We start from the raw sequence: 115,343 nt of genomic DNA, 5'->3' as shown, positions 1-115,343 counted from the left end.
AGAGTTCGTGGCCGAAGACGTGCCGGTGTCCCTCAGCCTGGCTGATCTCCGCCATCCCTTTGCATCCTCCACATCCAACCTGCCGGAGAACTTTGAATTTGACGGGGTAACCGAGAATACGGATTATACCCGAGAGAATGAGACCGGGCTGAAAGTGAACCTCCGCTTCCCGCTCAGCGTGGTGCCCGGCCAGAAGGGCCGTTTCCGCGTAGGCGCCCGCATGCGCATCAAGGACAAGAAACGGGAGAACAATTTCTTTGAATACGATCCCCTGACGCCCATCGGCAACCTGTCCACCATACCCACGGTAGACTGGAATGGCAATAATTTCCAGCCCGGCTCCAAATATGTGCCCGGCGTGTTTGCCTCCAAAGACTACCTGGGCGGCCTGGACCTCGGCAATCCCGCCCTGTTTGAAGCCAGCGCCGATCCCTCCGAATACCTGGGTGTCAATTTCCATGCAAAGGAAACCATCACGGCAGGGTATATACGCTGGGACCAGGACCTTAGCAGTAAGCTGTCCATGATCGCCGGCGTGCGCCTGGAAAACACGCATATCAATTATACCGGCAACATCGTGGAAGAGGAGTCGGAGCTGGCCGGCCAGCGGGAGATTGAGAACAGCTATCTCAATGTGCTGCCGGGGCTCACCTTTAAATATATGGTGAACAGTGACCTCGTGCTGCGCGTAGCCGTTACTACCGCCCTTGCCCGTCCCAATTACTATGATCTTACGCCTTATGTGAGCAGCATAGCAGAGGATGAAGCGCTGAGCGCCGGTAACGCCGAGCTGAAAGCTGCTTATTCCTGGAACTTTGACGGGATGGTGGAACAGTACTTCAAATCAGTAGGCTTGCTCTCCGGTGGGGTGTTCTACAAAAGTATCCGGGACTTCATTTACGTATACAGGGACCAGGAGTATACTACGCAGCAATTTGCCGCCGACTATCCCGGCCTGGCCAACCCGGTGCCTGACGGCGCCAACTGGACCTACATCCAGTCCCGCAACGGCGATAACGTGCGCGTGTACGGTTTTGAAGTGGCCCTGCAGCGCCAGTTGGATTTCCTGCCCGGCTTCCTCAAAGGTTTTGGCGTGTACCTGAACTACACCTACACCAAATCCGAGGCGGACGGCATTTACAACAGCGATGGCGAAAAGCGCTCCGGCGCTACGCTGCCGGGTACGGCCCCGCACATGTTCAATGCGTCGCTGTCCTACGAAACGCCCCGCCTGGTCCTGCGCCTGTCCGGCAACTACACGGCCGCCTACCTGGATGAGCTGGGCGGCGATGATTTCGGGGACCGTTTCTACGATAAGCAGTTCTTCCTGGATGCCAACGCTTCCTTCCGGGTACTGCCCAAATGGAGGATATTCGGGGAGGCCAACAACCTCACCAACCAACCCCTGCGTTATTACCAGGGCATTTCCTCCAGGACCGCTCAACTGGAATATTACAGGCCCCGGTATAACTTCGGGTTAAAGTTTGATCTTTAATTTTCAAGGGAAAAGGAAAAAGGGAACAGGGAGAAGGAGAACGGGTATGTTCCCTATTTCGCAGCTTTCTCCTTTTCCCTTTTTCCCTTCTCCCCTAAAAATAAAACATACATGCTAGTGAAACACAAGATATATACCGGCGCGCTGTGCTTTGTGGCAGTGCTCTGCGCCTGCACCAACGGCCACACGCCCGTAGCGGAGAACGCGCTGAAACCCGTGGTAGTGACTGATCCCCTCCGGCATGACTCCGATGATCCGGCCATCTGGATCAACCGGGCAGACCCGGCGCAAAGCCTCATCATCGGTACGGACAAGGACACGGACGGCGGGCTCTATGTTTTTGACCTGGACGGAAAAACAGTGAAATGGATCACCGGCCTCAAAAGGCCCAACAATGTGGATGTGGCCTACGGCCTGCCGCTGTCCGGCGCCCGCGCAGATATCGCGGTGCTGACGGAGCGCGAGACCAACAGCCTGCGCGTGTACCGCCTTCCCGGCATGGAGCTGGTGGACGGCGGGGGCATCCCGGTGTTTGAAGGGGAGCAGGAACGTGCCCCCATGGGCGTTAGCCTCTACACCCGCCCTTCGGATACGGCCATATTTGCCATCGTGAGCCGTAAAACCGGCCCTCACAGCCAGTACCTGTGGCAATACCGCCTGCATGACAACGGCCAGGGCGTGGTAACGGCTACGCTGGTACGTAAATTCGGGCAGTACAGCGGCAAAAAGGAGATAGAGAGCATTGCCGTGGACAATGAGCTGGGCTATGTGTATTACTCCGATGAGCGGGTAGGTATCCGCCAGTACTACGCGGAGCCGGGCAGGGGAGAGGAGCAATTGGCCCTCTTCGGCCAGGGAGAGTTCATGCTGGACAATGAAGGCATCAGCATCTACAAGACCGGCGACAGCACCGGCTATATCCTGGTATCAGACCAGGAGGCCAACAGCTTCAATGTGTACCGCCGGGAAGGCGATAGCGCTAACCCGCACCGCCATACGCTGCTGAAAAAGATCCCGGTATCGGCCATGAACAGCGACGGGTCGGAAGTCACCAGCGTGCCGCTGGGCGCCCGCTTTCCCAAAGGCCTGTTCGTAGCCATGTCCACCGACCAGACATTTCATTATTATGACTGGCGGCAACTGGAAGAATTAATAATTAACAATTAATAATTAATAATACCCGTAACGCAGGCGTTTCGTGAAGCAGCCATGTTACGGGTATTAATTATTAATTGACCTGCGGCTGGTGCTTAATGATGAACGCGATCAGCTCATCCTGCTGGATAGCCGCCCGCTGGCAGGCGTCCAGTATATCCTCCCGGGATACATTGGCGGCAAATGATTTTTCCTTCAGTCTTTTCTTCACGCCTTTCACATCCATACCGGTATAGCCGTCCGGGCGCATCAGCGAGTAGGCATGTACCAGGCCGGACAATTCATCAAATGCATACAGCATCTTGTCCATGCTGGTAGCCGGCTCCACGCCAAAGTAGCGCGGCCCGTGGGAGGCGATGGCCCGGATCACTTCCGGGCATACCTGCCGTTTTTCCAGCTCCCCGATGATCTTGTGGCAATGTTGCTCTGGCCACAGGTCCCAGTCCGCGTCGTGCAGCAGGCCGGCCATTTCCCAGCGCCACTGGTCTGCTTCCTCCAGTCCTTCCGTTTCGGCCGCCCAATGACGCATCAGGTGCCCTACCTGCCGCATGTGGAGCTGCAGCCGCTCGTTCTTCACCCATTCCTGCAGCAGCGCATACGCTTCCTCCCGGCTCAGGGTATTGCCGGTATTGGCGGCGTCGCCGAAAGAGGTCCTTCCTATTGGTAGTATTTCCATGTTGGTATGTTTTAAGAAATTCCAAATTCCAAATCCCAAAATGGAGGCAGGCTTTCAATAATAAAAAGCTGTCTTTGAGAGTTGGGGGATGGCCACCCGTTTGGAATTTGGATTTTGGAATTTTCAACGTTGTTTTAACCATTTAGCCAGCAAACCAGGCCAGGCTTCCGCGGCAGCATTGCCGGGGCGCAGGCCGTAGCCGTGCCCGCCACTGGCGTAAAAGTGCAGCTCTACCGGCACCTTGGCGTCCCGCAGGGCGCCCGCCATTACAAGGGCGCTGTTGCCATAAGGATCATCGGCGGTGGCAAACAGGAACATGGGCGGCGTTTGCCCGTTCACGTTCAGCTCCGGTGTCAGGCTGCGGTTGGGCCCGTTGTCCAGGTAGGCCGGGTAGATCAGCGCCGCAAAAGCCGGCCTGCAGGAGAGCTGGTCGGCTTCATCTACCGGTGGATACGTGCTTTTATCGTAGAGGGTGCTGGCCCTGGCGCTGAGGCTGCCGCCGGCGGAAAAGCCCATTACGCCGGTTTTATCCGCATCCAGGCCCCATTGCCTGGCCCGGCTGCGCACCAGGCGGATGGCCCGCTGTACGTCTTGCAGGGCGCCGGCTTCCTTTTTAGGTACCCGGTACTGCAGTACAAAAGCTGTATAGCCAAGACTGCTGAGCCATTTGGCCACTTCTTCGCCTTCCAGGTTGATAGCTAGTATCTGGTAGCCACCTCCCGGGCATACCACGATGCCGGTATGTTTGTCAACCGCCCGGTTCTTCGGTGGATACACCGTCAGGATGGGATCTGTTACATCGGTGAGCCGCATCACTCCCCGGCTGGTGTCGGAGGTAGGGATAGCGGCATGCCTGGGCTTTGCTTCGCCGGGTACCGTGCCCGGCCATATGTGAAGGATAGCCGGGCGCTGCGCCTGTGCTGTGAAGGTGGTCATTATGATGCAAAATAGCCATAAAGGGTGTTTCATACAGGGGAATTTATTCCATAGCTAAAATACAAATAAAGGGTATTTATCCTCCCGGTACCTTTTTTGTTCCATGGTTACGGTAAACCTTTTTACTTGAACCAAAACAAATGACGGTTATGAAACTATTTAGCAGATTATATCTGGCAGCATCGCTGGTTTGGGTATTACAATCCTGTGGCGGCGCCGGCCGCAACGATAACGTGGATAGCGTGCAGGCCCTCAATGATTCCCTGGCCTCCGTAGATGACGCTGCCGCAGAGTTTGCCGTAGACGCGGCTAACGGCGGTATGATGGAAGTACAACTGGGCGGCATGGCCCAGGAAAAAGCCCGGTCCCAGCGGGTAAAGGATTTCGGTAACATGATGGTCCGGGATCACTCCTCCGCTAACGATGAGCTGAAGAACCTGGCCGTGTCCAAGAATATTGCCCTGCCTGACAGTGTGGGTGCAGACAAGAGAGAGCACATCGAAGAGCTCAGCAGGAAAACAGGCAGGGAGTTCGATGAAGCATATATCGATATGATGGTGAAGGACCATGAGAAAGACGTGAACGAGTTCGAGAAAGCCGCCAGTAACCTCTCAGACCCGGATCTGAAGGCGTTCGCCTCCAGGACTTTGCCCACCCTGCGGATGCACCTGGACTCCGCAAAGGCCATACAGGAAGCGCAGCGGAAAATGATGAACAACAGCGACCGGCCGGGGGCAGTAGGTAAATAAAACGAATGTGCGGATGCGCATAGCAGCACATCCGCACATTCATTCACTGTTTCACCAGTTCAATCTCGCAGCTCAGCTTCACCTCGTCGCTCACCACCAGGCCGCCGCTTTCGGTGAGCGCGCTCCAGTGAAGCCCGAAATCCTTGCGGTTAATGGCGCCGTTAACGGTAAACCCTGCACGGGTGCTGCCCCAGGGATCTTTGACCACCCCGCCGAATTCCACGAACAGCTCCACCGGTTTGGTCACATCCCGGATCGTCAGGTCGCCGAACACGTTGTAAGACCCGTCATTATCCACCGCCTCGTACCGCTGCGGCACAAACCGGATCTGCGGGAACTGGTGGTCGTCAAAAAAATCGGGGGAGCGCAGGTGCCGGTCCCTTTCCTCGTTGCCGGTAAACACGCTGGCGGTATCCGCCGTAAAAGCGCCTTTGGCAGTAGTAAAATCTTCGTCCTCCGTTTCCACTTCCATATTAAATTTGCTGAAATGGCCGGATACATTGGTGATCATCAGGTGCTTGATTTTAAAGCCGATAGTGCTGTGGGCCGGGTCTATGACCCATTTGGATGTTGCCATGGTTTAGTTTTTCGTAACTTCACCCAACATGTATGCCATTGTTGATATAGAGACCACCGGCGGCCATGCCAGCGCCAACGCCATCACCGAAATAGCCGTCTTTGTGTTTAACGGGGCGGAAGTAGTAGAGGAGTACCATACCCTGGTCAACCCCGGCCGGCCCATCCCGCTGTACATCCAGTCGCTTACCGGCATCACGGACGAGATGGTGGCAGAGGCCCCGTCTTTTGAAACGGTGGCCCCGCAGGTGTACCATCTCCTGCATGATAAGATCTTCGTGGCCCATAACGTGAACTTCGACTATTCCTTCCTGCAATACCAGCTAAACGTATGCGGTTATGAGCTGAAATGCCGCAAGCTGTGCACCGTAAGGCTGGGGCGCAAAATAGTACCGGGCCTGCCTTCCTACAGCCTGGGCAACCTTTGCCGCTCCCTGCAGATACCCGTGCACCAGCGCCACCGCGCAGCAGGGGATGCCGCCGCCACCGTGCGCCTCTTTGCCCTGCTGCTGCAGCGGGATACGGAAAACGCCATCGCCACGGCGCTTAGTGTCGGCTCCAAGGAGCAGTTCCTCCCGCCCAACCTGCCGCCGGAACAGGTAAAGCTGCTCCCCGGCGCACCGGGCGTCTATTATTTTCATGACCGGAAAGGAAAAGTGATCTATGTAGGCAAGGCGCGCAACCTGCGCAAGCGGGTCAACAGCCATTTTACCGGCAACAACCCCGGCCCGCAACGGCAGGAGTTCCTCCGCAATATCTACAGCATTACCTATGAAATAACCGGTACGGAATTGATGGCCTGTATCCTGGAATCCGTGGAGATCAAACGGCTATGGCCTGTGTACAATTATGCGCAGAAGCATGTTGAGTTCAGCTATGGTTTCTATTGCTTTGAGGACCAGGAGGGGTACCTGCGCCTGGCTATTGAAAAGAAACGTAAATACACCACGCCTTTATACGCCTTCAAGCTGCTGGTGGAAGGGCACCAGTTGCTACGCAACCTGATCCGCAGGTTTGAGCTGTGCCCCCGCCTGTGCTTCTTGCAAAAAGGGAACGGCGCCTGCTCTCCCTTGCAGGAACATACCTGCCACGGCGCCTGTGAGAAAAAAGAAACGCCCCGCCTGTATAACGGCCGGGTACAGGAGGCTATCGCCTGGCTGCAGGAGCAGCAGCCCTCCTTCGTGATCCTGGACAGTGGGAGGGATGCAGACGAGCAAAGCTGCATATTAATGGAAAAAGGGCGGTTCTACGGCATGGGATACGTACCCAGGGATATCGCCGTTACCGGTAGTCACCAGTTAAAGGACTGGCTGACGCCTTACCCCGAAAATGAATACATATTGAACCTGCTCCGGCAATATGCTGCCGGTAAAACCACCCGTTTATTGTCACTAAATGCCTGAAACCTGGATACTACTTACCGTTGCAGGCGGAACGTCAGCGGCAACTTGAATGCCATATTAATATATCGCCCCTTATAGTATACCGGCTGGAATGTAAGCTGCCGGCAGGCTGCCAGCGCCGCTGCTTCCAGGTCGGCTCCCGTGCGCGAGGCCGCTTTCAGGCCGGTAATGCTGCCGGTAGTATCAATAACAAAAGACACGTACACGGTGCCTTCGATGCCCGCCTTCAAAGCCCGGGCAGGATATTTCAACTGCCGGTACAGCCGCCGGGTAGTGTCTCTCAGGTGCTGTTGCTGGTCGGCAGGTAATAACAGCCGGGTAAAGATGGTATCCGCATGGCCGCCATCCCGTTCCTGCAGGCGGTATGCTTCCGTAATGATATTGTCCCGGAGAGAAAACCCGCAGGTTGTTCCGCTCTTGCTGACGTAGGTATACTGCCAGTAGCCGGTACGCAGCAAGCTGGCGCCGTGCTCGTCGTCCAGTTGCAGCAGGGTATCCTGGCGGACAATATAATGGATCATACCGTTCCTGTGGAACACCGTGTCATTCGCCTTTACTTTTACAGCAAAACAAAGACAGCATGCCCAGGGCAATAGCATCCTTATTCCGCGAAGCCGCTGGATCATAGGTATAGGAAGATAAACAGGGTCCGTTGACCGGAAATGCTTACTGTTGCTGTAAACGGAACGTTACCGGCAGCTCAAAGTACATGGTCACGATGCGGCCATTGTAATTCACCGGTGAAAAGGCCAGTTGTTCGGCAGCTTCCACGGCAGCCTGCTCCAGTCCGTAGCCCAGGTCGGTCAGCGGTTTTACTTCGCTTACTTTACCTTTTTTGTCTACCACAAAGGAAACATACACCGTACCGGTTACGCCGTTCTCCTTCGCCTTGAAAGGATATTTCAGGTTGGAGTACAGGGAGGCGGTAGCGTCGGACAGCTCCTGCCTTTGCTCCGGGGTGTAGGTAACGGTTGTGAAAACAGTGTCCGGTTTGCTGTTACGCTGGCGGATCCAGTAAGCATCGGCAACAATGTTGTCCTGGATGGTGTAACCGTGCTGGATCTGCCGGGCATCAAAATAGGTGTAGGACCAGCGGCCGGGCTTCAGCAGGTTTTCACCGCCTTCACCGTTCAACTGTACAAAGGTGTTCACACCATTGTCAGCTTTGTTGATAATAAAACGGATGGCGCCGTTTTTATAATAAACGGTATCGTTAGACGCCTTCAATTGTAAGGAGCAGCACAGCGCCATTACTAGTAATACGGCTGCCCCTGAGAATTGCTTCTTCATAGGTCGTTGTTTTATTAAAGGATATTTATACTTAATTAATTGTCCACTCAATCCCCGGTATGATCTTCAGCGCATTCTTATAATATATCTTCTTCAGTATCTCGTCCGGCAGGTTCAAACCATACAGGCGCCAGAAGGCATGGTACTTTTTATGGTATGGAAAGTACTCGTCTGCCGTTTCCAGTACGCGGAAATAGGTGGCATACTCCGAAGGCACCCAGGAATCCTTGCCAAACAGGATGCGATCCTGGTATTTTTCAAAGAATTGCCGCGCCATCCTGGGCTGCCTGCCCAGTTCCGCTATCACCGCACCAAATTCCACGTACATGTTCGGTATCTCCTCCATCAGGGCCGACAGTTGGGCCAGGTCATTGGCGTACCAGCCAAAATGCGCGTTGATGAAGGTGGTGCGCGGATGTTTTTTGAACATCCGGTGCTGTTCCTCAATGATCTGCTCCCAGGGCGCCGGGTTGTCAGTTCCCCTGCGCCGGCGGGGATGGGTAGCCAGCTCCAGCCAGCGCTCGTTATGCTCGTCCATCGGCTGCCAGAAAGGCGCCGGGTCCGCCGCGTGGATCAGCACCGGTATCTTCAGCACCGCGCATTGCTCCCAGATGGCGTCCAGCCGGGGATCGTCAATAGGCACCCGCCGGCCGGTATTGTCCTGCACGCTCAGTCCCAGGTTCTTAAAGATCTTTAAACCGGCCGCGCCGTTCCGCACATCCTCCTGCAACTGCCGTACGGCCTTTTCCGTCCAACCCGTCCGCCCGATGCCGTCAAAATCAATATTGGCAAACACCACGAATCGGTTCGGGGCATGTGCCTTGATATTGTCCGTCATACTTTTCAGCCGGCTGCCGTTGCCGCCGCTCAGGTTCACCATCACCTGCATGTGCAGGGCGTCCATCTCCTTTACCAGTGCGCCCAGGTCCTGCGAGGCCAGGTTCCACTGGTGGTTATGCACGTCAATGAACGGGTACTTAGCCCTGCTCACCGGGTGCTCCGGCACTTTCAGCGTTGATACCGGCTCGTACTTTTCAAAGTCCATATGCGCCCCGTTACCCGTCTGGCCTTGTGCGCAGCCTGCGGTAACAATACCGGCACATAATAATATGGTCCTTGATAGCGCCCGGTTCATACCTGATTGACGTCTCAAATTACGATTTTTTAATGAATAGCAATAATTTATATACTTTTTTTTCATTTTTTATTGATTTATGAAATATGTTTTTGGGTTAGAAAATCGATAACTTGTTTTAAATCATACCTTTTCATATATAGTCTTTAATTTGTAAAAAAATATTGTCATGTTACCCTAGGTTGTCAATGCGAGGCATGAGGCAAGGATTATGTGCCGGGGAGGCCGAAGCAATCTCCAGCCTGTTCAGCAGATTGCTTCGGCGTCCGACCCGCTTCAGCGCGGTGGCTCTCCGCAAAGACGAGCGGGGGCGCCGCAAAACTTTGGATCAATTGTGAATTATTAATTTTAATTTGTTGGGCAGGGTACAGTATTTTTGTCGCTCATTTTAAAGAGGCATCAGCCATTCATTTCAAGTTAATTTATAATTTTTCTGACAGATGTTGACATCTGATTTCAAATTTCCAGGACAAACCGCTTTTTATAAAGGGAAAGTACGTGACGTATACACGATTGATGACCGCCTGCTGGTGATGTTGGTAAGCGACCGCATCTCCGCGTTCGACGTGGTGCTGCCCCGGCCCATTCCCTACAAGGGACAGGTGCTGAACCAGGTGGCCGCCATTATGCTGGAAGCTACCAAGGATATTGTGCCCAACTGGGTAAAAGCCGTACCGCTGCCCAACGTTACCATCGGCCTGAAATGCGAAACATTCCCGGTGGAAATGGTCGTGCGCGGCAACCTGACCGGCCATGCCTGGCGGACCTACAAGAGCGGCAAGCGCGAGCTCTGCGGCGTGCCCCTGCCGGAAGGGCTGAAGGAGAACGATTTCTTCCCTGCACCCATTATTACGCCTACTACCAAGGCGCACGAAGGGCATGACGAGGATATCAGCCGTGAGCAGATCATCGCGCGGGGACTGGTAAGCGAAACAGATTACGCGCAACTGGAAAAATACGCGCTGGCCCTCTTCCAGCGCGGTAAGGAGCTGGCCGCAGCGCGCGGGCTGATCCTGGTGGACACCAAGTACGAATTCGGCAAGATCGGCGACACCATCTGCGTGATCGACGAAGTGCACACGCCGGACTCCTCCCGCTATTTCTACGCGGATGGCTACGAGGAGAACCAGCAGGCCGGCCGCCAGCAGCGCCAGCTCAGCAAGGAATTTGTACGCGAATGGCTGATGGAGAACGGCTTCCAGGGCAAGGAAGGACAGCAGGTGCCGGAAATGACCGACGAGTTCGTGAATAGCGTAAGCGAGCGCTACATTGAGCTGTTCGAGCGCATTACCGGCCGCACATTTGTGAAGGAGGACATGCAGCCCGAAGAAACAGCGGCCCGTATTATTGAAACACTTAGATCTTTATAACTTGTAAAGGGGAAAAAGGAAAAAGGGAGAAAGGGTGCGGGTCTGTTCCTTCTCCCTTCTTCTTTTTCCCTTCTCCTTTTTATGAAACATTTAGCAGCGCTTAACATATACTTCGTAAAATATAAATGGCTTTTTTCACTGGGGCTGCTGTTCACGGCTATATCCATTGTGTTCAGCATCTTCCAGCCCGTTATGGTCCGCCAGATATTCGACCTGCTGTCTCAGAACCTGGACAGCTACCGGATGATCAGCGATACCGGCATCAAAGGCCTTTTCCGTGCAGACTTTTCCCGGGTGCTGGCCTTTTATGGCATCACCATCCTGCTGTCTGCGCTGCTCAGCGGTTTCTTTATGTTCCTGCAGCGGCAAACCCTCATCGTGATGAGCCGCCACATTGAATTTGACCTCAAGAACGATATTTACCAGCATTACCAGGTGCTGGACCTTAACTTCTTCAAGATGCACCGTACCGGCGACCTCATGAGCCGCATTACGGAAGACGTATCACGGGTGCGCATGTACGTAGGGCCGGCTATCATGTACAGCGCCCGTACCGTTATTATGGTGGTCATGATCATCTACCTGATGGTGAAGGTCAACCTGGAGCTGACGCTCTACACGCTGTCGCCCCTGCCGGTGCTGGCCCTTACCATCTATTTTGTGAACCGGGTCATTCACCGCAAAAGCGAGCGCATACAGGCGCAGCTCTCCAACCTTACCTCCATTGCGCAGGAATCCTATTCCGGCATACGGGTCATCAAATCATATGTGCAGGAGGACGCCAGCGCGCAGCACTTTGAGCAGGCCAGCGGGGAGTACCGGAAAAGCTCCGTGAGCCTGGCCAAAACAGACGCCCTGTATCAGCCAAGCATGTCATTAATGATCGGGTTGAGCGTGATACTGACCATTTTCATCGGCGGCATCCAGGTGATACGCGGCAATATTACCGTGGGCAACCTGGCGGAGTTCGTGATCTACGTGAACATGCTGATCTTCCCTTTCTTCTCCATCGGCTGGGTGGCTTCCATGATACAGCGGGCCGCCGCCTCCCAGCAACGCATCAACGAGTTCCTGCAGACAAAGCCGGACATCAAAGACCGCCCCGGCGCAAAGGACGTGACCCTGAAGGGGCATGTCCGCTTCGAGCACGTATCCTTTACCTATCCGCATACCGGCATCAAGGCCATCCGGGATTTTGACCTGGACATACAACCGGGACAGAAGATCGCCGTGATAGGCCGTACTGGCTCCGGCAAGTCTACCCTGGCGCAACTGCTGCTGCGCATGTACGATCCGCAGCAGGGCAGGGTATTGCTGGACGGGCACGACATCCGGGACCTGCGCCTGGAAAGCCTGCGCAGCCAGATCAGCTATGTGCCGCAGGATGTGTTCCTGTTCTCGGACAATATCACCAACAACATCCGCTTCGGCGCCCCCGCGGCCGGCCAGGAAGCTGTGCAGCAGGCCGCCCGGCAGGCTTCCGTGGAAAAGGATATCCTTAATTTCAGGGAAGGCTTTGACACCATGATAGGGGAGCGGGGCGTTACCCTCAGCGGCGGGCAGAAGCAGCGTATCTCCATTGCGCGCGCCCTGATCATGGACCCTAATATTATGGTGTTCGACGATTGCCTCTCTGCCGTGGACGCGCGTACCGAAAAAGAGATCATTGGCAACCTGTACGCCTATCTGAAAGACAAGACGGCCATTATTATTACCCACCGGATCTTCGCCCTCTTTGAATTTGATAAAGTGATCGTGGTGGACGACGGCAGGATCGTGGAGACCGGCACGCATGAAGAATTAATGTCATTGAACGGCTATTACGCAGAACTGTACAACCGCCAGCAATCCGGCGAGGAGGAGTCTGTAACTGAATAAAAATCATTTTTTTACATATGCCTGTAACCCTTTAGTGTAGGGAGTTTTCCACTCGTTGATAAAATCATTTAAAATTATTTTGATATTTGTAAAACAATAGTATATTTGTTCCTTATTGAATATTGACAAACAGGATTGATTCGTTAACACTTAAATCTATCAACTGTGGCGTACGAAAACAACAATCAACAGGAAAGAAACAACGACAGCATCTTTTCCAAGCGATTGAAAGCGGGCAAAAGGAGAACTTACTTCTTTGATGTAAAGACCACTCGGGGAAACGACTACTTTCTGACCATTACAGAAAGCAAGAAGCGTTTCAATGACAACGGTTATGACAGGCATAAAGTATTCCTGTACAAGGAGGACTTTAACAAATTCCTGAATGCATTAACAGAGACCATCAACTACGTAAAAACCGAGTTGATGCCCGATTTCGACTTTGATGCTTACAACCACGATTACGTGCGGGAAGAAGGAGATGAAGACTCCGAAGTAGTATCAGTGGATAACGCTGCTGCTGAAGTTGAAAACACAACGGAAGTAGAAGCTGCGGTGACCACACCTGCCGCTGCTGCCGCCGCCTCCCACACCGATGATGTAGACAAATGGTAAGATTTTTACACTTTATTCTCAGATAGGCCCCCGGATTTCTCCGGGGGTTTTTTATTTACCGGGCCGTAATTACCAGAATGGCGCCATAACACCAAGCAAGGTAAATAACAATGGAAAATTTGCTTTGAGCGATTCCTTCGCTTCGTCCGAAAGGGCTTCGTATTGCGCGACAATTTCCCGTATAGTCGCCATGGTTTCAGGGAGCGGCGCCAGGCAAAAGCCGCCGTTAACGGTTCGTAGTTCGATAGCCGACAGGGGCGCCAGCATACCAGGTTTTTCGTTTTGCATAGCGTGTCATGTTTAGTGGTGGAAAAATGGTCCTGTGAGAGATGGGCCAGTACAGCATCAGCATACTGTCAGCGTCCTTACTTTTTCTATCATCCCGCTTACAAAAGTCTTTGCCTCCGGGTTTAAGGCGTCTATTTTGCTCTTTACCAGGTTACGAAACTCCACTACCATGGTGTAAAGGCCCGGACTAACTGCTTTAAGCGCATCAAGGAACTCGTCCTCGTTCGCCCAGAAAAAACCACCGTTAACAGCCCGCAGCTCATCGGCGCTCAGCGGTGTAAGTACATTGTTTTCCGTTTGCATCGCATGATTTTTTAGGTGAAGGATAAAACTATTCCTTACACCAGGATCATCCTACAACGTAAACGGTTAAATTATAGCTGGTGGGGTTGAAATTCCAAAATCCAAATCCCAAATTCCAAAATGTAGGCCATTGCTTGATTAAAGGAAACCTTTTAACATTCCTGCTGGTCTGCCTGCTCTTTGGAATTTGGTCTTTGGTATTTGGTATTTGGTATTTATACCTTCATAGCTTTCCATGCATTGATCAATCCATTGGTACTGGCGTCATGCGCGCTCACCTTTTCATCGCCCTGCAGTTCCGGCAGTATCTTGTTGGCCAGTTGCTTGCCCAGCTCTACGCCCCATTGGTCAAAGGTATAGATGTTCCAGATCACGCCCTGTATGAATATTTTGTGTTCGTATAGGGCGATCAGTGAGCCCAGGCTACGCGGGGTGATCTCCTTTACCAGGAAAGAGTTGGTGGGCCGGTTGCCCGTAAATACCTTGTAAGGCAGCAGTTTGGCCAGCTCGTCTCCCGTCATGCCCGCTTTTTCCAGTTCGGCGCGCACTTCTTCCGGTGTTTTGCCGTTCATCAGCGCTTCCGTTTGCGCAAAGAAATTGGAGAGCAGCTTTACATGATGATCGCCAATAGGATTGTGGCTGATGGCCGGCGCAATAAAGTCGCAGGGGATCAGCCGGGTGCCCTGGTGTATCAGTTGGTAGAAAGCGTGCTGCCCGTTGGTGCCCGGCTCGCCCCATACAATAGGACCGGTGTTATAGCTCACCGGCTGCCCGTTGCGGTCTACATACTTGCCGTTGCTTTCCATGTTGCCCTGCTGGAAATAGGCGGCAAAGCGGTGCATGTACTGGTCATAAGGCAGGATGGCTTCGGTGGCCGCATCAAAGAAATTGCCGTACCACAGGCCTATCAGCGCCATGATCACGGGAATATTCCTGTCAAAAGGCGTTTCTGTAAAATGCCGGTCTGCGGCGTGCGCGCCTTCCAGCAGCGCTTTGAAATGATCAAACCCGATGGTCAGCGCGATGCTCAGCCCGATGGCGGACCACAGGGAATAACGGCCGCCTACCCAATCCCAGAATTCAAACATGTTCTCCGGGTTAATGCCGAAGGCTTTCACCGCTTTTTCGTTGGTGGAGAGCGCGGCAAAGTGCAGGGCGATGTGCGCTTCGTCCTTCGCCTGCTCCAGGAACCACTGCCGCGCCGTGTTGGCATTGGTCATGGTTTCCTGCGTGGTAAAGGTCTTGGAGGCGACCAGGAACAGCGTTTCCTCGGGCGTTACCTTTTTCAGGGTTTCCGCAATATGGGTGCCGTCCACGTTGGACACGAAGTAGGGCTGCATATCCTTTATCCAGTAGGGGCGCAGCGCTTCGGTCACCATCACGGGGCCCAGGTCGGAGCCGCCGATGCCGATGTTCACAATATACCGTATAGGCTTGCCCGTATAGCCTTTCAGTTCGCCGCTGTGTATCTTCTTGCAGTAGCGTTCCATCTTCTGCAGTACCGCGTTCACGTCCTGCATTACATCCTGCCCGTCCAGCAGCACCGGTTTGCCGGAAGTATTGCGCAATGCGGTATGCAGCACGGCGCGGTTTTCCGTGGCATTGATCTTTTCCGCGCCGAACATGGCCCGGATGGCCGCTTCCGCCTGGCACTCCCGCGCCAGTTCCTGCAGCAGGCCCAGGGTCTCTTCCGTTACCAGATTCTTGGAATAGTCAAACAGGATATCTTCAAACCGGAGAGAGAGCTTGTCAAACCGTTGCGCATCGCCGGCAAAAAGATCGCGCATGTGTACCTGCTTCATCCTGGAAGCATGCTCCTGCAGTTGTTGCCAGGCTTGGGTAGTGGTAGGATTCTTCGATGGAAACATAATTAAGTGTATTAATGCTGACCAAAATTAAAAGAATATAGAATTTCAAATGTAAAATTTCAAATGTAAAAGTTGGTGGATATGTTTTAATAAGGCATTATTGCTTGAATCGCATACTTCCACCAACTTTTACATTTGAAATTTTACATTTATCATTTTACATTCTCACTATTCACCCCCGCTGCCGGTACCATTTCCAGGAGATGGCAATGGCGATCAGCCCGATGGCGATGATGCAGGTTTGTATGACCAGGTGCTCCGCTATCACGTTGGCATGCCTTCTTTTAAGGATAATACCGTACAGCGCCCAGACAGTCACCATTGCAAAGGTGATGTTCTGGTGCTGCAGCACCATGTAGGCGGAGAGCCCCGTGCTAAGGCTGATCATCAGCACGGCCCAGGCCACCTGTGAAATGCCTTGCCCATGCCAGCCCCAGTATACCATCAGCGCCGTGATATTGGCGATGGCGGCAAAGCTGATCCATCCCAGGTACAGGCTGAAAGGAAAGTGTATGTATAGCTTCTCCTTCCACGGCGCCCCGTTATCCCAGATGGAAAAATTGCGGTGGATATAAACAAGCGATACCAGCAGCACCAGCATCAGCAACAGGGAGAGCGGCAGCATTTCATAGTGCCAGGCAAACAGCCAGCAGGCATTGGCCAGGCAGCTTACCAGCCACCAGTGCCTGATCCGGGTCATGAACGCCGTTAGCTCCTGTGCATGATCTCCCCGGAATGCCAGCCATAACTGGTACACGGTAAAGCCCAGCAGGGCCAGGTAAATAACGCCCCAGATGGAAAAAGTGAAACCGGCCGGCACCAGCAGGTTCGGATACTTATCCGATACTTCGCCGGTACGCTGCTCATTGATCGGCAGCAGCTCCGCCATACCGTTAACAGCAATGACCAGTATTAAACCGATGACGTGGAAGATGGATTGATTCTTGTATTGGAGCGTCTGGTCCGCAGTCATAGAATAGTCAGGTTTGGATATCTGAAGGAAAAAAGAATACCGAAAAAATAGCAAATATTATGCTAAATATAATGCACAATGCATTCATCAGCACATCTGCATATGCGCACATCTGCACATTTTTCCTTACATTTGCGCCCATTATGACAGCAGAGCAACTTAAAGCTATGAGGGACCGTCTCCACGTCCTGGGAGGTTTTCTTTAACGTCCAGGACCGCATAGCAAAAATAGAAAACGACAAACAGCTTACCCTTGCGCCCGGCTTCTGGGACGACAATGCCAGGGCCACTTCCATCCTGAAAGAGATCAAGGTAAACAAATTCTGGGTAGACCTTTACGGGGACGTACAGACTGCCATAGAAGACAGCAGCGTGCTGTATGATTTCCAGAAAGAAGGAGAGGCCTCGGAGGAGGAAGTACAGGCCGCCTACCAGCAGGCGCTGGCCGCACTGGATGAGCTTGAATTTAAATCCACCCTGAACCAGCCGGAAGACGAAATGCCGGCCATGCTCACCATCAACTCAGGCGCCGGCGGCACCGAAAGCCAGGACTGGGCCGAGATGCTGTTGCGCATGTACCGCATGTACGGCGAAAAACAGGGCTGGAAAGTATCTGAAATTGACGTGCAGTACGGGGATGGCGCCGGCATCAAATCCGCTACGCTGGAGTTTGACGGCGACTTTGCCTATGGCTTGCTGAAAGCGGAAAGCGGCGTGCACCGCCTGGTGCGTATCTCGCCCTTCGATGCCAACGCGCGCCGGCATACCTCCTTCGCCTCCGTTTTCGTATACCCGCTGGTAGACGATACCATCGAGATCGCCGTTAATCCTGCCGACCTGGAATGGGAATTCTACCGCTCCGGGGGCAAGGGCGGACAGAACGTGAACAAGGTGGAAACCGCCGTGCGCCTCAAGCACATCCCTTCCGGCATCATCATTGAATGCCAGCAGGCCCGCACCCAGGGTGAGAACCGTGAAAAGGCGCTCACCATGCTGAAATCACGCCTGTATGAAGAGGAGATCCGCAAGCGCGAGGAGTTGAAGAACGCGGCTAACGCCAATAAACGTAAGATAGAATGGGGCTCCCAGATCCGTTCCTACGTATTCCACCCGTACAAGATGATCAAAGACCACCGCACCGATTTTGAGGTGGGCAATGTACAGCCCGTCATGGACGGCGACCTGGGCGGCTTCATCAAGGCATACCTGATGATGGCGAAAGAAGAGGCCTGAAAAATGTAAAATTTTAAATTTCAAATGTAAAAGTATAATGTAGCACTACATTCGCTGCACTATACTTTTACATTTATCATTTTACATTTGATATTTTACATTCTGAATTACAACAAAATCACGAACCACTAAACTTATTGAGAGGATGCACAACGCTTATTTTCATTTTGCAGCACCCCAGAACGAGCCGGTACTGAACTACGCGCCGGGCTCCCCGGAAAGGGCCGCATTAAAAAAGCAACTGGCGGCGTTCAAGGCTGCCCCTGCAGACATTCCCATGTACATTGGCGGTAAGGAAGTACGCACCGGTAAAACGGTGGACATACGCCCCCCGCATGAAATAAAACACAAACTGGGCCATTTCCACATGGGAGACGCCAGCCATGTGCAAACCGCTATAGACGCCGCCCTGGCGGCACAGGCCCAATGGGCCGCTACGCCCTGGGAACAGCGCGCCGCCATTTTCCTGCGCGCAGCAGAGCTGATCGCCACGAAGTACCGCTACCACATGAATGCGGCTACCATGCTGGGACAAAGCAAGAATGCCTACCAGGCGGAAATAGACAGCGCCTGCGAACTGATAGACTTCCTGCGCTTTAACGTGCACTACCTGGGTGAAATATACAAACAGCAGCCGTACAGCCCGGCCGGTATCCATAACCGCACAGAATACCGCCCCCTGGAAGGCTTTGTGCTGGCTGTAACGCCGTTCAACTTTACCGCTATCGGCGGCAACCTGCCCACGGCGCCCGCCATGTGCGGCAACGTAGTGGTGTGGAAGCCTGCCAATACCCAGGTATTTGCCGCCAGCATGTTCATGCAGATATTGCTGGAAGCCGGCCTGCCGGACGGCGTGATCAACCTGGTGTATGCAGAAGGTCCCGTGCTGGGCGATGTGTGCTTTGCCCACCGCCATTTTGCCGGCATTCACTTTACCGGCTCCACCGGCGTATTCCAACAGATGTGGAAGACCATCGGCGGGAATATTGACAAATACCGGTCTTACCCGCGCATTGTAGGGGAAACCGGCGGCAAGGACTTTGTAGTGGCCCACGCCTCCGCCCCGGTGGATGTAGTGGTTACGGCCCTGGCCCGCGGTGCGTTCGAGTACCAGGGACAAAAATGCTCCGCCGCTTCCCGCGCCTACCTGCCGGATAGCATGGCAGACGAAGTGCTGGAAAAACTGAAAGCTACGCTGGGCACCATGAAAATGGGCACCGTGGAGGATTTTGGCAACTTCATCAATGCGGTGATAGACGAGCGCTCCTTTGACAAGATCAGCGCGTACATAGCGCAGGCAAAGAAAGATCCAAAAGTGAAGATCATTGCCGGCGGCAACTACAGCAAAACCGACGGCTATTTTATAGAGCCCACCGTGATCCACACCACCGATCCCAAATACCGCACCATGTGCGAGGAAATATTCGGCCCGGTGCTGACGGTTTACACTTATAAAGCCGACCAGTTCGAGGAAACCCTGCAACTGGTGGACAGCACTTCAGACTATGCCCTCACCGGCTCCATACTGGCTACGGACCGCTACGCTATCGAGCTGGCTACCCGCAAGCTGGTGAACAGCGCCGGCAACTTCTATATCAATGACAAGCCCACCGGCGCAGTGGTAGGGCAGCAGCCGTTTGGCGGCGCCCGGGCATCCGGCACCAACGACAAGGCCGGCTCCATGCTCAACCTGTACCGCTGGCTCAATGCCCGGACCATTAAGGAAACTATGGTGCCACCAGTGGATTATAGGTATGCTTTTTTAAGAGCTGACGATGACGTTTAAAAACGGTCTTGGTCACAAAATAGCCTAAGGAAGCGCCTATCCATACGTCACTGCTCCAGTGCCGGTTATCGTACAAACGCGATACGCCGGTCAATCCTGCAATGCTGTAAGCTACCCAGGGCACCCAGGGATGGTCTTTCCCATATACCTCCGCCAGGGCGGTAGCGATCGTCATGACCGTGTGCATATGCCCGGATGGAAACGATGTGAACCGTTTGTCCATGCTGAATGGGGCGTTATAGCTGAAGGGATCATTGGTAAAAGCAGGCCGTTGCCGGCGGATGATCGCTTTGGTGGCCGTATAGAACAGGGTGGAAATGATCAGTGACTTGGTGGCCATCAGGGAAGCGTGCTCCAGCGGCCGTTCACGCGTCACTACCCCCGCCAGGTACATGCCGCCTAACAGGAGAGGACCGTAGGTATTGCCAAAAGGCTCTATTTGCCCCGATACACTATTGATGCTTTTGGTGCGGTTGCCGCTGAAGAATTGTTTGATCTCATGGTCGCCGGCCATTAACAGGCCGGTAGCTCCCAGCACAATTCCCAGGCGGGTGAGGTCTTTGGAGGTCCAGCGTGCCGGGCGGCCGACTATAAATTTGAAATCATCCACATAGCTTCTCAGGTAAGCGCCGTTGATCCGGTAGTTAATGATGCTGTCGGGTACAGGCCATATAGTGTCTGTTGCAGGCGCTGCGGTATGTAAAGTATCTCCCGGAACGTAACTGCTATCCCCGGAAGCATAGCTGCTGTCTGTTTGTGCAATAGCAAATAAGGGGACTGTCAGCAACAGGCAACAGTGCAGATACTGGATTAAGCGTAGATTCAATGCTAAAACTTTGTTTTTTTGCAAATATAGGAGTACTGTATATTCCAAATATAAGCGTACTTGATTATTTGTCGTAATGGCGTATAGTTATATGTAATCTTTGTTTCATGTTTTGTAGCGGCGCGCTCACAGACATTTAACGGAAATTGTAAATTTATAGTATGAAGCCTCGTCTGGTAGTGCTTTCCGGCGCCGGTGTCAGCGCGGAAAGCGGCATAAGGACCTTCCGGGACAGCAACGGGCTGTGGGAGGAATACGATATTTATGAAGTGGCCTCCCCGCAGGGATGGCAGCAAAATCCCGGCCTGGTGCTGGATTTCTATAACCAGCGCCGCCGCGCTGCCAAAGCCGCTTTGCCCAATGCCGCCCATACCGGGCTGGCCGCCCTGGAAGAATGGTTTGATGTGCGCATTATCACCCAGAATATTGACGACCTGCACGAGCGGGCCGGCTCATCTCATGTGCTGCACCTGCACGGGGAGATATTCAAAATGCGCAGCGTGCTGGATGATACGCTGACCTACCCGGTAGAAGGGGACATCCGCCTGGGCGATATGGCGGCGGACGGCGGACAGTTGCGTCCACACATTGTTTGGTTTGGCGAACCGGTACCGATGATAGAGCCGGCGCTGGCGGAGGTATTGCAGGCCGATATTTTCGTGGTGGTAGGCACTTCCCTGAACGTATACCCGGCGGCCGGCCTGCTGGATTATGTGCAGGAGCAGGTGCCCAAATACGTGATCGATAAAAGCATTCCGCCGGTGAACCACATCAGGGGGCTGCATCTCATAGAAAAGCCGGCCACGGAGGGAGTGGCAACGCTCTCAGCGTTGCTAAGTAAAAAGTAACTTTTCCTTTTATTCAAAGCTTTCCTCGAACCGGATATCATATTCTTCCAGCTCTTTCAGCACGGGGTTGTATACTTCCGGCATGGTGGGTATCTGCAGGCCGGTGAGCGGTACCTTGTCCTGCAGCACCAGCTTGGCCAGGATGCCCAGGGGCAGCCCTACGGTTTTGGCCATGGCGGTACGCAGGTTGTCTTCGCCCTGCACGATCATGTAGCTGTGCATGCGGGTGGCAATATTCCGCCGCTCAAATTCTATCTCGTGCATCATTACGATCATGTCCTTGTCATTGGGCGACATGCCCAGGCGCGTTTCCATGATATGCTGCAGCACGGCGGCATTGGTTTGCTCACCCAGGTTAATGACCTCCCCGTTCAGCAGCCCCAGGTATTTTAACTGCCGGATGATCTTGGACTTGCTGCTCACGCCCAGGTGCAGGGCCATATTCTCCTCGTTGCTCAGCTCCTTGTCAGTTTTCACATGCTGGCTGGCCCATTTGAAATAAGGCAGGTTGTCGGTCTGTATCTTGCGGCTGTCGTCCGTAAGGCCCAGCCGGATAATGGCGCTCCATCCCTCGCAGAAGTCCGGGTAGCGCAGGGTGGCCCGCATAAAAGTGGGAATATTCTCCAGGTTATAGGCGTTCATATAGGCCAGGGAATCCCGGTTGGGATAAAAGGCCAGCTTGCCCAGCCCCGGTATCGTAATGGTCTTGGTCTGGTCAAAAAGTTGCTCGTGGCTCAGCTCCTTCACCTTGCCCTTGTCCTTGTAGGTAGCGCCGGACTGCCCGGCCAGCACAATGTTACGGGCGTTCCAGGTGATCTTGTACTGCCAGGGATTATCGTTGCTCTCCGGGGAGATCAGCCCCCCGCAGTAAGATTTAAAGGAATATATCAGCCCGCCCTTCTTTTCAATGGAGTGGATCACCTTCATGGCGGACATATGATCGATGCCGGGGTCCAGTCCCATTTCGTACATGAACAGCAGCCCGGCCTTCTGGATATCTTTCTGCAGCTTGCGCACTTCCGGGTCTACATAGGAAGCGGTAAGCAGGTGCTTGCCGAACTGCAGGCAGTCTTTGGCCACCAGGATGTGCAGGGCAGGGGGCAGCAGGGAGATCACCAGGTCGGTTTCCTGCACCAGGGGCTGCCGGGCCGCCTGGTCCCGGATGTCAATGGCTACCGGCGTTACATAATAGGATTTGCCGGTCTTAGATTTAATTAACATTAAGTCATGGTCTACCACAGTCACATGCCACTTCTGCCTGGGGGCATTGGTTACCAGGTAGTCGATAAGGCAGGTGGCTGATCTTCCGGCGCCAAACAACAGAATGTTTCTCATAGTCCTTCTTTAAGCTTTAAAACATGGTTACGCAATTCGCGGAAATAACAGTAGTAGTCTTACATATGTTCGGAATTTCCCGCAAATCCGATCTCAAATGTCTCAAAATTATTTGAAGTTTTCTGTTTAATATTTGATTTTCATCCTGTTAGGAACAAATAGTTTGCCAATATTTTTTTTATTCTATATGGGAATAATAAAATATATTAAATTCTAAATCCCAAATTCTAAATTCCAAATTCCAAATCCCAAATCCCAAATGTAAAAGTTGACAGCAGATCATTCGCAAAAGTCTTCGTATCAATGTCAGGGCGCTAAAGCCTGGCGCTACAGTAGTACGGTTGCTTAATCGAAGGGTGCCCGCAACCGGCGGTAATCGGTTGCGGGGCCCCTTTTTGAGCTCCTTTTTGGGGAAGCAACGAAGGAGCAAAAAATGGCTGAAAAAGCCTATATTTGCGTTTCTGTACAACAAGCAGAAAAAACTGTAAACCAATAACTAATGGCAGAAAATACGGAAAATCAGCAAGAGGGCAGGATTATCCAGATCAATATCGAGGAACAAATGAAAACGGCTTACATAGACTACTCTATGTCCGTGATCGTAGGCCGCGCCCTGCCGGATGTAAGGGACGGTTTAAAACCGGTGCACCGCCGCGTTTTATTCGGGATGAATGAGCTGGGCAACAACAGCAACAAGCCTTACAAGAAATCCGCCCGTGTGGTGGGCGAGGTAATGGGTAAGTACCACCCCCACGGCGACAAGGCCATTTACGATACCATCGCCCGCCTGGTGCAACCCTGGACCATGCGCTACCCACTGGTAGACGGTCAGGGTAACTTCGGCTCCGTGGACGGCGACGACCCGGCGGCCATGCGTTACACCGAGGTGCGCATGCAGCGCATTGCAGAGGCCATGCTGGAAGATATTGAAAAGGAAACGGTGGATTTCAACCTCAACTTCGATGACACCCTCGAAGAACCTTCCGTACTGCCCACCCGTATTCCCAACCTGCTGGTAAACGGCGCCTCCGGTATCGCCGTAGGTATGGCCACCAACGTAATGCCCCACAACCTCAGCGAGGTGGTGGACGGCCTGGTAGCCTATATCGACAACAGGGAGATCACCGTGGAGGAGCTGATCAAGCACGTAAAAGCCCCCGACTTTCCTACCGGCGGTATCATTTACGGCTACGAAGGCGTAAAACAGGGCTTTGAAACAGGCCGCGGCAGGGTAGTGGTGCGCGGTAAAATAAACGTGGAAACTACCAAAGCCGGCCGTGAAAGGCTGGTGATATACGAGCTGCCCTACCAGATCAACAAAGCCGTGCTGCACCAGAAAATAGCCCAACTGGCAGACGACAAGATCATTGAAGGCATTTCCGAAGTGCGCGACGAAAGCGACCGCGAAGGCATGCGCCTGGTCATAGACCTGAAGCGCGAAGCCATTGCCAACGTGGTAGTGAACCAGCTTTATAAATACTCCGAGCTGCAAACCTCCTACGGGATCAACAACGTGGCCCTCGTAAAAGGAAGGCCCCGCATCCTGAACCTGAAGGACCTGCTGGCGGAATTCGTGGATTTCCGCCATGAAGTGGTGCTGCGCAGAACCCGCTACGAACTGCGCAAGGCCGAAGAAAAGGCCCACATACTGGAAGGCTACCTCATCGCCCTGGACCACCTCGATGAAGTGATCGCGCTGATCCGCGCCTCCCGTACCCCGGACGAGGCCAAAACAGGGTTGATGACCCAGTTCAACCTGACGGAGATACAGTCCAAAGCCATCCTGGAACTGCGCCTGCAACGCCTTACCGGCATGGAGCGCGACAAGATCAAGGAAGAATATGACGAGATCATGAAACTGATCGCTTACCTGAAAGATGTGCTGAACGACGAAGGCCTGCGCTTCAGGATCATCAAGGACGAACTGCTGGATGTGAAAAAGAAGTTCGGCGACGAGCGCAAGACCGAGATCCAGTACCTGGCCAGCGAAATGCGCATCGAGGATATCATTGCCGAAGAGGACGTGGTGATCACCATCTCCCACATGGGCTACATCAAGCGTACCTCCGCATACGACTACCGCCAGCAGAAACGCGGCGGCCGTGGCGCCATTGGCGGCAAAACCCGGGGCGAGGACTACATAGAGCACCTCTTCGTGGCCTCCACCCACCATACCATGCTGTTCTTCACCGAAAAGGGCCGCTGTTTCTGGTTAAAGGTGTACGAGATCCCCGAAGGCGAAAAACAAAGCAAGGGCCGCGCTATACAGAATCTCATCACCCTGCCCTCCGACGACAAGATCAGGGCGATCATCGATATCAAGGACCTGGGGGACAAGGATTATATCAACAACCACTACATAGTGCTCTGCACCAAGAACGGTATCATCAAGAAAACACTGCTGGAAGAGTTCTCACGTCCCCGCCAGAACGGGGTGAACGCCATCACTATCAACGAAGGCGACCAGTTGCTGGAAGCAAAGCTTACGGACGGCAACAGCGAGATCATGATGGCCGTACAGAGCGGGCGCGCCATCCGCTTCCCGGAAAATACCGTGCGTGACACCGGCCGCGGCGCCATCGGCGTAAGGGGTATTGAAGTGGATAATGAGAAAGATGAAGTGGTTGGTATGATTTGTGTTAATAAGGAGGATGAATCCCGTACCGTGCTCGTGGTATCTGAAAAGGGCTTTGGAAAAAGAACCAGCATTGAAGAGTACCGCATCACCAACAGGGGCGGAAAAGGGGTAAAGACCATCAATATTACGGAGAAAACAGGCAGCCTGATCGCTATCCTGGACGTAACGGAAAAGGACGACCTGATGATCACCTGCAAATCCGGCATCACCATCCGTATGGCGGTGGCGGACGTCCGCGAGGCCGGCAGGGCTACCCAGGGGGTGCGCCTGATACGCCTCGATGGCAACGATGAAATAGCCGCCGTGGCCAGGCTGGATGAACAGGAGGAGTTGAGCAGCGAAGAGAATGAGGGCACAGAAACGCCAGTTAATAATGAATAATTAATAATTAATAATCGGGGAACCGTGTTTCGATAGGCACTGATGTATGGGTATTATTAATTCTTAATTTTTAATTATTAATTAAAAAAAACCATACTTATATTGTTATCAGCAACTAAAAATTGAGCTCATGAAAAAACTATTGGTATCTTTTCTTTTTTGCAGTGCAGGACTGGCTGCCATGGCGCAAAGATCTAAGGTGAACAGCGCGGAGGACGCGCTGAAGAACCAGGACCTGGAAAAAGCCATGACAGACATCGACGCTGCCCTGCAACATGAAAAAACTAAAGATGATGCCAAAACATGGTACGTAAAGGGTAAAGTACTGGAAGCAATGGCCACCAAAGATAAAAGCCCGGCAGAAGCACTGGCAGCCTTTGATGCCTACAAAGCAGCACTGGACAAAAACGCCAAGTTGCCGGAAGCACTCCTGGAAATGAACCAGCGTATGTTCAACCTGTATGCCACGGTAGGTAACGCCGGTTATGCCAACCTGAATGACCAGAAATGGGATTCCGCCTACGTCAACTTTAAAAAGGCATTTGAGATCGCAGACTACTACAACAGCAAAGAGCTGGGTGGTACGCTTCCTACAGATACTTCCATGACCTTCTACCTGGGCTATGCCGCCCAGCAGGCCGGTCAAAAAGAAGACGCCCTGCAATACCTGCAGAAAGCAGCCGATCTGCAGTTTAAAGGCGAACCTGCCCTGTACGTGATACTGGCACAGGCATACGAGGAAAAAGGCGACAACGCCAACTGGCTGAAAACCATTGAAGAAGGCAAGAAAGTGTTCCCGAACGACAAGCGCTTCAATGATATGGAGATGATCTACTACTCCAAAACCGGTAAAACTGCCGAGCTGCTCACCATGCTGGAAAAGAAAATGGAAGAAAATCCCAACGATTTCCAGACCGTGCTGGACTATGCCATACGTGTGGACAATATGGCCAATCCCCGCGATGAAAAAGGGGAGGATATGGCCAAACCGGACAACTACGATGAGCTGATGACCAAAGCTGAAAATGCTTACAAAAAAGCACTGGAGCTGGACGCCGCAGATCCTACCGCTAACTTCCAGTTGGGCGCCCTGTACTTCAACCGTGCAGTAGGCTTCAACAAGGAGCTGAACGCGCTGCCCAGCAAGGAGCAAAGCTCTCCCAAAGCCAAGGAGCTGCAGGGCAAAGTAGAAGAGCTGATGAACACCGCTCTGCCTTACTTTGAGAAAGCAGATGCCGGTTTTGCCGCCAAAGGCAGCCTGGAGCCCAGCGACAAGCAGACTTACGAAAGCTGCCTCTACGCGCTGCAGAAGATCTATGCGATCAAGAACGAAACCGCGAAAGTAGCGGAAGTGAAAAAGAAACTGGACGGACTGCAATAAGCAGCACTCCATTATATAAGAAAATCCCGGCGGTATGACCGCCGGGATTTTTTTTGCAGGAAACAGGGGCGCTTGTTATTTTTTGGTGGTCTCCGGTTTGGATACCGGCTCCTCGTTGCCACGATGGCAGGTGTAGCAGCTCACCGCCGCCACCTGGTGGCTTTTGAAATATTTCTTATTGATCCGCGCGGTCATGCGCATCATATCCCGGGCAACCGCTTTGTGCTCGTTCTCATCGCTGGCAAAATCCAGCTTCTTGGGATCATCTTTCCGCGGCGCATGGCAAAAGCCGCATTTCACGCCCAGCGCATCCTTGAACCCGCGCATCACGTTTTCCAGTTCTTCATGACTAATGTCTTTGGGCAGTACTTTCAGGTTTTTGGGGTTCTCATGTTGCTGCGGCAACGAAAGTGAACAGAGGGTCACTGCTATCAGCAGTGACAGCATAACTAATAAGCTTCTTTTCATATTTGACCTTTATTTACAGGTAACTTATAATTTTTCTCCAACTTATGAAAGCGGTCACCGCATTAATACATGAGCGGAGCGCAGCAAAAGCGCAGAATAATCGGTATATTGAAAGCTTTCCGGCTTTCAGTGAGCTGGCCACCAGAAAAATACTGCTCGGCAACGGCGTGGCAAAGGAGATCCGGGATGATGGAGAGCTGGTGGCCCTGGGTTATTTGCCCGGTTGAGCTTTTATTGCTATTTTACCCTTTCGCAGGCATTAGCCTGCACATCACGTTATGCAAAAAAGTATATGCTTTGCCGGTAGCTTCCTGGCCGGCCTGTTATTATCCGGCGTTTCCTATGCCCAGGGTTTCCTGAAAGCCGCCGGCACCCGGATCGTTAATGAAAGGAATGAGAACGTATTACTGCGGGGCATGGGCCTGGGCGGATGGATGCTGCAGGAAGGCTATATGCTGCGCGTGCCCGGCCCCGGGCAACAGCACACCATCCGGCAAAGGATACAGGAGCTGACCGGCCCCGAAAGCACCCGGGCATTCTATGACGCCTGGCTGGCCAACCATACCCGCAAGGAAGATATCGACTCTCTCAAAGCCTGGGGCTTCAACTCCGTAAGGCTGCCCATGCACTACAACCTGTACACCCTGCCTGTTGAAAAGGAGCCGGTGCCGGGGCAACATACCTGGCTGGAAAAAGGTTTTGCGCTGACAGACAGCCTGCTGGCCTGGTGCAAGGCCAACCGCATGTACCTGATCCTGGACCTGCACGCGGCGCCCGGCGGGCAGGGCAACGATCTTAATATCAGCGACCGCGATACTTCCCAACCGGCACTGTGGGAGAGCCGCGCGCAGCAGGAAAAGACCATCGCGCTCTGGCGCAGGCTGGCGGAGCGCTACAGGGATGAGCCCTGGATCGGCGCCTATGATATCCTGAATGAGCCGAACTGGGGCTTTACCGACCCGGTGAACGACCGCAACGGCATCCGGGAAAAAAACAATGCACCCCTGAAAAAGCTGATGCAGGAGATCACCGCCGCTATCCGCGAAGTGGATAAAAAACACATCATCATTATTGAAGGCAATGGTTGGGGCAATAATTACAACGGCATTTTACCGCCCTGGGACAACAACATGGCGCTGAGCTTTCATAAATACTGGAACTACAATGACGAGGCCTCCATCCGCCACATCCTCGATGCCAGGACGAAGTACCAGGTGCCGGTATGGCTGGGAGAAACCGGCGAAAATTCCAATGTGTGGTTCACTGCGGCCATCCGCCTGCTGGAAAGCCATAACATCGGCTGGTCCTGGTGGCCGCTGAAAAAGCTGGGCGCCAACAATCCCCTGGAGATACCGCTCAACGCCCAGTACCGGCAGGTACTGGACTACTGGGCCGGCAAAGGCCCCAAACCGGCGGAGGCAGATGCGCGCAGCGGCCTCCTGCAACTGGCGGCCGATACCCGCACCGGCAACAATATCCTGCACCGCGATGTGATAGACGCTATGATGCGCCAGCCCGCTGATCCTACGGCACGGCCTTATCAGCCCAATTATGTTGCCGGCAACACCACTTTAATGGCGGTCAACTATGATCTCGGTCCTAACGGGGGCGCCTACTATGACCTGGACAGCGCCAACTACCGGGTGGTGGACCCCAAACTGCAGGGCGGCAACCGCGGCCGTACCTACCGGAACGATGGGGTGGACATCCGGAAGAACGGCGACAGTTACGCTATCTCCCATTTTGAAAGCGGGGAGTGGCTGCAGTATACCCTCCAGGTAACACAGGCGGGCCGCTATGCCATTACGCTCGCGCCCGCACCCGGAGATGCGCAGGTCAGCATATGGATGGACGGGAAGAAAGTAACAGGCAAGGTGGCGCTGGGCGCCGGCCGGCACGTCCTGCGCGTACAGGCAGACAGCGGCGCCAGCACCCTCCGGGAGATAATAATTAAGAATGAATAATTAATAATTCCTGCAGCAATGGTGTTTCATTGAAGCACCGGCGTTACGATTATTAATTATTAATTTTTTCAGTCCTTCAGCTTCAGGAATGCTTTCACCTCGGCATAGTTATTCCAGTTGATCTTTTTAGCCATCCTGGCCTCCGTGCCGCCGGGTATCAAAATATAACGGTACTGCTGGTATTTGCTGCCGTCCTCCGTAAAGGTGCCTACATTCGCGTTGGAATAGATATCTATTTTCTGCAGCCAGAAAGTAGGATTGATATTGATGTTGAAATACACATCATAATAGGGCAGCGGCACGATCACCGGATCTGCGGCAGTGTTCAGGTTCACGTACACTTTTACATCGCCGGAGGTCAGTATCGCGTTGTCCAGCTTGGGCGCGTCTATCTGGGCGTAAAAGCCGATAGTGTCCAGCATGTCGTTGCTGTTGGTAAAGGTATCTGCAGCAAAGGGCACATCCAGCCAGGCGGAGTAGATTACGTTGGCCGTACCGGGCTCACCCTGGTCGCCCTGGGGGCCTTGTGGTCCGGCCGGTCCCGGGGAGCCGTCAGCACCGGGTTCGCCCTGCGGTCCGGCAGGGCCGTCCTTGGAGCAGGCTGCCATCAGCAGGCCAACAGCCATCAGCAGTAGGTATGCAACACGGGTGGAGTTACAGAAGAGTCTTTTCATGTTAAATGCAATTTGGGTGATAAAATGTTATATGAATCAATTAATAATTAATTCAGTATTCCCAGGTGATCCAGGAGCGGGCGTCTTTGGCGCTCACCATATCGTAGGTCAGCTCGCCGGTTTGCACCAGGTAAAAGCCATCCGGGTCAGACATCAGCGCATTGGTATTGTTGAATGCAGCCGCAGCGCCCGGCGGCACGGTGCCCAGCGTGCCGTATAGCTGGAACAATACGCGGCCGTCTGCCGTAAATACCGGTGGCCGCCACGCAGCGCCGTACCCGATGGTAAGGGAAGACCCCTCCACGAACACAAAGCCCAGCAGGTCATAGGTAACGCCGCTCTGCGTACCGAAGGCCGGCCAGAACACCAGGAAGGCAAAGGCGGGGAGGTCGCGCACGTGAAAGGCATCGTCCACGCCGTTTACCCGGAAGCCATTAAAGGATATCCAGTAGCTGTCCTGGCTGGCGGCAAACTGCCACCAGCGGGCGGGCGCTTCCCGGTCCGGGCGGGCGGGAGCGATAGCGCCGCTGATGGTGCCGGCCGTGCCGCCGTTGGTCCGTACCCGTAACATGGCATTGGCGGCGTCCCAGCCCTCGCTGCTAAGGCTGGTGATGGTCCGGTTGCCGTCGGTGAACGGGTTGACCAGCACCATGCCTTCGCTGCTGAAATAGTAAGATGTGGTAAAGCTGCGCAGGTTATTGCCGGCATCCAGCCACATAAAGGTGATGGTCCGGCGCTGCTGGTTGATGCGGATATCGTAGCTGCTGCTGCCCAGGGCCAGCCGCTTGAAATACTCCGGTATGTAGCCGATGTACTGGAAAGCCAGGGCGTTGCGCCAGTTCCCGTTCTGCCAGGCCGCTGCATCCGCGTCGGAAGAGCGGTACAGAGTCACCCTGGTGCCGTTGAACCGGCCGGTGAGCAGGATGCTATCGGCCGTCACGCTGTCAATGGCGAATTCAAAATCGGATTGCAGGCCCTCGCCGTCATTGCCGCCGTTCACGGACCCGTCCGGGTCCGCCAGCATATGCAGGTAGGAATAAGTATCAAAGATCAGGCTGGGCTGCTGCAGGGCCTTGAGGCGGTAGCTGCTTTCGCGGGCCGTGCCGGCCGTGATAGTGTCAATATCGGCGTACATGGTCACGCGGTTAGCCGCATTGAAGCGGAAATGGAAATTGAAGATGCCGCCGGTGCCGGTCACCACGCGGGCGTTCCAGCCGTTGGCCGCGCCGCTCAGCGCCGCCTGGTACTGCGCCAGCGTTTCATTGATCCGTTCATCCGGCGTCTGGTCAAATACCGGGTCGTCTTCCTTGCTGCAGCCCAGCAATAGCAGCAGTACGGCGAGCGTGTATAGTAAAGTGCGGTTCATCATTTTATCAGGGTATTAATCGAATTCCGGGTACGGGTCTGCAGGTTATAGAAATCAATATTCCACACGTCCTTGAAATAGCCTACCACGATGGCTTCCTTCTGCCGCAGCTTCTCTTTGGCTTCCGCTGCCGTGGTGCCATTGGGACTGGTGCCGGTAATGCCGTCCACCAGGTTGTTAAACCCGCTGCGGCCTTCCACCAGCATAATGGAGATCATCTCCACGAAATCCTCGTCCGGGGCGGACATGGCATATGCGGAAATAAAGCCGTCCTGGTTGGCCTGCGCGTCGGATACATTGTTCCAGTTGGAGGTGTACATGCCGGTGGAGATGCGTTTGAAATCAGGTGTATACAGCACATGCTGGTGCAGGATATGCCCGAACTCATGCTCGATGGTGTGGAACATTTCCTTTACATTAAAGGAATCCGACGGCACATAGCCTGGCATGCCCTTAATGCGGAAATCATTCAGCACATACAGCAGGATGCGTCGCCCGCCTTCGGCCGTGCCCAGGGTAATGGTGCCGTCCGGGTTATAGCTGGCGCTGCCCACCAGCACAAAGAACTTGGGGCTGTACTGCTTCATGAACAGCTCCCCGGCCACCGCCACGTAATTGCTGATCCACACCTTTTTGATGGCGCTCAGCACGGGAATGATCTTTTCCTCCCGCGGCGGGGTCAGCGTACGGTTAAAATCCAGTTCCCCCTGGTCCCATTTGTACTTGGCGGAAATATTATAGGGCGCCGTCAGGCTATCGTTTATCCATACGTCAATAGGCCCGGGCTCCCAGGTATCGCCGCCCAGGCCGGGTATGTTGTCTACATTGCCCGGCTCGTCTTTGTCACAGGCCACCACCAGCAGGAGCATCAGTATGAAGAGTGTTGCGGTTATTTTCATTGGTCAGCATTTTTTTTTAATTAATAATTAAGAATTAATAATTAATAATCGTTGGATTGGTGTTGCGTATAATAGCAATGACGCTATTCCCGTTACAGGAATTACAGGAACATATATGTAGTAGCTGAGACATCGCCTTATCATTATTAATTCTTAATTATTCATTATTAATTATTCAGCGCGGGTTCAGCTCCAGCCCGGATTCCGTAACGGATTGCGGTAACTGGAACACCCGGCGCGGATCATCCTCCCGCAGCTCCAGCACCTGGCCATCAGCCGTTACATGTATCACCGGGGCCTTGTACCGGAGCAGGTCCAGCCAGCGCATGCCTTCCTGCACATACTCCGCGCGCTTGAAGGCAAACAGGGTGGCCAGGATGCCGGTCTGCAGGTTGCTCACCCCGTAGAAATTCCGGATACGTGTAGCCGTGATCGTGTGCAGGCCCGCATCATAATTATTGATGCGGGTGGCCGCATAGGTATTCAGGTCTGCAATGGCCGCATTGGTGTTGTTCAGGTAGGCATAGGCTTCTATGCGGTTGAACAGCACTTCCTCCGCCGTGAGCAGCGGCACCACCACGTAGCCCACGCCGATGTTGGCGTTAACGGAGCTGCGCACAAAATGCTCGTTGATCTTCGGTATAAGGTAGTTGTCCGTACCGGCGGTGAACAACTGGTAGCGGAAGGCCCATTCCCCGCCCGTTACGTTGGCGCCCAGTATCTCGTTGCGCTTGGCCGCATTCATGGCATAGCGGATGGTGTAGTACTGCCGCGCCCACCAGGAGGCGGTTTCCACCAGCAGCAGGTTGGCCGGTTCCGTGGCCCTGGCGTAGCGGGCAAACAGTTCATTGTAGGTAATGCTCAGGTAAGTAGTGTTCCAGGGGCGCAGCAGGCCGGACACATTACCGGCGGCAAACACCTGGTTGGCATGCTCCACCACTTTGGCATAATCCCGTTTGAACAGGTAGAAGCGTGCGGCAAAAGCATGCGCGGCCGCCCGGGTAAAATGATATTTGGGCACGGTGTACTGCCGGTCGTCTATCAGCGGCAGGCCTTCCGTAATATCCTGTTCTATCATTTCGTATACATAGCTTACGGTGCGGCGCTCGTAGGGTTTGAACACCACTTTTTCCGGTTCCGTTACATAGGGGATGCCGGGATCGGAGCCGGCGCTGGCAGGATCGTATACTTTGGAGAACACGTTCACCAGCATAAAATGCGCATAGGCGCGGGCCACCAGCGCTTCGCCCCGCTGCGCGGAATAGGCGGAGCGGTCGGCGGCGTTATCGCACACTTCCAGCGCCTGGTTGGCGGCGGCAATGGCGGCATAGCAGGCGTTCCAGTAAAACTCGGGCGAGTCCTGCTGGTCGTCCTGCACATCCTCGAAAAAGAAAGGGTCCCGGCTGGTGCGCTCCACTGACCCGGCGCCCTTATCGGCCACGTTGTCCGAAATGGATTCAAAGAAGGCCATGTAATTGGCCTGCGGGTAAGCGGTGCCCAGCAACTGCGATACCTGTTCCGGGCTGTTCAGCTCCGCGCGGTTATCCGGCGGCTGCTCCAGGAATTTCTTACAGCCGGTAAAAGCCAGCATACCGAAAAACACAGATAAAATTATACGTTGCTTTACCATACAGTCTGTTATTGACGGTTGATTTCATACTTCATCCTTCGCTTTTCATCCTTCCTATTTTTCATATCCCAACTTTTAATGAAAGTGTGAACTGCTTTTGCACCGGCTGGGCTACGCCGCCGGCATTATAAAATTCGGGGTCCTGTCCTTTCAGCTTTTTGTCAGCATAGATCAGCCAGGGATTGATGGCGGCCCCGGTAATGCTGATGCTGTTGAACCGCAGCTTTTGCAGCACCCGGGGCGGCAACTGCCAGCTCAGCGATACGGTTTTCAGCCGGATGAAATCCCCCTTCGCCACGCGCTCGGTGGAGTAGTTGTAATTGTTGTACGGGTTAGCGCCACCCAGTTGCGATGCTTCAAACGCGCCCAGTATGGAGGGCATGCTGGTGTACTGCTCGTCGCCGGGCATTACCCAGCGGTCCCGGAACTCTTTGGGCATGGCGTCCAGGTCGGAGTACTCATTTTTAAAAGCCGGGTACAGGCGGATCTTGTTGCCCGCCTGGTAGGTAAGGAATATGTTGAGGGAAAGCGATTTGTAATGGAAGGTGTTGGAAAAGCCGCCGGTAAAGATGGGGTCTACCGGCCCCTCGTACACCAGGTAGCTGGTGTTCTGGTCCTGCAGGTACACGTCCTGCGCCGTTTTCCCGGTCTGGTCGGTAAACTGCGGCACGCCGGTCTCATGGTCCAGTCCTTTAAAGGCCAGGGAAAAGAGGCTGCGCACCGGGTAGCCCTGCTTGTTGCCGCCTTCGGCCACCACCAGTGAAAAGATGTTGGGGCGGTTCCTGGCGTTGGTGATCTCGTTCTCGTTATACCCGAAGGTGAAGTTGGCGCTCCAGCCCCAGTCCTTTTTGCGGATGATGCGCCCGCCTATCAGCACATCTGTGCCATAGGAGTCCATGTCCGCGTAGTTGGCCGCTTTTTCCGGCTCCCCGCCGATGCCGGAAGTGCGGATAATGCTGATCAGGTCAAAGCTTTTGCGGCGGTACAGGTCCACGCTCAGGTTCAGCCGGTTGTCAAACAGGGCGGCGTCCACGCCCACGTTGGCCGTGTACAGCTTTTCCCAGGTCAGGTCGGCATTCTCCAGGTTGGCCAGTTGTATCACGGATTCCACCTCCGTGAGGTAGGGCCGGTTGGTATTGATGTTCCGCAGCACGATGGTGGAGTTGGTGGCCGGTCCCTGGCTGGCTGTAAGCCCGTAGCTGGCGCGCAGGGTCAGGTAGTTCACCCAGCTTACAGGCTGCATAAAGGGCTCGCGGTCCACGTTCCAGGAGCCGCCCACGCTCCAGGTGGGCAGCCAGCGGGCGCGGGTGGACCTGCCCAGGCGGTTGGAGCCGTCGTAGCGCGCTGTGGCGGTAAAATTATACCGGGAGCGGAAAGCATAGGTCGCCGATCCGTAAAAGGCTACAAAGCGGTCATAGTCCTTGCTCATGCCGTAGTAAGGGAAATTGGTCTCTATGGTCTGCTTCAGGATGCGGTAGTCATACAGGGGCACGCCACCGTTATCGTACTGGTAGCCGTAGCCGGTATTGGAAAAGTTCTGCCGGTCGGCGGACTTTACCTGCATACCGCCCAGCAGGTTCAGGGCATGTATGTCGTTAAAGGTGCGGTTGTAGAGCAGGGTGTTGCGCACGTCGTAGCTCACCAGCAGGTCCTCCGTCCGGTTGTAAAAGCCGCCGTAGGGCAGCACTACCACCGGCTCTGCTTCCGGGTCTTCCGGGTCGCGGTACAGGAATTTGTTGTTCTGCCGGATGGTGGAATTGCCGGCAGCGCGGTACGCTTCCGCCATGTTGGCGTTTTCCGTGATCTGGTGCTCGCGGGTGGACTTCACATAACGCAACGCACCTACGAACTCGTAGCGCAGCCCTTTGGCGAGCTGGTAGGAGAGGTCGCCCTGCAGGCGCAGGTCTATCACGTTAATGTCCATATAATTATTCTCCAGCTCATGCAGGATGTTGAAGGGCGCAAAGTTGCGGCGGAAGTACTCCCGCTGCCCGTCCTCATCGTAGGCCGTTAAGGTGCGGCTGGTATTAAGCGCATAGCTGAAGGGATTGATATCGAAATCGCGGTCGTACTGCCCGGTCACAGGATTGGCGTTGCGCGACAGCGCGCCGGGGGCTTCCTGCTGCCGCACGGAGGCCAGGGTGGAAAAGCCGGCGGTAAGGCGCTCGGAAAAGCGGTAGCTGTTGCGGAAGTTCAGCGTATAGCGGTGCACCCGGTCCGCCACCGTCCAGCCGTTATCCCCGTAGTAGCTGGTGGAGAAATAGGACTGCGAGCGCTCCGTGCCAAAGGAAATGGCGAGGGAGTGCTCCTGCATGAAATTGGGCCGGAACAGCAGGCCGAACCAGTCCGTATTGGCGCGGGCATAGCGTTTCAGGAATGTTGCGCGGGCTTCCTGCGTGTTGGGCAGGGGAAAGTTCCCGTTGGCGTCCGCGTTCATCAGGTCGTACATCTTGCCGTACACCCCATAGTCCGCCTTGTCCAGGATATTGGTGTTCAGGATGCCTTTGCGTTCCAGCTCGGCCAGCACGGACATCTGTTCACCGGAATTCATGATATTGTAATTGCTGTAGGAGGGCTTCAGTTGGGTGCTGAAGTTGCCGGTGTAGGTTACCTGGGGCTTGCCCACCCGGCCCTTTTTGGTGGTGATCACGATCACGCCGTTCATGGCGCGGGCTCCGTAGAGGGCGGCGGCAGCGGCGTCTTTCAGGATATCGAAGCTCTCGATGTCATTGGCATTGAGGCCGGCTACGGCAGAGCCCAGCAGGGTAGTAGGGTCGCCGCTGGACAGTTGTTCGTTGGAGATGTTGATAATGTCCTCCAGCACCACGCCGTCCACCACCCACAGGGGTTTATTGTCGCCGTTAATGGAGGTGGCCCCGCGGATACGCACCTTGGGTGCAGCGCCAAAGGTGCCGGACACGTTCTGTACGGATACGCCGGCGGCGCGCCCTTCCAGCATGCGGCTGATGTCCGCCACGCCGTTCAGCTTGATGTCATCCGCTTTCAGTGAGGCGGCGGCCCCGGCAAATTTCCTTTTCTCCACGTTCTGGTAGCCGGTCACCACTACCTCAGACAGCACGCCTTCCAGCGCGCCGAGGGCCACGGTTATACGTTGCCCGGTAAATACCCGCACCTGCGAAGCCTTGCCTACATAAGAGAAGCGGAGACTGTCGCCCCGGCGCGCATCCAGGCTGAAGGCCCCGTTCACATCGGTCAGCACGCCCCGGTGTGTCACCAGGTTCTCTACCGTAACGCCGGGCAGGGGAATGCCCTCAGCCGCGTCCGTAACGGTGCCGGCAGCTTTTGTTTCCGGCTGGTTGTCCTGGAAGGGGGCGGCAGCAAAGGAAAGCGCATGGATGGGGATGGTGAGGATCAATGGCAGCGCCCGCAACAGGATCATATAACGGAACCATTTTACCACTCCGTGGAAATGACAATAGTTGCCCGGTAAAATCATAAACGATTTTGATTTTGGTTCGTATAGCGGTTGACGATAACCGGTTTTACATCACAGATTAGGGAGTTATACGTTCGCTAAAAACTATTGGAGCTACGTGCCGGGACGCTGGTTGATAAGTTTCATCTATAGTGCTCGAGTATAGGCCCCCTTGGTGCATATCCGCACATTCTTTTTCTTCTGTCTGAAGTTAATGATTATTTATCACGTTTACGCATGAATTTTTGTGTGAGGCGCGCGCTAATGCTTTGATAAATATAAATTATCTATATATTTGAAATTCATAATCTATTAGGGGTATGATGAAGCGATCCATTTACTGGTTTTTAGGTTACTTATTATGCTGCCAGGCGGCCCTGCATGCGCAAACACCGCAGGTAACGCTGAGCGCAGCTTTTGCAGAGCCGGCGGCCGACGGCTGGGACAAGCTGGTGCTGCTGTCCAACGGCAATACCTGTTACCTGCATTTTGACAGGAGCGAGGGCATACAGGTAGCGGTTTATAATGCGCAACGGGAGCTGGTCGCTACGGAGAAGATCGCCGGCCGGCAATGGGACACGCGTAATCTCAACGACACGGAAATAGACGGCGTATACGCCATCAACGGGCAGGTAGTAGTGTTCCTGCAGCAGTTGGTCAGGTACAGGCCCCACCTGTTTCGTATAGTGATAGATGGTAGTACCGGCCGCCTGCTGCAGGAGGAAAAGCTGGGCGAGCTGCCCACCGTGCTGCACCGGGAAGCATATGCGCTGGATAACCTGGCCTCCCACGACTTTTACGTATGCAACGACCCGCGCAGCGGCTACTATGCCGTTGCCTCTTTTGCAGGCGGGGAACTGCAGCGGAAAGAAAACCCGGCAGAAAGGATACAGGTCATGCATTTTTCTCCTGACCACCAGTTGCTCAGCCATGCGTATTACACGCTGCCCGGTAACGCCTATACGTATTTCAGCTACCTGGATATGGCCGTACAGGGCAGGGAAGCCGTATACCTTTGCACGGCGGGCTTTAACACCAAACGCAGCGGGGACAAGCAGCCGCAGTCCACCGTGTTCCTGTCCGCCCTGCGCCCCGGGCAGGATACGTTTCAACATCAGTCCCTGGATTATACGGCCAACTTTGGCGGCATCTATGCGGACCTGCAGTACGCGCCGCGCAGCGGCCTCCTGCAACTGCTGCTGAGCGCCGCTACGGAAGCTACCCGGAAGGAGCCGGTACGCCGCCTCTTTATGAACTACCTGGACCCCGCTACCGGCAGCCTGCTGTTGCAACGGCCCCTGGATATCGTTCATCCCATGGAAGGCGCACAGCCTCAACTGGTCAGCATAGAGGCGGACGGCAGCACGGTGCTGCAACTGGAGCAGATGCACGAGTTTACCCAGGGCAAGAACGTGTACAACATGCTGCACACCAACCTGGACAATGTGCAGATCTGCCGCATCAGCGATGCAGGCGAGGCGGACAGCGGCTACGTGATACCCAAGATGCAGGTGGCCAACGGCGCTTTCAAACCGCTGTACCTGCAGCGGAAGAACCGCGGCGCCTGGGTGTTCCGCAACCGCGTACCGGCACTGAATACCACCCCGTACCTGTCATTTGATCATATCCATACGGATCACGGGGATTATACCCTGTTCAATGATTACCTGCAGCACCTGGACAGGGGCGGCACCTTCGAGGAAAAGAAGCCGCTGCGCTACCTGCAGGAAGCCAATATCATCTGCTACCGTTATGAAAAAGGGCAGGGCGAGCGCCTGTTCCTCTTCGGCAAGCCGGAAACGGACAAGGCCTTTTATTGCATGCTGGGCGCATCGGACCGTACGCCGGCGGGTGACGGTTATGCTACGATCCTGGTAAAACGTATGGGGGCGGAGAAAAAAGCGTATATCGCGTGGATAAAGTTCTAGTTGCTGGAAAAAGCCTCCTCAATGGTGTGCTGGAGCGCGGCTTTCAGGTGGGCGTCGGCAGCCGAGCGTTTACTGCTACGGGTATCCTTTACCGTGAGGGTGAGACGGGGTGCGCTCATCCGCTTCAGGAGCATGCGGCGGCGGGGCTTGCGGACCTTTCTTTTGCCGGGATAGCAGGCCAGGCAACGGAACACAACAAACAGGCTTGCGCCTGAAAGGAGCAGGCAAGTGAAAAGCGCAATAGCAAGCGGTTCGTTTTGGAGCATTATTCGACGTTTTAATAACGTGGCAGAAAGCGACAGACTGCTGGTAGCCAGGGATATCGCAACCGGTATACGGCATTTTAATTTACGCAATTAAACGCGAATTTTCCACGTTAATTTTTGCCCGCTCATATGCGTGCAGAACATCATTTACAACGCGCTGATTTCACATCAGATGCAATGGGAGGGCCTTGCCGGGCTCGGCGGAACCGGGTATAACGGCAACGTTTTTGCGGCCATAACAGGAGTATAAAAAGCGACCCGATCATGGCACTAAAAAAAACAACACAGCAAAGACGCGCCATCAAAAACGCCAAACGCCGGAACGCCGCCGCCCCGGTCAGTAAAAAAGCGCCCAAGCCGGAGTTCAACGACGACCGTAATAATACGCTGGAGGGCTATGATGAAGATGAATATGACCTAAAGGACCAGGCGGATGTACAACGCCGGCGCAGGAAAGGGTAGGGGCTACACTTTCCACCCGTAAGGGATATACTCGTTGTCAAAGCTGCCGTCCTCGTACAGGTTCACCATGGCATAGCCATTGTCCGTGCGGTAACGCACGCCTTTCCACCAGTTGCCGCTCACCGCGCCGTTGCAAACATAGTGCACGCCGTTGTACAGCACCTGCTCGTACAGGTGTATGTGACCGCTCATGCATACTTTCACATTCGGGTATTTGTCAAACAGGCTGATGATGCGGGCAGAGTCCGTATGCATGGAAGCCTGTCCCAGCACATAGCCCTGGTCCGGTTTGTATTTGTTGTCCACCACCACGGTAGCGGCGGAAACAATGGGCACATGGGAGAACACGATCACGTGCTTGTCCGTATTGGCCGCCAGGTCCTGCTCCAGCCAGGCAAACTGTTCTTCATCCAGGAAGCAGGAATACCAGGCGCCGTCTGCCTTCGTCTGGATACTGTCCAGCACAATGAAATGCCAGCCTGCTTTGTCAAAGCTGCGGTAGCGCCCCGGCAACTGCATCATTTCCAGCGCATACTTTTTGCCGTACAGGGGATCAGTGGTCTGGCCCGCGCCCCAGCAGTCGTGGTTGCCGATGCAGTATTCCAGCGGCAGGCTGTTATCGCTCTTCATCAGCCCATGCCACAGCTTCCACTGGGTTTCCACGCGGTCTTTCGGCTGTTTCAGCGCATCCATGATGCAATCGCCGGTGTTCATCACAAAGGCCGGCGCGTCTTTTTGCGATTGTATGTGGTGCAGGCAGGCCGCGAATCCTTTCGGCGCATTCATTTCCGGTTCCAGGTGCACGTCCGTGAGGTGGGCAAAACGCAGCACGCGTTTTTTACCGGTATTTACCGGCGATGCGTTGGCGGTAAGCAGGCCCGCGCCCGGCAGGCTGCCCAGCAGCGCGCCCAGGCCCAGGCTTTTGATCAGGGAACGACGATCCATAACAGTTATTTTTTAAAGGTGTATATACTGTTACAAACATATCGGGTGCAGCTTACAAATGCCAGTAATGGAGGATGCTTAACTTAAACTTAATATATCAGGCTGTTACCGCCCCGTTTACTACCAACGAACCGCTTTTTGTTGTATTTTTCTGATCCTTAACCAAAATCGACATATGCACCTCACAGCAAGAGAAACGGAAAAGCTGCTGCTGCACGTGGCCGGGGAACTGGCCGAAAAGAGAAAGGCCCGGGGGCTGAAGCTCAACTACCCGGAAGCCATTGCCCTCATCAGCAGCCGCCTGCAGGAAGCCGCCCGCGACGGGCGCAGCGTGGCAGACCTGATGCAGTACGGCGCTACCATCCTGACCCGCGACGACGTCATGGAAGGCATTCCCGAAATGATCCATGAAATACAGATCGAGGCCACTTTTCCTGACGGCACCAAGCTGGTGACCGTGCATCACCCGATACGCTGACATTCACAACTCACTTGTATGATTCCCGGAGAATATTTCCTGAAGCAGGAAGACATCATCGCCAATCAAGGCCGCCGCACCATTGAGATCAAGGTGGTGAACACCGGCGACCGGCCCGTGCAGATCGGCTCTCACTGCCATTTTTTTGAAGTGAACCGGCAGATGGCCTTCGACCGCGCCGCCGCCTTCGGCATGCGCCTGAATGTGCCCTCCGGCAACGCCGTGCGTTTTGAGCCGGGAGAAGAGAAGACCGTGCAGTTGGTAGAGCTGGGCGGCGACAAACGCGTGATCGGCATCAACAACCTGGCCAATGGCGTCACCACCGATCCCGCCGTAAAACAGCAGGCACTGGAAAAAGCGCAACAACAACAATTTAAAACTCTTTACCGTGAGCCTTAACATAGACAAGCAAAAGTATGTAAGCATGTACGGGCCTACCACCGGCGACCGTGTGCGCCTGGCAGACACCGACCTGGTCATAGAGATAGAGAAAGACTATAACGTGTACGGTGATGAGTGCAAGTTCGGCGGCGGTAAAAGCGTGCGCGACGGCATGGCCCAGTCCGCCACCGCCCTGCGCAGTGACAACGTGCTGGACCTGGTGATCACCAACGTGATCATCATCGACCACTGGGGCATTGTAAAAGGGGATATCGGTATTAAGGACGGGAAAATAGTGGCTGTAGGACAGGCCGGCAACCCGGACACCATGGACGGCGTGCATCCCGGGATGATCATTGGCGCGGCCACCGAAGTGCATAACGGCAGTCACCTGGTAGCAACCGCCGGCGGCATTGATGCGCACATCCATTTCATCTGCCCGCAGCAGATAGATCATGCCCTTTTCAGCGGCATTACCACCATGATAGGGGGCGGCACCGGCCCGGCAGACGGCACCAACGCCACTACCGTTACTCCCGGCAAATGGAACATACAGCGTATGCTGCAGGCGGCCGAAGGCTATCCCATGAACCTGGGCTTCTTCGGCAAAGGCAACTGCGCCACCACCGGCCCCCTGGTAGAGCAGGTGGAGGCCGGCGCGCTGGGCCTCAAGATCCACGAGGACTGGGGCGCTACGCCCGCCGTGATAGATGCCTCCCTGCAGGTGGCGGACCAAATGGACGTGCAGATCGCCATCCATACCGATACGCTGAATGAAGCCGGCTTCCTGGAAGACACCATCCGCGCCATCAATGGCCGCGTGATCCACACCTTCCATACCGAAGGCGCCGGCGGCGGGCATGCCCCGGACATTATCCGCGCGGCTTCCTTCCCCAACGTGCTGCCTTCCTCCACCAATCCTACCCGGCCTTATACGGTGAACACCATAGACGAGCACCTGGACATGCTGATGGTATGCCATCACCTGGACAAGCGCGTGCCGGAGGATGTGGCCTTTGCCGACTCCCGCATCCGCCCGGAAACCATTGCGGCGGAAGATATCCTGCACGACATGGGCGTGTTCAGCATGATGAGCTCCGACTCCCAGGCCATGGGGCGTGTAGGCGAGGTAGTGACCCGCACCTGGCAAACGGCGGACAAGATGAAGAAGCAGCGCGGTCCCCTGGAACAGGACAAAGGCAAGGATAATGACAACTTCCGCGTAAAACGCTACGTGGCCAAGTACACCATCAATCCTGCCATCTCGCATGGCATTGCGCAATATGTAGGTTCCATTGAGCCGGGCAAGCTGGCGGACCTGGTGCTCTGGAAACCGGCCCTGTTCGGGGCCAAACCGGAAATGATCATCAAGGGGGGCATGATCATCGCCGCCAGGATGGGCGATCCCAATGCTTCCATTCCCACGCCGCAGCCCGTTATTTACCGGCATATGTTCGGCGCGCATGGCAAGGCCCTGCAGCATACCTGCGCCACCTTTGTATCCAAAGCATCGCTGGAAAAGGGCATTGCGCAGGAGTACGGCCTGCAGAAAACGCTGCTGCCCGTGAGCGGCTGCCGTACCATTTCCAAAAAGGACCTGGTGCACAACGACCAGACGCCGGACATCACCGTGAACCCGGAAACGTACGAGGTAAAAGTAGATGGGGAAAAGATCACCTGTGAGCCACTGAAGGAAGTAGCGCTGGCGCAGCGGTATTTTTTATTCTAGCAGATCCATGAACATGGTTATTGAAGACATCCTCGGCAATATAGATACGCTGTCCATCGGTGCGCGGCAAACGGACCTCCTGCAACTGGAGTGGTACGAGACCACCCGCCGCATACAGCGCCGGCGTACTGCCGGCGGCCGGGAAATAGCGCTGCGCCTCTTAAAGCAGGGACAGCGCCTGCAGCAGGGAGATATTGTCTGGATGGACGACGATACCGCCGTAGTAACGGACATCCTGCCCTGCGAGGCGATTATAGTAACGCCCGCCACCATGCTGGAAATGGGCACGCTCCTGTACGAGATCGGCAACAAGCACCTGCCGGTGTTCATACAGGGCGGCGAAGTGCTGGTGCCCGTGGAGGAACCGCTGTTCCGCTGGCTGGAAGCCGCCGGCTATGCGCCCGTAAAGGCCACGCGGAAGCTCACCCACATGCTGCGCACCAATGTAGCGCCGCATAATCATGGCGGCAGCGGCAGCACGCTGTTTCAGAAAATTATGAATTTAACGAAGTAAAGAAAATGCAGGCGCACTTATTACCATTACTGCACCTCTCGGACCCGACCCTGCCCATAGGCGGCTACACCCATTCCAACGGGCTGGAAACCTATGTGCAGGAAGGGCTGGTGCACGATGCCGCCTCCGCCGCAGCGTATATACAAAGTATGCTGGTCAATAACCTGCAGTATAACGACGCTGCCTTTGCCAGCCTGGCCTATGATGCCGCCGTGCAGGAGGACTTCCCGGCGCTGCTGCAACTGGATGAGGAATGCACCGCGCTGAAAATACCGCGGGAAATACGCCAGGCCAGCCAGAAGCTGGGCAGCCGCCTGCTGAAGATATTCAGCCGCCGCTATCCCTCCGCTTTTGTGCAGCAGTATGAGCAGGCCATACAGCAGGGAGACGCCGCCGGGCATTACTGCCTGGTATTTGGCGTATATGCCTGCCAGTTGCAGGCGCCCAAGGCCGATGCCCTGCAGGCTTTTTATTATAACGCCGCCGTAGGCATGGTGACCAACAGCGTAAAGCTGGTGCCCCTGGGGCAACTGGACGGGCAGGACATCCTGTTCCGCCTGCAGCCGCTGATGCAGGAGCTGGCCACCGCTACCTTGCAGCCGGACCGCCGCCGCCTGGGCTGCTGTAACCCGGGGCTGGACATCCGCTGCATGCAGCATGAAAGATTATATTCGAGATTGTACATGTCCTAAGCATTGAATGATGAACAGAAAATATGTTAAGATAGGCATCGCAGGGCCGGTAGGCTCCGGCAAGACCGCCCTCATAGAACGGCTCTCGCGCCGCCTGGCGGACCGCTATGACCTGGGTGTGATCACCAACGATATCTACACCAAAGAGGATGCGGAGTTCCTGACAAAGAACAGCCTGCTGCCTGCGGAGCGCATCATTGGCGTGGAAACGGGCGGCTGCCCGCATACCGCCATCCGCGAAGATGCCAGCATGAACCTGGAGGCCGTGGACGAAATGGCCGCCCGCTTCCCGGGCATACAACTGATCTTTATAGAAAGCGGTGGCGATAACCTGTCCGCCACTTTCAGCCCCGACCTGGCCGATGTCACCATCTTCGTAATAGACGTGGCGGAAGGCGACAAGATACCGCGCAAGGGCGGCCCGGGCATCACCCGCTCCGACCTGCTGGTGATCAACAAGATAGACCTGGCTCCCTATGTGGGCGCCAGCCTGGAGGTAATGGAACGCGACGCCCGCGGGATGCGCAAGGGGCAGCCTTTCGTATTTACAGACCTCATGAAAGGCGTTGGCCTGGATGCCGTGATCGGTTGGATACAGCAATACGCATTGTTGGAAGACGTTGTAGAGCCGGAGCTGCTACGATGATCAGCGAGCTGAAAATAACCACGGGCCTGCGCGGCAGCCGCACTTTCCTGCAGGAAGGATATTACACCCGGCCGTTCAAGCTGGCGGACATCGGCGCCTACCGGGCCGACAGCACGCTGTGCCTCATGCTGATGACGGCATCGCCAGGCATGCTGGACGGGGACGATTACCGTATGCACATTACCGTTAGCGACCACACCCGGCTGCAGTTGCAAACACAGGCTTATCAGCGCCTGTACACCATGCAGGCCGGCGCGCGCCAGCAAATGGAGGTGCAGGTAGGGCAGGGAGCCGCTTTCAGCTATGTGCCGCACCCCGTAGTGCCCCACGCAGACGCCGTGTTTGAAGGGCATAACCGCATTTACCTGCAGGAGAACAGCCGCCTGGTATGGGGCGAGATCATCACCTGCGGCCGGAAGCTCTGCGGGGAAGCCTTCCGCTTCCGGCTGTTCCACAACGTAACGGAGCTGTACTACCGCGGCAGGCTGGTGCTGAAGGATAACCTGCTGCTGGAGCCGGCCCGTATCAACGTTGCAGCCCACGGTCAGTTGGAAGGATATACCCACCAGGCTACCCTGGTGTATGCGGATACGCAGGTCGGCGCAGCACCAATGGCAGACCGCCTGCTGGAGCTGCTGGCACGGGAGCCGGATATCGCTTACGGCGTATCACAAAGCGCCGGGCCGGCCATCGTGCTGCGCATCCTGGGACATGGCGCGGAGCAACTGTTCAGTTGCCTGCGCAACATGGAAACGATCTTGTTTAACCATCATTTAGCAATACTATGACCACCGAGATCAGTGCATTGATCATCACCGCCATTACCATCAGTTGCATACATACCGTTACCGGGCCGGATCATTACGTGCCGTTCATCGCCCTTTCCCAGTCCCGGAACTGGTCCGTGGCCCGGACCATTTTCTGGACAGTGCTCTGCGGCATAGGCCATGTAGGCAGTTCTGTGTTGCTCGGCTTACTGGGTGTTTTCCTGGGCTGGGAGCTGTCAAAGATCTCCTGGCTGGAGGATGTGCGGGGCGGTATTGCCGGCTGGGCGCTGCTGTTCTTTGGCCTGGCCTACCTGGTATGGGGCCTGCGCCGCGCTTACCTGAACCGGCCCCACAAGCATTTTGACCGTTATGATGATGGCTCCGTGTACGTATACGAGCACCGGCACGGCGAAGGACCGGTATACCCGCAGGAGCGCACCAAAGTAACGCCCTGGATACTCTTTATCATCTTTGCGCTGGGGCCCTGTGAGCCGCTGATCCCCCTGCTTACCTATCCCGCCGCGCAAAAGTCCACCTTCGGTATCGTACTGCTGATCGTCACCTTTACAGTATTCACCCTGATCACGATGGTGGCGATGGTGCTGCTGGGCTATTATGGTTATTCTTTCCTGCGCACGGATAGGCTGGAACGGTATATCCATGCCATTGGCGGCGCTACCGTTACCATTTGCGGGGTAGGGATGGTGTTTATGGGATGGTAATGCTTTATATTTTCCTAAATGGATTGAATGACCTGCTCCAGCGGCAGGCGTAATTTGGGGTTCAGGGATGGCTGATTGCGGTCTTCGGGATTCCTGTAACCAATAGCAACCGAAAACAGCGTTTTATAACTATCCAATTGAAGTATCCTGTCGTATTCTTCATTTTGAATGCCTTCCATGGGTGTACTGTCAATTTCCATGCTTGCACAAGCCGATAGGAAAAATCCGAGCGAGAGGTACACCTGGTGTTGCAGCCACGATTTAATTTCAGCCTCCTCTTTGGGCTTCAAAAACTTATTATAGTAATTAACCGCGCCCTCCGGCAGATTTTCCTTGATCTGCCGCTCAAATTTTGCAATGTCATCTATCGCAGTAAATACCACCAGGTGGCTGGCCTCATTTATCCTTTGTGCATTCCAGTAGGAAGCATCTGCCAGTTCACGTTTCTTATTTTCATCAGAAACGAAAAGGAATTTCCACGACTGGCTGTTAATGGATGACGGACTTAACTGCAAGATTTCCTTTAGTTCCTCAATTTTCTCCGCCGGAATCTTCCTGTCCGGGTTATAGTTCTTGGTGGTGTACCTGTTCTTTGCAAGGTCTAAAAAACGCATATTTTTAATTTTAAATCACTACTATACTTTTTACTGTTGCAAACATAAGTATAGCATGTTATCTTTGCAATAACGGCTAAATATGATAGTAACAGATGTATTGTATAGACGATAAGCAATTTCCCTGCAGCACCAGCCTGACAATGAAGTATATAGGCGGTAAATGGAAAGCGGTAATCCTTATTCACTTAATCGAAAAAAAGCGATACAGTGAATTGAAAAAGGAATGTCGTGTTATAACGGAACGAACATTGAGTTTACAGTTAAAAGAATTGGAGGAAGACGGTTTGGTGAAACGTACCGTCCATACGAGCAAGCCCCCGTTAAAAGTGGATTATGAATTAACGGATTTTGGCAGGACCTTGATCCCATTGCTGAAAGCCATTGACCAATGGGGAAAAGAAATCGCTAAAACTGACAAGCGTATCAAGGTGATGAAATAAGGGCTTTGTACCTAAAGTGGAATTTGGGATTTGGGATTTTGAATTTTACCTTTGTTCCATCAACAGGAAATGGTGTCTTCCTGCACAAGAACCGTCCGCCGGCCGGCGGACTGATGGCGCCTACAGATAATAAGACCTGTCAGGTCTGTCAACTATTTATTTGTAGGACTATGATCAAAAAAATAAAAGGCTCCTTCGAGCAATTCGCCATCGCTTCCCACTTAATTCGCTGGACTATACTGGCCATTCCTTTGTCACTGACCGTAGGCACGCTGGTGGCGCTGTTCCTCTGGCTGCTGGATAAGGCCACCCGGTTGCGCTGGCAGCAGGAATGGCTGCTATGGCTGCTGCCGCTGGCCGGCGCCGGCATTTACTGGCTGTACAAAAAGCTGGGCCGTAATTCGGAAGCAGGCAATAATCTCATTATGGACGAGATCCACCAGCCGGGCGGCGGTGTGCCGGCCCGTATGGCGCCCCTGGTATTGCTCACCACCGTCATTACCCACCTGTTTGGCGGCTCTGCGGGCCGGGAAGGCACCGCCGTACAGATAGGCGGCAGTATGGCTCACCTGCTGGGCCGCTGGATAAAGCTAACGGAAAAGGACCTCCGCATTTTGCTGATGATGGGTATTGCCGCCGGTTTTGGCGCGGTATTCGGCACCCCGCTGACCGGCGCCGTGTTTGCGCTGGAAGTGCTGGCTATCGGCACCATCCGTTACGATGCCCTGGTGCCCTGCCTCATTGCCGCCGTATTTGCGGATACGGTCTGTTCGGCATGGGGCATTCACCATACGCACTACGCCATTCATTTTACGGACGGCAAGGCCACGCCCTTTATCCCTTTCCTGCAAATGGACCTCTGGCTGCTGTCCAAAGTGGTATTGGCCGGGGTGGCCTTTGGCATGGCCAGCTACCTCTTTGCCAACAGCATGCACCTGATCAAACATTATGCGCAGCGCTTTATCCGCCCGGCCTGGCTGATACCGGTAGCGGGCGGCGTGGTGATCATTGTCTTCAGTTGGGCGCTGGGCACCCGTGATTACCTGGGGCTGGGCGTATACAGTAAGGAGCCCGGCGGCGTAAGCATCGTGAATGCCTTTCAGGCCGGCGGCGCCCATACCTGGAGCTGGCTGTGGAAGCTGTTGTTTACCGCCATTACCCTGGCTATGGGCTTCAAAGGAGGGGAAGTAACGCCGCTGTTCTTCATAGGCGCTACCCTGGGCAATACCCTCGCCATACTGCTGGGCGCCCCGGTTGACCTGTTTGCAGGCCTGGGCTTTATTGCCGTATTTGCCGGCGCCACCAATACCCCGATTGCCTGTACCTTAATGGGTGTAGAGCTGTTCGGCACCTCGCATGTGCTGTACTTTGCGGTAGCCTGCTTTACAGCCTACTATTTCAGCGGCAACAGCGGCATTTATAAAGCGCAGCGGCTGGCAGTGCCCAAGCGGGTGGAGCAGGATTAAAGATGCAGGCTGGTAGCAGCAGCGCGCCTTAACTTGCTTCCAAAAAGCATGATTCCTTTTAATGTGCCCAACCTTCCGTTCGATGACCTGATCAGCCCCCATATAGGTGAACTGGAAACCAAAATGAATACGTGGATACAATCCCTCCGGGACTATCCCGACAGCCATAAAACAAAGCTCCGCAACATGAAGCTGGCGCATTTCTCTGCCAGGCTGTACCCTTACGCTGATCTGCCCTCCCTGGAAACCATCAGCATACTGGCTTTATGGATCATCCTGAATGACGATGTGCACGATGGGAAAACGGGCCGGCAGTTGGAGACCATGTGCCGCCAGTCCCTCCAGCTATTAGATGCGCCGCCGCCTGCCGACGGGCATTATGCGTACTCTCAGCTCCTGTCCCTTTTCGGGCAGGAGGTCCGTAAAAAGCAAATGTCTCCCCGCTGGATGGAACGCTTTAAGCAACATCTTTTCTGGTATTTAAAGGCGATGCAATGGGCGGCCGATTTTGACGCTGCAGCAAAGTACCCCGGGGAGATCAACTTTACCCAAATGCGGCTGAAAGCCGGCGGCGTATTGATGTTTACAGACCTGATCGAGCTGGCGATCGCTACAGAGCTGCCGCTTGCAGTGATCCGGCACCCGGTAATAGAGCATCTTACAGAGATCACGAATTATATCCTTTGCGTGGACAACGACATCTTCTCCCTGGAAAAGGAACAACTGCAGCGGGAAACGATGAACCTGGTGCTGGTGCTGCAGAATGAGCATGGCTGCACCATAGGGGAAGCGCTGAACATGGCGGTGGAGCGGCACAACAGGTACCTGGCCGCCTATCTTGAATTACGGGAAACCCTGCCAGGTTTTGGGATATGGGCTGCTGCCGTTGACAAGTATGTGTATGGCCTGGAAACATGGATGCAGGGCCACCTTACCTGGATGCAAAAGGATACGGAACGCTACCTGGTGAACTAGCTTTTCATCCACACCACTTTTTGCTCCGCCTTATGCGCCTGCCCGATAATATCCGCGTACAGCTCCGGCCGCCGCGCCTTGCGGTAGCGGTATCCGCCGGCCTGCTGCAGCTTTTCAGGCGTACAGGTGGCGATGGCAATGTCGTTGTCCAGTTTGCGGCATTCCGCCAGTACATCGCCAAAGGGGTCCAGTATCATGGAGCAGCCGTTCTTCAACTGGTCGTCATCCATGCCGATGGGATTGGAGAACACCACATAGATGCCGTTGTCATAGGCCCTTGCAGGCAGCCATTTCATGAGCCAGGCCCGGCCTTTCATGCCATCAAATTCCAGGCGCAGGGAGGTCGGGTCCGTATGCCGGCGCTCCCATAGCTGCGGGTCTACAAAGCCGGCGCCCGGCCGGGTGGAAGGCGTGCACATGGTCACATGCGGCATGAAGATAATGTCTGCGCCCAGCAGGGCGGTGGCTCTTACGTGCTCTATGATGTTATTATCATAGCAGATCAGGATGCCGCATTTCCAGCCATGCAGGTCAAACACCACGTATTCGTTGCCGGGAGTCAGGTGCGGGTTGATGAAGGGATGCAGCTTCCGGAACCTGGCCACCAGGCCATCCTTGTTCACGCATACCTGTGCTTTGTACAAATGATCATCCCGGTCTTTTTCAAACAGGCCGGCCAGTATGGTAATGTTGGCGGCAGCGGCTATATCGGTCAGCGCCTGTATGCCGGGACCTTCCGGTATATATTCCGCCAGTTCCAGCATCTGCTCCCGGGAAAGGTGACGGGCAAAGGTATAGCCGGTGATGGAGCACTCATGGAAAGCGATTACGTCGGCCCCGGCCTGCGCGGCCTCTGTGGACAAGCGGTGTATCACGTCAAGATTATAGGCTTTATCCCCGCTGCGGTTCTCAAACTGGGCGGTGGCGATGTTTAAAGGCTGCATGGCATACTGAATTGGTCCTCACAAAGATAAGGGCTGCTGAAAAGTTTTATCTTTATTCACCCGGATAATTAATAATTACCCGTTATAGAAGTGTCTCATCGTCACCTGCTTGCTACGATGAGAGCTTGCTAACTAAAAATATTAACGAATGAAACCGATCCGCCGGCTGCGGAAAGGTTCCATGAGGCCGCTAACTAAAAATCATTAACGAATGAAAGCTGTTGCTGTTTCAAAATTTCACGCTGTTCCCGAAGTAATGGACCTGCCCCGCCCGGATGTACGCCCGGGAACCGTACTGATTCGTGTATCCGCCGCCGGTATCAACCCTTTTGACTGGAAAATGGTGGACGGCATCATGGACGGGCACATGCCACATCGTTTTCCCCTGATCATGGGCGTGGATGGCGCCGGCATAGTGGAAGCCGTGGGCGCCGGCGTGGCCCGCTTTAGCGTGGGCGACCAGGTCTATGGGCAGTTCATCCACAGCCCCATCGGGGAGGGCTCCTATGCGGAGTATGCGATTGTGCCGGAAAAGGCAGCCATTGCACAAGCCCCCTCGTCCATCCCCCTGGAAACGGCGGCGGCCGTGCCCACCGCCGGTATGACGGCCCTGCAGGCGCTGGACATGCTGGCCCTGCAAAAAGGACAAACCCTGCTGATCATAGGCGCTACCGGCGGCGTAGGCTCTTTTGCCACCCAACTGGCCGCCATGCAGGGGCTGCAGGTGATTGTCACCGTCAGCATTGATGAAGCAGGAGCGCGCATGCGGGAGCTGGGCGCTGCGGATGTTGTGAATTATATAAAAGCGCCGGTGGCGGAACAGGTAAAGGCGGCTTACCCGGGCGGGATAGATGGCCTGCTGGACCTGGTCAGCACCAAAGCGGGTTTCAATGCCGCTACCGCACTGGTAAAAGATGGCGGTGCTGCGCTCACCACCGCTTTTGTGGCGGAGGAAGCTGCGCTGAATGCCCGCCGCATCAGGGGCGGCAATTTCGAGACACAGGGCAGCCCGGCCACCCTGGAACGGCTCACGCAATTGATAGACAAAGGGCATGTACAGGTGCCCGTGGAGCAGGTGATTACACCGGAAGAGGCGCCGGCGGCCATCGCGCTAAGCAGGCAGGGCAGGGGCAAAGGGAAAACGATCATTAAAATGAGCAATTAAGCTGCATCCCGCATTATTACCGCACATGTACAATGCGCGTGTGGAGGCATACCTGGAGCTATACAGTAATATTCCGGACCTTGGAGCGCTTACACCTGTTGTAAGAACATGACTGGATGCCCTGGGCGTTTGGATAAGCGGCCAGGTAAACTGGTTTGATCATACGAACAGGTACCGGGCCTTCAACCGCCATGCAGCTTCCTGACCGGGCCCTGCTCACCAGCGGCTGGCCTCGTCCAGCAATTGCACGGCCTCTTTATCCAACTGCAGGGTAGCGGCTTTGATCAGGTCCTGCAATTGTTCCACGCTGGTAGCGCTGGCAATAGGCGCCGCAATGCCGGGCCGCTGCGCCAGCCAGGCAATGGATACGCTGGCAAGGTTCGTATGGTAGCGGGCCGCCACCTGGTCCAGGGCAGACAGGATGCGCGTACCCCGTTCATTCAGATAGCCCAGGGCCTTTTGCCCGCGCGGGCTTTTGGCAATATCGGCAGGGGAGCGGTATTTGCCGGTCAGGAACCCGCTGGCCAGGGCATAGTAGGGTAGTACGCTCAGCCCGTGCTCTTTACAGATAGGTGCATAATGCCGCTCATACTTTTCCCGGTCGTACAGGTTATATTCTGGTTGCAGGGTCTCATAGCGCGGGTACCCGTACTGTTCGCTGCTATGCAGGGACAGCGTCAGGCGTTCCGGGCTGATGTTGGACGCGCCGATCACCCTTATCTTGCCGGCCCGGATCAGCTCCGCGTAGGCGGTCAGCGTCTCTTCCACGGGCGTGCTCATATCATCATAATGGGTCTGGTACAGGTCTATATGATCAGTCTGCAGGCGACGCAGGGAGTCCTCCACGGAGCGGGTAATATGCGCGCGGGACAGGCCTTTTTGCTGAGGGCCCATTTCGCCGCCCACCTTGGTAGCTATCAGCACCTGGTCCCTTTTACCGCTTTGTTTCAGCCATTTGCCGATGAGGGTTTCGGATTCACCGCCCTGGTTGCCGCTTACCCATTTTGAATATACGTCCGCCGTATCTACCAGGTTAAAACCGGCATCCGTAAAAGCGTCCAGGAGCCTGAAGGAAGCCTGCTCATCAGCCGTCCATCCAAACACATTACCGCCAAAAGCCAGGGGCGCTACGCTGAGCGTAGAACGGCCCAGTTTCCTTTTTTCCATATTGCAAAAGTCTTTAGCGCTTATGAAGTTATATAATAATCCGTAAATTGCGGGAGCAGAGGGCTGGCCGTATTCTGCGCACTAACGGGAACCCCTATATTAAAAAAAATGAGTAATTTGCGTCCCGCTGCACGCTGCTTTAGTAGTTTTAATGTTGCTGTCCAGTATCCGCATGGACCCATAGAACGCCTCCGTAGCAGCCGGTTTGGACGATTTTGAACCTAGCGTTTAATGCAGATAGTTGCTGGCAGGCGTTCCCTGCAGGAACGGAGAGGCTTTACACAAGAGGAAAAGATTTTGAATAAACGATATAAACCGCACTATGAGTAAGACCATTATTGTATCGAACAGACTGCCCGTAAGAATCACAGAGAATGATGGAGAATATGTGATGTCCCCCAGTGAAGGCGGTTTGGCTACAGGGCTGGGCTCCATCTACAGGGACGGTCAAAACGTTTGGATAGGCTGGCCGGGAATGGAAGTAACCGAAGAAAAGGACCAGCAGCGCATTCAGCAGCAACTGGCTGAAATGAACCTGCTGCCGGTGTACCTGAGCCAGGAGGAGATCAACAATTATTACGAAGGCTTTTCCAACGAAACATTATGGCCCGTATTTCACTACATGGCGGTGTACGCCAAATATGAACAGCCCTACTGGGACTCCTACTACAAGGTAACGGAGAAGTTCCGCGACATCATCCTCTCCGTAGCGGAGCCGGACGACATCATATGGATACATGATTACCAGTTGCTGCTGCTGCCCGGTATGATACGCGCCGTAATACCGGACATTTCCATCGGCTTTTTCCTGCACATACCCTTTCCTTCCTTCGAGCTGTTCCGCCTCATACCCTGGCGGGCAGAGCTGCTGGAAGGCATGCTGGGAGCAGACCTGCTGGGCTTCCATACTTTTGACGACAGCCGTCATTTTATCAACGCCGTAACCCGCATCCTGCCCATCAACGCCTCCGCCAACGTCATGATGGTGAACGATCGCGCCGTGATGGCGGAAACCTTCCCCATGGGCATCGATTATGACAAGTACGCTTCCCTCAGCAAGGAAAAGGAAGTGAAAGACCAGCTACGCGAGCTGAAAGAAACCTTCCAGGGCATGCGGATGATCCTTTCCATAGACCGGCTGGACTACAGCAAAGGCATACTGCAGCGCCTGCAGGCCTTTGAGCTGTTCCTGCAATTGTATCCCGAGTACATGGAAAAGGTGGTGCTGTACATGATCATTGTGCCCAGCCGCGACAACGTACAGCAGTACCGCGACCTGCGCGACGAGATCGACAAGCTGGTAGGCGGCATCAATGCCCGCTTCCGCACCAATAACTGGCATCCCATCCATTATTTCTACCGCTCTTTCCCCATAGAAACATTATCCGCCCTGTACAACTTTGCAGACGTAGGGCTGGTAACGCCCATGCGCGACGGCATGAACCTGGTGAGCAAGGAGTACGTGGCCAGCCGCAACCAGAACAACGGCGTGCTGATACTGAGCGAAATGGCCGGCGCCTCCCGGGAGCTGATAGATGCCATCATTGTAAACCCCAACAACATCGGCGCTATCACCCGCGCTATCGAGGAAGCCCTGGTAATGCCGGAGCCGGAGCAGTACCGGCGCATGAAGCAGATGCGGCAGGTAGTGGCCAAGTTCAATATCGCCCACTGGGTAAAGCTGTTCATGGACCGCCTCCAGGAAGTAAAGCAGATACAGCAGTCCATGCTGGCACGCCGCCTCAGCTCCGATATGCAGGTACAGGTGCAGCGCCAGTATAAAGCCGTCACCAAACGGGCCATATTCCTGGATTATGACGGCACCCTCGTAGGGTTTAACGTCAATGTGGACCAGGCATCGCCGGACCAGGAGCTGTACGAGCTGCTGCGGGAGCTGACCACGGACCCCGCCAATGAAGTGGTCATGATCAGCGGCCGCAAGCATGAAACCCTTTCCGAATGGCTGGGCCACCTCAAGCTGGACCTGATCGCCGAGCACGGCGCCTGGCAGAAAAAGCACGGCACCAAATGGCGAAAGCTGGCCGGGCTCAACGATCTCTGGAAACAGGAGATCTATCCCACGCTGGAAACCTATACCGACCGTACACCCGGCTCCTTCATAGAAGAAAAAAGCTATTCCCTGGCATGGCACTACCGGAAGGTGGAACAGGGGCTGGGAGAGCTGCGCGCCAACGAGCTGATGAACACCCTCCGCTATTACACCACCGATAAAGGCCTGCAGGTGCTGCCGGGCGATAAGGTGATAGAGGTGAAGAACGTGGAGATCAACAAGGGCCGGGCCGCCCTCGCCTGGATGCAGGACCGCAGCTATGACTTTGTAATGGCCATCGGCGACGACCATACGGACGAGGATATTTTCAAGGCCCTGCAGCAGGAAGCCATTACCATTAAAGTGGGCAGCCAGGTATCAGCCGCCCGTTATTACCTCCGTAATTTCCAGGAAGTAAGGCAGTTTTTGAAGTCCCTCGTTTAGCAGAGAAAGATATAATGTGCAAATATGCAGATGTGCAAATGTGCAGATGGATTGGCTCGATTGTTAAATTATCCAATACAATTGCTGCATTTTCATTTGCATATCTGCACATTTGCACATCCGCACATTATAAAAATATCGGCTTGTCCAGCTTCATCGCGATCCGGTACGCCGCGTTCATTAATCCTACATGGCTGTAGGCCTGGGGGAAGTTGCCCCACTGGCTGCCGTTCTCCTCATCCACATCTTCGCTGAACAGCAGGAGGTGGTTGGAGTATTGCAGCAGGTTCTCGAACTCGCGGATGGCGTCGTCCAGCCGGCCCACGCAGGCCAGGGCCTCCACGTACCAGAACGCGCATACCAGGAAAGTGGTTTTGGGCTTGCCGAAATCATCGGCATGCAGGTAGCGGTAAAACAGGCCCTGCGGTGTTTTCAGCTCCTTTTCCAGCGCTTCCAGGTGATGCTTTGCTTTTTCTGATTCCGGGTCCAGGTAGTACATCATGATCAGTTGCAGCGTGCTGGCATCCAGGTGCCGGCTGCCCGCCGCATTGGTGTACACCTGCCTTGCCGGGTCGTAGCAGCTCTCAATATGCGCGGCCGCCCTGGCTTTCAGAACGGCGGCTTTCTCTGCCAGCGGCTGGTGCCCGATCATGCGGGCCATTTTCTCCGCCGCATTGCAGCCCGCCCATTGAAAAAGGTTCGTATAACAGTGGATGTTGGCAAAATTGCGGAACTCCCATATACCGGCATCTTCCTCGTCAATGGTGCGCTCTATCTTGCCCAGCAGGTATTCTATCCACCAGGCGGAGTCCTTGCGCTCGGAAAATATGAAACGGTGGTCGGAGTACAGGGGCAGCATGGATATCAGCACCTGCCCGTAAATATCATTCTGTATATGTTCGTAGGCCTGGTTGCCGATACGCACCGGCTGGTTGCCCATATAGCCGTCCAGGTCGGGCAGTATCTGCTCCTCCAGGTTCTTCTGCCCCGTAATGCCGTACAGGGGCTGGTAGCGGTTGTCGCCGGAAAAGGAGATATCGGTCACGTAGTTGAAATACCGTTCCATTTCCTCGAAATGTCCGATGTGGTTCAGCGCCGTGATCACATAGTAGGTATCGCGCAGCCAGCAGTAGCGGTAGTCCCAGTTACGGCCGCTGCCCGGCGATTCCGGCAGGCTGGTGGTACTGGCGGCGATAATGGCGCCGGTATCTTCATACTGGTGTATTTTCAGCGCAAGGGCGGAGCGTATTACATAGGGCTGGTAAAAATTGGCGATGTTGGAATGCTTGATCCAGATACGCCAGTAGCTGATGGTTTCCCGCAGGAAATTCTCGGCGGTGCTCACCAGCGGCGCTTCCAGCGGGCTGCCATAGGAGAGAAGCAGGTACCGGGCATCGTTCAGCACAAAATACTGTTCGTCCAGCACATAGTTCACCGGGATGCTGGTGGTGAGGCGCAGCCGCTCGCCGGCGCCCAGGAACTCCACGTGGTTGCTGCCCGGCTGGGGATGCAGCTTGTTGGCCCCGTACTCGCCCACCGGGTGGCATTGCACCCGTATGCGGGGAGAGCCTTCCAGCGGCTCTATTTTCCGGATCAGCATCAAGGGCTTGAAATATCGTTCGTACTGGTAGAAGCGCGGCGCAAAGTCTATCACCCGGTATTTACCGTTCTCGCAGGTGATCTCCGTGCAAAGCACATTGGTATTTTCCATGTAATACTGGCGGGAAGTGTATTCCCCTTCGGGCAGGATGGAAAATTGCCCGCCCTTTTCCTTGTCAAGCAGTCCCCCGAAAATAAAGGTGCTGTCCATACGCGGCCAGCAAAGCCATTCTACGTTCGTGTTACGGTGTATATGCGCCAGGAAGGCGCAGTTGCCAATCAATCCGGTCTGGTACGTATGTCTTTCCATACAAATGAGTATATAATTTACGCCTGTCTGTTGAAATTGTTCACTCTTCTGTGCAAAAGTTATTCCATAAAGCCCCGGCCGGCGGCCAGGGGCAGGGCGGCAACACCGCACAAATTTAACGTTAAACATAAGCATTATATATGACAATACCGGCCGCTTGCTGCTTTTTAGTATTTTTAACCCATGCAACAGATCAATGAACAGCAATTCCTGCCCCGCTTTACACGGATGAACCGGGCATCCGGCAAGGCGCCCCTGCACGTGCTGGCCGGCGACCTGGGCGGCACCAAAACCCGCCTGGCTCTTTTTGAAGCAAAGGACGGCAGCATGGAAGTGATACATGAGCACATTTACCGCTCCCGCGATTACGCTTCCTTTACGGAGATCATCAAGGATTTTATTGCGCAGCAGCCGGAGCGTCCGCCGCAGCGTATATGTATCGGCGTAGCCGGTCCCGTGATCAAGGGCCGTGTGGAGCTCACCAACCTGTCAAAGGAACTTACGGTAACGGATATACAAACGGCTACCGGGGTGGAGGAAACAATGCTGATCAACGACCTGGAAGCTACCGCCTACGGGCTGGCCACCATCGGGGAAGACAGCCTGCTCACCCTGCACCGGGGGGAGCCGGAAACAGGCGGCAACATGGCCATCATAGCGCCCGGCACCGGGCTGGGAGAGGCCGGCATGTACTGGGATGGCGCCCTGTATGCGCCCTTTGCCACGGAAGGCGGGCATTGCGACTTTGCGCCTCGTAATGAGCTGGACATGGACCTGCTGCAGTACCTGCAGGAGAAATACCAGATCGTAAGCTGGGAGCGCCTCGTATCCGGCCCCGGTATCTACGACACCTTCCGTTTCCTGCGCGATGTGCGGCATATGCATGTGCCGGACTGGCTGGACCAGGAGCTGCTGGAAAAGGACCCCGCAGCCGTGATCAGCACCAATGCCATCCAGCAAAAAGTGTCCATCTGCATTAAAACAATGGAGCTGTTCGTGCGGTACCTGGCCCGGGAAGCCGCCAACCTGGTGTTCAAGATGAAAGCCACCGGCGGCCTGTTCCTCGGCGGCGGTATCCCGCCCCGTATTGTTCCGCTGCTGGAAGACAATAATTTCTACCATCACTACCTGCAGGGCGACCGCCTGATAGCGCTGCTGGCAACAGTGCCCATCCACGTGATCATTAACGACAAAGCCGCCCTGCGCGGGGCGGCCTACTACGCGGTGAACCGGGAGAACAGTTAATAATTAATAATTAAAAATTAATAATATGGGTAGAGCAGTCTTTCATGAAACACAAGTGGTAACGGTTGTCTATGGCAGGACATCAGTAACTCATTGTTACACTGTTGCCACTGATTATTCATTGTTAATCATTAATTATTAATTCAGCATGAAGCGGTGGCTGCGTATCACAGTGCTGACTGGCGGCAGCCTGCTGGCGCTCGTATTGTTACTCTGGCTGCTGCTGGCTTTATACATTCACCTGCACCGGCATGCTTTCCGGGAACAGCTCACGGAGCGGCTGAGCCGCCACCTCCACGGTCACCTTACCATCCGGGAGGTAAAGCCCTCCCTGCTGCGCAGCTTTCCGCAAGTATCCATGGAGCTGGATGAGGTGCAGTTACAGGACAGCCTCTGGCAGCAGCACCGGCACTCCCTGCTGGATGTGCAGCGTATATTCGTTAAAGTAAATACGCTTTCCCTGCTGCGCCGCCACCTGGATATCAGGGAGATAACCCTGCAGGACGGCACCATTTATTTATACACTAACAAAGAAGGATATACGAATACCAGCGTATTCGCCCGCCGGGACCATCCCCCGCACAAGCCGTCTTCCCGCAAGGATGCGGACATTGCCCGCCTGCAGTTGCGCAACATCCTGTTTGTGCTGGACCACCGGCAGAAACAGAAGCTGTTCCGCATACAGGTGCAGTCACTGAGCGGCAGTGTAAACGCCTCCGATACGGCCCTGCAGGTAGCCGTGCGCACCCGCCTGCATATCCATGACTTTGCATTCAATACCGGCAAGGGCAGCTACCTGCATAACAAGCAACTGGCCACCTCCCTGCAATTAAATTTCAACAAGCGGCTGCAAACCCTGTCCATACCAGCGCAGCGGCTGGAAATAGACGGGCAGCCCCTGGTGATGGCCGCCACCTTTTCCTTTGCACAAAAGCCCGCCGCCTTTGCCATACAGATCGCTGCCGCCCGCATGCCCTTCAGCAGCGCCAGGGCCATGCTCTCCCCCAATATATCGCGCAAGCTGGACAGCATTGACCTGCAGCAGCCCCTGGACCTGGCAGCGCAGTTGAACGGGTATATCCGTTACCGTGATACGCCGCATGTGCGCATAAGCTGGGCCACTGCCGGCAATACGCTGGTTACCAGGGTAGGGGAATGGACCAATTGCAGTTTTAAGGGAGATTTTAATAATGAGCTGTACCCCGGGCAGGGGCATAACGATGAGAACTCCGCCGTGCACCTGTACGGGTTGCGCACCGAATGGAACGGCCTGCCCTTAAGCGCAGACACCATACAGGTCCTGAACCTGAAACACCCCGTGCTGATGGGGCGCTTCCGCTCCGAATTCTCCTTACTGAAACTGAACGCTTTGGCGGGCGGCACCTTCCAGTTCACAGCAGGCAAAGCCAGCGCCAACCTGCTGTACAAAGGCAGCCTGTTGGCCGGCGATACCCTGCCGCCTTACCTGGAAGGCGCGGTGCAGGTACAGGACGGCGCGCTGGCCTACCTGCCCCGCAACCTGCAGTTGCATGACTGCAACGCTACCGTGGAGCTGAGCGGGCAGGACCTCTTTTTCCGGAACGTGCGCATGCAAAGCGCCAAAAGCGCCCTGCAGATGGAGGGCAGCATGCGCAACATCCTGCGCCTGTTCTACAAAGCCCCGGAAAAGGTGCAACTGGACTGGGAGATCCGCAGCCCGGAAATAGACCTCGACGAGTTTCGCTTCTTCCTCTCGCCGCGCAGGCCCGGGCGGGCGCAGCATAATAAGACCGCTAAAACCGCCGCCGCTTCCCGGAGGGCCCGCCGCCTGGCCCGGCAACTGGAAGTGGTGCTGAATGCCTGTAATGTGAACATGCAGGTACAGTTGGACCGGCTTAGTTACCGCCGCTTCAGCGCCCGGCAGGTGCAGGCAGACCTGGGCCTTACGCAAACGGATATACGGCTGCGCCGCATATCGCTGTCGCATGCGGGGGGCACCCTGCTGCTCAACGGCGAGGTGCGCCCCAACGGCAACAATAACCGCTTTCGCCTGGACGCCGATATCAGCAATGTGCAGATAGACCGCCTGTTCTACGCCTTTGAGAATTTTGGCATGCAAACGCTCACCTCCCGCAACCTCAAAGGCCTGCTTTCCGCCCGGGCAGACATTACCGGCAACCTGCACGATAACGGGCAACTGGCCCCCGGCTCCCTGTTCGGCACCCTCCGCTTTGAGCTGAAACAGGGCGCGCTGGTGCATTTTGCGCCCCTGGAAGACATCGGCACCTTCTTTTTCCGCAAGCGCAACCTCTCCTATATTACTTTCGACAGGCTCCGGAACACCCTCCAACTGAAGGGCAACCGGATCATCATCCCGCCCATGCAGATCTCCTCCAGCGCCCTTGATATGGATGTAAACGGCGTGTACGGTATGCCCACGGGTACGGACATTTACATGGACGTGCCGCTCCGGAACCCGGAGAAAGAAACGCGTAAGAAGGGCAGGGGCATTGTGCTGCACCTGCGTGCCACCGACGATAACAAAGACGGGAAGGTGAAGATAAAGCTGGGGAAAAAGTAACATTTTCAGTACTTTCACCGCTATTTACAGGAAATTACCTGCCTATGCGGAAAGTATTGGTGATAATGATATGCGGGCTGCTGTTTGCCTGCAAAAAAGAGGATAATACCACCCCTCACCGGTCATTTTATGGCAAATGGACTTTTCAGACCGCCATTGCCAGGCAGTATACCGTCATCCAGGGGGATACTACCTACCACAGCATTGATACCGTCCATTATAACGGTAGCGATTATATTGATTTTACGGAGAACGGCGTAGCGCTGTCATTTACCGCCCAGAACCAGCGTACAGACACCCTGGGCTTCGAGGAGATCACGCCCAGGCATTTCCGGCTGGACTCGCTGCTTTGCGAGGCCACCCTGGTTACGGACAGCGCCCTGCACTATAACAGCCTCGACTTTTCCTACAACGAAACGCCTTACGTGCAGATATCACAGACCTTCTTTATATTGCGGAGGTAGCTGGTAATAAGAGCAGCCATCCCGCGACCGGGACGGCTGCATACGGTAACTGTTCCGTCTATTTGCTTGATATGCGCCGGCTGGACAACCAGCGCCGTTCATCCACGTTATAGAAAAAAATATCAGGTAAGGGGTAACGCAGGTTCCATGCCTGTATAACAAGCTTCGTGGAATGATGCGATATGTATGGTAATGATGATGCTTTATACGTGATCTACACCAGCCGCGGCCGAGTCAATCGTTTAATGGCCGCCGCTGCAAAAGAGTTAACATCTGTTTGTTTACAGGTTTTCTATAAGGTTAACAACAGGAAATGAGAAAAGTTTAATGCATAGCCGGTCAGGCTTCCCCGCGCAAGGTCATTTCTATCTGTTCTTTTACGTTCAGGCTAAAACCCTCCAGCTCTATTTTGGGCTGCTGGTCCAGGTTGATGCGGATCTTGCCGTTCTCCTGCAGCAGGGTATCCTGCATAGGTTCCAGCAAAGCATATAACAGTGTTTTACCCGTTTGGGCCAATTGGTTGAGGAACGCATCCTCCAGTTGAAGGAATTCCCGGTTTTTATAGGAATAGCTTATCTGTATCATAATAAAGCAGTTCTCAAAGGATAGTTGAATGCTTAATAATTTCTTAAAAGTATTAAAAATATTTATATTAAAATCTATAAACAGATTTTCCACAGGGAAAAAGTTATCCACTCACACAAATGTGCTAATTCGCTGATACAGAGTCTGCTATTATCCATTTCACCCGCATAGGGCGCATCAGCACATTAGCGCATTATGCATTATCTTGCCGTTCTTTAATCCAAGGAATCAGATGCAACCATTACGTTACACTTTAATCATTTGTATTTGCCTGTTCAGCCTGGCCGGGCAGGCGCAGCCGGGACGCGCCACCAAATGGAGCCGCGACGGGCAGGCCATCTACAGCGTGGAGAACGGTGCTATTGTAGCCACCGCATTGAAGGACGGGCAGCAGCAGGTAAAGATACCGGCGGCGCAACTGGTGCCCGCAGGCGGCAAGCAGCCCCTGGAGCTGAAGGACTTCGCATTCTCCCCGGATGAACGGCAACTGCTGGTATATACCAACTCCCAAAGGGTATGGCGCTACGAGACCCGGGGCGACTACTGGCTGCTGGACCTGGAAAGCCGGCGCCTGCGCCAGTTGGGCAAAACGCTGCCCCCTGCCTCCCTCATGTTTGCCAAATTTTCGCCGGACGGCCGTAAAGCCGCCTATGTGAGCCAGCACAACCTGTACATGGAAGACCTGGCCACCGGTGAAATAAAGCAGCTCACACAGGATGGCAGCCGCCGCCTGATCAACGGGACCTTTGACTGGGCCTATGAAGAGGAATTCAGTTGCCGCGACGGCTTCCGCTGGAGCCCGGACAGCCGCCGGATCGCCTACTGGCAGATAGACGCCACGAAGATCCGCGACTTCCTGATGATAGACTATACGGACTCTATCTACTCCTTTACCGTACCGGTGGAATATCCCAAAGCGGGACAAAGCCCCTCCGCCTGCCGGGTAGGCGTAGTGGATATCAATACGGCCGCCACCACCTGGATGCAGGTGCCCGGCGACCCGCAGCAGCATTACATTCCCCGCATGGAATGGGTGCCCGGGAAGAACGAGCTGATCCTCCAGCAACTGAACCGCAAGCAGAACCACAGCGTGCTGATGCTGTGCAATGCCGCCAGCGGTATGGCTAAGCCCCTGTTTGAAGAAAGCGATGAAGCCTGGATAGACATCAAGTCCCGCTGGAATGACGACGACGTGACCGGCTGGGAATGGATCCGCAACGGCGAAGCCTTTATCTGGGTAAGTGAAAAGGACGGCTGGCGCCACCTGTACACTATCAGCATGAAGGACGGAAAGGCCACCCTGATCACCCCGGGTGAATACGACGTGATCACCATCAGCCGGATAGACGAGGCGCACCGGGCCGTGTACATCCTGGCCTCGCCGGACAATGCCACCCAACAGTACCTGTACCGGGTATCCATAGACGGTAAGGGCAAGCCGCAGCGCATTACCCCGGCAGACCAGCCTGGCACGCATGAATACGAAATATCGCCCGATGCCGCCTATGCCATCCACCGTTTTTCCAACCACTATTTTTATCCCGCCACGGAGATCGTGCACCTGCCCGGTCATAAGAGCAACAGCGGCAACCTGGCTGCCGATATAAAAGAGAAGGCAGGGGCGGACAAGCAACTGGAATTCTTTACCGTGACCACCGCAGACGGGGTAGAGATAGGCGGCTGGATGAAAAAGCCCAATAACTTTGATCCCGCTAAAAAATACCCCGTAGTGTTCTATGTATACGGGGAGCCTGCCGGCGCTACGGCCCGGGACCAGTACGGCGCCGGCCGTAACTACCTGTACCAGGGTGATATGGCGGCAGACGGGTACATCTATGTATCTATGGACAACCGCGGCACCCCGCTGCCCAAAGGTCGGGAATGGCGCAAGAGCATTTACCGGAAAGTAGGTGTGCTGAACGCCCGCGACCAGGCCCAGGCAGCCACCGCACTTATGCAGCAACGCCCCTACATGGATACTTCCCGCGTAGCCGTATGGGGCTGGAGCGGTGGCGGCTCCATGACGCTGAACCTGCTGTTCCAATACCCGAAGATCTACAAGACCGGTATTGCCATTGCTGCCGTAGGCAACCAGTTGACCTACGACAATATTTACCAGGAACGTTACATGGGATTGCCGCAGGAGAACATGGAAGATTTCGTGAAAGGATCGCCCATTACCTATGCGCAGCACCTGCAGGGCCACCTGCTGTACATACACGGCACCGGCGATGACAATGTGCATTACCAGAACGCGGAAATGCTGCTGAATGAGCTGATCCGGCACAATAAGCTGTTCCAGTTCATGGCCTATCCCAACCGTACCCACGGCATCAGCGAAGGCGCCGGCACCCGCAGGCATCTTTCCAGCCTCTATACCCGGTTCCTGCAGCAGTACTGTCCGCCGGGCCCCCGTTGAATGAATAATGAATAATATTCGTTACATAAGTGTTTCATTGTAACAATATTGGTACGATTATTAATTATTCATTATTAATTATTCATTATTCAATGAAGGACCCGCTTATCAATGCACTGAAGGAATTGCTGGCCGGCGGCCATGCCCACGTTACTTTTGAAGACGCGGTAAAACAGTTGCCGGCCAGGCTGCAGGGGCAGGTACCGCCCGGCATGCCCTACAGCATCTGGCAACTGGTGGAGCACATCCGCATTACGCAATGGGATATACTGGAATTTTCCCGGAACCCGGATTATGCATCTCCACCCTGGCCGGAAGGCTACTGGCCCAAAGAAACCGCTCCGCCCAACGCGGCCGCCTGGAAGCATAGCCTGGAACAAATAGGCCGCGACAAAGCCGCTTTCCTGGCATTACTCACCGCGCCCGGCGCAGACCTGTGCAAACCTTTCCCGCACGGCACGGGGCAGCACCTGCTCCGGGAAGCCATGCTGATAGCCGACCACACCAGCTACCATACCGGGGAGATCGTAGTGCTGCGAAGGATGATGGGAGCGTGGTAGCGGGCTTTACTTTCTCCATAAACAATCCGCAAACCATTTGCGCCGGTCCGTAAAATGCGTGAGTGGTGTAAAGCCGGTTTCCTGCGCAAGCTGCTCGGTTTCAGGCAGGCTGTACTTCTGGGATATCTCCATGAACATCGGCTCGTATTGCCCGAAATGAATGGTCACCTCCCGCCCGATATGCACCTCCTGCTCCCGGCGGCTTACCAGGTAGCTTTTGCAGGCCCCGCTGCCGGGATCATACACCGGGTAATGCTCAAACTGCAGCAGGTCAAAATCGCCCTGCAGCTCGCGGTTAATGCGGTGCAGCAGGTTCAGGTTGAACTCGCGGGTAAACCCGGCGGCATCGTTATAGGCGTTGAGTATGATACGGGGATGTTTTTTCAGGTCAAAGCCGGCCAGCAGCAGGTCACCGGGTTGCAGGCAGGCGTACAGCCGCCGGCAGATACCGGCGGCCGCTGCCGGTGTAAAATTACCGATGTTGGCGCCCATGAACAGCAGCACTTTGGGACGGCGGCTGCGGGCCGCCAATTGCTGCAGCATGTCAAAATAATCGCCGTTCAGGCCCTGCATGGACAGGCCCGGCAGCTTTTCCGGCAATCCCTTCTTCAACTGCGCGATCACGTTGGCGGAGATATCGATCGGGTAATAGGTAAAATCCGCGCCGCTCTCCTGCAGGCGCCGCAGCAGGTGTATGGACTTGGTGGCGTCGCCGGGGCCCAGCTCTACCAGGTCAAAGGCGGCGGGCTGCACGGTGATGGCGGCTGCTATCTGCGCTGCCTGCTCCTGCATGATCTCCATTTCGCAATCCGTCAGGTAGTATTCCGGGCATTGCATGATCTGCTGGAAAAGCCGGTCGCCGGCCGCATCGTAAAAATACTTGGACTCCAGGTACTTGGGCGTGGCCGTCAGGCCCCGCACCACGTCCCGGTAAAAGCTTGCACGCTGCGTTTCCGGCCCGCCCTGGGCCGACAACGGATGCGGTACTGAGGTAGTATTCATAAATTATTTGGTGTGCATTATTAATTGCCCGCCAGCCTGATACCCATGAACTGCCAGCGCAGGTGCGGATGAAAAAAGTTACGGTAAGTGATACGGCTGTGCCCCGGTGAGGTGACTTCAGAGCCCCCGCGCAGCACCTGCTGGTTCACCATGAACTTGCCGTTGTACTCCCCGATAGCGCCCGGGGCTTTAATAAAGCCGGGATAGGGGAGATAAGCGCTCTCCGTCCACTCCCAGCGCTGTCCCCATTGCAACTGCGGCGCCGCGGCTTCCCATTCAAATTCCGTGGGCAGGCGCATGCCTTTCCAGGCTGCATAGGCGGCAGCTTCGTAATAGCTTACGTGGCAAACCGGTGCATCCCATGCTACCGGCTGCAGGCCCTGCCAGGTGTAATACATCCACTGCCCGTCTACCTGGTGCCAGTACAGGGGAGCGCTTACCTGCTGCTGCCGTACCCAGTCCCAGCCCTCGGCATGCCAATGCCGGAAGCTGCTGTAGCCGCCGGCTTCCATAAAGGCCAGGTATTCCCCGTTGGTCACCAGCCGGGTACTGATGCGGTAAGGCTGCAGGTACACGCGGTGGCGCTGCTGCTCGTTGTCAAAGCAAAAGCCCTCGCCGGCATAGCCAATTTCGTATACCCCTTCCGGTATGGAGAGCAGCTCCGGTCCCTGCGGCGGTATGGCGGGCGCCGGGACCCTGTGCCGGTCATAAGCCGGGAACAGGGGATTATGCCCCAGGATGTACTTGATGTCCGTATACAGCAGCTCCTGGTGCTGCTCCTCATGATGCAGTCCCAGGGTAGCCAGCGCCTGCTGCTCCGGGGTAAGCCCGCCCTGCAGGAAGTCCCGCATGGCGGCATCCACATGCTGCCGGTAGCGCATAATATCCTCCACGGCCGGGCGGCTCAGGTTACCGCGGTTAGTGCGTATCACCCTGGCGCCCACGGACTCGTAGTAGCTGTTGAACACAAAATTGTAATCGGGATCAAATTCCGTATAGCCCGGTACGTTAGGCTTCAGTAAAAAGGTCTCGAAAAACCAGGTGGTATGCCCCAGGTGCCACTTGGGCGGGCTTACGTCCACTACCGGCTGCACTACATAGTCTTCCGTTTTCAGCGGTGCGCAAATGTTCGCCGACCTGCTGCGCACGGTTTCGTATTGATTCCAAAGTTCCATATTAATGTTTTATACGGCCAGCCGGCCGCTTACCATTCAGCATGTTAGCGTTGGGCGCGCGTTGCATTCACAAGGTCCGAAATACTTTTGATATGCAGTTCGCTGGCCTGCTGCTTCCGCATCATCAGGGCATAGGTATTGTTGAAGCCGATGGGCGGCAGCCAGCGTATGCCATAGCGTGTTGCAAAGGCGCGCTGCACATGCGCATATACCTGCTGCGGATCGCCGATCAGTGAATCTATCACGGGCCGGGGCTCCTGCAGGATCACCAGCAGGCCGGTGCCGGTGTATTCCGGGTACAGGTCTATCTGGTCGTTCACCAGCGCGTCAAAGCAGATCTTGGTGCCGCCCAGGCCCGTTCTGGTCACTGCCCGAAGCTCCGTATAGCCCTCTACCAGCATTTTGTACATATTGGCCAGTATATACCCGTCGCCGAATATCTTGGAGCCGATGCGGACCACGCCTTTGGCGCCGCTTCGGGGCGGCTGCCACAAGCCTTTGCTTACAAGAAAATCCTTTGCTACCGCCGCAGGGTCCTGTTTCAGGTAATCCACGCGGTAGTTGAGCTCCGTCATAATGCTATCATTAATGGTGCCAGACAGCCTGTTCAGTGCAGGCGCCAGCTCGGGGTATTTGTCCAGGGTGGCTTGGCGCACAATAGGCGCGGCATAGTACGGCGGGAAAATATGCTTGTCATCGTCCAGCACCACCAGGTCAAACGCCTTTACGCGCCCGTCGGTACTGCTGCCGCTGATCACGTCCAGCTTTTTTTCATAGGCGGCCTTGTACATGATCATGTCGTTGATCACCACCGTGCGCAGCCGCAGGCCGTATACGCTTTTCAGGCCCAGGTAACCGTCCTGCCGTCCCATAAATTCCGGGGTAAACCCTGCCAGCAGCGGGCCGCCGGCAGCAGCGGGCAGCAGGTAAAAGGAGGAGAGCAGCAGCAGGAGCAGGGGCAGTACATACAGGGTGGTGCGCGCCTTGCGCAACTGTATGCGTTGCAGCAATGAAAGCAGCCCGTCAAACAGGATGGCCAGCAGCGCCGCCGGGATGGCGCCGGCCAGTATCATGTGCGTATTGTTCAGGGCAATGCCGCCGAAAATAAACTCGCCCAGGCCGCCGGCGGCAATGTAAGCCGCCAGGGTAGCCACGCCTACATTGATCACCGTGGCGGTGCGTATACCAGCCAGCAGCACCGGCATGGCCAGGGGCAATTGTATTTTGTAAAGCAACTGCCGGCGGCTCATGCCCATGCCGGTAGCGGCGGCGGTCACGGCCGGGTCCACTTCTTTAATACCGGTGTAGGTATTGCGGATAATGGGCAGCAGCCCGTACAGGAACAGGGCTACAATGGCCGGTTGCGGGCCAATGCCCAGCAGCGGGATCATAAAGCCCAGCAGGGCGATGCTGGGAACGGTCTGCAGTACGCCGGCCACGCCCAGCACGGGGGCGGCCCACCCTCTTTTACGGGTAATGAGGATGCCCAGGGGCACGCCTGCCAGCACCGCTATCAGCAGGGAAATAAAGGTAAGCCCGATATGCTGCAGCGTTTGCTCCAGGAGCTTGCCGGACTGCTGCTGTATGAAATCAAAAAAACTCTGTTGCATGGGTATGAGTCCTACTTCTTATGTCCTACTTCATTCTTCCTGCTGACTAGTGCTGTCATCAGTGATTTGCTGTCCATGGTAAATACTGTTGTGCTGAAGTCAACGGACAGCACGCCTTCCGTATTCATGCTCTGCTGCAGGGCATCCCAGCAGGAGGTGGTGCCCGGCAACACATGCGCCTGGTAATTGTCGTCTTCAGCGGTGGGAGGCAGGTAGGGCCTGATATCCGCCAGGGTGAGCGCTTTCAGCTCCAGCAGCAGGTGATGCTCCCGGAAAAAGGCGCGCACAAAATCATTGGCCGGCGCAAAGAGCAGCTCTTGCGGGGTGCCCAGTTGCTGCAGCCTGCCGTTGTCCATCAGGCCAATGCGGGTGCCCAGCTCAAAAGCTTCCTGCACGTCGTGCGTTACCATCACCACCGTTTTATTTTGCAGCTCGTCCAGCGCCTGGAACTCCCGGCGCACGCTGGCGCGGGTTACCGGGTCCAGCGCACCAAAGGGCTCGTCCATCAGCAGCACCGGCGGGTCTGCCGCCAGGGCGCGGGCCAGGCCCACCCGCTGCTGCTGCCCGCCGCTCAGTTGCGCCGGGTAGGCATCCCGGTACTGCCCCGGCGGCAGGTGCAGCTTTTCCATCAGCACAGTAGTACGGTCCGCAATGCGGGCCTTGTCCCATTGCAGCAGCGCCGGCACCACGCCGATGTTCTCCGCTACGGTATAGTGCGGGAAGAGGCCGTTGTCCTGCAGCACGTAGCCAATGCCCCGGCGCAGGGTTTCCGGCTGCTGCTCCGCTACGGCCTGGCCGTTCACATAGATCTGCCCGCTGTCCGGCGTTAGCAGCCGGTTGATCATGCGCAGGGTAGTGGTCTTGCCGCTGCCGCTGGTGCCCAGCAGTACCAGCGTTTCGCCGGGATGCACCTCGAAGGATACATCCGCCACCGCAGGCTGATGTTGTTTGTTGAAACTTTTATAGACGTGCTCCAGCTTTATCATGGTGCTATAAAGGTATCGTTATCCCGTGGAAATATTTACCCACTTTGTTGCCCGCTGCAGGTAACTATTTATTTATCAAGGGAAAGAAACAGGTTGTTCAGCGACTCTGCATACAAGGGATGCGCAAAGATCATTTCCCGCAGTTGCTGCGCCGTAATGCCCCCCAGCATCGCCATCTGCAGCAATGACATGATCTCCCCGCCTTCGGCGCCCAGCACGGCCGCTCCCAGTATGCGCCCGGAGCCTTCTGCTACCAGGGCTTTCATGAACCCGCTGGTTTGGCTGGTTTCAATCGCCCGGGCAACATGCTTCATGGGCAGGCTGGCCGTTTTATAACGGAGCCCCTGCTGCCGGGCCTCCTTTTCAGACAACCCGATGCGCCCGAGCTGCGGGTCGGTGAACATGCAGTAGGGCACCTGCCGGTCCCGGATGGAAGCGCTTTCCTTTCCCAGCAGGTTCTTATATACTATAAAATGATCGTGGTAGGAGATATGGGTAAAGGCCGGTCCGCCCTTTACGTCGCCCAGGGCATAGACGCCCGGCACATTGGTTTCCAGCCGCTCGTTTACGGTTATATAACCCTGGTCGTCCGTTTGCACGCCGGCCTTGTCCAGTTGCAGGGCAGGGGTTTGCGGCGTTCTGCCGGTAGCTACCAGCACGTGGGAGCCCTGCAGCACGTGCTGCTGGCCGTTTGTATGGATATGCAGCACAATGCCCCGGCTGGTCTGCTCGGCCTGTTGCACCTCGGTGCCGGTAAAAATGCCGATGCCTTCCGCCTCCATGATCTGCTGCACGCCGGCGGCCACATCTTCATCCTCCCGCGGCACCAGTTGCGGGGCGCGCTCTATAATGGTCACTTCGCTGCCAAAGCGGCGGAACATCTGTCCCAGTTCCAGCGCAATGTAGCTGCCGCCCATCACCAGCAGGTGGGAGGGCAGGGTAGGCAGGTCCAGCAGGGTAGTGCTGGTAAACCAGGGGATCACGTCCAGCCCGGGAACGGGGGGCACCTGTGGCGAAGTGCCGGTATCGATCACGATATGATCGGCTGTGATGGTGGCCTCGCCGCCATCGTGCAACTGTACGTGCAGGGTTTTGGGGCCGGTAAAAGCGGCGGCGCCGTCAAAGAGCGTGAGGCCGTCCACCTGCAGCCGTTTTTCCGTGCCGGCGCGGAAATCGGCCACGATCCTGTTCTTTCTTTCCACGATGCTTTCCATGTCCACGGAGTACCCGTTCACCCGCAGGCCCCACTGCCTGCCGTTGGCCGCCACCCAGGCGGCGCGGGCGCTGGCGATCATGGCCTTGGTAGGCGTACAGCCGTCGTTGATGCAGGTGCCGCCCAGCCACTTTTTTTCCACCAGGGCGGTCTGCCACCCGGCCTTTGCCAGTTTCCTTGCCAATGGATTTCCTCCCTGTCCTGATCCGATAATGATAGCGTTGAAATGTTGCATATGCATGTAGCGGCCCAAATATTATACCACCGGGCATTGATGTGCGCATTAGACATTATCTTTGCCCTCTATGTCCAGATTAAGTATTACCGGTTTAGCCGCTGCCGTTATTATTATTATCAGCGTCTTCTTACCCTGGCTGACCATCGAGAGCCGGCACCTGGTATTTACCGGCCTGCATACGGCCGGCTCCAACTTCGGGGAGCCAGGCAGGCTGAATATCGCGCTGGCGGTGGTGGCCGCCATTCTCTTTCTCCCGCAGCGGTTATGGGCGCAAAGGGTGAACATATTTGTGACCGCTTTCCTGGTAGCCTGGACCTTTCGCAACATGATCATTTTTGCACGCTGCGAAATGGGGGAATGCCCGGAAAAGGAAATAGGATTATACCTCTCGCTGGCAGCAGCGATCACTACGTTTGTTTGTACCGTATTCTGGAAAAAAAAGATTAGCTGATGGCCTGCCGCACCAGGTACACCGCCAGCCAGATGCCGGCTGTCAGCAGCAGGTAGCGGGCTATCACCGGCCAGGTCCGTTGCCCGGTAGCACGGGACTTGATAAGGGCAAAAACAGTGGCACTGAGGAATACCAGCAGGCTGCTGAGGCGGGCGGCAGCGTTAAAGTTCTCATTGGCCAGGTAAGGCCAGAAAGGAATGAGCGCGCCCAGCAGGAAACTGCCCCCGGCCACCACGGCGCTGCGCAGGGCCCGCAGCGGGTGCCAGGTGGTCATCTGCACATTTTCCTGTTGCAGGGCCTGTTCCCAGCGACCGGCGTCCGCCTCCATTTCCTGCGCAATATGCCGGATCGTATCCTCCGTAATATCCAGCCGCTGCAGTTTCTTCTCTTCTTTGGGTGAAAGCGTGGCTTCGTCATGCTGCGCATCGCCGCGGTTGGCCTTCCAGGCGGTGACCATCACCAGCACGGTCCCGGCCAGTGACACCCACAGGTTCAGGTCATAGAACCGCTGTACGCTGAGCTGCAGCGCCTGCACCAGCAAGGTGGTGAAGAACAGGAGGAACAGGCCGTCGGGAAACCCGATCAGGAAATCTGTTTTCCACCCGGTGCTGCGGATAGCTTTTTTATGGATCGGCATGATGGTGTGGCGTTAGTCCAGGCAGCCCAGGCTGTTGGCAATAATAGATATACAGTCCCTGACCTGTGCGGCATTGATCAGCAGCGGGGGCGCAAAGCGGATCTTGTCGCCGTGGGTGGGCTTGGCCAGCAGGCCGTTCTCCTTCAGCGCCAGGCACAGTTCCCAGGCTGCTTCCGGGTTCCGGTGCCGGATCACGATGGCATTCAGCAGCCCCTTGCCCCGGATAGTGGTGATGTGCGGCGACTGCAGGGCGGCCAGTCCTTCGCGCAGCAACTGCCCCATGGCAACGGCGTTCTCCGCCATCTTTTCCTCCTTCAGTACGTTCAGCGCCGTAATGGCCACTTTGCAGGCCAGCGGGTTGCCCCCGTAGGTGGAGCCATGCTCCCCGGGATGGATGGTCAGCATCACGGCATCGTCCGCCAGCACCGCGGATACGGGCAGCACGCCACCGGACAGGGCTTTGCCCAGCACCAGGATATCCGGGCGCACCTTTTCATGATCGCAGCACAGCATGGCGCCGGTACGGGCCAGGCCGGTCTGTATCTCGTCGGCGATGAACAGCACATTGGCGTCGGCGCAGTACTGCCGGGCCTTGGCCAGGTAGCCTTCATCCGGCACTACCACGCCGGCTTCGCCCTGTATGGGCTCCACCAGGAAGCCCGCCACGTGCGGGTCCTGCAGGGCCTTTTCCAGGGCCGGCAGGTCGTTGTACGGGATCACTTCGTAGCCAGGCGTATACGGCCCGAAGCCTTTGCGCGCATCGGGATCGGTGCTGAAGGAGATCACGTTCAGCGTGCGGCCGTGAAAATTATGTTCGCAGGTAATGATCTTTGCTTTGTTCTCCGGGATGCCCTTGATGGCGTATCCCCAGCGGCGGCAGAGCTTCAGCGCCGTTTCCACCGCTTCCACGCCGGTGTTCATGGGCAATACCTTGTCGTACCCGAAAAAGCGGGTGACGAAAGCGGCGTACTCGCCCAGCAGGTCGCTGTGGAAAGCGCGGGAGGTAAGGGTAAGGCGCTGCGCCTGTTCTATAAGGGCCGCCACGATCCTGGGGTGGCAGTGGCCCTGGTTCACGGCGGAATAGCCGGAAAGGAAATCGTAATAACGCTTGTCATCCACATCCCATACAAAAACACCTTCGCCGCGCTGCAGCACTACGGGCAGTGGGTGATAGTTATGCGCGCCGTACTGTTCTTCCAGCGCCAGGTAATGTTGTGTTTTTTGACTGATTGTAAATGAAGGTACCATACGGGGTCAAAGGTACTTTAATTAGCAGAAAGCATAAAGCGGAAAGCACAAAGCCATTGGCTCGGTTGCTGTTTCCGCTCTGATAAGCTTTATGCTTTCCGCTTTATGCCTTTAGCTTGTTCACCAGCGCAATGTACTCCTGCATGGCTTCCTCCTTTGTTTTGCCCCGCAGCTCCGACCAGGCCTCGTACTTGGCCTTGCCCACAATATCAAACAGGTTGTCCGGGCCATCGGGGCCGGCATCTCCCTCCGTAGCCTGCTTGTACAGGGAGTACAGGCGCAGGAGGGTGGCATTGTCCGGTTTTTCCGCCAGGGTTTTGCTGGCGGCCACTGCTGCTTCAAATTGTTGTTGAAGTTCCATAGAATAAGTTGTTTGGAACGAAAATATAGTCAAATTTTGAATACCTTTGTGGGCTATTATATATGAAGAACATCAGGAACTTTTGCATCATTGCGCACATTGATCATGGTAAGAGCACTTTGGCCGACCGCCTGCTGGAACGTACCAAGACCATCTCTGAACGGGAAATGCAGGCCCAGGTACTGGACGATATGGACCTGGAGCGCGAAAAAGGCATTACCATCAAGAGCCATGCCATTCAAATGAACTACCTCTACCAGGGAGAACAATACGTTTTTAACCTGATAGACACCCCCGGACACGTAGACTTTTCATACGAAGTATCCCGTGCGCTGGCCGCCTGCGAAGGCGCCCTGCTGCTGGTGGACGCTACCCAGGGCATACAGGCCCAGACCATCTCCAACCTGTACCTGGCGCTGGAGAACGACCTGGAGATCATTCCCGTGATCAACAAGATCGATATGGACGGGGCCATGATCCCCGAAGTAAAGGACCAGATACTGGAGCTGATCGGCTGCAAGGAGGAGGAGATACTGCTGGCGTCCGGCAAGACCGGCATCGGCATTGACGAGATACTGGAAGCCATTGTACAGCGCATTCCCGCCCCCCAGGGCGATCCGGAAGCGCCCCTGCAGGCCCTGATATTTGACAGCGTGTTCAACTCCTTCCGGGGCATCATCGCCTATTTCAGGGTATACAACGGCGGCATCAAAAAAGGCGACAAGGTGAAGTTCGTGAACACCGGCCAGGAGTACGGGGCCGATGAAGTGGGCATCCTGCGCCTGGGCCTGGAGCCGAGGAACGAGGTAAAGACCGGCGATGTAGGCTATATCATTACCGGCATCAAGAACGCCAAGGAGGTAAAAGTAGGGGATACCATCACCCTGAGCGCCAACCCCGGCGTAAACGCCATTAAAGGATTCGAGGAAGTGAAGCCGATGGTATTCGCCGGCATCTTCCCGGTAAATACCGAGGACTTCGAGGAGTTGCGCGATTGTATGGACAAGCTGCAGCTCAACGATGCGTCCCTTACCTACGAGCTGGAAACTTCCCAGGCCCTGGGCTTCGGCTTCCGCTGCGGCTTCCTGGGCATGCTGCACATGGAGATCATCCAGGAGCGGCTGGAAAGGGAGTTCAACCAGACCGTGATCACCACAGTGCCCAACGTGGGCTTTATCGCCCATACCACCAAAGGGGAGAAGATCACCGTGAACAATCCTTCCGAAATGCCGGACCCCAGCAAGCTGGAGCGCATCGAGGAGCCTTTTATCCGCGCGCAGATCATTACCAAGCCGGAGTACATCGGCAATATCCTCACGCTGTGCCTGGGCAAGCGCGGTATCCTCATTAACCAGAGCTACCTTACCACCACCCGCGTGGAGCTGATATTTGAGCTGCCCCTGACAGAAATCGTATTCGACTTCTACGACAAGCTGAAAAGCCAGACCCGTGGCTACGCTTCCTTTGATTACAGCCCCATCGGCATGCGCGACAGCGACATCGTGAAAATGGACATCCTGCTGAACAGCGAGAAGGTGGACGCCCTGAGCGCCCTGATACACCGTAGCCGCGCACAGGACTTTGGCCGCAAGCTCTGCGAAAAGCTGAAAGAGCTGCTGCCCCGCCAGCAGTTCCTCATTGCCATACAGGCCGCCATCGGCGCCAAGATCGTGGCCCGTGAGAACATCAGCGCCATGCGCAAGGACGTAACCGCCAAGTGTTACGGCGGCGATATCTCCCGTAAGCGCAAGCTGCTGGAAAAGCAGAAGGAAGGCAAGAAGCGCATGCGCCAGATAGGCAGCGTGGAAGTACCGCAGGAAGCGTTCCTGGCCGTGCTGAAGCTGGACGATTAGTGTGATGGATTTTTGAAGCGTTGTCATTATATTTGGCCGGGGCAATTTCACGAGCACACTATGTACTGATGCTGGTTCCCTGCCAAAGGAACATTGAAAAGGATCTATCTCTATATCGCCGGCAACGACGCTTCATTCAGTTTTGAGCACCGGGTGTTCAACCTGAGCAGCTTTATCATTACCCTGTTCTGCATACAGGGTACGCTTTTCAATTATTTTCTGGGACTGCACCTGTTCACGGTCTGGCTGGCCATAGCCGGCACACTGGTATCGGCGGTCCTGTTCTACCTGTCGCGCCTGCGCAAATGGTTCACCCCGGCCACGATCTTCATCTACGTAGGCATTACCATGCTGGCATTGGGAGGGATGCACTTTTTTAACGGCGCCTCTTCCAGCCCGGTCTTTTACCTGATCATTATGCTGCAGAATATCTTCCTGCTGATCGCGCAGCGGAAGCACCAGTTGTTGATCTACGGGCTGCTGGCCGGCACCATCATGCTGCTGCTGGTGCTGGAGTATTTTTTCCCGGGATGGACGGTGCCCTATGCTTCCCCTGAGGAACGGATGGTAGACCATATTACCACGCTGGCCTATTCTCCCTTTTTTACCATGGTGATCATTATGCTGTTTCGCCGCAGCTATGACCGGGAGCAGAAAATAGTGCTGCAGCAAAAGCAGAAGCTGGAAGAAGCCTACCGCATCACTACCGAGAAGAATGAATATATCGAGTCCCTGATCCGGGAACTGCACCACCGGGTAAAGAACAACCTGCAGATCGTATCCAGCCTGCTGTCCCTGCAGTCCAACCGCGTGGCGGACGACAAAGCCAGGCTGGCCCTGGAGGAAGGAAAGACCCGGGTAGACGCCATGGCCATGATCCACCAGAAACTGTACATGGACAATGAGCTGGCCTCCGTGAATATCGAGGAATACCTGGGCCACCTGTCCGCTTCCCTGGCCAACAGCTTCGGGTACGATGCCCAACATGTGCACATGCAGGTGCAGTTAAGCAACCGTTCCATGGACATAGACCTGGCCATCCCCATCGGGCTGATCGTCAATGAGCTGATCACGAATGCGTTCAAGCACGCCTTCCAGGGCGTGGCGCAACCTGCAATAAAACTAACGCTGCTGGAGCAGCCGGACCACCTGGAGCTGACCGTGGCCGATAACGGCAGGGGGCTGCGGCTCCCGGAAGGACTGGAAAGCCCGGGGTCCTTCGGTATGAAACTGGTGCAAACCCTGGTGGAACAGGTAAACGGGGCCATGACTGTCCGGCAGCACCCCGGCACCACCTACACCATTGAAATACGTGCATAGCCATGATGATGAAAGAAAGCGCCGCCATACTGATCGTAGAGGATGAGCTGATCACCGCCGAAAGCATAGCAGAGCTGCTGGCGGAAGAAGAGTACACGATTGCAGGCATTGCCAAGGACGCCCCCGCCGCCCTGCGTATTTGCCACCAGGCCGCCATCCTGCCGCAGGTGGTGATCTGCGACATCAATATCAAGGGCGAGGTGAAAGGCACTGCGCTGGCCCGGCAGCTAAAGGAGCTGTTCGGCTGCGAGATCATCTTCCTCACCGCCTATGCAGACACCCGGACACTGCAGGCCGCTTTTGAAGCGGAGCCGGTGATGTACGTGGTAAAGCCCTACCGGGATACGCAACTGCTGGTAGCCGTGCAAATGGCCTTTCACAAGATATTCAAAAAAGAGAACCTGGCGGGCAGCAGCGCCCTGACCCTCACGGAACGGGAAAAGGAAATAGCGCAACTGGTGGCCGGCGGCTTCTCCTCCAAACAGATCGCCCGCAAACTGAACATCAGCGCCGAAACGGTAAAGACCCACCGCCGGCGCATGCTGCAGAAGAATAACATCAGCAGCTTTCCCCACCTGGTGTACCTGATGAACAAGGAAGCCTGAGGCTTCTCCGTATTTTATATGGTGTACCCCTTTGGGGGTATTTCTCCCTTACCGCCATCCGGGTACTTTTACCGTAGTTTAATACACCTATACTGTGAGATTTATATACACTGTTCTACTGGTATTACCCCTTTACACCGCTGCCCAGGATTTTAACGGCAAGCGCCTGCAATGGAACCTGGACGCCAACGCCGACAAGCGCATCCGGGCGGCATTTATTTCCGGCGGTTATGCGATGGGCTCCGAATCGGTAACGGTGGCGGTGGAAAACCTGACCGAACAAAAGCTGACCGCTACCATACGGGTAACCCAGACCGACGTTTGCGGCGCCGTTTCGGAAAAGAAAGTAACGCGCACCGTGCCGCCATTGGGCAAAGCCGGCGGCAGCCTCTGGTTTGACGGCTATACCTTTTCCACAAAATGTACGGAAAAGAAAAAGTACAGCGACAAGTTCTATACCAAAGTGGGAAACGTACAACTGGAGCTGGTGTCCGTACAGGAAGTGAGCCCGCCCGTTAAAACTACCATAGAGACGAAGCGGGATAGCATGACATTCAAATACATTCCCTACAAGCAGGGCTCCGGCAAAAAAGGCGGCCACCTGCAGGGCGTCAATACCCGCAAGCACATGGGGGCGGTGCTGAAAATAACGGCCTGGAATAACAGTAATAATAAAACGGCACTGGAAAATCCCGATGCAATGACGGTCATTGAAATAAAGCTGGCCCCGGGCGGAGGTTTTAATCAACCGCTCCCGTTTGAGCATTATAAGATAGACATAGAGGCCGTGCCCTATACCTGGGAGAAAAAGCCGGGCCTGATAGATAAAGGCAAAGAGATTATCCGGGAGGAGGTAACATCCCCCAAAGGAGAAAAGGACAAAAAGGTGAAATATGACGGGCCCATCCGGGGATAATGATCAACCTTGAACATCAGGTGATATTCTTCAGTTAAAATGAACCCAATGAAAAAGATACTTTCCCTGGCAGCGGTACTTTTGCTGTGCAGCAGCAGATCATGGGCGCAGGAGCCTGCGCCGGCCGGCGAGCAGCCGGTGTATTTTGTATATGCCACCGGCCAGCGTACCGATCAAAAGCTGAAGGTGCTGATCATTAGCACGCATATCCTGCGCGGCAGGAACTTTGCTTTCCCCTACCAGCCCACCACGGTCAGCATGTCCCTGGACTTCAACGAGATCATCACCCGGATCGGGCAGAACGAACGGCATTTCAGCACGGAGTATGACAATATACATTTCAACCCGGTGCAGGTGGAAGAGCTGTATGGCGGCTACCTGAGGTGGAATATACAACTGCAGTACCACGGGGACCTCACCTCTTCGGACAATAGCCTCAGCGCCATTGAAAAAGTACGGGCTGCGCTGATAGAGGACCATATCCGCAAAGGGTACCGGGTATACCAGGTACGCTTTACCCCGCTGGTGGACGGCGAAAACCTGTCCGGTTACCGCTATTACGATGCCGGCACCTCCTCGTATAAAAACCTGGTGCTGGATAAAGTATCGCCCCTTTCGCCGCTATGGATCACCCCCTATATGAAAGGCGACATCAAAGGGATACTGGCCGGGATAGGCAGCAGCCTGGATCACCGCAGCAGCGGCGGCGGGATCGTGATCGAGGATGCAGGCAGTTCGCGTAAGTCCTCTTCCTATTCTTCCAATTCCTCCTCCAAAAAGACAAGCGAAGACCCGGACAAGTGGAAAAGGCAGGCGGAGCTGAACATGTGGCAGGCCGGTAACCTGGAAGCGGAGGGAGATGCCCTGTACCAGCGGGGCACCATCTTCTACCCGCAGGCATTGGAGAAATACCGGCAGGCGCAGCAACTGTACGCTACCAGCCGGGTGCAGTCCAAGATCAATAACATTAACGGCCTGGTGGGAGGCGTAAAACTGATCCTGGACGCAGGCGAATCCGTAGAAAAAGCCATTGAAACGGCAGACCCGCAGAAGAAAACCCGCTTTGTACAGGGCTTTGTAAATTATACCGGGCTACTGGGCAGCTATGGCAATATTACAAACCCCCATGCGCAAAACCCCATGGGCGCTTTCTTTGGTTTTAACGGGCACCGGATGTTCCTGAGCTTTGAAACAAGGATCGGGTATATCGTGTCACCCGTATATGAATACACGGTAGGCGGCTTGAACAACACCACCACCAGCGACAGGGTAGGCGTACAGCAAAGCAGCCTGGGGCTGGGCCTCTCCGGGGGCCTGAACATCCCGCTGCGTGACCTGGTGATCTATGGCATGTATGGATTTGACCTGATGGTTATTCCCCTTAGCAATGAAGTGCTGACACCGGGCTTTTCCCTGGAAGACGATCCCACATTCCCCTCCTTTATTACCAAATGGACCTTTGGCGCAGTGTACAGGTTTCCCCGGACCCGTATCGGGCTGGGCATACAGTACAACCTGAACACCATCAAAGGAGAAGAGGACCGGAGCGAGCCGGTGATCAATAATAAATACCCCGACGAACATTATTACCTCCGCACCACTACGGATGAGCAATATAAATTCAATAACGCAGGCGTAAGTTTCATCTGGATGTTATAGCCCCAAGCATCCATTCAACCCCGGGCATCCATGCCGTTTATAAAACAGCGGACCCGTTACCAACCGGTAACGGGTCTTTTTTTATACAATCAGTCATTTGTAAATATCAGGCCAGTTGCTGCTGCCGGAAAGCGAAGCGCTTTACCAGCGCATAAGCGCCAAACAGCAGGGCGCTGTAAAAGATGTTCCCCAGGATGATGTTCAGGAAAAAGCTGCCGAACAGGTCGTTGCGGAAAAAGGGTATGCCGGCGGCAAAGCAGGCCATCAGTCCGCTGAAGGTATGCGGGTACATATTGCCCAGCAGCCAGGTGCCGAAATTGGTGACCAGGAAGAACAGCACGCCGGTGCCTACAGCAGCCAGGAAAACAGTCAGCGCGTTCACCTTCTTCATGCGGGTGCCTATCCAGGTAATGAGCAGGAAAGCGCCGTATACAAAGAACATGGCGCCGCCATAAAAACCGTTGATATTGGTGAAGAGCTCAAAGCAAAGATCGGTCAGGAACAGGGTAACCACGGGCACGATGTAGGCCAGCCGCCTGTTCTTTATCATGATGCCGCCAAACAGGGCGCTGGCCCCGATGGCCGTAAAGTTCCAGAGCTGCAGCTCATTGGTTACCAGTCGGCTCAGGCCGGCCAGCAATATTAATCCTGCAATCAACAGTATTTCAGGTAAAGCAGTCTTTTGTTTTATCATCAGCTAACAATTTACGGGTATCGCTAAATTACGGTAAAGTTACCAAATTATTTCACGGGCACGGTGGCCTTGTACAGCAGGGCCTCGCCGCTTACCTCGTACGTTTCGCCGCTGCATACGAACACGGCCTGTCCTTTCCGCAGCGCCAGGCGGTCCGAGCCGGTAATAAGGGCCTCACCGGCCAGCACCAGCAGTATTTCCGCCGCCCGGCTGGTATGTTCGTATACGCTGCCGGGTTGGAGCGCAATACGGCTCACCACGAAATCAGGCGCAGGGGAGGCGTACACCTTTTCCGCCGGGCTGGCGGCCGTTTCGCCTTTGAGTATCTGCGGGTGCACGGCTTCAAAGCGGGTATGCTTCAGCAGTTCCGGCACGTCAATATGCTTGGGCGTAAGGCCGCCGCGCAGCACATTGTCCGAATTGGCCATCAGTTCTATGTTCTGGCCTTCCAGGTAGGCATGCGGGATGCCGGCGTCCTGGAACACGGCCTCGCCGGGCTGCGCCTGTACAATATTGAAGAAGTAGATGGAGAAGATGCCGCGGTCCAGCCGGTCCGCGCCCTGCGGGTCATTGGCAATGGCGCGGCCCGCCCAGAAAGCGGGATCGGTTTTGGGCAGCGTGCCGGCCTGGTAGGCTGGCAGCACCCTTTCCGCCAGCGGGCGCAGCAGGCTGTTTACCTGCTCCTGCGGCATTTCCATGACTGTTTTATACAAGCCGTAATAGCTTTCCTTTTCGTATATACCTTTCAGTGAGGCAAATTCCGGTACGGTGTCCAGCACCTGCGCCAGCTTGTCTTCCGGTAAAAAACCATGTAAGAGCCAGAACTCGCTCAGCGCCACCATGATCTCCGGCTTGTGGTTGGCATCTTTATAATTGCGGTGCGCTGCGCCCAGCGGGATGCCGGCTTCATTCTCGCGGGCAAAGCCTTTTTCCGCTTCCGCCTTGGTGGGGTGCACCTGTATGGACAGCATGTCCTTTACATCCAGCACCTTGAAGAGGTAGGGCAGTTCGCCAAAGCGCTCCCATACCTGCTGGCCGATAATGGCTGCCGGCTGCCGGCTGATCAACTGGTCCAGCGTGGTGGTATCACCGTTCAACTGTATCAAGGAAGGCGCGCTGGGATGGGCGCCCATCCAGTACTCCGCGGCAGGCTCCTTGCCGGCAGGCATGTCCAGTAATTGCGGGATGTAGGAATAACCGCCCCATGCATAGTGTTGTACCTTACCAGTCAGCCTGAATAACTTTTTCTCAACTGCAGCCATTTATGTAGATTTATTGATGATCAGTGTTAAAAACCGGTCTCAAAATTAGTTGAAAAAATGGCTTTCCATAATGAGCTGGGCAAAAAAGGAGAGCGGATCGCGCAGATTTACGTGCGGCAGCAGCGCTACAGCATCCTGCATATCAACTGGAAATGGGGGCATAAGGAGATAGACATCATTGGCAGCCGGGACAACTGCCTGGTGTTCTTTGAAGTAAAGACCCGCACCGGCAGCCTGTACGGCTGGCCGGAGGAAAGCGTACATCATAAAAAAAGGCAGCACCTGCAGGGCGCTGCCGAAGCATTTATGGAAAGGACCGGCCAAACTCCGGCGGCTATACGTTTTGATATTATCGCCATCACCTTTACGGACGGGGAGCGGTATGAGCTCACGCATTTTGAGGATGCGTTCTAGTTCCAGATGCCCGTATAGCTGGAGGGCGTAATGGCTTTCAGCTCCTTTTTAAGCGCGGCGCTGATCTTCAGCCCTTCAATGAATTTGTGGATGGTCTGTTTATTGATCTGGTCGCCGCCGCGGGTCAGCTCCTTCAGAGCTTCGTAAGGCTGCGGGTAATGCTCGCGGCGCAGTACCGTCTGTATGGCTTCGGCTACCACGGCCCAGTTGTTTTCCAGGTCTTCCTTCAGTTTGGCTTCATTCAGGATCAGCTTGCCCAGCCCTTTCTGCAGGGAGCGCAGGGCCAGCATGCTGTGGCCAAAAGGCACCCCCACGTTGCGCAGCACCGTGGAGTCCGTAAGGTCGCGTTGCAGGCGGGAGATGGGCAGCTTGGCGCTAAGATGCTCGTAAAGGGCGTTGGCCATGCCCAGGTTGCCCTCCGCGTTCTCGAAATCAATGGGGTTTACCTTATGCGGCATGGCGCTGGAGCCTACTTCGTCCTTCTTCACCTTCTGCTTGAAGTAGTCCAGCGAAATGTAGGTCCATACATCGCGGCAAAAGTCCACCAGTATATTATTGATGCGTTTCAGCGTGTCAAAATGGGCGGCCAGGTTATCGTAATGCTCTACCTGGGTGGTGTAGCGCATGCGTTGCAGGCCGAGGGCGCCGTTCACGAACTTGTCCGCAAACTTTTCCCAGTTCACTTTGGGGAAGGCTACATGGTGGGCATTGAAGTTGCCCGTAGCACCGCCGAACTTGGCGGCAAAGGGCACGTCGCCCAGCAGCCGGATCTGTCCTTCCAGCCTTTCCACGAATACCATTACCTCTTTGCCCAGTATGGTGGGAGAGGCGGGCTGTCCGTGCGTGCGCGCCAGCATCGGTACTTTCATCCAGCTTTTGGCCAGCTTTTTCAGCTCCAGCACCAGGTTGGCAATGGCCGGCATGTAAAGCTGCTCCACCGCGTCTTTCCAGAGCAGGGGGATAGCGGTATTGTTCACATCCTGGGAGGTAAGGCCAAAATGCACCCATTCCAGCTTGTCCTCCAGGCCCAGGCGCTTCAGCTCGTTCTTCACAAAATACTCCACGGCCTTTACGTCGTGGTTGGTGATCTTTTCGGTTTCCTTGATCAGTTGGGCGTTTTCAAGGCTGAAGTCCTGGTATATCTTACGCAGGGCGGGCGCTTTGCCCTTGGGCAGGGAGAACACCTTCTGTTCCGCCAGGGCAATGAAATATTCTATTTCCACCAGTACACGGTAACGGATCAACGCAAATTCGGAGAAATAAGCGGCCAGCTCTTCCAGTTGTTTCCGGTAACGGCCGTCCAGTGGTGAAATGGCGGTCAAAGGTTGTAATTGCATATATTCCAAGTTCTAAATTCCAAATCCCAAATTCCAAAATTGATATATCCCTTAAACTATTGGCAGACTGTATTTTACATAAGTACTTATCCACCTGTTTGGGATTTGGGTTTTGGAATTTGGGATTTCTTTTAATTTTGGCCCCAAAAATACAGAAATTGGAACGGAAAGTAAAAGTAGCGGCGGTAAGTTATTTGAACACCAAGCCTTTATTGTATGGTTTCAGGGGACATGCAGTGATGAAGATGATGGAATTATCTATGGATTACCCGGCCATGATAGCCCGGCAACTGATAGAAGGAAGCGTAGACGTGGCGCTGGTGCCGGTAGCGGTGATCCCTAAAATGCAGGAGCATCATATCATTTCAGATTTTTGCATAGGGGCGGAGGGACCGGTGGCATCGGTATGCCTGTTCAGCGACGTGCCTCTGCAGGAGATCAAACGTATATACCTGGACTACCAGAGCCGCACCTCCGTAGCTTTACTGAAGCTGCTGGTGCGCGACTACTGGAAGCTGAACGCCGAGCTGGTGCAAACCTCCGGCGATTACCAGCACCTGATCAAAGACGCCAATGCCGGCCTGGTAATTGGCGACCGCGCGCTGGAGCAGCGTAAAAGATCGCCCTACATCTACGACCTGGCCGAAGCCTGGATGCGCTTTACCAGCCTGCCCTTCGTATTTGCCGCCTGGGTGAGCAACAAACCGCTGCCCATTGCATTCATCCAGGAATTTAATAATGCCAACAGCATCGGTATTCACAATATTCCCGCCGTGGTAGCGGAAAATCCCTACCCGCTGTTTGACCTGACGGCCTATTACACCCACCATATCAGCTACCCGCTGACACCGGCCAAACGCCAGGGTATGCAGCGCTTCCTGAGCTACTTACAGTAGCCGTTCAATGAATAATGAATAATGAAAAATCGTAGCAATCGTGTTGCGGTAAAACACTTGTGTTACGGGCTATTATTAATTATTCATTATTAATTATTAATTATTTAATTTCAGTAGAAATACTGCGTCATGAAAATCGGTATCCTGGGCAGCGGAGCCGTAGGGCTCACTTTAGGCGCCGGGTTTGTAGGAATGGGCCACCATGTCGTTATTGGAACACGTAATCCTGCCAAAGAATCACTACAGCAATGGGCCAAACGCCAGGGGCCCGGGGCCACTATCGGCACTTTCAGGGAAGCGGCCGCCTCCGGCGACCTGGTGGTGATCTGCGTAAGCTGGACCGGCGCCAAAAGCGCCATCGAGCAGGCGGGCATCTGGAATTTCAAGGGAAAGACCGTAGTGGATGTAACCAATCCCCTGGACGGCAAAGGACCGGATGAGGAAGGGCGCCTGTCATTCGTGAACGGGCTTTCATCCGCCGGGGAGCAGATACAGGCCTGGCTGCCGCCGGACGCCAACGTGGTGAAAGCCCTGAGCTGCGTAGGGCATGAGATCATGTTCCAGCACAGGCAGGACGGGGAAAAGCCCACCATGTTCATCTGCGGCAATGACCCCGAAGCCAAAAAGCAGGTAACGGAAGTACTGCACCAGATGGGATGGGAAGACGTGGCCGATATGGGCAGGATCATCATGAGCCGCAATATAGAGCCCCTCTGTATCCTGTGGAGCGCTATCGGCTACCGCACCGGGAAATGGGATCACGCGTTCAAGATCGTGAAGAAATGAGGTGCGGACAGGCACATCACTTCTTCAGGGCATCTTTCATCTCCTTCACCGTTTTCATCTCTTTCACCTTAATATAAAAGGCGGGATCTACCTTGAAGTATTTCGGGTCCATATAGCTGAGGTTAGTCGTAGCCCACAGCGGACCGGGATAAATGAACTGGTAGTTGTTGATCCCCACCGTTACCTTCACCGGCATGTCAAAATTCTTGATATCGGATGACCAGCGGAAGTACAGCACCTGGCCTACAATGCGGTACTGCAGCTCCGGCAGGGTAGTATCCCGCAGGTACTGGTCAAAGACCTTGCTGAGGTCCCTGCCTGCATGCTGGGAGATGTGACGCTCCACCTGCGCGCCGGTTACGGTCTTGTGGTAGTAATCGGTATTCAGCGTATGCAGCATCCAGCGGAAGCGGTCGTCATTATCAAATATCTTACGGATCATGTGCAGCATGGTGCCGCCCTTGTAGTACATGTCGCCGGAGCCTTCGCTGTTCACACCGTAATGACCGATAATGGGAATGTCGTTCTTGATGTTCTTACGACAGCCGATCAGGTATTTTTCCGCCTCCTCCGGGCCGTACATGCATTCAGTGAACAGGGTCTCGGAGTAGTTGGTAAAGCTCTCGTGCACCCACATATCTGCAATATCCTTGCTGGTGATATTATTGCCGAACCACTCGTGGCCGCTTTCATGCACAATAATAAAATCCCATTTCAGCCCTACGCCGGTACCGGACAGGTCCCTGCCCTTGTAGCCCATCTGGTACTTATTGCCATAGGCCACGGCGCTCTGGTGCTCCATGCCCAGGTGCGGAGTTTCCACCAGCTTGTAGCTGTCCTTGTAAAAGGGATATTTGCCGAACCAGAACTCGAAGCAGCCCAGCATGGGCTTTACCACTTCAAAATGCTTGCGCGCCTTGTCCAGGTTATAGTCCAGCACCCAGTAGTCCAGGTCCAGCTTGCCGGCCACGCCGGCGTAAGTGTCCTTGAATTCTTTATAGTGGCCGATATTCAGCGCTACGTCGTAGTTATTGATCGGGCTGTTCACCGTCCATACGTAGGTAACGGTGCTGTCCTTGTTGGGTATTTTCAGTTTGAGGCGGCCGTTGGAAACGTTGATCAGGTCCTGCGGCACCGTTACGTTAATAGTCATGTATTCCGGCTCATCGCTCTGGTGGTCTTTGTTGGGCCACCACACGCTGGCGCCCAGTCCCTGGCAGGCGGTGGCTATCCAGGGGCGGCCCAGGGAGTCGCGCGCCCATACTACGCCGCCATCCCAGGGGGCATTCACGGCTTTGCGGGGCTGGCCGTGATAATACACGGTCAGCTTGCGGGTAGTGCCTTTCTTTTCCGCTTTATTGAATTGTATGAAAAAGGCGTTGCCGTCCCTGGTAAAATCCAGTTTGGAATGGGTGGTGATCTTCAGGCTGTCGATATCCAGTATCACGCTGTCTATTTCCATCGGTTCCTGCAGGTCTATCTGCATCATGCTGTCCGGGCTTAATACTTCATAGGTAATGGTATTGTACCCGCTGAGGGTGCTGTCCTCCAGGTGCACATTCACATGAAGATCGTACGCCACCACATCCCACCAGGCGCGCTGCGGGGTAATAGTGCCCCGCAGGGTATCTGCATGGGTGAAATGCGGTTGCTGTGCTCCCTTTAGCGGCGTGTTCTGTTGTGCGCCGGCATGTAACGCCGTGATCAAAACCATCATAACAAGCATAGGTATTCCACGCATATTCAGCAGTATATTTTGGGCGGAAAGATATTAATTTGCAATGTAAAATGTAACATTTTAATGTACAAATACACAAAATCCAAATCCCGAAATCCAAATTCCAAACGTGGGCAAACCACCGGTCATACGAACGCTTACTCCATAGCCGGGCGATGGCCGCCATTTTGGAATTTGGGATTTGGAATTTGGATTTTATTATCATGTTCCTGTCAGTCCCGGACCACGCATCCGCAACAGGTATTCCGCTGCAATATTGTAGAAGGCATCGCTACCCTGGACCCGGCGTTTGCCAAAAGCCAGGCCATTATCTGGGCGGTGCACCAGTTGTACAGCACCCTGGTGGAGCCGGACAGCCAGATGGTGATCCGTCCCAGCCTGGCTACCCGCTGGGAAGAATCCGCCGACCACCTGACCTATACTTTTTATTTACGGCGCGACGTATACTTTCATGATAACGAAGCTTTTCCCAGCGGCAAGGGGCGGCGCCTCACTGCGCAGGACGTGGTGTACAGTTTCCGCCGCCTCATGGACCCGGCCACCGCGTCGCCGGGCGCCTGGGTGTTCAACGGCAAGGTAGACCCTGAAAAGGGATTCAAAGCCCTGAACGATTCCGTTTTCCAGCTTACGCTGCTGCAACCCTTCCATCCCATACTGGGCATCCTGAGCATGCAGTACTGCTCCATTGTGCCCCGGGAAGTGGTGGAAAAGCACGGGCAGGATTTCCGGCGGCATCCCTGCGGCACGGGCCCGTTCCTGTTCCACCAATGGGAGGAGGGGCAGGCGCTGATCCTCCACCGCAACCCGCGCTACTTTGAGAAGGATGCGCAGGGCCGCTCGCTGCCTTACCTGGATGCGGTGAAGATGACCTTCCTGGACAACAAGGCCACCGAGTTCCTGCTGTTCCGCCAGGGGCAACTGGATTTTATGAACGACCTGGACGCCTCCTTTAAAGACGAGGTGCTGACCAAAACCGGGCAACTGAAGAAGAAATGGGCCGGGAAAATGGTGCTGGCCAAAAGCCCTTACCTGAATGTAGAGTACCTGGGCTTCCTGCTGGACAGCAGCAAAACGGCCGTACAGCAGTCACCCACCCGCCTGAAGAAAGTGCGGCAGGCCATCAACTACGGTTTTGACCGGGTAAAGCTGATGACCTACCTGCGCAACAGCATCGGTACGCCGGCCACCGCGGGCTTTGTGCCCCGCGGCCTGCCTTCTTTCAGCGCAGAAAAAGTAAAAGGCTACAGCTATGACCCCTCCCTGGCCAGGCAGTTGCTGGCCGAGGCCGGCTTTCCACAGGGCAGGGGCCTGCCGGAACTGCGGCTGCTCACCATCCCCATGTATGCGGACCTGGCCAATTACATTGCCAACCAGGTGCAGGAAATAGGCGTGCGCATACAGGTGGAGGTGGTGCAGAAAAGCCTGCTGCTGGAGCAGACCGCCAAATCGGCCGCCGGGTTCTTCCGCGGCACCTGGATAGCGGACTACCCGGATGCCGAAAGCTACCTGGCCTTTTTCTATGGGAAGAATCCTGCGCCGCCCAATTACACCCGCTATGCCAATCCCGCCTATGACCGCCTGTATGAGCAGGCCCTGCAGGAAACCAACGATTCCCTGCGCTACGAGATGTACCAGGCCATGGACCGCATGATCGTGGAGGATGCGCCGGTGGTGCCGGTGTTCTATGACGAAGCAGTGCATTTCCTGCAGCCCTGGGTGCAGGGCATGCAGGATAACGGCTTAAATATATTGGAGTTACGCCATGTGAAAATTAATAATTAACAATTAATAATAGTAATCGTAACGCAGGCGTTTCATTGAAACACGATTGTTAAGGATATTATTAACTTTTAATTATTAATTTTTAATTAAAACGGGCGTACCTTTGTTCCTTATCATTCATTTTTTTAAAGTAAGTTGATGACTGCGATTCTGATCTTTTTCTGTGTGCACTGGTTCTTATCATTGTTCTTTCACACATTCTTCCTGCACCGGTACGCATCCCACCAGATGTATACTGCCAGCAAAGGCTGGGAACGTGTATTCTATTTCTGTACCTGGTTCTTCCAGGGCTCTTCCTACCTGGTTCCAAGAGCATATGGCGTAATGCACCGTATGCATCATGAATATAGCGATACTGAACATGACCCGCATTCCCCGCACTTCTTCAAGGACGTGTGGACGATGATGGTGCAGACCCGCAAACTCTATAACAGCTTTTTGACCCGGAAAAATGTACCGGATGCGAAATTCACCGAGGAGCCGTTGCCGGAATGGCATGCACTGGACCGTATTGGCGACCATATGATCACCCGCCTGATCTTTGCGATGGGTTATATTGCCTTTTACGTAGCTTTTGCACCAAGCTGGATCTGGTTCCTGCTGTTGCCCATACACTTCCTGATGGGACCTGTGCAGGGCGCTATTGTAAACTGGTGCGGCCACAAATACGGCTACAGCAATTTCAATAACGGGGATCATTCCAGGAACACTTCCCCCTGGGGCATCCTGCTGCTGGGAGAGCTGTTCCAGAATAACCACCACAAGTTCAAGGACAGCCCCAACTTTGCCAAGAAATGGTTTGAGCTGGATCCTACCTACCCGGTAATGAAAGCCATGAACTGGATCGGGATCATCAAATTGAAAAGTGCAAGGGTAACAAAGGCGGAGATGAAGAAAGCAGCAGCGTAAATAATACAACGATTGAATAAAAAAAGCAGCGGGTGATGTTCATCCGCTGCTTTTTTTTATCGGTATACCGTATCACCTGAAGGGTTTATACTGGCTGGTGCCCGCTATTGCCAGCATTGGTTTGTCCCCGCTGCTGTCCCCATAGGCGTACACATGCTCAAATGCCTGCAGGTCATAGGCGTCCCGGATGCGGCAAACCTTTTCGTCCCCGTTGCAGTTCAGCCCTGCTATGTTGCCGGTCAGCCGGCCGTTCTCCACTTCCAGCCGGGTAGCGATGCAGGTAATGCCCATGGCCGTGCACCAGGGCGCTACCCAGTCCTGGGCCGACGCGGTGACCACCACCACCTGGTGGCCCTTTGCCAGGTGCTGCTGTATGGCGCCCAGGGCAGCCGGCCGCAGCAGGCGGGGCAGGCGCTGCCGGCAAAAGGCTTCACACTTCTCCGTAAAAGCCGCCTGCGGCGCGCCCCGGAAAAAATACCGCAGCACGACCTGTTTAATGGTATGGCTGGAAAGCACCTTTAATTTAAACAATACCAGCGCCGGGGAAAGCACCAGTAATCCTGCATACATAGCGGGCGCGCCCTTCTGGAACCGGATGATCTCGAAAAGCGTGTCCCGCCGGGTAATGGTACCGTCAAAATCAAAGAAAGCAATAGCAGACATTTATAAATTATTATTTATCAGTAGCTTACCTTATCTGATTGACAATTATCAGGAGGAAGCAACTGCCTTGTTAAAAGTAAAATCACAGGTATCAGCCTATAAATTATTATAAACTAATATGCTGTAAGGTTTACTTCATAATTTTAATTTTTTGAAGATAAACTCCGGTATTGATTTGATAATCAGCATAATGTAGCGCCAGAACCATTTTACATACAGTACGTTCTTTCTGGAAGCTCCCCCTTTTAAAATGGCCTGGGCCACATCGTCCGGCTGGGCGGTGAGCAGTGGTGGCAGTTGCAGGCCTTCGGTCATGCGGGTATATACAAATCCGGGTTGTACACTCATGACATGCACGCCCTGGTGAAAAAGCCGGTTGCGCAGGCCGCTGAGATAAGCCGTAAAACCGGCCTTGGCGCTGCCGTACAGGTAGTTGCTCTGCCGGCCCCGTTCTCCCGCCACAGAGCTGATACCAATGATCATGCCCTGGCGGCGCGCAGCATAGTCGTTGGCCACTACGTTCAGGATGGACACCGCCCCCGTATAGTTGGTGTGGAGTATGCGGCTGGCTTCCTGCCAGTTGGTTTGCCCCAGCTCCTGGTCGCCCAGGTAGCCGAATACGCAGATGGTGATGTGGGGCCGTGGCTCCAGGCTTTCATAAAAGGCAGCATGGCTGTTAAAGTCCAGGGCGTCAAAAGCGTGGGAGCTGGCAGCAACGCCGTAGCGGATGTGCAGGTCCTGCTGCTGCGCCTGCAAAAAGGAGGTGTTGCGGGCGGCCAGTTGTATATCATACTTTGCGGCGGCAAACCGGCGGGCGATAGCTACGGCCATATCCGACCCCGCACCCAGAATTAAAACAGTAGGCATTTATGTAATTAATAATGAAGAATTAAGAATTAGTAATACTTGTAAAACAGGTATGCTTATAATGAATAATTGATAATTAATAATAAAGTGCCGGCATCTTTGATACAATTATTTATATGCATGGCGCTCAGCCCCTTAATTATTCATTATTCATTATTAATTGTTAATTGCAGCCTGTCAGACTGTAAGGACCTGAATCGGTATGTATGGTTGTACTGCTTTACAATCTCTGCAAACCGCTGTACATGGGGATAACTTTGCCAGAACACTTCCTGTTTCATACGGGCATCTTTGGACAGGTACAGCCGGCCGCCGTACTGCAGCACCAGGGCATCCAGCTCATCCAGGAAGGGCAGCAGCCCTTTGCGCACCGGGAAGTCCAGCGCCAGCGTATAGCCCTCCATAGGGAAGGAGATCAGGCTGTCCTGTTTGCCGAACACCTTCAGCACCGCCAGGAAAGAGCCCCAGCCTTTGCTGCTGATACGCTGCAGGATGGCCACCAATCCGTCTTTCTGCTCCAGGGGCAGCACAAACTGGTATTGTACAAAACCCGCCTTTCCGTAACCGCGGTTCCAGTGCAGGAACGCATCCAGCGGGTAAAAGAACGGCTCATAGGATACCACGTTGTTGATCTCCCTTTTGGTGTTCTTGGCATAGTACAGCCAGTTAAACGCCTTTACCGTAAGGGTATTCAGCACAAAGGAAGGCAGGTTGAACGGTACGGTGAGCTTCTTCTTCTCCGGCAGTTGCAGGGGGGCCTGGCGCTGCTGGCCGGACAGGTCCTCCGGCTGCGCATGCTCTCCCACGATCAGGATGCTGCGGCCAAAGGAATCGCCCTTCTGCAGGCAATCTATCCAGGCTACGGAGTAGGTGTAATGCTTGTATTCTTCGAACAGGCGGATCACTTCCTCCAGGTTGCGGGCTTTTATCTGCCGCTGCTTGATGTAGGAGGTGGCGATCTTTTTCAGCCGGAACCGCACGCGGGTGATTACGCCGGTAAGGCCCATGCCGCCGCAGGTGGCCCAGAAGAGATCCGCTTCCGTATGAGGGGAACAGGTAAGCGGTCCGCGGGAGGTGATCACCTCCATATCTATAATATGATTGGAAAAGGCGCCGTCCACGTGGTGGTTCTTGCCATGCACGTCTGAGGCTACGGCGCCGCCGATGGTAATGAATTTTGTACCGGGGGTTACCGGCAGGAACCAGCCCTTCGGCACAATAATGTCCAGCACCTGGTCCAGCGTAATGCCGGCCTGGCATTCAAAAATGCCTTCCGCTACGTCAAAGTGCAGCACCTTGTCATACTTCAGGGTGGAAATACTGTGGGCTCCCAGGGAAGCGTCGCCATAGCAGCGGCCGTTGCCCCTGGCTATCAGGGAGGAGGAGGGTGTATCCAGTAGCGCCTGTAGCTGGTCTTCCCTGGAAAAGGTGCTCTCTTCACAGGAAACGACAGGGTAATTACCCCAATTTGCTAACCGTTTTTGCATTAGTCAAAAAAACTTTTGTTTGCCGGTAAATAAATGATCACATAAAAGCTCAGGATCCACAGGGCTATGGTTAATTGGATAAAACGGTCTTTGTACAGGATTTTGGTAGGGGACCCGGTGTTGTTGTCCACGTAGGTTATTTGCAAATATCGTAATAATCCGGCAATAACAAAAAGGGTCGTGTAATACAGGCGGTAGGTCCGGAAGCGCTCGATGGTGACAGGGTCCAGGGTGTACATCAGGTAGCACACGATGATCACGGCCGAAAGCAGGGCCAGCACTACGTTCATGAAGTCCATGTTATAGCCTTTGGAAGCCTTGCGCATTTCCTGCCCGGATGCGTGTTTGATCAGCACATCGTCCCGGCGCTTGGCCACCGCCATAAACAATGCCAGCAGGAACACCATTACCACCAGCCAGGACGATACAGCCGTATCGGATGCGATGCCGCCCGCCCGGATGCGCAGCACAAAACCAATGGACAGGATGATAACATCAAGAATGGATATATTTTTCAATCCCAGGGAATAGAACAGGTTGAGGATGAAATAGATGCCCACCACGAACAGGAACTTGGGCTTTACATACCAGGCCAGGGCCAGGCCAATGCCCAGGCAAAGCACAAAGAACACCAGCGCGGCCGGCCTGGATACGGCGCCGGAAGCCAGGGGGCGCTTGCACTTTACGGGATGCCGGCGGTCCGCCTCAATATCCTTATAATCATTAATAATATACACGCTGCTGGCTACCAGGCTGAACGCAAAAAAGGCCGCTATCAGTTCGCGTATAACCGACAGGGAAAATAGCTCTCCTGCAAAAAAGAGGGGTATGAACAGGAACAGATTTTTGACCCAATGGTGGGGCCTGAGTAGTTTCAGATACTGCACGGGGATAAACGGTGATTGATTCCGCGGCAAGATACGATTAAAAGTAAAAAGCTGAAAGCTATTGGCGCGGATGTTTGTATTCGCTTTGACCAGCTTTCTGCTTTTTGCTTTCAGCTTTATGTGTATTTTTGAGCCTTTCAATGAATCATAAACGTTCCCCATATATGACATCAGGGTCGTCCCTTTACCAGAAACGTAGTCTCTTTACCGTAGCAGAGTCGCTGATCATTATCGGCCTGGCGCTGGTGCCGCTGTTCGCCACTTTCCCGTACCGGGTCAATATTTTCCTTTCCTGGGAGGGGGCCTACCGCCTGTCTACCGGGCAGGTGCCCTACAAGGATTTCGGGCTGCCGCTGGGCTACGGCTTCTGGATCATACCGGCCCTGTTCTTCAAACTGTTCGGGCCGCAGCTCATTTCCCTGGTAAAAGCCCAGGTACTGATCAATATTATTGCCGGCTTTTCCTTCCGCGCTATTTTAAAGCGGCTGGAAGTGGCGCCGGCCGTGCGTACCTTGTCGGTACTGGTGTTTGTGCTGTCTTATTCCTTTTTCAATTTCTGGCCCTGGTATAATCATACAGTGATCGTGTATGAACTGGTGGGGCTGGCCTTCCTGTTCCGCTTCATGACCAGCCCGAAGGGCCGGGTACGGTTACTGGACCTGGCACTGGCCGCCCTCTTCGTGTTCCTGTCCATCTTCACCAAGCAGGATGGGGGCGGACTGGCCCTGCTGCTCTGCCTGGCCCTGCTGCTGTATAACAGCATACACGACAAAAGCTGGTGGGACATCCCCCTGTTCCTGGGCTTCCTGCTGCTGATAGCTGTGATCTTCATTGCGCCGTTGACCCGCTACGGTTTCGGCTACTGGTTCAACCACGGGCAGCCGCCTCACAATTCCCGCCTGGCTGTCAGCGATTTTGCAGAGGAGATACTGGGCGCTTCCCAGTGGATCAAGTTCTACCTGCTGCTGATCGTACTGAGCCTGGTGCCCGCCCTGCGCCAGTTCAGGGCCTTCTGGCAGCAAAAGACCGCCATGCTGTTTACGCTGCTCACCCTGGGCATACTGGCGGAAGCCGCCCTCTTCCAGGTAACCAGCTATACGCCGCCGGACAATAACATTTTCTTCCATGCCTTTGCCTTCGCGTTCTTATGCGCCCGCTTCAGCGCCATCCAGCAGATAGACCTGGGGCAGCGCAAGGCCTTTACCGCCGGCGCACTGCTGGTGCTGTTATGGTGGTCCGGCACTTTCTGGAAATACATAGACCGTGTATTTGCCCGCATATTTCCGCCGGCCGCCACCACGGAAAGCGTGGCCGGGCATCCCGCGCCGGGGGAGGAGAACGTGGTATCCCGCCGCAACTTTATGCTGAATACGGATACTACCCACGATGTGCCTACCTCGCAGTGGATCTTCTCCAGCCTGCCGGCGTTTGAAAAAATATACATGCCGCCTTCCACGGTAGAAGGAATGGAACGGCTGCTGAACATGCCGGTAGTAAAAGAGAAGCAGGACAGCATTAAAGTGCTGAACATGACCGAGTTAACCCCCCTGGCGCATGCCATGCCCTTTAAGCTGGAAACCGGCCAGGACTACCCGCTCTGGTACCACCTGGGGGTAGGCATGTTCAACCGTCAACTGGATGCCTTCACGCAGAAGGTACGGCAGCATCATTATGACCTGGTGCTGTATGAGTACGCCCCGGGCCTGAACAATTTCTTTCCCTTTGCCTTACGCAACGAGCTGAAACAGCATTACCGGCAGGTAGACCAGTTCCTGGCGCCCCGCCGTCCTACGAATGCTACCATCGAGGTATATGTGAGGCCGTAAAAAAATTTTCCGGCATACCCAACCTTTTTGAAGAACAGGACTGTCTGGATAATAAGAAGCCGGAAGTAGGAGGTATGAAGTATGATGTAGAACGTATGATGAATGAAACAGGAAATCAGTATCATAGACTATATTTTGTATTTCATGAGGCATACTTCCAGTATCCTATTCCATAATTCTTACTTCTTTACTTCATCCTGACCTTATCTGAACATAGCAATTATAATAACTCCTGCGGCGACCTGGACCAGATCCTGGAAGGCTGCTGCAGGAATGACCGTTTGAGCCAGGAACGGCTGTATTCCTTTTTTTTTGACAGCATGCTGGCTATGGTCCGGCGGTATACGGCCGACAGGGACCAGGCGATCGATATACTGAACAACGGCTTCCTGCGGGCATTCAAAAAAATAGGGGACTATCGCCATGCCGGCAGCTTCGAGGGCTGGCTGCGCCGGATCATGGTGCATGCCGTGGCCGACTACTTCCGGCACGGGCAGGGGCAAACGAAAGAGCAATCAACAGCGGAGATACCTGAACATTTATTACATGCCAACGATCCTGACCAACTGGGATACAAGGACTTGCTGCTGGTGCTGCAGCGGCTGCCGCCGGTGACCCGGGTGGTGATCAACCTGTTTATAATAGAAGGCTATTCCCACAAGGAGATCGCCGCCCTGCTGCATATCAGCACCGGCACCTCCAAATGGCATGTAGCTGAAGGTAAAAGGATATTAAAAACACACGTGAGCGCACTGCATGGATGACAAGCACTTACATATCGGGGATTGGCTGAAAAAGGCCGCGCAGCAACCCGCCCCAGATGCCGGGCAGGAGCTGAAGCAGCAGGCCTGGGCCCGTATGGCCGCCATGCTGGATAAGGAGCAGGGAACGGATACGCAGCCCGCACGCCGCCAGCCCTTGCGCCGGTTCCTCCCGCGCCGCGCCCCCTTGCTCATATCCCTGGGGGCGGCCACCTGCGCGCTCACTACCTGGTTTATATGGCAGGCAAGCAATCATACCGCGCAGCAGCCCACACCTGCAGATACCGCAACTGTATTTGCAGGCCCTGCCGCCACTGCTGCTACGCCGGGCAGCCTGACTGCCGGCGGGCAGGACACCCTGCAGGCCCGGCTGCCGGCAAGGGCCGCCAGCGGGACCGGGACTGCCAATAACGGTATGCCCGCGCAGCTTCCCCCGTTCACTGCCACAAACGGGGCGGGGCAGCAAGCCCCCGGCCCCGCCGGGCTGCCTGGTACAGGAGCTAAGCATCCTGTAGCCGGCCGCACGGCCTTTCATCCATCTGCCCGCGGAAACATATCCCAGCCGCTTAGCTCCGGCAATGGCGCTGAAACAAACCCTGCCAACCCACTTGATGATACACCGATACCCTCGCCAGCCGGCCGGCAGCAATTGCCTGGCGCCCGGCTACCGGTCCATACACAAGGGAGGGCGGCAACAGGCGGCAGGGCAGGGGCGCACCCGCCAACTCCCGTGAATAACAATCATTTACAAGCTCTGCCTACTATTAATTTATATGCCTTGCAAACGCCGGCATTAGCGGCGGATAGCCACCGCCGCCAGGTACCGCTACCACTGTCCACCGCGCCGCCGGGCAGCAAGCAAGGTTCCCGGCGCTGGGCCCTGCAGGCCGGGCTGTTGTACCCCTTCAACGGCGCCTATGGCATCCAGGCCGGGCTACTGTACACTTTCCCCCTGGGGAAGCACTGGAGCCTGCAGTCGGAGGTAAATGCGGGCTTCATTACCGGGTACGACAGGTATTTTGAGCACCAGGCAGTGCGCAATACCCGGGTAGACTCCATGGGCAATAATATCACGCTTTACAGGAAAGATACCCTCACCACGCCCTATACCCTGCAACGGATTTTCAGCGGAGCCGCCGGCATTCACCTGGCCTATACCACGCCACGGGTAACCCTGCGTACCGGCCTGGTATACAGTGGCGCGCTGCCCGGTGGTAGAAAGGACAGCGCTATTACCAGCGGCGGCGCCGTAACCGTGGATTCCCTGAACCTGCAAACGGAATTCAGCACGCCGGCCTTCAACAGCGGGCGCCTGCTAGGCATTCACCAACTGAACTGGAGTGTGGATGCCGCCTACCAGCTAAGGCCCCGTATCCAGGCTGGCATCCGCTATCGCGCAGCCCTGCTCCGGTCCGGGGGAGATGACGGATTTAAAGGCCCGGCCAGGGCGGTGCAGGACAACAGCCTGCTGGAACTGTACCTGCGTATTCCGCTGGGCCGTTAAATAATTACCGGCGCCACCCAACCTTTCTGCGCTTTGTGCCTGTCTTACAGAGATATAAACCATTTTATCTTATGCACAAACTTCATGTATTACTGATGCTCACGGGCGGGTTCATTATCGCAGCCACCGCGTGCAGGAAAGAGAACACTTTGCAGCAAGCCGGCCAGGAAGCCTTCGGCGCCCTGTATGACAGTACAGGGCATGACACCATCCGGCCCCCGCACGACACGCTGCCACCGGACTCATGCCCGCACGATACGGTGCCACACGACACCATTCCCTATCCGCCGCATGACACGGTTCCTCATCCGCCACATGATACCTTGCCGCATGACACCGTTCCCTATCCGCCGCATGATACCCTTCCCGGGGATTCTGCGCGGTACAGGAGACCTTAGAAGATGTTGAAAAAGCTAATAATGGGTAGCTTGTAGGATTACTTTAGGTTTAGTGCTTAAGCACTTTGAATACAAGCATGTAGTAGGACATAGCCCTGGCATTCCTGCCGGGGCCTTTTCATTTTATTCGGACATTACGCTGGTGTATATCTCGTCAAAGGTGCGGCCCTTGTCCTCCGGCCAGCGCGCGGAAAACTTTATTTCCAGGTGCTTCAGCAGTTGTACGCATAACAGCACATCGTCCAGGTCCATATCGTGCAGCATCATGGTGACCATCTGGCTGAGGCGCTTTACGGCAGCCTGCAACACCTTTTCGCCGGCGGCCGTGATCTTCACCCGTTTGGAGCGCCGGTCTGCCGGGTCCGTCACTTCCGTGATATAGCCGCTTTTGCGCAGGCGGTTCAGCAGGTCCGTGCCGGTAGACATTTCATAAATGGTGGCATAGATCACATCCGACTTGCGGGGATCCTTCAACCGGGTAATCGTATTCAGGAGGGCAAACTCCTCGAACTGGCTGATGCCGGTGCCTTCCAGCGCAATGCGGGCATAGAGCTGGTGCAGCCTTACAATGCGGCCCATGGTCTTGAGCAGTAAGCCTTCCGGCTTCAGGGGCTGCAGCCCGCCGGTTTGCGCTGCCGTATTTACCGGTTCCTCCTGCTTTTCCCGCAGCAGGTGATAGCGGCAGAAATCGGTGATGCTGCCATCCGGGTATTTCTCTTCATAGGCAGCCCAGGCATTCACTAGCGTAACTGTTTTGTTCATATTGCTACGGATATAGAGCAAATTAATAAAAAATATTCCAGGAGCATTGTTTTTACAACGAATACAGACTATATTTGCGACGAATACTATAGATACGTATTAAAAAGTTCCGTTTTACCTGCACCCTCACTGTATTACCCCCGATAGCTACTACCATTTTCCAGGACCGCTAAAAACCAGCGCATGAATATTACATACGCCAGCCTGCGGCAGGAAGCCAGGTTATTTATACACACGCCGGCCAGGGTGCACCTCGGCATCATCCGGCTGCTCCTGCGCATGCTGAGAAAAAAGTGACTTAAAACTACCAACCAGGAAATTAAAGGCGCTGCTCACCATGCCGGAGGCAGTAGCGGGCATGCTGCAGGTAGCCGCCCTCCGCCGCCGGCTGAACCTTCTCTATACCCTGCAGTTCACCATGCTATTGCTGGTATTTGTACTGGGCGTGTATAAATTTCAGTAAACTACCTGCCTCCTACATTTTGATCCAGGTATTATTTGCCCGGTCAATATCGGGGAAATCACCATCAGGATCTATCACCACTTCCGTAACAGGGGTGGTGGTGGATACCCTGAAGGTCCAGGTGCCGCCGCGCTGCCATATTTCTGCAGGCAGCTTTACGGTATCTGTTTTGCCGCTGCTTTCCTTCACGGCCACTACTACCGGCATAGCCATCTGCTCGCGGTTCTCTATGGTGATCAGGGCGCCCCTGGTGGTATCATTGTCCGCGTACTTCACTTCCTTTACCGCCTGGTCCAGTTTCCAGGTATGCAGGAACCAGCCGCGCCAGAACCAGCCCAGGTCTTCCCCGGCCACATTTTCCATGGTATGGAAGAAATCCCAGGGGGTGGGATGCCTGAAAGCCCAGCGGTGAATGTAGGCTCGGAAAGCCTCGTCAAACCGCTCCGGCCCCAGCACATGGTTGCGCAGCAGGGTAAGCGCCACCGCTGGTTTAAAGTAGGCCATATTGCCCAACTGCCTGGCCTGGATCACATCCGGCGTATTCATAATGCCGTCCGTACCGGGTGCAAACAGGTTGGGGGCCGCCTTGGCCACCTGCTGTGGCTTGTGATACTCACCGTTGTTGAAGGCCCTGGTAGCCAGCGAATTGATAAAGGTGTTGAAACCTTCATCCATCCAGGCATACTTACGCTCATTGGAGCCCACGATCATGGGAAACCAGTTGTGCCCGAACTCGTGGTTGGTAACGCCCCAGAGCCCGTTGGTCCTGGCGCGGGCAGAACAGAAAACAATGCCGGGGTATTCCATCCCCCCTACAATACCGGCTACGTTGGTAGCCACCGGGTAGGTGTAGGGGAACCATTTTTCCGAATACAGCTCGATGCAGCCCTTTACATATTCCGTGGAGCGGCTCCAGGCGTTGAGCCCGGCGCTTTCCACGGGGTATACGGACTGCGCCAGCGCCTTTTTGCCGCCGGGCAGGTTGATGCGCGCAGCATCCCAGATAAAAGCGCGGGAAGCGGCCCAGGCCACATCGCGGGTGTTTTTACAGTTAAAACGCCAGGTAAGGTTGCCTTTACGGTTATCCGTGGGGGTGATGATCTCCGTGCTGTCCCTGATGGTTACGGTATGGTCGCTTACGCGGGCGCGGGCCAGGCGGTTGGCCTGGTTGGCGCTGAGCACCTGCGAGGGGTTTACCAGCTCACCGGAGCCTGCTACCACCATGTCGGCCGGCGCTGTAATCTCGTATGTAAAGTCGCCGTAATCCAGGTAAAACTCGGAAGCGCCCATGTAGGGGATATTGTTCCAGCCCAGCACATCATCATACACCGCCATGCGGGGATACCACTGGGCAATTTCGTATATCCATCCGTGGCGGGTCTCCAGGCGGCCCATACGGTCCGTGCCATAATGCGGGATGTCAAATGCATAGCTGATCTTTACGGTTACGGCGCCGCCGCCGGCTTTCATGACCTGGGGCAACTGTATCTTCATACGAGTATCGGTCACCTGGTAATCCGCCTCGTAGGATCTGCCGTTCTGCACCAGGGACACGCGGCTGATCTCATACCCCTTTGTAAAGCTGCGGTTAATGAAGCGCCCGCCGGTCACCACAGAAGTGGCGGAAGCGCGGGAATCCTCGCGGTAGATGTTCTGGTCCAGTTGCAGCCAGATAAAGGGCAGGGTGTCCGGGCTGTTATTGGTATACCGGATCTGCACGGAACCGCTGATGCGGTGCCTGGCGGTGTCCAGCGTAACCTGGATGTCATAGTCCGCCCGGTTCTGCCAGTACTGGGGACCGGGTGCGCCGCTGGCGCTGCGGAATTCGTTACCGTTCTGGGTGTAAAAGAGCGGGCTGAACACGGCATGCTGATCATATCCTGCAGGCGTTTGCGCGCTGGCTGACTGCCAGCCTGCGCTGAACAGCACAAACAGGCAAAGGAAGATTTTGTTGACTCTCATAAAACTGAATATAGACCTTGGTTTTTATAAGCGGTCAAGGTACTCAATTACGCAGAAAAATTATACCGTTTTACTCAGGCTTCGTGATGAGCGGGGGCTTCTGCTGGCCGGTTGGTAAAACGGGAATGGAAAATAAAAGTGATGAGTAATCCCAGCAGGCAGCCCGCCAGTACGGACAGTATCCTTTCCAACGCCGTATCCCATACATGCCGGCCCGCTTCGTGCAGGGTCACGATAATGGTGGCGGCCAGTGCCGTGCGGGTGGAAGGCTCCAGCTTCAGCAGCGTGCACACCGCCACTGTAATGCCAATACCGCCGGCTACCATCACTACCGGTACCGGGTGTACGAGCAGCATGAGCAGCCCGGCCCCTGCGCCCACCAGGTTGGCCTTGATGCGGCTCATTGCGAGGGAAACCGCATCTGTACCGTCCGGCGAAAGCACCAGCATTACAGAAATGAGGCACCAGATATAATCCCCGTAATGCAGCCACCAGGACAAGAGGAACACCAGCAGCGCGCCGACCACGCATTTACCCATGTACACCAGCAGTCTTTTAACATTCAGTGTGATCATGACCGCAAAACTACGGAGGATATTCGCTCCATTAACATATGATTAGCGTATGATCAATATTTAAATCATATTATTGCGCCCGTTCAATCCGGTTACGCATTTCTAACCCGCTTACTGATCAGTTGCTATAACCATTCATGTTATTTATTTCCTCAAATCCAAAATCTTTCAATGCTTATGAAACCGATCCACCGGCTAAGGGAGAGGTTAGCGCTTGCCGCTACCATGCTGTTACTACTGGCCGTCTCCTGTAAAAAGGAAACTGCGCGGCCTGATGAAAATATGCTGCCGCCCGGCCAAAAAGAAGCCCTGGCTACCGAGCCCGTTACCCCGCTGGACAAACCCATTCCGCTGCCGGCCGGCAGCCAGGGAAAAGCGGCCCGCAATGCAGGCGGGGAGCCCATTCCCATTATCATGGTGCATGGCATGGGCGGCCTGGGCCCCGGCGAAATGCTGGGACTTTACCACTACTGGGGCGGGGTGGACAACATCCCCCAGTATCTTGGCAACAGCGGCTATCCCGCGTATGAGGCCAAGGTAGGCCCGGTTAGCAGCAACTGGGACCGCGCCGTGGAGCTGTACTATTATATTAAAGGAGGCTATGTGGATTACGGGAAGCTCCACAGCAGCCGTTACGGGCATGCGCAAAAGCGTACCCGTTACTATCCCGGCATTTACCCGCAATGGGACGCGGAGCATCCCGTGCACCTGCTGGGGCACAGCATGGGCGGCCTTACCGTCCGGAAGCTGGTCACCCTCCTGGAGCAGGGAGATGCCGCCGAACGGCAGGACCCGGGCCATGCCTCCCTTTTCAACGGCGGGCGCACCGGCTGGGTAAAGTCCGTGACCACGATCAGCACCCCGCATAACGGCGCTACGCTGTCATATATACTATTGAACGGCTATATCCCCTTTGTACGGCAATTGGTAACCTCCGTAGCAGCGCTGGCCGGCGTGGTGCCGGGCATAGAAAAGATCTACGACTTCAGCCTGGATCAGTGGGGCCTGGTACAGCAGCCCGGTGAAAGCTGGCAGTCCTACGCCAGCCGCGTGGAAAACAGCGTGGTATGGCAAACAGAAGACTACTGCGGCCACGACGTTACGCCCGAAGCGCTGATGGACCCGGCCCGGCCGGATCCTGATTCAAAGCAGGTGTACTATTTCTCTTTCAGTACCAAAGCCTCCCTGCGGGGGCTGATCACCGGCTGGGAGTACCCGCGCCCGGACGTGTTTCCGCTGCTTATACCGGTGGCCTATCCCACGCCGGTGCTGATGGGCATCGGCAACTACCGGCGCAATGAGCCCGGCAGGATCGTGATCGACGCCAAATGGTGGCCCAACGATGGCGCCGCCAATACCTACGGCATGAGCGGCCCGGCAGGCAGCAGCATTAAAGCCTATGATCCTGCCGTACCACTGCAGAAAGGGGTGTGGAACCATGTGGGCGTGTACAACGGGTACGACCATTTTGATATTATCGGCATCGGCTATTTCCATTCTGTGCGGCCGTTTTACCAGCACATCGCGGAGCTGCTGAGCGCTGTGCAGTAGCTGCGGCAGGTTTTAAAAGAATAGTATGATGATCCTGTTGCGCGCCATTCTTTGAAATTCATAAGTTTTTCTTTGATTTTTATTAGCCGGCTCACCTGTGAGTGAACTAACTTTATACAGCGCTGTTGTATATAAAGAGGAAATCTGGTCGATATCTTTTAAGGAAAAACAAATCTTATGGTCAAGCTCACGATCAACCACCAGGAGCACACCGTTGACGCCCCGGGTGATATGCCGCTTTTATGGGTACTCCGTGATATTTTAGGACTAACAGGAACAAAATTCGGCTGCGGCATGGCCCAGTGCGGCGCCTGTACCGTGCATCTGAACGGGGAAGCCATACGTTCCTGCGTAACCCGGCTTTCCCGGGCGGAAGGCCAGGAGGTCACCACTATTGAAGGGCTGTCGCAGGACCTCAGCCACCCGCTGCAGCGGGCCTGGATAGAAGAGGACGTGCCGCAATGCGGCTACTGCCAGTCCGGGCAGATCATGTCTGCCGCCGTGCTGCTGCGCGATAAACCGCAGCCTACCGATGAGGACATTGACAACGCCATGAGCGGCAACATCTGCCGCTGTGGCACCTACCCGCGCATACGCCGCGCCATTCACCTGGCAGCGAAATTACAACAGGAAGGAGGTAACCAATGAATATGCATGATGAATTAACTACCAGCCGCCGCGGCTTCCTGAAAACGGGCGCCATGCTGGGTGGCGGCTTACTGATATCTTTTGCCGTGCCGGGCGTGCGGCGTTTAGCCAGGGCCGGTAGCCTGCCGGCTGGAGATGCCGCAGCCGTTTTTGCGCCAAACGCGTTCCTGCGTATAGGCGCAGACGATAGCATACAGATCATCCTGGCCCATGCGGAAATGGGGCAGGGGATATGGACCACCCTGGCCATGCTGATTGCCGAGGAGCTGGATGCGGACTGGAAAAAGATAAGCGTGGAGCACGGTCCCCCGGGCAAAGCGTATATACATACTGCTTACGGCCTGCAGATCACCGGCGGCTCCAGCACTACCTGGTCGGAATTTGACCGCTACCGGCAGGCCGGCGCTACGGCCCGCACCCTGCTGGTACAGGCTGCCGCCACGCAGTTTGGCGTAAGCCCTGCCGAATGCCGTACGGAGAACGGCGAGGTGATTGCCGGCAGCCAGCGTGCCCGTTACGGCGCACTGGCGGCAGCAGCGGCGGCATTGCCACCGCTCGCAGAGCCGGTGCTGCTGCGCGCTTCCAGCGAATGGAAATATATCGGCAAAGGCGCCAAAAGGCTGGATGCCCCGGCCAAGGTGAACGGCTCCGCCAGGTTCGGGATGGACGTACAGTTGCCCGGCCTGCTCACCGCCGTAGTGGCCCACCCGCCGGTGTATGGCGGGAAGGTGCGCTCCTTTGACGACAGCAAGGCCCGCGCCGTACCCGGCGTGCGGAACGTGGTGCAGATACCCACCGGCATCGCCGTGATAGCGGACCATTTCTGGGCGGCCAAAAAAGGCAGGGATGCATTGCAGGTAACATGGGATCATGGCGCGAATGTGCAGGTAGACAGCGCGGCGCAACTGCGGGAATTCAAACAACTGGCCCGCACCAAAGGCCTGCCGGCCGCGCAGGCGGGGAACGTGGAAAACGGCCTGGCCAAAGCCGCCAAAGTGATCGAATCGGAATATACCTTTCCATACCTGGCGCATACGCCCATGGAGCCTATCAATGTAACGGTAAAGCTCAGCAAGAACGCCTGTGAAATATGGACCGGCACCCAGATGCCCATGGCCGAACAGGCCGCCGCCGCCAAAATAACGGGGCTGCAACCGGAACAGGTCAGCGTGCATACCGTATTCCTGGGCGGGGGCTTTGGCAGAAGGGCCACGCCCAGTTGCGACTTTGTTTCAGAAGCCGTACATATTGCCAAAGCCAGCGGCCAGACCATTAAAATGGTGTGGACCCGGGAAGATGACGTGCACGGCGCTTACTACCGCCCCTCCTTTGTGCACCGCGTGCGCGCCGGCATAGACGCCAGCGGCAAACCGGTGGCCTGGGAGCACACCCTGGTAGGGCAGTCCATTATGGCCGGCTCTCCCTTTGAAGCCATGATGAAGAACGGCATTGATCCCGCGTCCGTGGAAGGCGTGGCGGACTCTCCCTACATGCCTGCCATACCGGACCATTACGTGGGCCTGCACTCGCCCCGGCTGGGCCTGCCGGTGCTGTGGTACCGTTCTGTAGGCCACACCCATACCGCCACGGTGATGGAATGTATGATAGACGAGCTGGCGCATGCAGCGGCAACGGACCCGGTGGCCTACCGCCGGGAGCTGCTGAAAGACCATCCGCGGCACCTGGCCGCGCTGAACCTGGCCGCAGAGAAAGCCGGCTGGGGAACGCCCCTGCCGGCGGGTCGCTACAGGGGAGTGGCCGTGCATGAATCCTTCCTCAGCTTTGTGGCGCAGGTGGCGGAAGTATCCGTCAGCGAGCAGGGCGCCATCCAGGTGCACCGCGTAGTGTGCGCCATAGATTGCGGCCTGGCCGTGAATCCCGACGGGGTGCGCGCGCAGATGGAAAGCGGGATCAACTTCGGCGTATCCACTGCGCTGTACGGCCGGATCAGCCTGGAAAAAGGGAAGGTGCAGCAAAGCAATTTTCATGATTATCATATTGCCCGGATGAATGAATCGCCGCTGGCAATAGAAGTGCATATCGTGGATAGCACCGAAAAAATGGGCGGCGCAGGAGAATGCGGCGTACCGCCGGTAGCCCCGGCCATTGCCAATGCCGTATTTGCCGCTACCGGCCAGCGCCTGCGGGACCTTCCCTTTGGCACCCATGTAAACCTCAAAGCGTAAATGACTATGACCAGCTCAAAAAAACAGACCATACTACCTGCAGGCAGGGCCATTTACCTGCTGCTGGCCGCCGCCGCTGTTTCCGTAACAGCCTTATCCTTTAATACGGATCCTTACCACCGGCAACGGGTATACGGCGTTGTGGAAAACGATAGCACCGCCTCCAAAAAAGCGTTCCTGGCCGCCTACGAGGTGCTCATGCACCCGCGCTGTATGAACTGTCACCCCTCGGGCGATGCGCCCCTGCAAGGGGAGGATAGCCACGTGCACACGCAGGGCGTAAAGCGCGGGCACGACGGCAAGGGGCTATACGCGCTGAAATGCTCCAACTGCCACCAGGCGGAAAATACGCCCGGCCTGCACATGCCGCCGGGCAATCCCAACTGGCACCTGCCCCCGGAAGACATGAAGATGGTATTCGAGGGCAAATCGCCCCGGGAGCTGGCGGCGCAGTTGCTGGACCCGAAACTGAACGGCGGTAAAACCAAAGAGGCCCTGATAGAGCATGTCACCCACGATCCGCTGGTAAAAGCCGGCTGGAACCCCGGCGAGGGCCGCGAGCTGCCCCCGCTCAGCCATGAAGAATTTGCCAGACAGTTCACCCGCTGGATAGAAACAGGGGCGTACCTGCCGGATAAATAAACAGGACTCATCACCCAGGCGTATGCTCCCGTAACGGCCCCGGTGTCCCGCGCACCCGGCCTGCTTACGGGAGCATTTTTTTGATTTCCACCGAAATTAAAATTTTCCTTGAAAAATTAATTTTTCGGTGTAATTTCGGATTGTGAATACCGTACAACCAGCATACAACCTGATCCGGGACGCCGCTGTAGCCACTGCGCTGCTCAGCCCCGTGCGCCTGAAAATACTGGAGCACCTGCGGGAGCCCGACTCCGCCTCCGGCCTGGCCCGCAAGCTGCAGATGAACCGGCAGCAACTGAACTACCACCTGAAAGAGCTGGAAAAAAACCAGTTGCTGGAGCTGGTGGAAGAAAAGAGAAAGGGTAACTGCATTGAAAGGATCGTGCGGGCAACGGCCCGTTCCTATTACATCTGCCTGCAAACCTCCCCGGAGGAAACCGCCGCGCAGATCAGGGACAAATTCTCTTCCGCTTACCTGGTAGCTGCTGCCGCCAATATTGTACAGGAAGTGGCCACTTTGCAGGAGCTGGCCGCAGGGGAGAAGAAACAATTGTCCACCTTCTCCCTGCAAACGGAAGTGAGCTTTGCTGATCCGGCGGCCCTGCACGCCTTCACCGAAGAGCTGTCGCAAACAGTAGCCCGCCTGGCCACCAAATACCAGGCCGGCACCGGCGAAAAGGCCCGGCGTTACCGTTTCAGCTTGCTGGCGCACCCGGCGCTCACCCATAAAAAAACATCGTAGTATGCCACACCCGAAAGACCAGCGAAAAATAGAACTGACCACCCTGCTCGAAGCTGACCCCGCCGTTGTATGGAAAACGCTGACGGCCGCCGAAGAGCTGAAGCGCTGGTTCCCGCTGGACGCCCGCGTACAGGCCGGCCCCGACGGCTGGATACAACTGTACTGGGGGGATGATCATACCTGGCGCTTCCAGGTGAAAGAAGCCGTGCTGCACAAGTACCTGAAGCTGGTATATGAGCACGGCGCCGGCTTCCAGGGCCCGGCGGAACCGCTGCTGGCAGGGGAAGCCACCCAACTGGTGCTGGAATACTTCCTGGAAACGGAGAACGGCCGCACCGCCCTGCGGCTGGTGCATTCCGGGTTTGGACCGGATACCAACTGGGACGATGAATACAATGCGGTGAACCGGGGCTGGCGTTCCGAAATGCAAAGCCTGCAACATTACATTGCCCACCACCGCGGCAGGGACAGGCGGGTGGCCTGGTCACGGGCGGCGCTGCCGGATCATGCCGACCCGGGAAAAATATGGCAGGCCCTCATGCAGGACACCGGGCAGTTCACCAGTAACAGTGAAGTATATACTTTTCAGTCCCCTTACGATGAAGCCTATACGGGCAGGGTGCTGATGCTGAACCCGCCCTGCGATTTTTCCGGCACGGTGGAACGGCTGAACAATGCTTTTTTCCGGGTAACCATAGAAATCTACGGCCGCCACCGGGAGATCAGCGTATGGCTGGCTACTTACGGCCTGCCGCCCGCGGTGACCGCCCGTTTCCAGGAGGAGTGGGACCGGGAGTTACAACGTTTATTGAACCTTTAAATAAAAAACATATGGCCAAGCATGACTGGAGCCGGTTCTCCTTAAGGATCCCCATCAAGGCAGGCGTACAGGACATTTACGACGCCTGGACCGTGCCCGCCAATATCGAAAAGTGGTTCCTGCGCCAGGCCCTGTTCTCCACGGCTGACGGCGCTGCCAGAGACAGCACCCTCCCTGTGCAGCAGGGCGACACCTACCTGTGGCGCTGGCACGGCTACCCGGATGATGTAAATGAGCATGGCGCCGTACTGGCTGCCAATGGAAAGGATTTCCTGCAGTTTACTTTCGGGATAGCCGGCACCGTAAGTGTCACCATCAAAACAGTAGAAGGGGAGTCGCTGGCAGAGCTGGTGCAGGACAAGATACCCACGGACGAGGAGTCCAAATTCAAATTCCACATCGGGTGCCAGGGGGGCTGGCTGTTTTACCTTGTCAACCTGAAATCCCTGCTGGAAGGGGGCATCGACCTGCGTAACAGGAACGAGCAACTAACGGCCGTTATCAACTCCTGACCTGCTTTTTCCCGCTTACATACGGACTGTCTTTTAGTATGAACCGGTAGGGGAGCAAGGCATCCTCTCCCGCGTAATTCACGCCTATTCTCGGTGTTACCGCCACCTCGGCGGCGGCCGGTGCAAAGCCGTCCTGCGCAATGAACATTTCCCGGCTGGCCAGGTTCCAGCCCGTGTAGCGGGTAGTGATGCCCAGCGCCCTGGATACGTTGCCCGGGCCTCTTCCCAGTGAATGATCCGGTTTGGCCCGGCCGGTGCGCAGCAGCATATCCGGTATGCCCTGCAGGGGCGCTATAGCCCTTACCAGCACGGCGTGAGGCACCTCCTCCCGGTTGGTGACCACGTTGAACAGGTGATGTATGCCATAGCACAGGTACACGTAAGCGGTACCGGGCCTGCCGTACATCACCTCGGTGCGGGCGGTGCGCCGGCCGCCGTAGGCGTGGGAGGCGCGGTCGTTCTCCCCGGCGTAGGCCTCCGTTTCCACGATGCGGCCGGCTGTGGCAATACCGTTGAACTGCGTTACCAGCACCTTGCCCAGCAGCTCCCGGGCAATGGTCAGCACATCCGCGCGGTTGTAAAAATCATATGCCAGTTTTTCCATATCGGGCCTAAAGTTCCGTATTCTGCGCTTATCTGTGGTAAAGTTGCAGGAATTTTCGGGCTGGTATCCACATTTCCGGGCCTTATCTATACAGCCCCGGCGGGGTCCCGGCCGGGTGGTAGCTTTGTTACAGCATCATTTTTAAACCTTTTAAAACAAAGCGCCATGATCTTTGCATTAATGATTTTTTTGCGGTTGCTGTTCATAGCATGTATGGTATTTATTATCGGGTATGTGTTCGGGTCTTTCTCGAAGAGCCGCACCCTGACAGTCATTACCCGGGTGGCCGCCATACTCACCATTGTACTGTTCATATCCGCCAATATCCTGTTCTTCGGCCTTAGCCGCGGGCATGGGCATGGACCGGAACATGCCCCGCACGGGCATTGCATCACGGAGCAGCGTTAGCCGTTAATCCAGGGCGCTGATCTTGCTGCCCAGTATCCGCTGCTCGGTTGCGGACTGTGTTTGCGTCATAGCGATCCCGAAGTATTTTTTTGCCAGCGGGATATTGCGCAGGCGTGCATGCAGCTCTCCCAACAGGCTGTTGTAGAGGTAAAAGGAGCTTAGCTTTTTTTGTGCCGTTATCCTTTCCAGGGCCGTGAGCGCGGCAGTTGCCCCGTGCAGTTGCATGATCGCAACGGCCCTGTTCACTTCCGTAACAGGAGAGGGGGCCATCTCGCAGAGCAGGTCGTAATATGCCAGTATCCTTTCCCAGTTGGTCTGCGTATAATTTTCCGCCGCGCAGTGCTCATAGGCAATGGCGGCTTCGACATGGTACTGGCTGATGGTATGGCCCGACGCCGCCCGGTTCATATAGTCGTTGCCGGTAGCTACCAGTTGCCGGTCCCATTTCCCCCGGTCCTGGTCCTGCAGTAAAATGATCTCACCTTCCGCGGAGAGGCGGCTGTCCGTCCGGGAGGCATGAAAGCACATGAGCGCCATTAAAGCAAAAGTTTCAGGCACCTGGGTATGCGTATGCTCCGTCAGCAGCTTGCACAGCAGCATGGCCTCCTCCAGCATGTCCCGGCGGATGAGCGCCGTGGCATGGGTGGAATTGTATCCTTCGTTAAACAGCAGGTAGATGGCATTCAGCACGGCATCCGTCCGTTGCTTCATTTCCGGGACGGAGGGAATGGCCAGGCGGAGCCGCTTTTCCCGGAAGAACTCCCGGGTGCGGTACAGCCTTTTGGAAATGGTGTCTTCCGATGTGAGGAATGCTTTTGCGATCTCCGCCGTGCTGAAGCCGCACAGCGTTTTCAGGATGATGCAGAGCTGGTTTTCCTCCGAAATGCCGGGATGGCAGCAGGCGAACATCATGCGCAGCATATCGTCCCTTACCGGTTCCTCCTGCCAGAAATGCTCCATGGTAGCGGTAAAGGAGTAGCTGGAAGTGAGCAATATCCTTTCCGGGTCGCTGAAATCAAATTGTATCGCGTGCCGGTTGCGCCGGATAATGTCAATAGCCCGGTTCCTGGCCACGCGGTACAGCCAGGCGGATGGATTGTCCGGTATGCCTTTGTCGCTCCATACCTGCATGGCCTGCAGCAGCGTATCCTGCACCACGTCCTCGGCCATGGCAAGATGCTCCGCACCAAAGATCTTGGTCAGTACAGCCACCATCTTTCCCGCCTCCCGGCGGAAAAGATGGTCGGTCAGTGTGTTGATATGTCTGCTTGACGGTGGCAACGGAAAGGTCATTGATCAAAAATAGGGCTTTCCCCCGCATTCCCCATCCCTTTCCGTTTGAATGGGTTACACGGCAACGCCATCGATCACCTCCTCCAGCGCCGCTTCCCGGAAGCCCGGCAGGGCAACCCCTTCCAGGTGTACCACGGTAGTATCTGTAATGCCAAGAAAGCCCAGCATGTATTGCAGGTAAGGCGCAACAAAATTGTACGCCTGCATGGCTCCCTCGGAGTACACCCAGCCGCTGGCAATAACGATATAGGCTTTTTTGTTCTTCACCAGTCCTTCCGTTCCCTGCCCGGTATAGCGGAAGGTGAGGTTCTGCCGTACGATCTGGTCCAGCCATGCTTTCAGCGTGGAAGGAATGTTGAAATTGTAAATAGGCGCGCCAATCACCAGGATGTCCGCATCCATGATCTCCGCAATTGCTTCATTGGAGTCCCGGATGGCGGCCCGGTTCTCGGGCGTATAGTTTTCCTCCGGCGTAAAGAAAGCCGCCAGGTGCGCCGCTTCCAGGTGGGGAACCGCCTGTTGGGCCAGGTTCTTTACCTGTACCTTGCTACCGGGATAGGCGGCTGTCAGCTTTCCGATCAGCGCATCCGCCAGTTGAATGCTGTAGGACCCGCTTCCTTTCGGGCTGGATATAATGTTCAGTATCTTTTTCATCGGTTATGTATTTGTCATGTGTGCAGGCGTGTTCAGAAGGCAATTTCCCGTATCTCGGTGCTGGCGTCGTCATGTTCAAAAATGGGGCAGCCCTTCAGCAAGGCAGCCGCTTCTTCCAGGTCATTGGCTTTGATGATCAGGTAGCCGGCCACCACTTCCTTGCCTTCGGCATAAGGCCCGTCCGTGAGCTGCGTTTTCCGGCCTTTCAGCACAGCGCCGGTATCGCCCACCAAACGTTGCCCTGCCACAAAACGCCCATTTTTCACCAGTGTTTCCATCCAGTTCCGCCAGTCGGGGGAAATGGGCGCTTGCGGCTGTTCTGCGGAGGGAATGTACTGCGGTCCCCCTCTGAATAATAACAGGTAATCTTTCATTTTCTTTCGGTTTTAAATGGTGAATAATTTGCGTGCACACTTCCATGACGAATACAGGGTTTCAAATTTGGACAATTTTTTTTCAAATTTCCCAAACGTTAATGATTGTTAAAGAATGGACGGTCCAAAGCGGCGGCGGGTTAAATTTGCGGGATATGCACAGTGTCAGGAAAAGGATATGGTGGATTGCGGCGCCGGCGGTACTGGCGGCATTACTGTTCCAGTTGTACTGGCTGCGGCAAACCTACCGCTCGCAGCAGGAAGCCTTTGTGGCCACCGCCACGGAGGCTTTCCAGAAAGCCTATGACCTGGCCATTATACGCACCACCCGGGTAATGGCGGGAGAAAGCGCAGCGGGAAAAGGCAGCTATAACTTCCAGGCCTATATTAACCTGGACAGCGATAGTTCGGCCATGCAAGCCCTGCCCGGTCCCGGGGCGGATACCGGCACAATCCGGCTGGACACCGCCCACCTGCCCAAAGGGGACCGGAATATCGAGAACGATCATCCTTACGCGCACTTCGTGTCCACCCTGTTTGCATCCTTCACCAATATAACGCCGGACAGGGACAGCCTGGACAAATATTACCGCGCGCAACTGCGGGAAAAGCATATTCACCTGCCCTTTACCCTGTTCATTGGCAGCAAAGCAGTAGCAGGGGCCAACCCTGCGCCGGTGCTGGTGATCAATCCCACGCTTAACAATCCCGCCAAGGTGGCGGGCGTGCATTTTAGCGGCCTGCCGGGGTACCTGCTGCAAAAAATGGGCAGCGCCATCCTGCTTTCCGGGTTCATTGCACTGCTGATCACCGGCTGCATATGGATACTATGGCGCATCATCCTGCGGCAGGAAAAGCTGGAACGGATGAAGCGGGATTTTATCAGCCATGTTACGCATGAGCTGAAAACGCCGGTAGCCATCCTGAAAGCCACCAACGAAGCCCTGCTCACTTTCCGCGGGATGCACGATGCAGGCAAAACGGAGCGCTACCTCCGGCATTCCGGGGGAGAGCTGGAGCGGCTGCAGGAGCTGATAGACAAGGTGATGCAGGTAAGCCGGCTGGAACAGCAGCACCTGCCGCTGCAGGTAGCGCCGGCCGGCATCCGGGCGTTGGTGGAGGAAGCCGCCGGCCGTTTTTCCCAATTGCCGGATGTGCAGATCACCCTGCGGTTCGAGTTGCAGCAGGAGCAGCTCCTTACCGATGCGCATACCTTTCATACCATCCTTGCCAACCTGCTGGACAATGCCGCCAGGTACAACGACAAGCCGCGGAAAGAGATACAGGTAACCGTGCGGGAACTGCCGGCGCATATCAGCTTCGCGGTAACAGACAACGGGAACGGTATTGAAAAACAGCATTTCCCCTTCCTGTACGATAAATTTTACCGCGTTACAACCGGCGACCGGCAGGATACCCGGGGCTACGGGCTGGGGCTGAGCCATGTAAAGGCCCTGCTGCAGCAACTGCAGGGAAGCATCAGCGTGCACAGCACGCCGGGGAAAGGCACTACATTTACCTTTCAATTGCCGAAATAAATAAAGAGG

107 protein-coding genes and 1 riboswitch (1 of these 108 only partly in view) are annotated in these 115,343 nt (G+C 55.3%); of the genes, 59 read left to right on the top strand and 48 right to left on the bottom strand.

Features of this window, described 5'->3' with window-relative positions:
* A protein-coding gene (locus LX66_RS19025; RefSeq protein ID WP_145716505.1) for a TonB-dependent receptor crosses the window boundary here: on the top strand, positions 1–1,495 show its 3' portion. It extends 1,319 nt beyond the left edge of the window; only the last 1,495 of its 2,814 coding nucleotides appear in the window; the start codon falls outside the window, past its left edge; it ends in the stop codon at positions 1,493–1,495.
* 111 nt (positions 1,496–1,606) lie between these two features.
* Positions 1,607–2,662 (top strand): phytase, encoded by a 1,056-nt coding sequence (locus LX66_RS19020; protein ID WP_145716503.1) that lies wholly within the window; start codon positions 1,607–1,609, stop codon positions 2,660–2,662.
* A gap of 61 nt (positions 2,663–2,723) precedes the next feature.
* Here LX66_RS19020 and LX66_RS19015 read toward each other — a convergent pair whose 3' ends face one another.
* Both LX66_RS19015 and LX66_RS19010 read right to left on the bottom strand, forming a co-directional pair.
* Entirely contained in the window at positions 2,724–3,326 is a 603-nt protein-coding gene (locus LX66_RS19015; protein WP_145716501.1) for an HD domain-containing protein, read from the bottom strand.
* 123 nt (positions 3,327–3,449) lie between these two features.
* Positions 3,450–4,295, bottom strand: a complete 846-nt coding sequence (locus LX66_RS19010; protein WP_145716499.1) for an alpha/beta hydrolase — start codon at positions 4,293–4,295, stop codon at positions 3,450–3,452.
* Positions 4,296–4,411: 116 nt separating this feature from the next.
* Between LX66_RS19010 and LX66_RS19005 the strand changes: the two genes are divergently transcribed.
* A complete protein-coding gene (locus LX66_RS19005; protein WP_145716497.1) occupies positions 4,412–5,011 on the top strand; it encodes a DUF4142 domain-containing protein in 600 nt (199 codons plus the stop codon).
* Between the two features lie 43 nt (positions 5,012–5,054).
* Here LX66_RS19005 and LX66_RS19000 read toward each other — a convergent pair whose 3' ends face one another.
* Positions 5,055–5,588 (bottom strand): YceI family protein, encoded by a 534-nt coding sequence (locus LX66_RS19000; protein WP_145716496.1) that lies wholly within the window; start codon positions 5,586–5,588, stop codon positions 5,055–5,057.
* A 28-nt stretch (positions 5,589–5,616) separates the two neighbouring features.
* Between LX66_RS19000 and LX66_RS18995 the strand changes: the two genes are divergently transcribed.
* Entirely contained in the window at positions 5,617–6,990 is a 1,374-nt protein-coding gene (locus LX66_RS18995; RefSeq protein ID WP_145716495.1) for an exonuclease domain-containing protein, read from the top strand.
* A gap of 14 nt (positions 6,991–7,004) precedes the next feature.
* Here the strand turns inward: LX66_RS18995 and LX66_RS18990 are convergent, their stop codons facing one another.
* From LX66_RS18990 to LX66_RS18980, 3 genes are all read right to left on the bottom strand, one after another.
* The gene (locus tag LX66_RS18990; protein ID WP_158642680.1) at positions 7,005–7,511 is read right to left on the bottom strand and encodes an energy transducer TonB; all 507 of its coding nucleotides are present in this window, start codon (positions 7,509–7,511) and stop codon (positions 7,005–7,007) included.
* Positions 7,512–7,656: 145 nt separating this feature from the next.
* Entirely contained in the window at positions 7,657–8,280 is a 624-nt protein-coding gene (locus LX66_RS18985; protein WP_145716492.1) for an energy transducer TonB, read from the bottom strand.
* A gap of 31 nt (positions 8,281–8,311) precedes the next feature.
* Complete coding sequence (locus LX66_RS18980; RefSeq protein WP_244620458.1) at positions 8,312–9,433, bottom strand: amidohydrolase family protein; 1,122 nt, start codon at positions 9,431–9,433, stop codon at positions 8,312–8,314.
* A gap of 422 nt (positions 9,434–9,855) precedes the next feature.
* On the opposite strand from LX66_RS18980, the gene LX66_RS18975 reads away from it, so the two are divergent.
* From LX66_RS18975 to LX66_RS18965, 3 genes are all read left to right on the top strand, one after another.
* Positions 9,856–10,785 (top strand): phosphoribosylaminoimidazolesuccinocarboxamide synthase, encoded by a 930-nt coding sequence (locus tag LX66_RS18975; RefSeq protein ID WP_145716491.1) that lies wholly within the window; start codon positions 9,856–9,858, stop codon positions 10,783–10,785.
* Positions 10,786–10,866: 81 nt separating this feature from the next.
* The gene (locus LX66_RS18970) at positions 10,867–12,663 is read left to right on the top strand and encodes an ABC transporter ATP-binding protein (protein ID WP_145716489.1); all 1,797 of its coding nucleotides are present in this window, start codon (positions 10,867–10,869) and stop codon (positions 12,661–12,663) included.
* A gap of 165 nt (positions 12,664–12,828) precedes the next feature.
* Positions 12,829–13,278 (top strand): DUF3276 family protein, encoded by a 450-nt coding sequence (locus LX66_RS18965; RefSeq protein ID WP_145716488.1) that lies wholly within the window; start codon positions 12,829–12,831, stop codon positions 13,276–13,278.
* Between the two features lie 69 nt (positions 13,279–13,347).
* On the opposite strand, the gene LX66_RS18960 is transcribed toward LX66_RS18965, so the two are convergent.
* From LX66_RS18960 to LX66_RS18945, 4 genes are all read right to left on the bottom strand, one after another.
* Complete coding sequence (locus LX66_RS18960; RefSeq protein WP_145716487.1) at positions 13,348–13,566, bottom strand: hypothetical protein; 219 nt, start codon at positions 13,564–13,566, stop codon at positions 13,348–13,350.
* 57 nt (positions 13,567–13,623) lie between these two features.
* Positions 13,624–13,869, bottom strand: coding sequence for a hypothetical protein (locus LX66_RS18955; RefSeq protein ID WP_145716485.1), 246 nt, complete (start codon positions 13,867–13,869; stop codon positions 13,624–13,626).
* A 215-nt stretch (positions 13,870–14,084) separates the two neighbouring features.
* Positions 14,085–15,737 carry a glucose-6-phosphate isomerase gene (gene pgi / locus LX66_RS18950; protein ID WP_145716484.1) on the bottom strand — a complete coding sequence of 551 codons (1,653 nt, stop codon included), beginning with the start codon at positions 15,735–15,737 and terminating at the stop codon, positions 14,085–14,087.
* 172 nt (positions 15,738–15,909) lie between these two features.
* A complete protein-coding gene (locus LX66_RS18945) occupies positions 15,910–16,710 on the bottom strand; it encodes a tryptophan-rich sensory protein (protein WP_145716483.1) in 801 nt (266 codons plus the stop codon).
* 143 nt (positions 16,711–16,853) lie between these two features.
* Between LX66_RS18945 and prfB the strand changes: the two genes are divergently transcribed.
* Together prfB and pruA are read left to right on the top strand one after the other, a co-directional pair.
* Positions 16,854–17,943 (top strand): peptide chain release factor 2 gene (gene prfB / locus LX66_RS18940; RefSeq protein ID WP_145717350.1). Its coding sequence is split into 2 segments (ribosomal slippage): positions 16,854–16,913 and positions 16,915–17,943, totalling 1,089 coding nucleotides; the frame shifts between segments, so codons are not numbered across the junction.
* Between the two features lie 145 nt (positions 17,944–18,088).
* Positions 18,089–19,729, top strand: a complete 1,641-nt coding sequence (gene pruA / locus LX66_RS18935) for an L-glutamate gamma-semialdehyde dehydrogenase (RefSeq protein WP_145716481.1) — start codon at positions 18,089–18,091, stop codon at positions 19,727–19,729.
* Here the strand turns inward: pruA and LX66_RS18930 are convergent.
* Positions 19,671–20,555 carry a phosphatase PAP2 family protein gene (locus LX66_RS18930; protein ID WP_244620457.1) on the bottom strand — a complete coding sequence of 295 codons (885 nt, stop codon included), beginning with the start codon at positions 20,553–20,555 and terminating at the stop codon, positions 19,671–19,673. The genes pruA and LX66_RS18930 overlap by 59 nt on opposite strands.
* A gap of 161 nt (positions 20,556–20,716) precedes the next feature.
* Between LX66_RS18930 and LX66_RS18925 the strand changes: the two genes are divergently transcribed.
* Entirely contained in the window at positions 20,717–21,403 is a 687-nt protein-coding gene (locus LX66_RS18925; protein WP_145716480.1) for an SIR2 family NAD-dependent protein deacylase, read from the top strand.
* 9 nt (positions 21,404–21,412) lie between these two features.
* Here LX66_RS18925 and LX66_RS18920 read toward each other — a convergent pair whose 3' ends face one another.
* On the bottom strand, positions 21,413–22,738 hold the full coding sequence (locus LX66_RS18920) for a saccharopine dehydrogenase C-terminal domain-containing protein (protein ID WP_145716478.1): 1,326 nt from the start codon (positions 22,736–22,738) through the stop codon (positions 21,413–21,415).
* A gap of 499 nt (positions 22,739–23,237) precedes the next feature.
* Here LX66_RS18920 and gyrA point away from each other — a divergent pair, with 499 nt between their 5' ends.
* Both gyrA and LX66_RS18910 read left to right on the top strand, forming a co-directional pair.
* Positions 23,238–25,757: a DNA gyrase subunit A gene (gyrA, locus tag LX66_RS18915; protein ID WP_145716476.1), complete on the top strand. Its 2,520-nt coding sequence runs from the start codon at positions 23,238–23,240 to the stop codon at positions 25,755–25,757.
* Positions 25,758–25,887: 130 nt separating this feature from the next.
* Entirely contained in the window at positions 25,888–27,138 is a 1,251-nt protein-coding gene (locus tag LX66_RS18910; RefSeq protein WP_145716474.1) for a tetratricopeptide repeat protein, read from the top strand.
* Positions 27,139–27,213: 75 nt separating this feature from the next.
* Here LX66_RS18910 and LX66_RS18905 read toward each other — a convergent pair whose 3' ends face one another.
* On the bottom strand, positions 27,214–27,606 hold the full coding sequence (locus LX66_RS18905) for a c-type cytochrome (protein WP_145716472.1): 393 nt from the start codon (positions 27,604–27,606) through the stop codon (positions 27,214–27,216).
* Between the two features lie 44 nt (positions 27,607–27,650).
* Between LX66_RS18905 and LX66_RS18900 the strand changes: the two genes are divergently transcribed.
* Both LX66_RS18900 and LX66_RS18895 read left to right on the top strand, forming a co-directional pair.
* Positions 27,651–27,833 (top strand): hypothetical protein, encoded by a 183-nt coding sequence (locus LX66_RS18900; protein WP_145716471.1) that lies wholly within the window; start codon positions 27,651–27,653, stop codon positions 27,831–27,833.
* Between the two features lie 51 nt (positions 27,834–27,884).
* Entirely contained in the window at positions 27,885–29,570 is a 1,686-nt protein-coding gene (locus LX66_RS18895; protein ID WP_145716469.1) for a cellulase family glycosylhydrolase, read from the top strand.
* Between the two features lie 68 nt (positions 29,571–29,638).
* Here the strand turns inward: LX66_RS18895 and LX66_RS28390 are convergent, their stop codons facing one another.
* The 5 genes from LX66_RS28390 to LX66_RS18870 all read right to left on the bottom strand — a co-directional run bounded on the left by LX66_RS28390 (position 29,639) and on the right by LX66_RS18870 (position 37,539).
* Complete coding sequence (locus LX66_RS28390) at positions 29,639–30,244, bottom strand: collagen-like triple helix repeat-containing protein (protein ID WP_211366369.1); 606 nt, start codon at positions 30,242–30,244, stop codon at positions 29,639–29,641.
* A 52-nt stretch (positions 30,245–30,296) separates the two neighbouring features.
* On the bottom strand, positions 30,297–31,613 hold the full coding sequence (locus LX66_RS18885) for a DUF4302 domain-containing protein (protein WP_145716467.1): 1,317 nt from the start codon (positions 31,611–31,613) through the stop codon (positions 30,297–30,299).
* Complete coding sequence (locus LX66_RS18880) at positions 31,610–32,509, bottom strand: zinc-binding metallopeptidase (RefSeq protein ID WP_145716466.1); 900 nt, start codon at positions 32,507–32,509, stop codon at positions 31,610–31,612. Before LX66_RS18880 ends, LX66_RS18885 begins: the two co-directional genes overlap by 4 nt.
* Before the next feature lie 175 nt (positions 32,510–32,684).
* Positions 32,685–34,100, bottom strand: coding sequence for a RagB/SusD family nutrient uptake outer membrane protein (locus LX66_RS18875; protein ID WP_244620456.1), 1,416 nt, complete (start codon positions 34,098–34,100; stop codon positions 32,685–32,687).
* Positions 34,101–34,200: 100 nt separating this feature from the next.
* Complete coding sequence (locus LX66_RS18870; protein WP_244620455.1) at positions 34,201–37,539, bottom strand: SusC/RagA family TonB-linked outer membrane protein; 3,339 nt, start codon at positions 37,537–37,539, stop codon at positions 34,201–34,203.
* Between the two features lie 356 nt (positions 37,540–37,895).
* Here LX66_RS18870 and LX66_RS18865 point away from each other — a divergent pair, with 356 nt between their 5' ends.
* Positions 37,896–39,503, top strand: a complete 1,608-nt coding sequence (locus tag LX66_RS18865) for a hypothetical protein (protein WP_145716461.1) — start codon at positions 37,896–37,898, stop codon at positions 39,501–39,503.
* Here the strand turns inward: LX66_RS18865 and LX66_RS18860 are convergent.
* Complete coding sequence (locus LX66_RS18860) at positions 39,500–39,769, bottom strand: hypothetical protein (protein ID WP_145716460.1); 270 nt, start codon at positions 39,767–39,769, stop codon at positions 39,500–39,502. The two genes, LX66_RS18865 and LX66_RS18860, sit on opposite strands and share 4 nt — an antisense overlap.
* A gap of 264 nt (positions 39,770–40,033) precedes the next feature.
* Here LX66_RS18860 and LX66_RS18855 point away from each other — a divergent pair, with 264 nt between their 5' ends.
* On the top strand, positions 40,034–40,231 hold the full coding sequence (locus LX66_RS18855) for a hypothetical protein (protein ID WP_145716459.1): 198 nt from the start codon (positions 40,034–40,036) through the stop codon (positions 40,229–40,231).
* A gap of 3 nt (positions 40,232–40,234) precedes the next feature.
* Here the strand turns inward: LX66_RS18855 and LX66_RS18850 are convergent, their stop codons facing one another.
* Complete coding sequence (locus LX66_RS18850) at positions 40,235–41,176, bottom strand: metallophosphoesterase family protein (protein ID WP_145716457.1); 942 nt, start codon at positions 41,174–41,176, stop codon at positions 40,235–40,237.
* Positions 41,177–41,351: 175 nt separating this feature from the next.
* Between LX66_RS18850 and ureA the strand changes: the two genes are divergently transcribed.
* The 8 genes from ureA to LX66_RS18810 are packed head-to-tail and all read left to right on the top strand — an operon-like array spanning position 41,352 to position 47,105.
* Positions 41,352–41,654, top strand: a complete 303-nt coding sequence (gene ureA, locus LX66_RS28500) for an urease subunit gamma (RefSeq protein ID WP_145716456.1) — start codon at positions 41,352–41,354, stop codon at positions 41,652–41,654.
* 18 nt (positions 41,655–41,672) lie between these two features.
* Positions 41,673–42,053 (top strand): urease subunit beta, encoded by a 381-nt coding sequence (gene ureB, locus LX66_RS28495; RefSeq protein WP_145716454.1) that lies wholly within the window; start codon positions 41,673–41,675, stop codon positions 42,051–42,053.
* A complete protein-coding gene (gene ureC / locus LX66_RS18835; protein WP_145716452.1) occupies positions 42,043–43,764 on the top strand; it encodes an urease subunit alpha in 1,722 nt (573 codons plus the stop codon). The genes ureB and ureC overlap by 11 nt, the downstream gene beginning before the upstream one ends.
* A 7-nt stretch (positions 43,765–43,771) precedes the next feature.
* Complete coding sequence (gene ureE / locus LX66_RS18830) at positions 43,772–44,278, top strand: urease accessory protein UreE (RefSeq protein ID WP_244620454.1); 507 nt, start codon at positions 43,772–43,774, stop codon at positions 44,276–44,278.
* Between the two features lie 5 nt (positions 44,279–44,283).
* The gene (locus LX66_RS18825) at positions 44,284–44,970 is read left to right on the top strand and encodes an urease accessory protein UreF (RefSeq protein WP_145716449.1); all 687 of its coding nucleotides are present in this window, start codon (positions 44,284–44,286) and stop codon (positions 44,968–44,970) included.
* Between the two features lie 10 nt (positions 44,971–44,980).
* A complete protein-coding gene (gene ureG / locus LX66_RS18820; RefSeq protein ID WP_145716447.1) occupies positions 44,981–45,616 on the top strand; it encodes an urease accessory protein UreG in 636 nt (211 codons plus the stop codon).
* Positions 45,613–46,404 carry an urease accessory protein UreD gene (locus LX66_RS18815; RefSeq protein WP_145716445.1) on the top strand — a complete coding sequence of 264 codons (792 nt, stop codon included), beginning with the start codon at positions 45,613–45,615 and terminating at the stop codon, positions 46,402–46,404. Before ureG ends, LX66_RS18815 begins: the two co-directional genes overlap by 4 nt.
* Positions 46,401–47,105, top strand: a complete 705-nt coding sequence (locus LX66_RS18810; protein ID WP_145716443.1) for an urease accessory protein UreH domain-containing protein — start codon at positions 46,401–46,403, stop codon at positions 47,103–47,105. Before LX66_RS18815 ends, LX66_RS18810 begins: the two co-directional genes overlap by 4 nt.
* A 14-nt stretch (positions 47,106–47,119) precedes the next feature.
* Here the strand turns inward: LX66_RS18810 and LX66_RS18805 are convergent, their stop codons facing one another.
* On the bottom strand, positions 47,120–47,719 hold the full coding sequence (locus LX66_RS18805) for an NAD(P)H-dependent oxidoreductase (protein ID WP_145716441.1): 600 nt from the start codon (positions 47,717–47,719) through the stop codon (positions 47,120–47,122).
* A 95-nt stretch (positions 47,720–47,814) separates the two neighbouring features.
* On the opposite strand from LX66_RS18805, the gene LX66_RS18800 reads away from it, so the two are divergent.
* The 3 genes from LX66_RS18800 to LX66_RS18790 all read left to right on the top strand — a co-directional run bounded on the left by LX66_RS18800 (position 47,815) and on the right by LX66_RS18790 (position 50,603).
* Positions 47,815–48,162, top strand: a complete 348-nt coding sequence (locus tag LX66_RS18800; protein WP_145716439.1) for a winged helix-turn-helix transcriptional regulator — start codon at positions 47,815–47,817, stop codon at positions 48,160–48,162.
* A 56-nt stretch (positions 48,163–48,218) separates the two neighbouring features.
* Positions 48,219–48,292: riboswitch (Fluoride riboswitch) on the top strand.
* A gap of 40 nt (positions 48,293–48,332) precedes the next feature.
* Positions 48,333–49,628 (top strand): voltage-gated chloride channel family protein, encoded by a 1,296-nt coding sequence (locus tag LX66_RS18795; RefSeq protein ID WP_145716437.1) that lies wholly within the window; start codon positions 48,333–48,335, stop codon positions 49,626–49,628.
* A gap of 48 nt (positions 49,629–49,676) precedes the next feature.
* On the top strand, positions 49,677–50,603 hold the full coding sequence (locus tag LX66_RS18790) for a terpene synthase family protein (protein ID WP_145716435.1): 927 nt from the start codon (positions 49,677–49,679) through the stop codon (positions 50,601–50,603).
* On the opposite strand, the gene LX66_RS18785 is transcribed toward LX66_RS18790, so the two are convergent.
* Entirely contained in the window at positions 50,600–51,547 is a 948-nt protein-coding gene (locus tag LX66_RS18785; protein WP_145716433.1) for a nitrilase family protein, read from the bottom strand. The genes LX66_RS18790 and LX66_RS18785 overlap by 4 nt on opposite strands.
* Positions 51,548–51,758: 211 nt before the next feature.
* Between LX66_RS18785 and LX66_RS18780 the strand changes: the two genes are divergently transcribed.
* Complete coding sequence (locus tag LX66_RS18780) at positions 51,759–52,712, top strand: NADP-dependent oxidoreductase (RefSeq protein ID WP_145716431.1); 954 nt, start codon at positions 51,759–51,761, stop codon at positions 52,710–52,712.
* A 216-nt stretch (positions 52,713–52,928) separates the two neighbouring features.
* Here the strand turns inward: LX66_RS18780 and LX66_RS18775 are convergent, their stop codons facing one another.
* Positions 52,929–53,879, bottom strand: a complete 951-nt coding sequence (locus LX66_RS18775) for an aldo/keto reductase (protein WP_145716429.1) — start codon at positions 53,877–53,879, stop codon at positions 52,929–52,931.
* 322 nt (positions 53,880–54,201) lie between these two features.
* Between LX66_RS18775 and LX66_RS18770 the strand changes: the two genes are divergently transcribed.
* A complete protein-coding gene (locus tag LX66_RS18770) occupies positions 54,202–56,373 on the top strand; it encodes a bifunctional alpha,alpha-trehalose-phosphate synthase (UDP-forming)/trehalose-phosphatase (protein WP_145716427.1) in 2,172 nt (723 codons plus the stop codon).
* Between the two features lie 127 nt (positions 56,374–56,500).
* On the opposite strand, the gene LX66_RS18765 is transcribed toward LX66_RS18770, so the two are convergent.
* A complete protein-coding gene (locus LX66_RS18765) occupies positions 56,501–58,282 on the bottom strand; it encodes a glycoside hydrolase family 15 protein (protein WP_145716425.1) in 1,782 nt (593 codons plus the stop codon).
* A gap of 183 nt (positions 58,283–58,465) precedes the next feature.
* Here LX66_RS18765 and glk point away from each other — a divergent pair, with 183 nt between their 5' ends.
* The 3 genes from glk to LX66_RS18750 all read left to right on the top strand — a co-directional run bounded on the left by glk (position 58,466) and on the right by LX66_RS18750 (position 62,551).
* Positions 58,466–59,527, top strand: coding sequence for a glucokinase (glk, locus tag LX66_RS18760; protein WP_244620452.1), 1,062 nt, complete (start codon positions 58,466–58,468; stop codon positions 59,525–59,527).
* 148 nt (positions 59,528–59,675) lie between these two features.
* Positions 59,676–62,087, top strand: a complete 2,412-nt coding sequence (locus tag LX66_RS18755) for an AsmA family protein (RefSeq protein ID WP_145716423.1) — start codon at positions 59,676–59,678, stop codon at positions 62,085–62,087.
* A 44-nt stretch (positions 62,088–62,131) separates the two neighbouring features.
* On the top strand, positions 62,132–62,551 hold the full coding sequence (locus LX66_RS18750) for a hypothetical protein (protein ID WP_145716421.1): 420 nt from the start codon (positions 62,132–62,134) through the stop codon (positions 62,549–62,551).
* 339 nt (positions 62,552–62,890) lie between these two features.
* Here the strand turns inward: LX66_RS18750 and LX66_RS18745 are convergent, their stop codons facing one another.
* Positions 62,891–63,136, bottom strand: coding sequence for a hypothetical protein (locus LX66_RS18745; RefSeq protein ID WP_145716419.1), 246 nt, complete (start codon positions 63,134–63,136; stop codon positions 62,891–62,893).
* Between the two features lie 232 nt (positions 63,137–63,368).
* Here LX66_RS18745 and LX66_RS18740 point away from each other — a divergent pair, with 232 nt between their 5' ends.
* The gene (locus tag LX66_RS18740) at positions 63,369–65,555 is read left to right on the top strand and encodes a S9 family peptidase (RefSeq protein ID WP_145716417.1); all 2,187 of its coding nucleotides are present in this window, start codon (positions 63,369–63,371) and stop codon (positions 65,553–65,555) included.
* A gap of 92 nt (positions 65,556–65,647) precedes the next feature.
* Positions 65,648–66,115 (top strand): DinB family protein, encoded by a 468-nt coding sequence (locus LX66_RS18735; RefSeq protein ID WP_145716415.1) that lies wholly within the window; start codon positions 65,648–65,650, stop codon positions 66,113–66,115.
* A 6-nt stretch (positions 66,116–66,121) separates the two neighbouring features.
* Here LX66_RS18735 and egtD read toward each other — a convergent pair whose 3' ends face one another.
* From egtD to LX66_RS18710, 5 genes are all read right to left on the bottom strand, one after another.
* A complete protein-coding gene (egtD, locus tag LX66_RS18730) occupies positions 66,122–67,117 on the bottom strand; it encodes an L-histidine N(alpha)-methyltransferase (protein ID WP_145716413.1) in 996 nt (331 codons plus the stop codon).
* Positions 67,118–67,137: 20 nt separating this feature from the next.
* Positions 67,138–68,292, bottom strand: coding sequence for an ergothioneine biosynthesis protein EgtB (gene egtB, locus LX66_RS18725; protein WP_145716411.1), 1,155 nt, complete (start codon positions 68,290–68,292; stop codon positions 67,138–67,140).
* A gap of 44 nt (positions 68,293–68,336) precedes the next feature.
* The gene (locus LX66_RS18720; RefSeq protein ID WP_145716409.1) at positions 68,337–69,902 is read right to left on the bottom strand and encodes an ABC transporter permease/substrate-binding protein; all 1,566 of its coding nucleotides are present in this window, start codon (positions 69,900–69,902) and stop codon (positions 68,337–68,339) included.
* 11 nt (positions 69,903–69,913) lie between these two features.
* Positions 69,914–70,888 carry an ABC transporter ATP-binding protein gene (locus LX66_RS18715; protein ID WP_145716407.1) on the bottom strand — a complete coding sequence of 325 codons (975 nt, stop codon included), beginning with the start codon at positions 70,886–70,888 and terminating at the stop codon, positions 69,914–69,916.
* Positions 70,889–70,956: 68 nt separating this feature from the next.
* Entirely contained in the window at positions 70,957–72,342 is a 1,386-nt protein-coding gene (locus LX66_RS18710) for a mercuric reductase (RefSeq protein ID WP_244620451.1), read from the bottom strand.
* 64 nt (positions 72,343–72,406) lie between these two features.
* On the opposite strand from LX66_RS18710, the gene LX66_RS18705 reads away from it, so the two are divergent.
* Positions 72,407–72,790 (top strand): hypothetical protein, encoded by a 384-nt coding sequence (locus tag LX66_RS18705; RefSeq protein WP_145716405.1) that lies wholly within the window; start codon positions 72,407–72,409, stop codon positions 72,788–72,790.
* On the opposite strand, the gene LX66_RS18700 is transcribed toward LX66_RS18705, so the two are convergent.
* From LX66_RS18700 to LX66_RS18690, 3 genes are all read right to left on the bottom strand, one after another.
* Positions 72,783–73,427 (bottom strand): VIT1/CCC1 transporter family protein, encoded by a 645-nt coding sequence (locus LX66_RS18700; RefSeq protein WP_145716403.1) that lies wholly within the window; start codon positions 73,425–73,427, stop codon positions 72,783–72,785. The genes LX66_RS18705 and LX66_RS18700 overlap by 8 nt on opposite strands.
* A 12-nt stretch (positions 73,428–73,439) precedes the next feature.
* Positions 73,440–74,675 (bottom strand): ornithine--oxo-acid transaminase, encoded by a 1,236-nt coding sequence (rocD, locus tag LX66_RS18695; protein ID WP_145716401.1) that lies wholly within the window; start codon positions 74,673–74,675, stop codon positions 73,440–73,442.
* A 103-nt stretch (positions 74,676–74,778) separates the two neighbouring features.
* Complete coding sequence (locus LX66_RS18690) at positions 74,779–75,036, bottom strand: acyl-CoA-binding protein (protein ID WP_145716399.1); 258 nt, start codon at positions 75,034–75,036, stop codon at positions 74,779–74,781.
* Between the two features lie 62 nt (positions 75,037–75,098).
* Here LX66_RS18690 and lepA point away from each other — a divergent pair, with 62 nt between their 5' ends.
* From lepA to LX66_RS18665, 5 genes are all read left to right on the top strand, one after another.
* Entirely contained in the window at positions 75,099–76,889 is a 1,791-nt protein-coding gene (lepA, locus tag LX66_RS18685; RefSeq protein ID WP_145716396.1) for a translation elongation factor 4, read from the top strand.
* Between the two features lie 93 nt (positions 76,890–76,982).
* Complete coding sequence (locus tag LX66_RS18680) at positions 76,983–78,209, top strand: sensor histidine kinase (protein ID WP_145716394.1); 1,227 nt, start codon at positions 76,983–76,985, stop codon at positions 78,207–78,209.
* Between the two features lie 2 nt (positions 78,210–78,211).
* Entirely contained in the window at positions 78,212–78,814 is a 603-nt protein-coding gene (locus tag LX66_RS18675; protein ID WP_145716392.1) for a response regulator transcription factor, read from the top strand.
* Positions 78,815–78,908: 94 nt separating this feature from the next.
* Positions 78,909–79,730: a hypothetical protein gene (locus LX66_RS18670; protein ID WP_145716390.1), complete on the top strand. Its 822-nt coding sequence runs from the start codon at positions 78,909–78,911 to the stop codon at positions 79,728–79,730.
* A gap of 48 nt (positions 79,731–79,778) precedes the next feature.
* On the top strand, positions 79,779–81,389 hold the full coding sequence (locus tag LX66_RS18665) for a hypothetical protein (protein ID WP_145716388.1): 1,611 nt from the start codon (positions 79,779–79,781) through the stop codon (positions 81,387–81,389).
* 106 nt (positions 81,390–81,495) lie between these two features.
* Here LX66_RS18665 and LX66_RS18660 read toward each other — a convergent pair whose 3' ends face one another.
* Together LX66_RS18660 and manA are read right to left on the bottom strand one after the other, a co-directional pair.
* The gene (locus LX66_RS18660) at positions 81,496–82,083 is read right to left on the bottom strand and encodes a DUF6580 family putative transport protein (RefSeq protein ID WP_145716386.1); all 588 of its coding nucleotides are present in this window, start codon (positions 82,081–82,083) and stop codon (positions 81,496–81,498) included.
* A gap of 47 nt (positions 82,084–82,130) precedes the next feature.
* A complete protein-coding gene (gene manA, locus LX66_RS18655; protein WP_145716384.1) occupies positions 82,131–83,345 on the bottom strand; it encodes a mannose-6-phosphate isomerase, class I in 1,215 nt (404 codons plus the stop codon).
* Between the two features lie 57 nt (positions 83,346–83,402).
* Here manA and LX66_RS18650 point away from each other — a divergent pair, with 57 nt between their 5' ends.
* Entirely contained in the window at positions 83,403–83,759 is a 357-nt protein-coding gene (locus LX66_RS18650) for a YraN family protein (protein ID WP_145716382.1), read from the top strand.
* Here the strand turns inward: LX66_RS18650 and purB are convergent.
* Positions 83,756–85,096, bottom strand: a complete 1,341-nt coding sequence (gene purB, locus LX66_RS18645; RefSeq protein ID WP_145716380.1) for an adenylosuccinate lyase — start codon at positions 85,094–85,096, stop codon at positions 83,756–83,758. The genes LX66_RS18650 and purB overlap by 4 nt on opposite strands.
* Positions 85,097–85,254: 158 nt before the next feature.
* On the opposite strand from purB, the gene LX66_RS18640 reads away from it, so the two are divergent.
* Positions 85,255–85,992 (top strand): menaquinone biosynthetic enzyme MqnA/MqnD family protein, encoded by a 738-nt coding sequence (locus LX66_RS18640; protein WP_145716377.1) that lies wholly within the window; start codon positions 85,255–85,257, stop codon positions 85,990–85,992.
* A gap of 129 nt (positions 85,993–86,121) precedes the next feature.
* Positions 86,122–86,778: an NADPH-dependent F420 reductase gene (locus tag LX66_RS18635; RefSeq protein ID WP_145716375.1), complete on the top strand. Its 657-nt coding sequence runs from the start codon at positions 86,122–86,124 to the stop codon at positions 86,776–86,778.
* Between the two features lie 16 nt (positions 86,779–86,794).
* On the opposite strand, the gene LX66_RS18630 is transcribed toward LX66_RS18635, so the two are convergent.
* Entirely contained in the window at positions 86,795–88,495 is a 1,701-nt protein-coding gene (locus LX66_RS18630) for a M1 family metallopeptidase (RefSeq protein ID WP_244620450.1), read from the bottom strand.
* 195 nt (positions 88,496–88,690) lie between these two features.
* Here LX66_RS18630 and LX66_RS18625 point away from each other — a divergent pair, with 195 nt between their 5' ends.
* Both LX66_RS18625 and LX66_RS18620 read left to right on the top strand, forming a co-directional pair.
* On the top strand, positions 88,691–90,298 hold the full coding sequence (locus tag LX66_RS18625; protein WP_244620449.1) for an ABC transporter substrate-binding protein: 1,608 nt from the start codon (positions 88,691–88,693) through the stop codon (positions 90,296–90,298).
* 138 nt (positions 90,299–90,436) lie between these two features.
* Entirely contained in the window at positions 90,437–91,207 is a 771-nt protein-coding gene (locus LX66_RS18620) for an acyl-CoA desaturase (protein WP_145716369.1), read from the top strand.
* A gap of 72 nt (positions 91,208–91,279) precedes the next feature.
* Here the strand turns inward: LX66_RS18620 and LX66_RS18615 are convergent, their stop codons facing one another.
* The 4 genes from LX66_RS18615 to LX66_RS18600 form a co-directional block, all read right to left on the bottom strand.
* A complete protein-coding gene (locus LX66_RS18615) occupies positions 91,280–91,870 on the bottom strand; it encodes an HAD family hydrolase (RefSeq protein WP_145716367.1) in 591 nt (196 codons plus the stop codon).
* A gap of 135 nt (positions 91,871–92,005) precedes the next feature.
* Positions 92,006–92,737, bottom strand: coding sequence for an SDR family oxidoreductase (locus tag LX66_RS18610; protein ID WP_145716365.1), 732 nt, complete (start codon positions 92,735–92,737; stop codon positions 92,006–92,008).
* 146 nt (positions 92,738–92,883) lie between these two features.
* Positions 92,884–94,224: an FAD-binding oxidoreductase gene (locus tag LX66_RS18605; RefSeq protein WP_145716363.1), complete on the bottom strand. Its 1,341-nt coding sequence runs from the start codon at positions 94,222–94,224 to the stop codon at positions 92,884–92,886.
* The gene (locus LX66_RS18600; protein WP_145716361.1) at positions 94,224–95,111 is read right to left on the bottom strand and encodes a decaprenyl-phosphate phosphoribosyltransferase; all 888 of its coding nucleotides are present in this window, start codon (positions 95,109–95,111) and stop codon (positions 94,224–94,226) included. Before LX66_RS18600 ends, LX66_RS18605 begins: the two co-directional genes overlap by 1 nt.
* Positions 95,112–95,275: 164 nt before the next feature.
* Between LX66_RS18600 and LX66_RS18595 the strand changes: the two genes are divergently transcribed.
* The 4 genes from LX66_RS18595 (at position 95,276) to LX66_RS18580 (ending at position 99,600) form a co-directional block, all read left to right on the top strand.
* Positions 95,276–96,937 (top strand): hypothetical protein, encoded by a 1,662-nt coding sequence (locus LX66_RS18595; protein WP_145716359.1) that lies wholly within the window; start codon positions 95,276–95,278, stop codon positions 96,935–96,937.
* 194 nt (positions 96,938–97,131) lie between these two features.
* The gene (locus tag LX66_RS18590) at positions 97,132–97,701 is read left to right on the top strand and encodes an RNA polymerase sigma factor (RefSeq protein WP_145716357.1); all 570 of its coding nucleotides are present in this window, start codon (positions 97,132–97,134) and stop codon (positions 97,699–97,701) included.
* The gene (locus LX66_RS18585; protein ID WP_145716355.1) at positions 97,694–99,202 is read left to right on the top strand and encodes a DUF3575 domain-containing protein; all 1,509 of its coding nucleotides are present in this window, start codon (positions 97,694–97,696) and stop codon (positions 99,200–99,202) included. Before LX66_RS18590 ends, LX66_RS18585 begins: the two co-directional genes overlap by 8 nt.
* Positions 99,203–99,273: 71 nt before the next feature.
* Positions 99,274–99,600, top strand: coding sequence for a hypothetical protein (locus tag LX66_RS18580; protein ID WP_145716353.1), 327 nt, complete (start codon positions 99,274–99,276; stop codon positions 99,598–99,600).
* A gap of 123 nt (positions 99,601–99,723) precedes the next feature.
* On the opposite strand, the gene LX66_RS18575 is transcribed toward LX66_RS18580, so the two are convergent.
* Entirely contained in the window at positions 99,724–100,362 is a 639-nt protein-coding gene (locus LX66_RS18575; RefSeq protein WP_145716351.1) for a MarR family winged helix-turn-helix transcriptional regulator, read from the bottom strand.
* Between the two features lie 337 nt (positions 100,363–100,699).
* Here LX66_RS18575 and LX66_RS28540 point away from each other — a divergent pair, with 337 nt between their 5' ends.
* Entirely contained in the window at positions 100,700–100,825 is a 126-nt protein-coding gene (locus tag LX66_RS28540; RefSeq protein ID WP_262713215.1) for a hypothetical protein, read from the top strand.
* 12 nt (positions 100,826–100,837) lie between these two features.
* Here the strand turns inward: LX66_RS28540 and LX66_RS18570 are convergent, their stop codons facing one another.
* Together LX66_RS18570 and LX66_RS18565 are read right to left on the bottom strand one after the other, a co-directional pair.
* Complete coding sequence (locus LX66_RS18570; protein ID WP_145716349.1) at positions 100,838–102,787, bottom strand: M1 family metallopeptidase; 1,950 nt, start codon at positions 102,785–102,787, stop codon at positions 100,838–100,840.
* Between the two features lie 74 nt (positions 102,788–102,861).
* Complete coding sequence (locus LX66_RS18565; RefSeq protein ID WP_145716347.1) at positions 102,862–103,362, bottom strand: FUSC family protein; 501 nt, start codon at positions 103,360–103,362, stop codon at positions 102,862–102,864.
* Positions 103,363–103,539: 177 nt separating this feature from the next.
* Here LX66_RS18565 and LX66_RS18560 point away from each other — a divergent pair, with 177 nt between their 5' ends.
* The 7 genes from LX66_RS18560 (at position 103,540) to LX66_RS18530 (ending at position 110,463) form a co-directional block, all read left to right on the top strand.
* A complete protein-coding gene (locus LX66_RS18560) occupies positions 103,540–104,913 on the top strand; it encodes an esterase/lipase family protein (protein WP_145716344.1) in 1,374 nt (457 codons plus the stop codon).
* 177 nt (positions 104,914–105,090) lie between these two features.
* Entirely contained in the window at positions 105,091–105,561 is a 471-nt protein-coding gene (locus tag LX66_RS18555; protein ID WP_145716341.1) for a (2Fe-2S)-binding protein, read from the top strand.
* A gap of 2 nt (positions 105,562–105,563) precedes the next feature.
* Positions 105,564–107,747: a xanthine dehydrogenase family protein molybdopterin-binding subunit gene (locus LX66_RS18550; protein ID WP_145716340.1), complete on the top strand. Its 2,184-nt coding sequence runs from the start codon at positions 105,564–105,566 to the stop codon at positions 107,745–107,747.
* A 6-nt stretch (positions 107,748–107,753) separates the two neighbouring features.
* On the top strand, positions 107,754–108,389 hold the full coding sequence (locus tag LX66_RS18545) for a hypothetical protein (RefSeq protein ID WP_145716338.1): 636 nt from the start codon (positions 107,754–107,756) through the stop codon (positions 108,387–108,389).
* A gap of 142 nt (positions 108,390–108,531) precedes the next feature.
* Positions 108,532–109,131, top strand: coding sequence for an ArsR/SmtB family transcription factor (locus tag LX66_RS18540; RefSeq protein WP_158642678.1), 600 nt, complete (start codon positions 108,532–108,534; stop codon positions 109,129–109,131).
* Between the two features lies 1 nt (position 109,132).
* Positions 109,133–109,951, top strand: coding sequence for an SRPBCC family protein (locus LX66_RS18535; protein WP_145716334.1), 819 nt, complete (start codon positions 109,133–109,135; stop codon positions 109,949–109,951).
* An 11-nt stretch (positions 109,952–109,962) separates the two neighbouring features.
* Positions 109,963–110,463 carry an SRPBCC family protein gene (locus tag LX66_RS18530; protein ID WP_158642677.1) on the top strand — a complete coding sequence of 167 codons (501 nt, stop codon included), beginning with the start codon at positions 109,963–109,965 and terminating at the stop codon, positions 110,461–110,463.
* Here the strand turns inward: LX66_RS18530 and LX66_RS18525 are convergent.
* On the bottom strand, positions 110,453–111,067 hold the full coding sequence (locus LX66_RS18525) for a DNA-3-methyladenine glycosylase (protein ID WP_145716330.1): 615 nt from the start codon (positions 111,065–111,067) through the stop codon (positions 110,453–110,455). The genes LX66_RS18530 and LX66_RS18525 overlap by 11 nt on opposite strands.
* 165 nt (positions 111,068–111,232) lie before the next feature.
* On the opposite strand from LX66_RS18525, the gene LX66_RS18520 reads away from it, so the two are divergent.
* A complete protein-coding gene (locus LX66_RS18520) occupies positions 111,233–111,475 on the top strand; it encodes a hypothetical protein (protein WP_145716328.1) in 243 nt (80 codons plus the stop codon).
* Positions 111,476–111,478: 3 nt separating this feature from the next.
* Here the strand turns inward: LX66_RS18520 and LX66_RS18515 are convergent, their stop codons facing one another.
* The 3 genes from LX66_RS18515 to LX66_RS18505 are packed head-to-tail and all read right to left on the bottom strand — an operon-like array spanning position 111,479 to position 113,796.
* On the bottom strand, positions 111,479–112,768 hold the full coding sequence (locus LX66_RS18515) for an RNA polymerase sigma factor (protein WP_145716326.1): 1,290 nt from the start codon (positions 112,766–112,768) through the stop codon (positions 111,479–111,481).
* Positions 112,769–112,822: 54 nt separating this feature from the next.
* A complete protein-coding gene (locus LX66_RS18510; RefSeq protein ID WP_145716324.1) occupies positions 112,823–113,422 on the bottom strand; it encodes an FMN-dependent NADH-azoreductase in 600 nt (199 codons plus the stop codon).
* Positions 113,423–113,454: 32 nt separating this feature from the next.
* Positions 113,455–113,796 (bottom strand): YciI family protein, encoded by a 342-nt coding sequence (locus LX66_RS18505; protein ID WP_145716322.1) that lies wholly within the window; start codon positions 113,794–113,796, stop codon positions 113,455–113,457.
* Positions 113,797–113,951: 155 nt separating this feature from the next.
* Between LX66_RS18505 and LX66_RS18500 the strand changes: the two genes are divergently transcribed.
* Positions 113,952–115,334: a sensor histidine kinase gene (locus tag LX66_RS18500; RefSeq protein WP_158642676.1), complete on the top strand. Its 1,383-nt coding sequence runs from the start codon at positions 113,952–113,954 to the stop codon at positions 115,332–115,334.
* The last annotated feature ends 9 nt before the right edge of the window (positions 115,335–115,343 follow it).

The organism is Chitinophaga japonensis, assembly GCF_007830125.1.
Taxonomy (GTDB): domain Bacteria; phylum Bacteroidota; class Bacteroidia; order Chitinophagales; family Chitinophagaceae; genus Chitinophaga; species Chitinophaga japonensis.
The sequence above is the reverse complement of the archived record's forward strand: the minus strand, read 5'-3'. Positions and strand labels throughout refer to the sequence as shown.

Bases quoted from the DNA above. Each gene is read 5' to 3' on its own strand.
- LX66_RS18905 (WP_145716472.1), bottom strand. From the start codon at position 27,606: ATGAAAAGAAGCTTATTAGTTATGCTGTCACTGCTGATAGCAGTGACC.
- LX66_RS18745 (WP_145716419.1), bottom strand. From the start codon at position 63,136: ATGATACAGATAAGCTATTCCTATAAAAACCGGGAATTCCTTCAACTG.
- LX66_RS18615 (WP_145716367.1), bottom strand. From the start codon at position 91,870: ATGTCTGCTATTGCTTTCTTTGATTTTGACGGTACCATTACCCGGCGG.
- LX66_RS19000 (WP_145716496.1), bottom strand. From the start codon at position 5,588: ATGGCAACATCCAAATGGGTCATAGACCCGGCCCACAGCACTATCGGC.
- LX66_RS18810 (WP_145716443.1), top strand. From the start codon at position 46,401: ATGACCACCGAGATCAGTGCATTGATCATCACCGCCATTACCATCAGT.
- LX66_RS18780 (WP_145716431.1), top strand. From the start codon at position 51,759: ATGAAAGCTGTTGCTGTTTCAAAATTTCACGCTGTTCCCGAAGTAATG.
- LX66_RS18610 (WP_145716365.1), bottom strand. From the start codon at position 92,737: ATGCCTACTGTTTTAATTCTGGGTGCGGGGTCGGATATGGCCGTAGCT.
- LX66_RS18970 (WP_145716489.1), top strand. From the start codon at position 10,867: ATGAAACATTTAGCAGCGCTTAACATATACTTCGTAAAATATAAATGG.
- LX66_RS18945 (WP_145716483.1), bottom strand. From the start codon at position 16,710: ATGACTGCGGACCAGACGCTCCAATACAAGAATCAATCCATCTTCCAC.
- LX66_RS18565 (WP_145716347.1), bottom strand. From the start codon at position 103,362: ATGATCACACTGAATGTTAAAAGACTGCTGGTGTACATGGGTAAATGC.
- LX66_RS18995 (WP_145716495.1), top strand. From the start codon at position 5,617: ATGTATGCCATTGTTGATATAGAGACCACCGGCGGCCATGCCAGCGCC.
- LX66_RS18800 (WP_145716439.1), top strand. From the start codon at position 47,815: ATGTATTGTATAGACGATAAGCAATTTCCCTGCAGCACCAGCCTGACA.
- LX66_RS18790 (WP_145716435.1), top strand. From the start codon at position 49,677: ATGATTCCTTTTAATGTGCCCAACCTTCCGTTCGATGACCTGATCAGC.
- LX66_RS18885 (WP_145716467.1), bottom strand. From the start codon at position 31,613: ATGATGAACCGCACTTTACTATACACGCTCGCCGTACTGCTGCTATTG.
- LX66_RS28540 (WP_262713215.1), top strand. From the start codon at position 100,700: ATGCCGGAGGCAGTAGCGGGCATGCTGCAGGTAGCCGCCCTCCGCCGC.
- LX66_RS18960 (WP_145716487.1), bottom strand. From the start codon at position 13,566: ATGCAAAACGAAAAACCTGGTATGCTGGCGCCCCTGTCGGCTATCGAA.
- LX66_RS18895 (WP_145716469.1), top strand. From the start codon at position 27,885: ATGCAAAAAAGTATATGCTTTGCCGGTAGCTTCCTGGCCGGCCTGTTA.
- ureE (WP_244620454.1), top strand. From the start codon at position 43,772: ATGAACATGGTTATTGAAGACATCCTCGGCAATATAGATACGCTGTCC.
- manA (WP_145716384.1), bottom strand. From the start codon at position 83,345: ATGGCTGCAGTTGAGAAAAAGTTATTCAGGCTGACTGGTAAGGTACAA.
- LX66_RS18755 (WP_145716423.1), top strand. From the start codon at position 59,676: ATGAAGCGGTGGCTGCGTATCACAGTGCTGACTGGCGGCAGCCTGCTG.
- LX66_RS18785 (WP_145716433.1), bottom strand. From the start codon at position 51,547: ATGCAGCCTTTAAACATCGCCACCGCCCAGTTTGAGAACCGCAGCGGG.
- LX66_RS18665 (WP_145716388.1), top strand. From the start codon at position 79,779: ATGAAAAAGATACTTTCCCTGGCAGCGGTACTTTTGCTGTGCAGCAGC.
- LX66_RS18750 (WP_145716421.1), top strand. From the start codon at position 62,132: ATGCGGAAAGTATTGGTGATAATGATATGCGGGCTGCTGTTTGCCTGC.
- LX66_RS19010 (WP_145716499.1), bottom strand. From the start codon at position 4,295: ATGAAACACCCTTTATGGCTATTTTGCATCATAATGACCACCTTCACA.
- LX66_RS18775 (WP_145716429.1), bottom strand. From the start codon at position 53,879: ATGGAAAAAAGGAAACTGGGCCGTTCTACGCTCAGCGTAGCGCCCCTG.
- LX66_RS18585 (WP_145716355.1), top strand. From the start codon at position 97,694: ATGGATGACAAGCACTTACATATCGGGGATTGGCTGAAAAAGGCCGCG.
- LX66_RS18650 (WP_145716382.1), top strand. From the start codon at position 83,403: ATGGCTTTCCATAATGAGCTGGGCAAAAAAGGAGAGCGGATCGCGCAG.
- LX66_RS18635 (WP_145716375.1), top strand. From the start codon at position 86,122: ATGAAAATCGGTATCCTGGGCAGCGGAGCCGTAGGGCTCACTTTAGGC.
- LX66_RS18900 (WP_145716471.1), top strand. From the start codon at position 27,651: ATGAAAGCGGTCACCGCATTAATACATGAGCGGAGCGCAGCAAAAGCG.
- LX66_RS18560 (WP_145716344.1), top strand. From the start codon at position 103,540: ATGAAACCGATCCACCGGCTAAGGGAGAGGTTAGCGCTTGCCGCTACC.
- LX66_RS18710 (WP_244620451.1), bottom strand. From the start codon at position 72,342: ATGCATATGCAACATTTCAACGCTATCATTATCGGATCAGGACAGGGA.
- LX66_RS18805 (WP_145716441.1), bottom strand. From the start codon at position 47,719: ATGCGTTTTTTAGACCTTGCAAAGAACAGGTACACCACCAAGAACTAT.
- LX66_RS18660 (WP_145716386.1), bottom strand. From the start codon at position 82,083: ATGATAAAACAAAAGACTGCTTTACCTGAAATACTGTTGATTGCAGGA.
- LX66_RS18510 (WP_145716324.1), bottom strand. From the start codon at position 113,422: ATGAAAAAGATACTGAACATTATATCCAGCCCGAAAGGAAGCGGGTCC.
- LX66_RS19020 (WP_145716503.1), top strand. From the start codon at position 1,607: ATGCTAGTGAAACACAAGATATATACCGGCGCGCTGTGCTTTGTGGCA.
- LX66_RS18525 (WP_145716330.1), bottom strand. From the start codon at position 111,067: ATGGAAAAACTGGCATATGATTTTTACAACCGCGCGGATGTGCTGACC.
- LX66_RS18530 (WP_158642677.1), top strand. From the start codon at position 109,963: ATGGCCAAGCATGACTGGAGCCGGTTCTCCTTAAGGATCCCCATCAAG.
- LX66_RS18955 (WP_145716485.1), bottom strand. From the start codon at position 13,869: ATGCAAACGGAAAACAATGTACTTACACCGCTGAGCGCCGATGAGCTG.
- pgi (WP_145716484.1), bottom strand. From the start codon at position 15,737: ATGTTTCCATCGAAGAATCCTACCACTACCCAAGCCTGGCAACAACTG.
- LX66_RS18975 (WP_145716491.1), top strand. From the start codon at position 9,856: ATGTTGACATCTGATTTCAAATTTCCAGGACAAACCGCTTTTTATAAA.
- LX66_RS18505 (WP_145716322.1), bottom strand. From the start codon at position 113,796: ATGAAAGATTACCTGTTATTATTCAGAGGGGGACCGCAGTACATTCCC.
- ureG (WP_145716447.1), top strand. From the start codon at position 44,981: ATGAACAGAAAATATGTTAAGATAGGCATCGCAGGGCCGGTAGGCTCC.
- LX66_RS18705 (WP_145716405.1), top strand. From the start codon at position 72,407: ATGTCCAGATTAAGTATTACCGGTTTAGCCGCTGCCGTTATTATTATT.
- LX66_RS18925 (WP_145716480.1), top strand. From the start codon at position 20,717: ATGAAGCCTCGTCTGGTAGTGCTTTCCGGCGCCGGTGTCAGCGCGGAA.
- LX66_RS18740 (WP_145716417.1), top strand. From the start codon at position 63,369: ATGCAACCATTACGTTACACTTTAATCATTTGTATTTGCCTGTTCAGC.
- egtB (WP_145716411.1), bottom strand. From the start codon at position 68,292: ATGGAACTTTGGAATCAATACGAAACCGTGCGCAGCAGGTCGGCGAAC.
- LX66_RS18910 (WP_145716474.1), top strand. From the start codon at position 25,888: ATGAAAAAACTATTGGTATCTTTTCTTTTTTGCAGTGCAGGACTGGCT.
- LX66_RS18620 (WP_145716369.1), top strand. From the start codon at position 90,437: ATGACTGCGATTCTGATCTTTTTCTGTGTGCACTGGTTCTTATCATTG.
- LX66_RS18875 (WP_244620456.1), bottom strand. From the start codon at position 34,100: ATGCTGGCTTTTACCGGCTGTAAGAAATTCCTGGAGCAGCCGCCGGAT.
- LX66_RS18815 (WP_145716445.1), top strand. From the start codon at position 45,613: ATGATCAGCGAGCTGAAAATAACCACGGGCCTGCGCGGCAGCCGCACT.
- LX66_RS18520 (WP_145716328.1), top strand. From the start codon at position 111,233: ATGATCTTTGCATTAATGATTTTTTTGCGGTTGCTGTTCATAGCATGT.
- LX66_RS19005 (WP_145716497.1), top strand. From the start codon at position 4,412: ATGAAACTATTTAGCAGATTATATCTGGCAGCATCGCTGGTTTGGGTA.
- LX66_RS18990 (WP_158642680.1), bottom strand. From the start codon at position 7,511: ATGATCCATTATATTGTCCGCCAGGATACCCTGCTGCAACTGGACGAC.
- LX66_RS18630 (WP_244620450.1), bottom strand. From the start codon at position 88,495: ATGATGGTTTTGATCACGGCGTTACATGCCGGCGCACAACAGAACACG.
- ureA (WP_145716456.1), top strand. From the start codon at position 41,352: ATGCACCTCACAGCAAGAGAAACGGAAAAGCTGCTGCTGCACGTGGCC.
- LX66_RS18675 (WP_145716392.1), top strand. From the start codon at position 78,212: ATGATGATGAAAGAAAGCGCCGCCATACTGATCGTAGAGGATGAGCTG.
- gyrA (WP_145716476.1), top strand. From the start codon at position 23,238: ATGGCAGAAAATACGGAAAATCAGCAAGAGGGCAGGATTATCCAGATC.
- LX66_RS18855 (WP_145716459.1), top strand. From the start codon at position 40,034: ATGGCACTAAAAAAAACAACACAGCAAAGACGCGCCATCAAAAACGCC.
- LX66_RS18735 (WP_145716415.1), top strand. From the start codon at position 65,648: ATGAAGGACCCGCTTATCAATGCACTGAAGGAATTGCTGGCCGGCGGC.
- LX66_RS18720 (WP_145716409.1), bottom strand. From the start codon at position 69,902: ATGCAACAGAGTTTTTTTGATTTCATACAGCAGCAGTCCGGCAAGCTC.
- LX66_RS18860 (WP_145716460.1), bottom strand. From the start codon at position 39,769: ATGCTCCAAAACGAACCGCTTGCTATTGCGCTTTTCACTTGCCTGCTC.
- LX66_RS19015 (WP_145716501.1), bottom strand. From the start codon at position 3,326: ATGGAAATACTACCAATAGGAAGGACCTCTTTCGGCGACGCCGCCAAT.
- LX66_RS18570 (WP_145716349.1), bottom strand. From the start codon at position 102,787: ATGAGAGTCAACAAAATCTTCCTTTGCCTGTTTGTGCTGTTCAGCGCA.
- rocD (WP_145716401.1), bottom strand. From the start codon at position 74,675: ATGGTACCTTCATTTACAATCAGTCAAAAAACACAACATTACCTGGCG.
- glk (WP_244620452.1), top strand. From the start codon at position 58,466: ATGCAACAGATCAATGAACAGCAATTCCTGCCCCGCTTTACACGGATG.
- LX66_RS18700 (WP_145716403.1), bottom strand. From the start codon at position 73,427: ATGCCGATCCATAAAAAAGCTATCCGCAGCACCGGGTGGAAAACAGAT.
- LX66_RS18515 (WP_145716326.1), bottom strand. From the start codon at position 112,768: ATGACCTTTCCGTTGCCACCGTCAAGCAGACATATCAACACACTGACC.
- egtD (WP_145716413.1), bottom strand. From the start codon at position 67,117: ATGAATACTACCTCAGTACCGCATCCGTTGTCGGCCCAGGGCGGGCCG.
- pruA (WP_145716481.1), top strand. From the start codon at position 18,089: ATGCACAACGCTTATTTTCATTTTGCAGCACCCCAGAACGAGCCGGTA.
- LX66_RS18535 (WP_145716334.1), top strand. From the start codon at position 109,133: ATGCCACACCCGAAAGACCAGCGAAAAATAGAACTGACCACCCTGCTC.
- purB (WP_145716380.1), bottom strand. From the start codon at position 85,096: ATGCAATTACAACCTTTGACCGCCATTTCACCACTGGACGGCCGTTAC.
- LX66_RS18545 (WP_145716338.1), top strand. From the start codon at position 107,754: ATGACCAGCTCAAAAAAACAGACCATACTACCTGCAGGCAGGGCCATT.
- LX66_RS18770 (WP_145716427.1), top strand. From the start codon at position 54,202: ATGAGTAAGACCATTATTGTATCGAACAGACTGCCCGTAAGAATCACA.
- LX66_RS18825 (WP_145716449.1), top strand. From the start codon at position 44,284: ATGCAGGCGCACTTATTACCATTACTGCACCTCTCGGACCCGACCCTG.
- LX66_RS18880 (WP_145716466.1), bottom strand. From the start codon at position 32,509: ATGAAAATAACCGCAACACTCTTCATACTGATGCTCCTGCTGGTGGTG.
- LX66_RS18985 (WP_145716492.1), bottom strand. From the start codon at position 8,280: ATGAAGAAGCAATTCTCAGGGGCAGCCGTATTACTAGTAATGGCGCTG.
- LX66_RS18595 (WP_145716359.1), top strand. From the start codon at position 95,276: ATGACATCAGGGTCGTCCCTTTACCAGAAACGTAGTCTCTTTACCGTA.
- LX66_RS18580 (WP_145716353.1), top strand. From the start codon at position 99,274: ATGCACAAACTTCATGTATTACTGATGCTCACGGGCGGGTTCATTATC.
- LX66_RS18500 (WP_158642676.1), top strand. From the start codon at position 113,952: ATGCACAGTGTCAGGAAAAGGATATGGTGGATTGCGGCGCCGGCGGTA.
- LX66_RS18605 (WP_145716363.1), bottom strand. From the start codon at position 94,224: ATGCAAAAACGGTTAGCAAATTGGGGTAATTACCCTGTCGTTTCCTGT.
- LX66_RS18865 (WP_145716461.1), top strand. From the start codon at position 37,896: ATGATGAAGCGATCCATTTACTGGTTTTTAGGTTACTTATTATGCTGC.
- LX66_RS18575 (WP_145716351.1), bottom strand. From the start codon at position 100,362: ATGAACAAAACAGTTACGCTAGTGAATGCCTGGGCTGCCTATGAAGAG.
- lepA (WP_145716396.1), top strand. From the start codon at position 75,099: ATGAAGAACATCAGGAACTTTTGCATCATTGCGCACATTGATCATGGT.
- LX66_RS18795 (WP_145716437.1), top strand. From the start codon at position 48,333: ATGATCAAAAAAATAAAAGGCTCCTTCGAGCAATTCGCCATCGCTTCC.
- LX66_RS18550 (WP_145716340.1), top strand. From the start codon at position 105,564: ATGCATGATGAATTAACTACCAGCCGCCGCGGCTTCCTGAAAACGGGC.
- ureB (WP_145716454.1), top strand. From the start codon at position 41,673: ATGATTCCCGGAGAATATTTCCTGAAGCAGGAAGACATCATCGCCAAT.
- LX66_RS18555 (WP_145716341.1), top strand. From the start codon at position 105,091: ATGGTCAAGCTCACGATCAACCACCAGGAGCACACCGTTGACGCCCCG.
- LX66_RS18920 (WP_145716478.1), bottom strand. From the start codon at position 22,738: ATGAGAAACATTCTGTTGTTTGGCGCCGGAAGATCAGCCACCTGCCTT.
- LX66_RS18690 (WP_145716399.1), bottom strand. From the start codon at position 75,036: ATGGAACTTCAACAACAATTTGAAGCAGCAGTGGCCGCCAGCAAAACC.
- LX66_RS18715 (WP_145716407.1), bottom strand. From the start codon at position 70,888: ATGATAAAGCTGGAGCACGTCTATAAAAGTTTCAACAAACAACATCAG.
- LX66_RS28390 (WP_211366369.1), bottom strand. From the start codon at position 30,244: ATGAAAAGACTCTTCTGTAACTCCACCCGTGTTGCATACCTACTGCTG.
- LX66_RS18870 (WP_244620455.1), bottom strand. From the start codon at position 37,539: ATGATCCTGTTGCGGGCGCTGCCATTGATCCTCACCATCCCCATCCAT.
- LX66_RS18850 (WP_145716457.1), bottom strand. From the start codon at position 41,176: ATGGATCGTCGTTCCCTGATCAAAAGCCTGGGCCTGGGCGCGCTGCTG.
- LX66_RS18765 (WP_145716425.1), bottom strand. From the start codon at position 58,282: ATGGAAAGACATACGTACCAGACCGGATTGATTGGCAACTGCGCCTTC.